Source organism: Bdellovibrio sp. SBM16, assembly GCF_056175625.1.
In genome coordinates, this window is sequence record NZ_JBJKJG010000012.1 from 57,672 (window position 1) to 171,193 (window position 113,522).

98 protein-coding genes (1 of these 98 only partly in view) are annotated in these 113,522 nt (G+C 43.2%); 42 read left to right on the forward strand and 56 right to left on the reverse strand.

The features are described from left to right. Nucleotides 1-312: the 3' portion of a non-hydrolyzing UDP-N-acetylglucosamine 2-epimerase gene (gene wecB / locus AC04MM_RS13260; protein WP_475380854.1), read on the forward strand. Its footprint begins 813 nt before the window's first position; only the last 312 of its 1,125 coding nucleotides appear in the window; its start codon lies beyond the left edge, outside the window; the stop codon is at nt 310-312. On the opposite strand, the gene pstB is transcribed toward wecB, so the two are convergent. From pstB to AC04MM_RS13280, 4 genes are read right to left on the reverse strand one after another with little or no spacing between them, the layout of a single operon-like run. Next, nucleotides 309-1,082 carry a phosphate ABC transporter ATP-binding protein PstB gene (pstB, locus tag AC04MM_RS13265; protein ID WP_475380855.1) on the reverse strand — a complete coding sequence of 258 codons (774 nt, stop codon included), beginning with the start codon at nt 1,080-1,082 and terminating at the stop codon, nt 309-311. The genes wecB and pstB overlap by 4 nt on opposite strands. A 31-nt stretch (nt 1,083-1,113) precedes the next feature. Further along, complete coding sequence (gene pstA / locus AC04MM_RS13270) at nt 1,114-2,037, reverse strand: phosphate ABC transporter permease PstA (RefSeq protein WP_475380856.1); 924 nt, start codon at nt 2,035-2,037, stop codon at nt 1,114-1,116. Then, nucleotides 2,038-2,931, reverse strand: a complete 894-nt coding sequence (gene pstC, locus AC04MM_RS13275) for a phosphate ABC transporter permease subunit PstC (protein ID WP_475380857.1) — start codon at nt 2,929-2,931, stop codon at nt 2,038-2,040. Between the two features lie 2 nt (nt 2,932-2,933). Next, entirely contained in the window at nt 2,934-4,325 is a 1,392-nt protein-coding gene (locus AC04MM_RS13280) for a mannose-1-phosphate guanylyltransferase/mannose-6-phosphate isomerase (RefSeq protein WP_475380858.1), read from the reverse strand. A gap of 151 nt (nt 4,326-4,476) precedes the next feature. Between AC04MM_RS13280 and AC04MM_RS13285 the strand changes: the two genes are divergently transcribed. Continuing rightward, nucleotides 4,477-5,094 (forward strand): DUF4360 domain-containing protein, encoded by a 618-nt coding sequence (locus AC04MM_RS13285; protein WP_475380859.1) that lies wholly within the window; start codon nt 4,477-4,479, stop codon nt 5,092-5,094. Here AC04MM_RS13285 and AC04MM_RS13290 read toward each other — a convergent pair. Then, nucleotides 5,074-6,186 carry a glycosyltransferase family 9 protein gene (locus AC04MM_RS13290; protein ID WP_475380860.1) on the reverse strand — a complete coding sequence of 371 codons (1,113 nt, stop codon included), beginning with the start codon at nt 6,184-6,186 and terminating at the stop codon, nt 5,074-5,076. The two genes, AC04MM_RS13285 and AC04MM_RS13290, sit on opposite strands and share 21 nt — an antisense overlap. 14 nt (nt 6,187-6,200) lie before the next feature. Here AC04MM_RS13290 and AC04MM_RS13295 point away from each other — a divergent pair, with 14 nt between their 5' ends. From AC04MM_RS13295 to AC04MM_RS13310, 4 genes are all read left to right on the forward strand, one after another. After that, a complete protein-coding gene (locus AC04MM_RS13295) occupies nt 6,201-6,521 on the forward strand; it encodes a hypothetical protein (protein WP_475380861.1) in 321 nt (106 codons plus the stop codon). Nucleotides 6,522-6,633: 112 nt separating this feature from the next. Beyond that, complete coding sequence (locus tag AC04MM_RS13300; protein ID WP_475380862.1) at nt 6,634-7,452, forward strand: hypothetical protein; 819 nt, start codon at nt 6,634-6,636, stop codon at nt 7,450-7,452. After that, nucleotides 7,442-8,734, forward strand: coding sequence for a hypothetical protein (locus AC04MM_RS13305; RefSeq protein WP_475380863.1), 1,293 nt, complete (start codon nt 7,442-7,444; stop codon nt 8,732-8,734). Before AC04MM_RS13300 ends, AC04MM_RS13305 begins: the two co-directional genes overlap by 11 nt. Further along, complete coding sequence (locus AC04MM_RS13310) at nt 8,731-9,747, forward strand: lipoate--protein ligase (protein ID WP_475380864.1); 1,017 nt, start codon at nt 8,731-8,733, stop codon at nt 9,745-9,747. Before AC04MM_RS13305 ends, AC04MM_RS13310 begins: the two co-directional genes overlap by 4 nt. Before the next feature lie 2 nt (nt 9,748-9,749). Here AC04MM_RS13310 and AC04MM_RS13315 read toward each other — a convergent pair whose 3' ends face one another. The 6 genes from AC04MM_RS13315 to pheS all read right to left on the reverse strand — a co-directional run bounded on the left by AC04MM_RS13315 (nt 9,750) and on the right by pheS (nt 16,931). After that, nucleotides 9,750-10,772, reverse strand: a complete 1,023-nt coding sequence (locus AC04MM_RS13315; protein ID WP_475380865.1) for a pectin acetylesterase-family hydrolase — start codon at nt 10,770-10,772, stop codon at nt 9,750-9,752. Nucleotides 10,773-10,859: 87 nt separating this feature from the next. Continuing rightward, nucleotides 10,860-12,275, reverse strand: coding sequence for a DEAD/DEAH box helicase (locus AC04MM_RS13320; RefSeq protein WP_475380866.1), 1,416 nt, complete (start codon nt 12,273-12,275; stop codon nt 10,860-10,862). A gap of 65 nt (nt 12,276-12,340) precedes the next feature. Next, nucleotides 12,341-12,952: a MerR family transcriptional regulator gene (locus tag AC04MM_RS13325; protein WP_475380867.1), complete on the reverse strand. Its 612-nt coding sequence runs from the start codon at nt 12,950-12,952 to the stop codon at nt 12,341-12,343. Further along, nucleotides 12,942-13,295, reverse strand: a complete 354-nt coding sequence (locus AC04MM_RS13330; protein WP_475380868.1) for an integration host factor subunit alpha — start codon at nt 13,293-13,295, stop codon at nt 12,942-12,944. Before AC04MM_RS13330 ends, AC04MM_RS13325 begins: the two co-directional genes overlap by 11 nt. A 122-nt stretch (nt 13,296-13,417) precedes the next feature. Then, on the reverse strand, nt 13,418-15,862 hold the full coding sequence (pheT, locus tag AC04MM_RS13335; protein WP_475380869.1) for a phenylalanine--tRNA ligase subunit beta: 2,445 nt from the start codon (nt 15,860-15,862) through the stop codon (nt 13,418-13,420). 40 nt (nt 15,863-15,902) lie between these two features. After that, a complete protein-coding gene (gene pheS, locus AC04MM_RS13340; protein WP_475380870.1) occupies nt 15,903-16,931 on the reverse strand; it encodes a phenylalanine--tRNA ligase subunit alpha in 1,029 nt (342 codons plus the stop codon). Nucleotides 16,932-17,009: 78 nt separating this feature from the next. On the opposite strand from pheS, the gene rsmG reads away from it, so the two are divergent. Together rsmG and AC04MM_RS13350 are read left to right on the forward strand one after the other, a co-directional pair. Continuing rightward, nucleotides 17,010-17,825 carry a 16S rRNA (guanine(527)-N(7))-methyltransferase RsmG gene (rsmG, locus tag AC04MM_RS13345; protein WP_475380871.1) on the forward strand — a complete coding sequence of 272 codons (816 nt, stop codon included), beginning with the start codon at nt 17,010-17,012 and terminating at the stop codon, nt 17,823-17,825. 8 nt (nt 17,826-17,833) lie between these two features. Beyond that, nucleotides 17,834-18,595: a TrmH family RNA methyltransferase gene (locus tag AC04MM_RS13350; RefSeq protein ID WP_475380872.1), complete on the forward strand. Its 762-nt coding sequence runs from the start codon at nt 17,834-17,836 to the stop codon at nt 18,593-18,595. A 20-nt stretch (nt 18,596-18,615) separates the two neighbouring features. On the opposite strand, the gene AC04MM_RS13355 is transcribed toward AC04MM_RS13350, so the two are convergent. The 8 genes from AC04MM_RS13355 to rpmI all read right to left on the reverse strand — a co-directional run bounded on the left by AC04MM_RS13355 (nt 18,616) and on the right by rpmI (nt 25,082). Continuing rightward, nucleotides 18,616-19,311: a polyprenol monophosphomannose synthase gene (locus AC04MM_RS13355; protein WP_475380873.1), complete on the reverse strand. Its 696-nt coding sequence runs from the start codon at nt 19,309-19,311 to the stop codon at nt 18,616-18,618. A 19-nt stretch (nt 19,312-19,330) separates the two neighbouring features. Next, complete coding sequence (locus AC04MM_RS13360; protein ID WP_475380874.1) at nt 19,331-20,233, reverse strand: mevalonate kinase family protein; 903 nt, start codon at nt 20,231-20,233, stop codon at nt 19,331-19,333. 2 nt (nt 20,234-20,235) lie between these two features. Then, the gene (locus AC04MM_RS13365) at nt 20,236-21,231 is read right to left on the reverse strand and encodes a diphosphomevalonate decarboxylase (RefSeq protein ID WP_475380875.1); all 996 of its coding nucleotides are present in this window, start codon (nt 21,229-21,231) and stop codon (nt 20,236-20,238) included. Nucleotides 21,232-21,255: 24 nt separating this feature from the next. Beyond that, entirely contained in the window at nt 21,256-22,143 is an 888-nt protein-coding gene (locus tag AC04MM_RS13370; protein WP_475380876.1) for a hypothetical protein, read from the reverse strand. Next, nucleotides 22,115-23,395 (reverse strand): hydroxymethylglutaryl-CoA reductase, degradative, encoded by a 1,281-nt coding sequence (locus AC04MM_RS13375; RefSeq protein ID WP_475380877.1) that lies wholly within the window; start codon nt 23,393-23,395, stop codon nt 22,115-22,117. The genes AC04MM_RS13370 and AC04MM_RS13375 overlap by 29 nt, the downstream gene beginning before the upstream one ends. Next, nucleotides 23,376-24,449 (reverse strand): type 2 isopentenyl-diphosphate Delta-isomerase, encoded by a 1,074-nt coding sequence (fni, locus tag AC04MM_RS13380; RefSeq protein ID WP_475380878.1) that lies wholly within the window; start codon nt 24,447-24,449, stop codon nt 23,376-23,378. Before fni ends, AC04MM_RS13375 begins: the two co-directional genes overlap by 20 nt. A gap of 78 nt (nt 24,450-24,527) precedes the next feature. Beyond that, entirely contained in the window at nt 24,528-24,875 is a 348-nt protein-coding gene (gene rplT / locus AC04MM_RS13385; protein WP_475380879.1) for a 50S ribosomal protein L20, read from the reverse strand. 12 nt (nt 24,876-24,887) lie between these two features. Next, the gene (gene rpmI / locus AC04MM_RS13390) at nt 24,888-25,082 is read right to left on the reverse strand and encodes a 50S ribosomal protein L35 (protein WP_475380880.1); all 195 of its coding nucleotides are present in this window, start codon (nt 25,080-25,082) and stop codon (nt 24,888-24,890) included. A 318-nt stretch (nt 25,083-25,400) separates the two neighbouring features. Between rpmI and AC04MM_RS13395 the strand changes: the two genes are divergently transcribed. The 7 genes from AC04MM_RS13395 (at nt 25,401) to AC04MM_RS13425 (ending at nt 32,266) form a co-directional block, all read left to right on the forward strand. Next, entirely contained in the window at nt 25,401-25,709 is a 309-nt protein-coding gene (locus AC04MM_RS13395; RefSeq protein ID WP_475380881.1) for a hypothetical protein, read from the forward strand. A gap of 194 nt (nt 25,710-25,903) precedes the next feature. Next, a complete protein-coding gene (locus tag AC04MM_RS13400; RefSeq protein WP_475380882.1) occupies nt 25,904-26,260 on the forward strand; it encodes a hypothetical protein in 357 nt (118 codons plus the stop codon). Nucleotides 26,261-26,403: 143 nt separating this feature from the next. Next, on the forward strand, nt 26,404-27,285 hold the full coding sequence (locus AC04MM_RS13405) for a hypothetical protein (protein WP_475380883.1): 882 nt from the start codon (nt 26,404-26,406) through the stop codon (nt 27,283-27,285). 110 nt (nt 27,286-27,395) lie between these two features. After that, nucleotides 27,396-28,694 carry a hypothetical protein gene (locus AC04MM_RS13410; protein WP_475380884.1) on the forward strand — a complete coding sequence of 433 codons (1,299 nt, stop codon included), beginning with the start codon at nt 27,396-27,398 and terminating at the stop codon, nt 28,692-28,694. 4 nt (nt 28,695-28,698) lie between these two features. Then, entirely contained in the window at nt 28,699-30,123 is a 1,425-nt protein-coding gene (locus tag AC04MM_RS13415; RefSeq protein ID WP_475380885.1) for a hypothetical protein, read from the forward strand. A 65-nt stretch (nt 30,124-30,188) separates the two neighbouring features. Then, complete coding sequence (locus AC04MM_RS13420) at nt 30,189-31,526, forward strand: hypothetical protein (protein WP_475380886.1); 1,338 nt, start codon at nt 30,189-30,191, stop codon at nt 31,524-31,526. 20 nt (nt 31,527-31,546) lie between these two features. Beyond that, nucleotides 31,547-32,266, forward strand: coding sequence for a hypothetical protein (locus AC04MM_RS13425; RefSeq protein ID WP_475380887.1), 720 nt, complete (start codon nt 31,547-31,549; stop codon nt 32,264-32,266). A 144-nt stretch (nt 32,267-32,410) separates the two neighbouring features. Here the strand turns inward: AC04MM_RS13425 and infC are convergent, their stop codons facing one another. The 11 genes from infC to AC04MM_RS13480 form a co-directional block, all read right to left on the reverse strand. Next, a complete protein-coding gene (infC, locus tag AC04MM_RS13430; RefSeq protein ID WP_475380888.1) occupies nt 32,411-32,986 on the reverse strand; it encodes a translation initiation factor IF-3 in 576 nt (191 codons plus the stop codon). A gap of 179 nt (nt 32,987-33,165) precedes the next feature. Next, nucleotides 33,166-35,112 carry a threonine--tRNA ligase gene (gene thrS / locus AC04MM_RS13435; protein ID WP_475380889.1) on the reverse strand — a complete coding sequence of 649 codons (1,947 nt, stop codon included), beginning with the start codon at nt 35,110-35,112 and terminating at the stop codon, nt 33,166-33,168. A 327-nt stretch (nt 35,113-35,439) separates the two neighbouring features. Then, nucleotides 35,440-36,636, reverse strand: a complete 1,197-nt coding sequence (locus AC04MM_RS13440) for a molybdopterin oxidoreductase (protein ID WP_475380890.1) — start codon at nt 36,634-36,636, stop codon at nt 35,440-35,442. Between the two features lie 2 nt (nt 36,637-36,638). Next, entirely contained in the window at nt 36,639-37,232 is a 594-nt protein-coding gene (locus AC04MM_RS13445; RefSeq protein ID WP_475380891.1) for a c-type cytochrome, read from the reverse strand. Between the two features lies 1 nt (nt 37,233). Continuing rightward, nucleotides 37,234-37,764 carry a DUF3341 domain-containing protein gene (locus tag AC04MM_RS13450; protein WP_475380892.1) on the reverse strand — a complete coding sequence of 177 codons (531 nt, stop codon included), beginning with the start codon at nt 37,762-37,764 and terminating at the stop codon, nt 37,234-37,236. A 2-nt stretch (nt 37,765-37,766) separates the two neighbouring features. Further along, on the reverse strand, nt 37,767-39,134 hold the full coding sequence (nrfD, locus tag AC04MM_RS13455) for an NrfD/PsrC family molybdoenzyme membrane anchor subunit (RefSeq protein ID WP_475380893.1): 1,368 nt from the start codon (nt 39,132-39,134) through the stop codon (nt 37,767-37,769). Continuing rightward, entirely contained in the window at nt 39,127-42,255 is a 3,129-nt protein-coding gene (locus tag AC04MM_RS13460) for a TAT-variant-translocated molybdopterin oxidoreductase (protein ID WP_475380894.1), read from the reverse strand. The genes nrfD and AC04MM_RS13460 overlap by 8 nt, the downstream gene beginning before the upstream one ends. A 14-nt stretch (nt 42,256-42,269) precedes the next feature. Further along, nucleotides 42,270-42,854: a cytochrome c3 family protein gene (locus AC04MM_RS13465; protein ID WP_475380895.1), complete on the reverse strand. Its 585-nt coding sequence runs from the start codon at nt 42,852-42,854 to the stop codon at nt 42,270-42,272. 259 nt (nt 42,855-43,113) lie between these two features. After that, complete coding sequence (locus AC04MM_RS13470) at nt 43,114-44,769, reverse strand: cytochrome c biogenesis protein (RefSeq protein WP_475380896.1); 1,656 nt, start codon at nt 44,767-44,769, stop codon at nt 43,114-43,116. Next, nucleotides 44,766-46,100, reverse strand: a complete 1,335-nt coding sequence (locus AC04MM_RS13475) for a cytochrome c biogenesis ResB family protein (RefSeq protein WP_475380897.1) — start codon at nt 46,098-46,100, stop codon at nt 44,766-44,768. The genes AC04MM_RS13470 and AC04MM_RS13475 overlap by 4 nt, the downstream gene beginning before the upstream one ends. 94 nt (nt 46,101-46,194) lie before the next feature. After that, nucleotides 46,195-47,007, reverse strand: coding sequence for an N-formylglutamate amidohydrolase (locus AC04MM_RS13480; protein ID WP_475380898.1), 813 nt, complete (start codon nt 47,005-47,007; stop codon nt 46,195-46,197). A 55-nt stretch (nt 47,008-47,062) separates the two neighbouring features. On the opposite strand from AC04MM_RS13480, the gene AC04MM_RS13485 reads away from it, so the two are divergent. Together AC04MM_RS13485 and AC04MM_RS13490 are read left to right on the forward strand one after the other, a co-directional pair. After that, nucleotides 47,063-47,632 (forward strand): cob(I)yrinic acid a,c-diamide adenosyltransferase, encoded by a 570-nt coding sequence (locus AC04MM_RS13485; RefSeq protein WP_475380899.1) that lies wholly within the window; start codon nt 47,063-47,065, stop codon nt 47,630-47,632. Continuing rightward, nucleotides 47,617-48,774 carry a hypothetical protein gene (locus AC04MM_RS13490; protein ID WP_475380900.1) on the forward strand — a complete coding sequence of 386 codons (1,158 nt, stop codon included), beginning with the start codon at nt 47,617-47,619 and terminating at the stop codon, nt 48,772-48,774. The genes AC04MM_RS13485 and AC04MM_RS13490 overlap by 16 nt, the downstream gene beginning before the upstream one ends. 66 nt (nt 48,775-48,840) lie before the next feature. On the opposite strand, the gene AC04MM_RS13495 is transcribed toward AC04MM_RS13490, so the two are convergent. The 7 genes from AC04MM_RS13495 to AC04MM_RS13525 form a co-directional block, all read right to left on the reverse strand. Continuing rightward, complete coding sequence (locus AC04MM_RS13495) at nt 48,841-49,734, reverse strand: hypothetical protein (RefSeq protein ID WP_475380901.1); 894 nt, start codon at nt 49,732-49,734, stop codon at nt 48,841-48,843. A gap of 27 nt (nt 49,735-49,761) precedes the next feature. After that, nucleotides 49,762-50,388 (reverse strand): chalcone isomerase family protein, encoded by a 627-nt coding sequence (locus AC04MM_RS13500; protein WP_475380902.1) that lies wholly within the window; start codon nt 50,386-50,388, stop codon nt 49,762-49,764. 175 nt (nt 50,389-50,563) lie between these two features. After that, complete coding sequence (locus AC04MM_RS13505; protein ID WP_475380903.1) at nt 50,564-51,730, reverse strand: N-6 DNA methylase; 1,167 nt, start codon at nt 51,728-51,730, stop codon at nt 50,564-50,566. Next, a complete protein-coding gene (locus tag AC04MM_RS13510; RefSeq protein ID WP_475380904.1) occupies nt 51,730-52,761 on the reverse strand; it encodes a hypothetical protein in 1,032 nt (343 codons plus the stop codon). The genes AC04MM_RS13505 and AC04MM_RS13510 overlap by 1 nt, the downstream gene beginning before the upstream one ends. Next, nucleotides 52,725-53,885, reverse strand: a complete 1,161-nt coding sequence (locus tag AC04MM_RS13515; protein ID WP_475380905.1) for an MFS transporter — start codon at nt 53,883-53,885, stop codon at nt 52,725-52,727. The genes AC04MM_RS13510 and AC04MM_RS13515 overlap by 37 nt, the downstream gene beginning before the upstream one ends. Then, complete coding sequence (locus AC04MM_RS13520; protein WP_475380906.1) at nt 53,869-56,241, reverse strand: hypothetical protein; 2,373 nt, start codon at nt 56,239-56,241, stop codon at nt 53,869-53,871. Before AC04MM_RS13520 ends, AC04MM_RS13515 begins: the two co-directional genes overlap by 17 nt. Then, nucleotides 56,231-57,541, reverse strand: a complete 1,311-nt coding sequence (locus tag AC04MM_RS13525; protein WP_475380907.1) for a hypothetical protein — start codon at nt 57,539-57,541, stop codon at nt 56,231-56,233. Before AC04MM_RS13525 ends, AC04MM_RS13520 begins: the two co-directional genes overlap by 11 nt. Before the next feature lie 82 nt (nt 57,542-57,623). Here AC04MM_RS13525 and AC04MM_RS13530 point away from each other — a divergent pair, with 82 nt between their 5' ends. Then, nucleotides 57,624-58,610, forward strand: coding sequence for a glycosyltransferase family 9 protein (locus tag AC04MM_RS13530; protein ID WP_475380908.1), 987 nt, complete (start codon nt 57,624-57,626; stop codon nt 58,608-58,610). Then, nucleotides 58,601-59,818: a 3-deoxy-D-manno-octulosonic acid transferase gene (locus AC04MM_RS13535; protein ID WP_475380909.1), complete on the forward strand. Its 1,218-nt coding sequence runs from the start codon at nt 58,601-58,603 to the stop codon at nt 59,816-59,818. The genes AC04MM_RS13530 and AC04MM_RS13535 overlap by 10 nt, the downstream gene beginning before the upstream one ends. On the opposite strand, the gene AC04MM_RS13540 is transcribed toward AC04MM_RS13535, so the two are convergent. Further along, nucleotides 59,784-60,509 (reverse strand): ABC transporter substrate-binding protein, encoded by a 726-nt coding sequence (locus AC04MM_RS13540; RefSeq protein WP_475380910.1) that lies wholly within the window; start codon nt 60,507-60,509, stop codon nt 59,784-59,786. The genes AC04MM_RS13535 and AC04MM_RS13540 overlap by 35 nt on opposite strands. An 88-nt stretch (nt 60,510-60,597) precedes the next feature. Here AC04MM_RS13540 and AC04MM_RS13545 point away from each other — a divergent pair, with 88 nt between their 5' ends. Beyond that, nucleotides 60,598-61,911 (forward strand): enoyl ACP reductase FabMG family protein, encoded by a 1,314-nt coding sequence (locus AC04MM_RS13545; protein ID WP_475380911.1) that lies wholly within the window; start codon nt 60,598-60,600, stop codon nt 61,909-61,911. Nucleotides 61,912-61,917: 6 nt separating this feature from the next. Further along, nucleotides 61,918-62,508: an ATP/GTP-binding protein gene (locus tag AC04MM_RS13550; RefSeq protein WP_475380912.1), complete on the forward strand. Its 591-nt coding sequence runs from the start codon at nt 61,918-61,920 to the stop codon at nt 62,506-62,508. Nucleotides 62,509-62,539: 31 nt separating this feature from the next. Here the strand turns inward: AC04MM_RS13550 and AC04MM_RS13555 are convergent, their stop codons facing one another. Then, nucleotides 62,540-63,400, reverse strand: a complete 861-nt coding sequence (locus tag AC04MM_RS13555; protein WP_475380913.1) for a ChaN family lipoprotein — start codon at nt 63,398-63,400, stop codon at nt 62,540-62,542. A 77-nt stretch (nt 63,401-63,477) separates the two neighbouring features. On the opposite strand from AC04MM_RS13555, the gene rpmG reads away from it, so the two are divergent. Continuing rightward, nucleotides 63,478-63,657 (forward strand): 50S ribosomal protein L33, encoded by a 180-nt coding sequence (rpmG, locus tag AC04MM_RS13560; RefSeq protein ID WP_409480253.1) that lies wholly within the window; start codon nt 63,478-63,480, stop codon nt 63,655-63,657. A gap of 208 nt (nt 63,658-63,865) precedes the next feature. Further along, nucleotides 63,866-64,669 (forward strand): 2-oxoadipate dioxygenase/decarboxylase family protein, encoded by an 804-nt coding sequence (locus AC04MM_RS13565; RefSeq protein ID WP_475380914.1) that lies wholly within the window; start codon nt 63,866-63,868, stop codon nt 64,667-64,669. Nucleotides 64,670-64,685: 16 nt separating this feature from the next. Here the strand turns inward: AC04MM_RS13565 and AC04MM_RS13570 are convergent, their stop codons facing one another. Further along, a complete protein-coding gene (locus AC04MM_RS13570; RefSeq protein WP_475380915.1) occupies nt 64,686-65,339 on the reverse strand; it encodes an HD-GYP domain-containing protein in 654 nt (217 codons plus the stop codon). 91 nt (nt 65,340-65,430) lie between these two features. Between AC04MM_RS13570 and AC04MM_RS13575 the strand changes: the two genes are divergently transcribed. Next, on the forward strand, nt 65,431-66,114 hold the full coding sequence (locus tag AC04MM_RS13575) for a hypothetical protein (RefSeq protein ID WP_475380916.1): 684 nt from the start codon (nt 65,431-65,433) through the stop codon (nt 66,112-66,114). An 87-nt stretch (nt 66,115-66,201) separates the two neighbouring features. On the opposite strand, the gene AC04MM_RS13580 is transcribed toward AC04MM_RS13575, so the two are convergent. The 4 genes from AC04MM_RS13580 to AC04MM_RS13595 form a co-directional block, all read right to left on the reverse strand. After that, entirely contained in the window at nt 66,202-67,149 is a 948-nt protein-coding gene (locus AC04MM_RS13580) for a hypothetical protein (RefSeq protein ID WP_475380917.1), read from the reverse strand. A gap of 201 nt (nt 67,150-67,350) precedes the next feature. Beyond that, nucleotides 67,351-70,443, reverse strand: coding sequence for a S8 family serine peptidase (locus tag AC04MM_RS13585; protein ID WP_475380918.1), 3,093 nt, complete (start codon nt 70,441-70,443; stop codon nt 67,351-67,353). After that, nucleotides 70,440-73,925, reverse strand: coding sequence for a hypothetical protein (locus AC04MM_RS13590; RefSeq protein ID WP_475380919.1), 3,486 nt, complete (start codon nt 73,923-73,925; stop codon nt 70,440-70,442). The genes AC04MM_RS13585 and AC04MM_RS13590 overlap by 4 nt, the downstream gene beginning before the upstream one ends. A 100-nt stretch (nt 73,926-74,025) precedes the next feature. After that, the gene (locus tag AC04MM_RS13595) at nt 74,026-75,360 is read right to left on the reverse strand and encodes a D-alanyl-D-alanine carboxypeptidase (RefSeq protein ID WP_475380920.1); all 1,335 of its coding nucleotides are present in this window, start codon (nt 75,358-75,360) and stop codon (nt 74,026-74,028) included. Between the two features lie 112 nt (nt 75,361-75,472). Here AC04MM_RS13595 and AC04MM_RS13600 point away from each other — a divergent pair, with 112 nt between their 5' ends. After that, nucleotides 75,473-76,204: an FAD-binding oxidoreductase gene (locus tag AC04MM_RS13600; protein WP_475380921.1), complete on the forward strand. Its 732-nt coding sequence runs from the start codon at nt 75,473-75,475 to the stop codon at nt 76,202-76,204. A 1-nt stretch (nt 76,205) separates the two neighbouring features. Further along, complete coding sequence (locus AC04MM_RS13605; RefSeq protein ID WP_475380922.1) at nt 76,206-77,132, forward strand: DMT family transporter; 927 nt, start codon at nt 76,206-76,208, stop codon at nt 77,130-77,132. On the opposite strand, the gene AC04MM_RS13610 is transcribed toward AC04MM_RS13605, so the two are convergent. From AC04MM_RS13610 to folE2, 4 genes are all read right to left on the reverse strand, one after another. Next, nucleotides 77,076-78,128, reverse strand: a complete 1,053-nt coding sequence (locus AC04MM_RS13610; RefSeq protein ID WP_475380923.1) for a DUF475 domain-containing protein — start codon at nt 78,126-78,128, stop codon at nt 77,076-77,078. The two genes, AC04MM_RS13605 and AC04MM_RS13610, sit on opposite strands and share 57 nt — an antisense overlap. Before the next feature lie 29 nt (nt 78,129-78,157). Then, complete coding sequence (uvrA, locus tag AC04MM_RS13615; protein WP_475380924.1) at nt 78,158-80,782, reverse strand: excinuclease ABC subunit UvrA; 2,625 nt, start codon at nt 80,780-80,782, stop codon at nt 78,158-78,160. Between the two features lie 15 nt (nt 80,783-80,797). Continuing rightward, nucleotides 80,798-81,304 carry a Fur family transcriptional regulator gene (locus tag AC04MM_RS13620; RefSeq protein WP_475380925.1) on the reverse strand — a complete coding sequence of 169 codons (507 nt, stop codon included), beginning with the start codon at nt 81,302-81,304 and terminating at the stop codon, nt 80,798-80,800. 78 nt (nt 81,305-81,382) lie between these two features. After that, a complete protein-coding gene (gene folE2, locus AC04MM_RS13625) occupies nt 81,383-82,273 on the reverse strand; it encodes a GTP cyclohydrolase FolE2 (RefSeq protein WP_475380926.1) in 891 nt (296 codons plus the stop codon). 133 nt (nt 82,274-82,406) lie between these two features. On the opposite strand from folE2, the gene AC04MM_RS13630 reads away from it, so the two are divergent. The 3 genes from AC04MM_RS13630 to cdd are packed head-to-tail and all read left to right on the forward strand — an operon-like array spanning nt 82,407 to nt 85,082. Next, nucleotides 82,407-84,095 (forward strand): hypothetical protein, encoded by a 1,689-nt coding sequence (locus AC04MM_RS13630; protein ID WP_475380927.1) that lies wholly within the window; start codon nt 82,407-82,409, stop codon nt 84,093-84,095. Further along, on the forward strand, nt 84,092-84,688 hold the full coding sequence (locus AC04MM_RS13635; RefSeq protein ID WP_475380928.1) for a Maf family protein: 597 nt from the start codon (nt 84,092-84,094) through the stop codon (nt 84,686-84,688). The genes AC04MM_RS13630 and AC04MM_RS13635 overlap by 4 nt, the downstream gene beginning before the upstream one ends. Next, nucleotides 84,669-85,082 (forward strand): cytidine deaminase, encoded by a 414-nt coding sequence (cdd, locus tag AC04MM_RS13640; protein WP_475380929.1) that lies wholly within the window; start codon nt 84,669-84,671, stop codon nt 85,080-85,082. The genes AC04MM_RS13635 and cdd overlap by 20 nt, the downstream gene beginning before the upstream one ends. A 69-nt stretch (nt 85,083-85,151) precedes the next feature. Here the strand turns inward: cdd and AC04MM_RS13645 are convergent, their stop codons facing one another. Then, nucleotides 85,152-86,666, reverse strand: coding sequence for a peptidylprolyl isomerase (locus tag AC04MM_RS13645; RefSeq protein ID WP_475380930.1), 1,515 nt, complete (start codon nt 86,664-86,666; stop codon nt 85,152-85,154). 102 nt (nt 86,667-86,768) lie between these two features. Here AC04MM_RS13645 and mreC point away from each other — a divergent pair, with 102 nt between their 5' ends. Genes mreC through AC04MM_RS13670 form a run of 5 tightly spaced genes read left to right on the forward strand, consistent with a single transcriptional unit; the run spans nt 86,769 to nt 91,732 of the window. Further along, nucleotides 86,769-87,647, forward strand: coding sequence for a rod shape-determining protein MreC (mreC, locus tag AC04MM_RS13650; RefSeq protein ID WP_475380931.1), 879 nt, complete (start codon nt 86,769-86,771; stop codon nt 87,645-87,647). A gap of 3 nt (nt 87,648-87,650) precedes the next feature. Beyond that, entirely contained in the window at nt 87,651-88,211 is a 561-nt protein-coding gene (locus AC04MM_RS13655; protein WP_475380932.1) for a hypothetical protein, read from the forward strand. Then, on the forward strand, nt 88,208-90,205 hold the full coding sequence (mrdA, locus tag AC04MM_RS13660) for a penicillin-binding protein 2 (RefSeq protein ID WP_475380933.1): 1,998 nt from the start codon (nt 88,208-88,210) through the stop codon (nt 90,203-90,205). The genes AC04MM_RS13655 and mrdA overlap by 4 nt, the downstream gene beginning before the upstream one ends. A gap of 15 nt (nt 90,206-90,220) precedes the next feature. Continuing rightward, entirely contained in the window at nt 90,221-91,348 is a 1,128-nt protein-coding gene (rodA, locus tag AC04MM_RS13665) for a rod shape-determining protein RodA (RefSeq protein ID WP_475380934.1), read from the forward strand. 3 nt (nt 91,349-91,351) lie between these two features. After that, entirely contained in the window at nt 91,352-91,732 is a 381-nt protein-coding gene (locus AC04MM_RS13670) for a hypothetical protein (RefSeq protein ID WP_475380935.1), read from the forward strand. 151 nt (nt 91,733-91,883) lie between these two features. On the opposite strand, the gene ettA is transcribed toward AC04MM_RS13670, so the two are convergent. Next, nucleotides 91,884-93,560: an energy-dependent translational throttle protein EttA gene (ettA, locus tag AC04MM_RS13675; protein WP_475380936.1), complete on the reverse strand. Its 1,677-nt coding sequence runs from the start codon at nt 93,558-93,560 to the stop codon at nt 91,884-91,886. Between the two features lie 67 nt (nt 93,561-93,627). Here ettA and AC04MM_RS13680 point away from each other — a divergent pair, with 67 nt between their 5' ends. After that, entirely contained in the window at nt 93,628-93,879 is a 252-nt protein-coding gene (locus tag AC04MM_RS13680; protein WP_475380937.1) for a hypothetical protein, read from the forward strand. 5 nt (nt 93,880-93,884) lie between these two features. Here the strand turns inward: AC04MM_RS13680 and AC04MM_RS13685 are convergent, their stop codons facing one another. From AC04MM_RS13685 to AC04MM_RS13695, 3 genes are read right to left on the reverse strand one after another with little or no spacing between them, the layout of a single operon-like run. Further along, complete coding sequence (locus tag AC04MM_RS13685) at nt 93,885-95,168, reverse strand: Hsp70 family protein (protein WP_475380938.1); 1,284 nt, start codon at nt 95,166-95,168, stop codon at nt 93,885-93,887. Continuing rightward, on the reverse strand, nt 95,165-95,443 hold the full coding sequence (locus tag AC04MM_RS13690; protein WP_475380939.1) for a BolA family protein: 279 nt from the start codon (nt 95,441-95,443) through the stop codon (nt 95,165-95,167). The genes AC04MM_RS13685 and AC04MM_RS13690 overlap by 4 nt, the downstream gene beginning before the upstream one ends. A gap of 1 nt (nt 95,444) precedes the next feature. Further along, nucleotides 95,445-95,810, reverse strand: a complete 366-nt coding sequence (locus tag AC04MM_RS13695; protein WP_475380940.1) for a hypothetical protein — start codon at nt 95,808-95,810, stop codon at nt 95,445-95,447. 41 nt (nt 95,811-95,851) lie between these two features. On the opposite strand from AC04MM_RS13695, the gene AC04MM_RS13700 reads away from it, so the two are divergent. Continuing rightward, the gene (locus AC04MM_RS13700; RefSeq protein WP_475380941.1) at nt 95,852-96,490 is read left to right on the forward strand and encodes an RluA family pseudouridine synthase; all 639 of its coding nucleotides are present in this window, start codon (nt 95,852-95,854) and stop codon (nt 96,488-96,490) included. On the opposite strand, the gene AC04MM_RS13705 is transcribed toward AC04MM_RS13700, so the two are convergent. Beyond that, nucleotides 96,487-97,341: a 2-oxo acid dehydrogenase subunit E2 gene (locus tag AC04MM_RS13705; protein ID WP_475380942.1), complete on the reverse strand. Its 855-nt coding sequence runs from the start codon at nt 97,339-97,341 to the stop codon at nt 96,487-96,489. The two genes, AC04MM_RS13700 and AC04MM_RS13705, sit on opposite strands and share 4 nt — an antisense overlap. 248 nt (nt 97,342-97,589) lie before the next feature. Here AC04MM_RS13705 and AC04MM_RS13710 point away from each other — a divergent pair, with 248 nt between their 5' ends. The 6 genes from AC04MM_RS13710 to AC04MM_RS13735 are packed head-to-tail and all read left to right on the forward strand — an operon-like array spanning nt 97,590 to nt 105,551. After that, nucleotides 97,590-99,527: a methyl-accepting chemotaxis protein gene (locus AC04MM_RS13710; protein WP_475380943.1), complete on the forward strand. Its 1,938-nt coding sequence runs from the start codon at nt 97,590-97,592 to the stop codon at nt 99,525-99,527. 2 nt (nt 99,528-99,529) lie between these two features. Continuing rightward, nucleotides 99,530-102,175: a hybrid sensor histidine kinase/response regulator gene (locus tag AC04MM_RS13715; protein WP_475380944.1), complete on the forward strand. Its 2,646-nt coding sequence runs from the start codon at nt 99,530-99,532 to the stop codon at nt 102,173-102,175. Next, a complete protein-coding gene (locus AC04MM_RS13720) occupies nt 102,172-102,633 on the forward strand; it encodes a chemotaxis protein CheW (RefSeq protein WP_475380945.1) in 462 nt (153 codons plus the stop codon). The genes AC04MM_RS13715 and AC04MM_RS13720 overlap by 4 nt, the downstream gene beginning before the upstream one ends. Before the next feature lie 5 nt (nt 102,634-102,638). Continuing rightward, nucleotides 102,639-103,760: a chemotaxis-specific protein-glutamate methyltransferase CheB gene (gene cheB / locus AC04MM_RS13725; RefSeq protein ID WP_475380946.1), complete on the forward strand. Its 1,122-nt coding sequence runs from the start codon at nt 102,639-102,641 to the stop codon at nt 103,758-103,760. 1 nt (nt 103,761) lies between these two features. Next, complete coding sequence (locus tag AC04MM_RS13730; protein ID WP_475380947.1) at nt 103,762-104,598, forward strand: CheR family methyltransferase; 837 nt, start codon at nt 103,762-103,764, stop codon at nt 104,596-104,598. Nucleotides 104,599-104,615: 17 nt separating this feature from the next. After that, nucleotides 104,616-105,551, forward strand: coding sequence for an Hpt domain-containing protein (locus AC04MM_RS13735; protein ID WP_475380948.1), 936 nt, complete (start codon nt 104,616-104,618; stop codon nt 105,549-105,551). A gap of 12 nt (nt 105,552-105,563) precedes the next feature. On the opposite strand, the gene AC04MM_RS13740 is transcribed toward AC04MM_RS13735, so the two are convergent. Then, nucleotides 105,564-110,630 carry a tail fiber domain-containing protein gene (locus tag AC04MM_RS13740; protein ID WP_475380949.1) on the reverse strand — a complete coding sequence of 1,689 codons (5,067 nt, stop codon included), beginning with the start codon at nt 110,628-110,630 and terminating at the stop codon, nt 105,564-105,566. A 134-nt stretch (nt 110,631-110,764) separates the two neighbouring features. Next, nucleotides 110,765-113,522, reverse strand: a 2,758-nt coding sequence (locus AC04MM_RS13745; RefSeq protein WP_475380950.1) for a tail fiber domain-containing protein, incomplete at its 5' end; no start/stop codon positions are given.

Below are 113,522 nucleotides of genomic sequence, written 5' to 3' on the forward strand. Positions count from 1 at the left end.
TTAACTGAGCCGATCGACTACATCCCGTTTGTGTATTTAATGAACCGTTCACATTTTATTATTACGGACTCCGGCGGAATTCAGGAAGAAGCTCCGTCTCTGGGAAAACCGGTGTTGATCGCCCGTGAAAACACTGAACGGCCGGAAGCTATTGCCGCCGGCACTTCAAAACTTGTTCCTCTTGAAAAAGACGCATTTATTGCGAGCGTCAATGAGCTAATGGATAACGAACAGGTTTATCAAACCATGGCCAAAGCCAAAAATCCATTTGGTGATGGCCGTGCCTGCGAACGAATTGTAGAACTCATCTAGCCAAAACGGCCGGTGATGTAATTCTCGGTCTTTTCTTCCTTCGGATTAGTGAACACCTGCGAACTTTCGCCGAATTCAATCAAATCACCCAAATACATAAATGCGGTGTAATCAGAGGCACGCCCGGCTTGGTGCAAGTTATGAGTCACCATTAAAATCGTAACTGATTTTTTTAGTTCTCCGACCAGCTCTTCGATATGTGCCGTTGAAATCGGATCTAGCGCCGAGGTCGGTTCATCCAGTAAAAGAAGTTCTGGCTCAGTCGCAAGTGCCCGTGCGATACAAAGACGTTGCTGCTGACCACCTGAAAGAGCTGAAGCCGAAGCTTTTAAACGATCATTCACTTCGCGCCAAAGGCCGGCTTTTTTTAGCGAATCCTCGACCTTATCGTCGATATAGGATTTCTTCTTAATGCCGCGGATTTTTAAACCGTAGGCCACATTTTCATAAATCGATTTCGGAAATGGGTTAGGTTTTTGAAAAACCATGCCGACTTTCATACGCACTTCTAACGGATCTACTTCATTCGACAAAATATCAAAGCCTGACGGCTGTAAAATAATTTTACCTTCGTACTTAACCGCGCCATAAAGATCATGCATACGGTTAAAACAGCGCAGTAATGTTGATTTACCACAGCCAGATGGTCCGATCAGTGCGGTAACACTGTTTTCAAAAACCGGAAGACTAACCGAATTTAAAACTGGCCTAGGCGCCGCTTTATCATAACTAAACGTAAGATTTTTAACTTCGGCTTTAATATTTTTCATAGTTCAACTACGTCTCCTCGGCGTTGGCCGGTTACCATTTGTATTTCTTCCTGAAACGATAACGGATAAGAATAGCAAGTGTATTTAAAACAAGAGTCATCGTGAGCAACACGATACCGGCAGCAGCAGCATTGACATGAAATTCTTCCTGCGGGCGCGACACCCAGTTAAACATCTGAATCGGAAGTACCGTGTATGAATCCATTAACCACTGCATACTCACATACGGAGCTTCAGCCATCACCGGCGGCGTCGGTAAAAAGGCAATAAATGCCACTGCACCTACGGCTAACAACGGCGCCGTTTCTCCGATCGCCCGCGATAGCGCGATCACCACACCGGTCATAATACCACCAAAACTGTAAGGAAGAATATGATTGCTCACCGTCTGCCATTTGGTCGCACCCAGGGCATAGCTCGCTTCACGGATGTGGTTCGGGATGGTTCTGATCGCTTCACGTGTGGTCACGATAATAATCGGCAGAATCAATAATCCCAAAGTCATACCCGCAGTTAAAATACTCTGTTTCAAACCGAACTCGTAAACAAAAAGCGATAACGCCATAATCCCGTAAATAATCGACGGAACCCCGGCCAGATTTAAGATATTTAGCTCGATCACCCGCGACATCCAGCCTTTTGAAGCATACTCTTCAAGATAAACTCCGGTGGCCACTCCTAACGGAATCGCCAAAAGCGCGGTCACAAGCACAACACATAAACTTCCTACCCAGGCCGCGTAAATCCCGGCACGGGCCGCAAAACGCGAAGGAAAACTAAAAAAGAAATCCTGATTTAAGCGCGGTACACCGGTCTGGGCCATATCTAAGATAAGCGTAATTAAAATTAAAAAAGCGCCGAGCAGCACAAATAAGCCGACAATGAAAAACACCACATCCTGGGCTTTTAAAAAGCGGATATGCTGCATTAATCTTGCATTGGTATTGGCAGACATCTATTTCACCTTTTTTTCCATGCGGTGACGGATCGTCTGACCGATAATATTAAATGTTAATGTAAAGAGTAATAAAACTAAACCGCAGACATAGATCGTTCGGTACCCGACACTGCCCTGCGGAAGATCGCCCTGACTAACCTGCACGATATAGGCTGTTAACGTCTCAGTCGGACCAAACGGGTTAAAACCAAATTTAGGTTCTAATCCGGCCGCGATGGCCACAACCATCGTCTCGCCCACGGCGCGCGAAATCGCCAACACAAACGCCGAAGCAATGCCAGAAAAAGCTGACGGGATAACCACACGAAACGATGTCTGAAATTTGGAGGCCCCTAAGGCGAGACTTCCTTCACGCAAGCTGAGCGGTACAGCCCGCATTGCATCTTCTGACAGGGAACTGACATAGGGAACAATCATGATTCCCATCACAAGGCCGGCACTCAACGCATTAAAGCCTGAAAGATCAGGAAAGATTTTTTGTAGAAACGGCGTTACCAAAAGCATGGCAAAATACCCGTAAACCACGGTAGGTACGGCAGCCAATAGTTCTAAGAGTGGTTTGGTAAACTCGCGCACACGGCTTGAAGCGTATTCACTTAAAAACACCGCCGTAATCACCCCAAAAGGCAGCGCCACAAAAAGCGCAATAGTCGTAGTCAGTAAGGTTCCAGAAACTAATGCCACAATACCGTACTTGGCATTTTCAAAAAGCGGCGTCCATTCGGTTTCAAATAAAAAATCCTTGAAGCCTACTTCTTTAAAAAACGGGAACGCTTCGGTCAAAAGCGTATAAACGATAAAAAACGTGATCAATACCGAACTTGCAGCTGCCAAAAACAGCAGAAGTTCAATAAATTTTTCAGTCAGCTGTCGTCTAAGTTTATACTTCATAATTAGTTACGACCGTAGTCATCCGAATATCTGACGATATCGTCTTCACCAAAGTACGAACCGACCTGCACTTCGATAAACTCGACGGCTGCGTTTGAATTATTGATAATCCGGTGTTTCGCTCCCTGAGGAATAAAAATATGTTCACCGGTTTTTAAAGGCACTTCTTTGTCATTTAATAAAACTACAGCCTCACCTTTAACGATGATCCAGTGTTCAGAACGCTTGGCGTGCGACTGGTAAGAAATCTTCTGACCGGCATCAACCCGGATAACCTTGGATTTGTAATAATCCTGATCCTTTAAAATTTCAAACTTACCCCATGGCCGGTTCTCAAACACATGCTCTTCGGTAATGTGCGGGTTAGTGACTTTTAAACGATCAACGACATCTTTTACTTTTTGTGATTCATTTTTCTTACAGACTAAAAGCGCATCGGCGGTATCAACCACCATCAGATCTTCAACTCCGACAAAACTGTAGGTTTTGTTATCCATGGCATAGACTGAATTGTTTTTGCTTGAAACCTGAATGTTATGCGCTTGCGGTTTGGTCTGTGTGTGCTCACGGATATCCATTAACGAATCCCACGAGCCTAAGTCAGACCAGCCGATATCGCAGGTTACGCACATGAGTTCCGGCGACGTTAACTTTTCTAAAATCGCATAATCAATCGAGATATTTTTAATATCTTTATAAACTTCATTTAAGTTTGATAAATCCGGCTTTAAGGCCTCTAGCTGATTCCAGAGTTCCGGCTCCAGCTTTTTAAAGTGCTGGATCATGTTTTCAACTTTAAAAATAAAAATTCCGGCATTCCAGAAATAGGTGCCGGCATTTAAAAACTCGTTTGCTTTTTGAACTGACGGCTTTTCATGAAACTTTAAAACTTCGGTGGTTTTTTGTGTACCGATGGCGCGATTTTGCACCTGAATATAACCAAAGCCTGTTTCGGGATGATCTGGTTTGATACCAAGAACCACGACCGCACCCTGGCTGGCCGTTTTGGCTGCTACACCCAAGGCATCGTGAAATGCTTTTTCGTCCAAGATTAAATTGTCTGACGAAAAAACTCCGACAACCTGATCAAGTTTATTTTGAAACTCTAAATATTTGCAGACTAAACCAATTGCGGCCGCCGTATTACGCGGTGTCGGCTCATAGAGTACTTTTTCGATATCAAAACCGTTTTTACGAATATCAGCTTCGGTTAAATCCTGAAACTTGATGTTTGTAACAATAAGATTTTTGCCATACCGTTTAAGGCGATTTAGCGTCAGTGTATGTAGTGGTTTATCTAAGAGTTCACAGAACTGTTTGGGAAATTTTGAACGCGAAACTGGCCAAAGACGAGTTCCCGATCCACCACTCATAATAACAGGAAGTAAATTCATGCCTTGTAATCTAAAAGGCCTAAGCCAATAGGGCAATAAACTTTTGGCTTTTTGATTGCTTAGCAAATCATAGGAACCTATTTTTGAGGCCATGGCGACACCAACGTTTGGCATGCAAAATAGACAAAACACTTACCCAGGGGGAATTTCAATGAAAATGATCATTCTATTAGCAGCTTTATTCGGTTTTACCGCTACGGCACTTGCCCAGAGCGTAACTATCCGTGGGGTCAGAGTGGCCGGAACCGGTTGTAATGAATCAACAGCATGGGCCACTACGACATCAGATGGTAAAACTCTTTCACTATTATTCGATAACTATAAGGTCGAAATCGGACAAGGTTCAGAAAATCCAGGGGCCACCAGCCTTAGAAAAAACTGCCGCGTTTTAATCGACGTCGATGTCCCACATGGTTACCAATACGGTTTAGAGCAAACTGACTACCGTGGATTTACCGCATTACCAGCCTCTGCTTATGGATTACATCGCTTTACACAAATCATCCCGGGTCAACCGATCGTGTCTGCCCGTGAAGCTCAGTTAAAAGGCCCTGTGGCTGATGACTACGCGGTTTCTGTTCGTCAAAAACCCGGTCGCGTGGTGTTCTCTCCATGCGGTCAACGTTTCCAGACGATCGAATTATTAACTGAATTACAAGTAGCTTACTTTCCAAATACTAAAGACCGTTCAATTGCCCAAATCAACTTAGACTCTGTTGATACCGGCGTGAACTCGACATTTGTTATGTCATGGAAGAAATGTAAGTAATTCTCTTAAAGATTTAACAATCTCACGGGTATCAACGTTGTTGATATCCGGTAACGGGGCATAAATGATTTTATGCCCCTTATTTTTTTCAAGCTTATTTTCTAAAGGTGCCCAGATCTTTGAGTTTTTTTCAATGCCATCATCTTCACGATATACCGCAACCAGTGGCGCTCCCAGCGCCGAAGCTAAATGCACAATCGATGTGTCCGGTGTAATGACTGCGTTTGCCAACGTCACTAACGCAGCATTAAAAGCAAAGTCTCCGCGATGTGGCACAATCCAGTTGGCGTTATGGTAGTGCTTCTTCCATTCACGCAAGATATGCAAATCCCCATCATTTCCGAAACTGATAACCAGAGAATCGAGACTTAGCTCTTCGATAATCGCCTTGGTCGTTGCAAAAGAAAAATTACGTAACCTTGCCCCGGCGAATGAATTTAAGATGATCACTTTTTTATGGCCGGCAACAAATTTTTTAGCCTCAGCGATGGCGGCTTCCGGAATATTCAGTTCGTACATATTAACTAACGGCGAAGTTGCACCGGTAATTGCGGTAAAACACTGCTGATAGCGTTCAGTCACATGTTTTTCAAAAAAACCATCCGTTATATGTTTATCGAAAAAAGCAATCTGTTCATTCTTAAAAACAATCTTGGTTTTGGCCGGCACAAAGCGCGAAAGCCACAGACTCGCCGGATCGGTAATATGGGTTGAACAGATCAACGCCTCGTACGAATGCGCACGCAATTTAAATAACAAAACAAACAAAGATATTAAGCCCTTTTTTAACGCGTACAAACGGTGCGGCGTTTTAATATAAGCGTAGACAAAAGTATTTGCCTTACGGGCTACGATATCAATTTTATAGCCGTTTTCATGGAGCGCTCTGAGAAATCCGGTGGTTGTGATGGTATCACCTAACTTACCGTCTAAACGTAACAGTAAAACCCTTTTTTCAGGCACAGCTTTAGGGCCCTCGTTTTTCTGGTTAAATAGCGCTAAAAAAAGATCTAAGCGCCACTGACGAAATAAATCGATACGGCGGTGATTAAGGCTTCTGAATTTCTGGTCTAGCTTTCGCAGAAAAGACATGACTAAATAATGACATGAAAAACTTCTTTGTTGAAATACTAAAAAAACTAATCACCACTATTTTATTCGCCGTGCTGATGTTTGTGGCCAGTTATTGTATCGTAACAGGAGAATTTCCCCCGAAAATAGCCAATTTAAAAAATGGGGTGGCCAATCTTCAGGCCCAGATAAAACAAATTAACAAAATCCGCGAGCACCAATTGGCAAAACTAGCCGCAACTACCGATCAATCCCTTGACGAATCACAAGCTGAGATCAAATACCAACAGGCTTTATTAGACAAAATCAAGGAGCTTGAAGCCCGTATAGCCCGTTTAGAGAACCAGAGCCGCTAACCCACTGTCTAGAGTTTTGACGATTTAGTAGTTTTCACACATGATCGGCAAAAATCAGCAATTCTTCTTATGACTTTGCTATAATCTGTGCAAAATGTAAGGAGTTTTATCTATGAAAAAATCAATTCTCTTATCATCGTTGTTAGCGACTATGTCACTTGCAGCCGGATGTACGAAATCACAAACTCCAGACTTCAAAAAAGATCTAGATAATAAACTTGCAGAAATAAACCGACAAAACGAGCAGCGTCTGGCTGATGTTAATGAGCTGATTAACGTTGCTACAAAATTGCAAACCGACGGCGGACAGCCTGGTAAAATCGATCTTAACGGAGTCATAGTTACTGATACCGATAAGCTGGATTCACGAATCGCTGTATCTCTGAAGGCGGGTTTAAACCGAGCAGGTGCTGCAACCGCCCTAAGTAAAGAAAGCTCTACCTCACAAACAGTTATAGCTGACGAACAAGCCGAAGATTTAAAAGCTGATTTTCAAAAGCTGCAAGAAATCAGAACTTACATCAACCTTGGCTGTGAGTTAGCTGAATCTGAAATCGCCGGCTTAAAAGATGATACGGCCAGTATCACTAAAACTGAAGCCTCTGATAGCCTGATGGCCTCACGCATTTTTATCTGCGGCGAGCATGCCTTTACTAAATTAATCACCAATATCAAAGCCAGCGAAATTATGCTAAAAGATGCAAGTGTCAACGTTAAAAAGAATATGGGTTCATTAACGTTAGAAGTTGGAACACTGGTACTAGTCGGTAAAAATAAAATCTCAAGTATCGGCACAGACGACTCAGGCTATATCTCCCGTGCCGCTGATTTATCAATATCGGTTGTAACTGAAATCTATGGCGATGGAGAATTAACTATCGCATCAAGCGGCGGTAACAACATCGCCTCACATGCAAAAAATGAAAAATAAGATGCAGCCGCTTTTTTTATTTTTTGCAATCTGGGCTTTTACCGCGCAGGTTTCAGCACAGATACTTTCGCCGAATGCGACCGAGATCGGCTTTACCTATGAAGCCACCGTTGAAGTGCCGCTCGACGAATCGTTCAGCGATTCTATTGCTGCGGCCCAGTTTCAGGCGCAGCATATGTTTGGCATCTTTGCCTCGCCGACTTTAATCGGCCGCATGGGTATTAATGCCAACTATATCCACGGCATCGGTGGACCAAAGAATCAATCAGAAATTTTAATTCTGTCTGAAGATGTTTTTGAAAAAAACCAGCAGTCCTATGTGCGCATTCGCTATAAAAACTCAGGCCAGATGATTCTACACAACAAAGCTGCCGATAAAGTGTTAAGCCGCGGCAGCTTTTCGTTACCGCTTCCGGTAAATCCATTTAAGATCTACCGCAAAAAATGCACCGATGCCCATTACGATACCTTCGGTGATTACTGGTATTTCTATGACCCATACCGTGAAGGCTGTGAGCGTTTATCTGAAGCTCCTTACGCCCAGGACGTTGAGATCACTGTTAAAAAATCAAAAACCCGTAACATCCAGCGTTCAGCAGAATTACCTCTCCTGCGCGGAAATAACGGCAATGGCGATTTATTCTCGATTTACCTGATTCACGGCTTTGCCGAAGACAAAAAAGACAAACAAGACGATGGCAGATTAAATTACCAGATGGCCCACGATTACCTGCTAGAAAAAGGTTTTAGTGTGGAGCGTTTAAAAAAGAACTCTCCTTACCCGCTTAATCTCTACAAAAAGTCAGTGAGGCTTTCAAGCGGCGAAACAATTAACATCGAAATTAAAAGTTTACTGGTTGACACCGAAATAGGCTCAACTTCAAAAGTTTTTGCCGATTTCTTTAAACAAGCCGTGGCAACGGCCGATGTGATTATTTATGAAGGCCACTCTGGTCTTGGCGGCAATTTAAATATCCCTGAACTTGAGCGCAAAGCCGGCAAATTCAAGTTTCCGAATAAAAAACAGATCTATTACTTTGATTCGTGTTCAAGCTATTCGTACTATCTGGATCATTTTAATGCTTATAAAACAAAAACCAATATTGATGTGGTGACGAACGGTTTATCATCGTACTTTCACACCTCACCGCTTGTGTTAAAAGAGTTTTTAAATTATATGATCGGTACGGATAATCGAAATTTCCAGTGGATGACAATCTTAAACAAAATGGAAAGTGTGTTAGGTAAAGAGACGTATCTAGTTAACGTCGGCGGATTATGAAATTAAAAGTTTTTCTTTCAGACAGTTTTAACCCACATTTAAACTTAGCGACAGAAGAGTGGATCTTTCACAACTTGGATCCTTCGCAGCAGGTTCTGTTTTTATGGCGCAATCACGACACCGTCGTGATCGGCAGAAACCAAAACCCGTGGTCTGAATGTAATCTCGCACAAATGAAAGCCGATAACGTGCACCTAGCCCGCAGGACAACCGGTGGCGGCGCCGTTTTTCATGACCTCGGTAATACCAACTTTACCTTTCTATCTCCCAAAGAAGCCTACAAGCGCGAAAACAATATTGCGGTCATTTTCAACGCTTTAAAGAATTTCGGCATCAGCGGCGAAGCCTCAGGACGCAATGATTTATTGATTCCGTTTCACGACGGCCCCCGTAAATTCAGCGGCAGTGCCTACCGCGAAAAACGCGATCGGGCTTTTCACCACGGAACTTTACTCTTGCACACTGATCTGACCCGGTTAGGCAATTACCTGACACCAAGCCCGAAAAAGCTTCAGGCCAAAGGTAAAGAATCGGTGCGCGCACGTGTGGCCAACCTCAATGAAGTTCACAAGGATATAAAACACGAATTCATCGTAGAGACGATGGTAAAAGCCTTTGAAGACTTCTACAATGCTAAGGCTGAAATCGTTTCACTCAATATGGAAAGCCTAAAGCAGATTCCTGAACTTAAAGAACAGTACGATAATTTAAGTGCGTGGGATTGGCTCTACGGCAATACTCTGGAATTCAGCCACAAAATGGATGAATATCTTTCCTTAGGTTTTTTTGATTTTCATTTTCAGGTGCGTGACGGCGTTATCAAAGATCTTAAGATCTTTACCGACTGTTTATACCCGCTACTCATCGAAGATCTCACCGAAAACTTACGCGGCCAGGCCTACCTTGGCGAATCGGTAAAAAAGGCCGTTGCCAAGGCCAAATTAAAATTTTCAGAGCTGGATCTAGCTTTGACAGAGCTTGAACAATGGCTCTGCCGCCACATCGAAGTCTAAGACTATTTTAAAACTGGAGCCTTTTCCACAATCCTGGTCACAAAGTTCATGGCCGATTGCTGGGCTTCATCTTCTTTCTTTGTCGTCGATTTTAATAGCATAAAGGTATGTAAATCCGAATCTGTTATCCAGACACTGGTGTTTGGAAACTGGCGGGCAACCGCCGCGATACCACGATCTGACAACACAAGACGTTTATGGTCATCAGGTGTGATTTCTCCAAACACTGTCGACATCACTTGGTCTCGGGTCGCCTGCAATAAACCAATGTTCCAATTTTTAAGGCTAGCGAAAACCGGCCCCATGTGCTGGGCCACAAAGCCATCGTTTGGATCTAAATAAAGACCCACCCGCGAAAACGCCTTTGTAAAATCATCCACTAACTGTGGAGTAAACTTTTTCCAGAATGTCGGGCCAAAATGTAAGCCCGGGCTATCGATAATCCCGACTTTTTTGGCGCGCGGAAAATATGGCTCAATGGTTTTTAAATGCACTAAGGCGCCGATGGCTCCGGCTGATGCGCCATAAACTGAAAGGCGCTCGACTTTGCCAAAATTCAGAATATTTTTTTTAGCTAAATGTTGAAATGTCAGGACAACATTGCGAAAGCCCTGATGATGAGTCGGAAACCCCTGATAATGAATCGTGTGATCTGCAGAAAACACATCACCGGTGCAATACGGCAGGTACAACGCAGAATCTTCACTGAATGGATGATCATTCCAAAAAAACATATCACTGGTCATGAAACTGTAAAACGGAACATTAGGTAGCGGGTGCATCCAGGTTCTAAATTTAATGCCGCCTAGGTCAACCCCAAAGCAGGTGCCAAAATCCCAGCAAGCACCACCACCCATAAATTCGATGAATAAATTTTTATTGCTGTTTTTTTTATCAACAAATACCGAGTAGGGTAAACCGTCTCCGCACACCGCCCCGGGGATTTCGATGCGATCCCAACTGCGTGCAAGAGTTGTTTGAGTAACTAAACTTACAAGAGCAAAAATGGCGATAAAAGATTTCATATACAAAAAGCCTAACCATAAAAAAACAATTAGACTAGTATTTTTGCTCTACTCGCAGCAAAAAATCTTAAATTTTCTGTCACGCCTCTATGAACGGCCTGCTTTTGAGGAAGGTTTACCCTGATGGCCACTGGATTTGTGGCGGGAACCGCCACTTTGGCCCCCGCTGCCACCGCCGCGACGCTGGTTACGACCACCGCCACCACCGCGACGATTGCGGTTACGGCCTGCGCCGCCGCGGCCGCCTCCGTTTTCTTGGGCCTCAAGCTTAGCTTTAGCTTTACCGACCGACATAAAAGCGGCCAGCTCAACTTCTTTAGAATGAAACGGCTGCTGCGTCACAACCGGAATAGTTTTACCAATGGACTTTTCAATATCACGGATAAATGACTTTTCTTCGATATCGACAAAAGAAATCGCAATCCCCGCACGGCCGGCACGAGCGGTACGGCCGATACGGTGAACATAGTTCTCTGGAATGTGTGGCACTTCAAAGTTAATCACATGGGTAATGTCATCAACGTCAATACCACGGGCAGCGATATCGGTCGCAATCAGAACACGGCAGTGGCCGGATCTGAATTCCTCTAAGGCACGCTGACGGGCCCCTTGTGATTTATCACCGTGAATTGCCGCAGAAGTGATCTTAATTTTTTGCAAGACCTCAGCCACGCGGTTGGCCCCGTGCTTGGTGCGGGTAAAAACAATCACCTTTTTAAACGCTTTATCCTGAAGGATATGTTTTAAAAGATCGCGCTTTTTAGGTTTATCGACGTACATCACCCACTGCTCTACTTTTTCTGCGGTACTTGATTCGGGAGTGATTTCTACTCTTGCCGGATTATTGAGGATCGATTCAGCAAGCTTTGCGATATCCTTTGGCATCGTCGCTGAGAAAAATAAATTATGACGCTGTTTCGGTAAGATTTTTAGAATTTTCTGAATATCAGCAATAAAGCCCATATCCATCATACGATCAGCCTCATCTAAGACAAAAGCCTGTACTTTATCCAAAAACACATGCTTTTGCTCTAACAGGTCAAATAGACGGCCCGGTGTCGCCACCAGCACATCAACGCCGTTTAAAAGCTCTTTGACCTGTGGCCCTTGGCCAACACCGCCGAAAATGACAGCTGTTTTAAGATCAAGGTAGCGGCCGTAGTCGACGAAGTTTTCATGAATTTGCAGAGCTAATTCACGCGTCGGCGCAAGCACCAGCACCAGCGCCTGGCGGTGGCGCGGGCGAATTTTGGATTGAGCTAAATTTTGCAATAATGGTAAGGCAAAAGCGGCGGTTTTACCGGTACCCGTCTGGGCACAGCCTAAAAGGTCACGCCCCTGTAAAAGAATAGGGATTGCTTGCTCCTGGATCGGAGTTGGTTTTTCGTAGCGGAGATCACGAAGCGCACGCTGAAGTGGCTCAATTAACTCTAAATCAGAAAACAGTTTAGTAGAAGCTGTCGTATCAGCCAAAGCCGAAGGCGAGGTATTTTCATTTTGCATAGAGGACTGTGATAAGCCCTCTACGGCAAAAGGACAAGTATTATCCCGAAAGGATATAAAAATAACTAGTTAAAGAAACTCTTGGTTTTTCTGATTTCAGAGACAAAATTCTTGATCTGATCCTGGACAAAATCCATCTTTTGGATCACCGAAGAAAAATCCTTTTCTTTGTCTTTTTCTTTCTTAACCACGAATTTTACGTCTTTTAAGGCCTGACGAGCGCCCTCAATCGAGAACTTGTCACGGTATAAAAGTTTACGGATCAAAAACGCATTTTCGACGTCTTTTTTAGTGTAAAAGCGTTGATTGTTAGACGCCTTTTTTGGTTTTAACAGTTCAAACTCCTGCTCCCAGTAACGAAGAACATATTGTTTGATTCCTAATAAATCAGCCACATCCCCGATCTTAAAACCAAAACGGTCCGGGATCGAAGCGATTTCCTGCATCAGCTGGTCATCAACTAAAACTGATGGAAACGCTTCAGCCTCTGCTTTTAGGTTTCTCTGTGTTTCAAGTGCTTCTTTTTCTTTAACTAAAGTAGAAGCTTCTTTTTCTAAAGCTTCCTCAGTTAAAAAATTATCTTCTAACTGCAGTTCAAACTCAGTCTGAAAAATTTCAAAATGAGCACCGTTTTTTGGGGTGTCAGGATTTCCCTGATTGTCGTTGCTATTCATCATCTTCCTCGTCTTCTTTGCCGATCAGATGTTCATACTCTTCACCATTCAACATGGCTTTAAGTACCTGACTGGGTCTGAAAGTTAAAACACGGCGGGCCGAGATTTTAATTTGCTCGCCGGTCTGCGGATTACGTCCGTTACGTTCGCTTTTGCCGCGCACGACGAAATTACCGAATCCAGAAATTTTAACTTTTTCGCCTTTGTGAAGAGTTTCTTTTAGCGAATTAAAAACAAGCTCTACAAGTTCACTGGCTTCTTTCTTAGAAAAGCCAATTTTCTCATAAACTTTTTCAACGATATCAGCTTTTGTGACCGTTGAATTTCCGATGTTTTGTCCTGCCATGGTAAACCATTCCTTTTGTCCATTTTTGATCTGCCTTCGGCAGACCCTATTTCTATTTGATCTGCTTCCAGCAGACCCTATACCAAAGGGTCACCCTCCCGGGTGTCCTATTTAGCCTATAGCTATCTTAAGTTAGCTCCAACAGATTTCTGCGCAGCTGTTACCACTTTTTGCGTAATTTCAGTGATTGCCGCCTCGGTTAAGGCCTGATCCTGACTGTGTAAACGCACACGTAACGCCACCGATTTCTGTCCCTGCGGAAGTTTATCGCCCTCGTAGACATCAAATACTGTCATAGATTGCAAGTTGGCCCCTACAGATTTTTTAACTTCTTTAGTTAAATCGCCCACCATCTTATCCGACGCCATTACAAATGCAAAATCGCGATCTACGGGTTGAAACGCAGAGACGGATTTGAATTTCGTCGGTCTTGGTTGGCCAGCTAACAATAAATCTAAATTAAGTTCAGCAATAGCAACCGGAACACGAATCTTTTCATCGGCTAAAATCACCGGATGTACTGTTCCGATATAACCAACAGCTTTACCCTCAACAACAATTGAAGCCCATTGGCCTTTGTGTAAATACGCCGGAGCCTCCCCGTTAGGGGCAACCGTGTAAGCTGAAATTTGTAAACTTTGAAATAAACTCTCAAGCGTTGATTTAATTTTATAAACCAAAGGATAGTTCTGTGAATACAAACCAAAGGCCTCTCCCCACACCGCCAACATCAATTTGCGTGTTTCTTTATAAGCTACTTCAGGACGAACCGAGTCGGTTACTTTAGAAAACGTAGAACCGATTTCAAATAACGAACCTGCATGATTACCGGCATGAAAATTTTCACGTACATTCTTCCAGACCGGATAGACCATTGAACGGCGCATGACATTTAGATCTTCGCTTAACGGATTACGCAGCTTAACCGCTTCTGCATCCATGGTAAGACCTAGTTTATTAAATAAATCCGCGCTGGTGATAAATTTGTTTTCTTCAGCTGCAGAAGTAAACGCATAGTTAAAGGCCTGATCATAACCTTCACCACGTAAAAATAAGGAAAGCTTTTGGGCACTTGTGTATTTTTCGTCGTGCTTTGCCGGTTCTGCCGCAAAAGCCGGAAGTGTCTCAGTGATATGCTCATACCCTTTAAGGCGGGCATACTCTTCGACTAAGTCCATATCGTGCTCTAAATCGAAACGGAATAACGGCGGTGTAATATGGTACTGCCCTTCGGCGATTTTTTCCACTTTGCAGTGAAGTCCGGTCATGTACTGTTCAAACAACTTGGCATCCGCCTGGTAACCTAAGCGATCTGTGATCGTTTGCACCGAAATCTTAATCTTCGACTTGGTCACTGGTTTTGGATAGATATCGTAATGATCACCCAACGCTTCACCACCGGCGACTTGTAAGATTAGATTTACCGCACGGTCCATAATTTCAAAAGTTTGACTCGGATCTACGCCGCGTGAAAAACGATACGCAGAATCAGTTTCAATACCATGCTGGCGCGATGACTTACGTACCGACATGGCTTTGAAATTTGCCGACTCTAAAAAGATATTCGTCGTGCTGTCATTGACACCCGAATGTAAGCCACCGATGACCCCGGCTAAAGCCACCGGGCCATTGCTGTCTGTAATTAATAATTCATCGCCTTTTAAAGTAACATCCTGCTCTTTTAAAGTTTTAAACTTTTCACCGACCTGGGCGTTACGGATCGTGATCGTTTGTTTGCCGATGAGGTTTGCATCAAATGCATGTAACGGTTGGCCCATCTCAAGCATCACGTAATTAGTCACATCAACCACGTTATTGATTGAGTTCATGCCAATTGATTCTAAGCGGCGCTTAAGCCATGCCGGTGATTCACCAATTTTTACACCAGTGATATAGCGGCCACAGTAACGCGGGCATAATTCAGAATTTTCTACAGAAAGTTTAATTTTTGTTTTGGTAGAATCCGTTGAAAACTTCTTTTGAACTTCAGGGTTTTTAACCGGTTTATTCAATAAACAGCCGATTTCACGCGCCAGACCGTAGTGCGATAAACAATCGGCTCTGTTCGGAGTCACTTTTAACTCAAAAATAATATCATCATGACCGCCGTATTTTGCAAACGATTCACCAACCGGCGCATCGGCAGGTAAAATCGCGATGCCGTCAGACTCAGTAGCAAGACCAAGTTCCTTGTAAGAACAAAGCATTCCGTTTGATTCCACATCACGCACTTTCGCTTTTTTAATGGCGAAGTTGCCAGGAAGTACTGCACCCGGAAGAGCCACAATCACTTTATCGCCCTGTTTGTGGTTTTGCGCACCACAAACGATTTGTTCAATTTTACCCGGAGCAATTTCAACCTGGCAAAGCGATAGCTTATCCGCGTTTGGATGTTTGTCCTTAACCTGGATATGACCAACAACAACGTTATTTAAGTCTTTGGCTTTATTCTGAATATCTTCAACCTCAAGACCAGCACGTGTTAACAAATCCGCAAGTGTTTGCGTATTGGTATAGAACTCAGTCACATCAACAAAATCATTTAACCACTGTAGAGAAATTTTCATAAATTTATTCCTGTCTAACTGCGCTTTTCCGCGTCGGCCCCTAGTTCTGAGAAAATTGTTTCAAAAAGCGCACATCGTTTTTGGGAAAATGACGGATGTCATCAACGCCATACTTGATTATGGCCATACGCTCAACACCGAAACCAAATGCAAAACCCTGCCACTCTGGATACGGCACTTTTGCACTTTCAAAAACTTTCGGGTTAATCAAACCACACCCGCCAATTTCGATCCAACCGGTCTGTTTACACAGCGAACAGCCTTTGCTTTTACAAATCGGGCACGAACAATCAACTTCTGCTGACGGCTCGGTAAAAGGGAAAAAGCTCGGGCGAAAGCGCGTTTTTAAACCCGGGCCGAAGAACTCACGCACAAAAAACGAGATCGTACCTTTAAGATCAGCCATCGAGATTTTTTTATCAACACACATACCTTCAATCTGGTGAAAGTTCGGAAGATGGGAAATATCGCTATCAACACGGAAAACCGGACCGGTACCGATCACGCGTAACGGTGGTTTTTCATTTTCAAGGGAATGAATCTGGATCGGAGATGTGTGCGTACGAAGTACATGCGTCTCATCAACAAAAAACGTATCCTGCATATCGCGCGCTGGATGATCCGGTGGGATATTTAACGCTTCAAAATTGTAATAATCTTTTTCAATTAATGGACCGGTACGTAATGAGTACCCGAGGCGGGCCATAATCGAGAAAATCTCGTTGGTAACTTTATAAATGGGATGTTCATGACCCATCTCATGCGCATTAACCGATAACGTTAAATCCAGTTTTTCATTTAACATTTTAGCATCGATTTCGGCTCTCTGCAGATTGGCCTCAATCCCTGAGTAAGCCGTTTCCAGTTCAGCCTTTACTTCATTAACCTGTTTTCCAAACAGTGGCTTTTCTTCTTTCGGAAGAGTGGCCATCATTTTCATGGCTTCAGTTAAAGCCCCGGTTTTACCCAAGTATTGAACTTTAAACTGATATAGCTCTTGTGAGTTTTTGCTCGAGTGAAAATCTTTTAGGGCTTTTTGCTTAATATCGATTAAATGCTGGTTTACCATCCGGTTATTATTCTAAATAATTTAAGTCTTTTCAAGCATTTAGCCCTGTGCTATGAATAGTTCCCTAAAGGATATATCGTGGCGCACAAAAATAAGGAAAACTACAGCCCGTACAAGGCTCGTAATGCATCAAAAATGGCCAAGACTTCACATGAAGATCTGAAAGGTAAGCATAAAAAGCCCGATCAGATCTTTACCGCCGCAGAAGCCAACGACCGCCTGCAAGACATCTTCCGCAACCACGACTTCAAATGCTCACATGACGAGCGCATGAAACTGGCCCGTTTTTACGAACTGCTGATGAAAAATCAGGAAAATCGCAATTTTACCCGCCTGCTCAAGCTCAGAGACGTGGCGATCAAACATTTTATCGATAGCCTGATTATCACCGAACTGGCCGAATTAAAGTTTCCCCTGATTGATGTCGGGACCGGTCCGGGCTTTCCCGGTATCCCACTTAAAATCAGATTCCCGAAAGAAAAGATCCTTCTGGGAGAAGGCGTGCAAAAGCGCGTCGAGTTTTTAAAAGAAGTGCGCGAAGATTTAAAATTGGAAAATTTAGACATCATCGGAAGAAACATCAACGAACACTTTGTCTACCCGGTTTATGGGGTTATCACACGCGCCGTTGAAGATATATCGAATACCTTACGCAACACCATGAGCTGTCTGCAGGAAGGTGGCGAAGTGTATTTTATGAAAGGGCCTGGCGTAGATCCTGAGATCAAAAAAGCTTTAGAAGAATTTTCAGAATACTTCGAACTTAAAGCCGATATCAGTTATGACTTACCCAAAACGGATAACCATAGACGCTTAGTGATTTTTAAAAAGATCAAAAATGCACCTTTACCGGAAGACGACGACAACGACATTCTCCTGAATGATTCGTTCTAGGAACAGCCATGAAAAAAGACGCGCAAACAATTACCTCTAAAGATAATCCGCTCTTTAAAAAATTGCGTTTATTGCTTTCTGCAAAAGGCATCAAAGAGCACAAATTATTTTTCTTGATGGGCGACAAACTCATCAAAGAATTTACCAAATCAAAAAACAAAGCATTTAAAGTCCATTTAGTGGTTTGCTCTGAAAAATATTCGGCGAAATTTCCGTTTAACACCATCACTCTTTCGCAGGACCTATTTAACGAATTAGACGTTCTGGGTACCCACTACCCGTTGTTCGTGCTTGAAGCCGATGATTTTCCAACCATCGATTTAAAACAAAAACCTGAAGGTATCGAAGTGGTGCTTCCGATAGGCGATCCGCGCAACTTAGGTGCTCTTGCACGATCGGCCGTGGGTTTTGGCATTAATAAAATCATTTTGACTCAGGAAGCCTGCCACCCGTTTCTTCCGCATTCGGTTAAAGCTTCTGCGGGCGCAGTTTTAAAAGCTGAGTTTTTCACTGCCGGACTAAAAACCAATGAACTGACCATCACTGGCGAAAACTTTGCTCTTGAACTTGAAGGAACTGACATTGCTACACAAAAATGGCCGAAAGACTTCAGACTGTGGCTAGGCGAAGAAGGCCCGGGACTTCGTCTCGAACCGGATCAGATAAAAAAAATGAAGTTTATTAATATCCCGACCCATAGCATTGAATCTCTTAACGCAAGCGTGTCGGCAGCCATCTCATTCTGGGAGATCAAAAAACATCGCCAATAATTCCCAGCGAAAGCTAAATCTTAATAACTTTTAATCATCCACACTTTGTAAAAAGCTTCTAAGACGATTTTTAATGACATTTTGCTCTGTCCGACACGGCGGTCTTCAAAAATAATCGGTGATTCATAAATCTTATAACCGTTCTTTAACGCCTTGTACTTAAGCTCGATCTGAAATGAATAGCCGTTAGACTGGATACTTGAAAGATTAATTTTTTCTAAAACTTCTTTTCTCCAGCAGTTAAACCCGCCGGTCCAGTCACGTAATGGATACCCCAGAATCAGACGCGAATATAAACTGCCGCCGCGAGAGATAATCTTACGGATCACGCCCCAGTTTACGGTTCCGCCGCCTTTTACATATCGTGAGCCGATCACCACGTCGTGCTGGTCAATTAGAGCCAGGATCTCGTCCAGGTGATGAGGCGCATGTGAAAAATCGGCGTCCATTTCAGTAAGAACGTCGTAATTGTTTTTTAAACCCCACGCAAAACCGGCTAAATAGGCTTTGCCTAATCCCTGCTTGGCCGCACGCACTAACACATGCACGCGTTTTTCAGTTTTAGAAAACTCTTCAACAAATTTAGCGGTTCCATCCGGCGAGCTATCATCAACGACCAGCACGTCGAAGTTTTGTTTTAACTGCATCAGCACCGGCAAAAGGGCTTTCATATTTTCAAGTTCGTTATAGGTCGGAATAATGACTAATTTTCTCATGTTGTAATATCCAATTATTTTAGTTTACAGGAATCAGTTCAGCAGCAAGTTCAGGCGATGTCGGCTTTTCATTCCATAGGCTTAAAACATAGCCGCCACTTCCTGAGCCGGTCAGTTTGCAGGCGAGTGCCCCGGCATTTTTAAGTTTTTGCATATGCTGTTCAACCGGCGCAGGCACCAGATCCCAGCTTTCAAAACAGCTCTGGGCTTTGTTTAAATGGCTAATCCATTGTTCCTGAGTCCACTCAAAGCGCGACTGGATAAAATCCTGCACCACTGATTTCATACGCTCATCGATGGCTTCGGCTTCAGACGGTTTTTCGCTGATCAGATTTTTAACCTTATTCACACAATCCTTGGTTACCCCGCGCTGGCCGGTATACGATAAATACAACAGCGGTAACTGTTTAAAATCGAAGTACACGATGTCTTTGTTTTTTTCGTAAATTAATGGCTTTTGGTGAAGTGCCACGGCCACATCTAGACCACTGCTTTCGCCATGAAACAGATCTTCTAATTTTTTGGCAAATAAAAACGGATCTGTTTTTAAAACACCCAGATGCTGAAAGAACAACGTTAATCCGACCGATAAAGTCGCCGATGCGCCCATACCGGCACCGAATTGAATATGCGAATAAATCTTCAATTCACCTTTAAGATCAGAACGTTTTATGCCCAGCTCTACCAGAGCTCGCTCCATAACTGACCAGATAAATAACTCAAGATCTGATGCACAAAGACCGGCAATCTGAATTTTAAATTCAGATGGATTATTGAAATAAGAAAAACTTAAAAAACGCGAGCGCAGCGGAAACACAATCGCCTTGCTCCCGCGAAGCACAGCGTGCTCACCGAATAAAATCCATTTACCCGGAACTTCAATCTGCCAATCTGATTTTACAGCCTCTGCATTTGCGCTCATAATTAGTCTTTACGGTTTTGATAACCGTCATCAGTCCACAGGTTGAATTGTTTGTTAAAGTAGGTGGCGTATTTTGTGTACGCATCGGCCTGATTAGCTCTGAACAGCAAATGAATGTTACTGCCGGCATCCATCGTTACAACCGGACCATCGCCGTCTTTATGCCACAGTGCTAATATCTGTGATAGCGCATCAAAGCCAGCGCCATTTAAGTACATAAAGGCCGGGCTCGAGGTATGAAACAGCATATGCATATCCCAGAACTCATTCCAGCAGATTTCAAAAATATTTTTCCATTGCTCTTCGGGTTTGCGTAAAGCGGTAATCAATTTCTGCAAACGGTCTGCTGCACGCTCTGGGCGGCCTTTAAATAAATCAGATGTTAACACCTGAACATGGGCCTGGCTTGAAGAAACGGTTTTCTTAGTCTCATCACAAAGAATCACCATATGCTTTAGTTCTTGCACCGGAAACTTAATTTCTTCAGCACCTGCCTCATGCCATAACGACCAAGGAGAAAAAAATGAACGGCAAGATGAGCCCGACCCTTTTTGCGAAAGCTTTGCTAACTCTTTCGGTAAATAACGAGCCCCCGCAGCTTTATGGGCCACCATTGTCAGCGCAGCAAAACTGCTGGCCGAGCTGGCCAAGCCGCAGTCTGACGGAAAATTATTGGCTGATTCAATTTCGAAGAACCCGTTGAGTTTAAATTCAGATTTAAGCCTGGCAAAAAAATCCAAAAACTTTTTCTGGCCTTTTTCAGATAGTTCGATCGGCAGCAAATCTTCACGCTTTAACGGTTGCCACTGATCAGCCTTAAGTTCGGGGTTTAGTTTTATACGGATAAACGTGCGCAGGTTATTCAGTGTCCAAGATAACGAAGAGTTCGTTGGGCGATTATTAACCGAATCGGTTTTACCCATATACTTAATCAGCGCGATATTAGAAGGCGCGCTGGCTTCAAACCAAATATTCGGCAAAATCTGCGTGTTAGACATCCGGCAAATCCTAACAAAAGCCGGCTAAATTGACAAAGGACCATTTACCAAATGTGAGGAATCCGCTTGAAACTTTAACCCAGGTATCTTCAGAGCAGAAATCTGGGCTAAAACGCTCTGTTTTTGCTCTTTTGCGACCAGAATAATGATCACGTCAGCTCCTAAAGCACCACAGGGCTTAACCTGTATCCCCGAAATTCGCTCTTCTAAATGAGATTTTAATTGTAGAACTTCGGGCGCAGTTAACCCTAATTGCTCAAGATTTTTGCTCCAGCCATAAAGGGCCGCTTTAAACTGCGAAGCCACACCGGACTTAAACGCCGTGATAACTTCGTTGCTGGGGGCCACCAAGCCCGCGCAGAGTTTACGATCCAGCGCCGCTAGATGCTCGTGAGTCTTAACTTTAAGTCCGGTAGAAAATATCAAAAAATCCAGGTCAGAAAAATGCCAACTTAAGCTTTCTACCTTTGGTGATGCTGCCGATAAATCGATATGACTAATGCCGCCCACAAGTTGGGTCACAAGATCTGCACCACTTGGTTTTTGTTCTTGGCGTTCGCGGTAAAGTTCCAGATAAGTCGAAAAAATATCAGCCAAAGTCCGCGAAGCCTGCGGGTTTGAGAAATAACTGAAGATAAACTCGGCGGTGCTGGCGCCAAACCCACCCACCCCATAGGGATTGGTTAACTCATGTGCAAAATTAAATAACTGATTCTTACGTAGGTATAAACCGGCCGGACTGTCCGGATGGAAGGTGTGTTTTGCAAAATTTAACGATATTGAAAAAACGGGACTTGTCGCAAGTCCCAGGCAAGAACCTCCTGATAAAACAGCGTACTCGCCGACCAGAAAGGTTTTACCCGGAACCGTAAATTTATCCGGATTAAATTTCAGATTTTTTTCTAAGCTCATTCAAGACTTCGACGGCATTAGCCAAAGAAATTCTTTTTCTTAAAGCTAAAATTTCCTCTAACTTTTTAACAACAAAAGGCATTTCTTTCTCGGTCGCACCTGCACCCAGCGATAAATTCTTGATATGCAGTTTCATATGGCCTTCAATAATACCGACAGTCGTTAGGGCACGCAAGGCCCCTAAGTTTTGCACCAGACCGACAGCGGCTATAATGCGTGATAATTCAGAAGCCGAATTCACACCTAAAATTTTAAGACCAAGTTTTGCTGTTGGGTGAAGCGCAGTGACCCCGCCAACGGTACCGACTACCAACGGTGCAACAAATTCACCGGTTAGTTCAGTACCGGCTGCACGCCATTTAGTAATTGATTTATAACGGCCGTCACGGGCCGCAAACGCATGAATACCAGCCTCAACGGCACGCCAGTCATTACCGGTGGCGATTAAAATTGGATCGATTCCGTTTAGCACACCTTTGTTATTGGTCGCTGCACGGTACGGGTCAAGCTCAGCAAAACGTGAAGCCTCTTCGATTTTAAGTGCTAATTCCGGATCTACGTTTTTCATGCGTACAACGGCTTTAGTCAGTTTGGTATCAACTAAGTTTGAAAGGATACACATCGTAACCTTTTCAGAGGTAAACTGCTCTAATGGCTGTTTTAAAAACTCACAGACCTGATTAATGATATTTGCACCCATCGCATCACAAGGATCCATCATGATGTGCACAACACCCATAAAATGACCATCTTCTCGGTCGATGATTCGTACAGTTAAATCTTTAACACCGCCGCCGCGGTTAACTAAACCGAAAGCCACCTCTCGGTTGGCCAAATCAATAAGATAGTTTTTTTGCTGGAAAATTTGTTTCTTAAAATCTTCGGGAGATTTAACTTTGGCAAACTGGATCTGACCGATGATGTCGTGGCCGACTACTTCGGTGGTAATCGTTCCGTGTTCACGGATCCATTTTGCGGTCTTACTGGCCGCTGCGACAATTGAGGTTTCTTCAACGGCCATCGGAATGACATAGTCTTTACCATCAACATTAAAGTTAGTGGCCACCCCCATCGGGATCTGAAAATATCCTAAGACATTTTCGATAAACTTTTCACCAAGATCGATTGTTTGCAGGCCGCCGTTAGCTAAATACGATATCTCATCCGCGTTTAATACGCCGGCTTTTTTAAGTGCCTGCAAACGTTCGTTATAGTTCAGCTTAGAGAAGCCTTTAAATAGTTCCGTTAACATACCAAACCTTTTTTTTAGATAATTCTTTTATAGATGCGACACCGACGCCGAATAAAGCTACTTTTAATTCGTAGTCAAAGCGGTTCATCACATCTTTTACATGCTGATCAGACTCGATCGCCGCTTTCATCAACGGCTGGGCAATACCTACGGCACGCGCCCCTAAGGCTAAACATTTTAATGAATCTACGCCCGTGCGGATTCCGCCCGAGGCCCAGAACTGATATCTTTTGGTTAAAGTTTTACACTGCATCAAGCTTTCAACTGCGCTAAAGCCCCAGTCTTTAAATGCAGTACTTGCATCCGCAAGAAGTCCAGCATCAGTTTGATCGCGCAAGCCTTCAAGCAGGCCCCAGTGAGTTCCACCTTTACCGGCCACATCGATCACATCAACACCGGCAAACAATAATTTTTGCGCCGTTGTTTTAGAAATACCGTAACCGACTTCCTTGATCAAAACCGGAACCGGCGACGCTTTACAAAGTTTTTTGATCGCATTTAATCCGTTTTTAAAATTGGCCTGATCTTTATTCTGAAAAGCTTCTTGCAGCGGATTTAAATGAACATAGATACCCAGCGCTTCAACTGAATCAGTCAGCTTTACGATCTCAGCTGTCGGTTGCTGGATTAATTCTTCTAATCCGATATTAGAAACAAACTGCGTTTTTGGAGACTGCGATTTGATCGTCTTCCACTCGAATGCAGCCTGGGCATCCGTTAGTTCGCGGCGCTGCGAACCAACGGCCATCAGCCAGTTGTTCTCTGCAGCAGCTTTTGCCAGACGAAGGTTGATCACTTTGCTGTTCTGATGTCCTGCCGTCATCGAACTGACAAAATGTGGAGATGCAAACTGGTAACCTAGTAGTTTTGTTTCTAGCGATACATCCGATAAGTTAATTTCAGGCAAAGCCTCGTGAACAAGTTTTATAGTTTCAAAATGCGAAGCCGTCTGCGCCTGAGTTCTTGGATCAAGAGCCAGATTGATATGAGCTTTTTTTCTTTGCTCGAAATCCGTGTATTTATCGGAGTGTTTATCCGTATAGTTTGCAGACATGGTGAGAGAGTAGCCCTAAGTAAAAAAAAAGGCGAGATCTCTCTCGCCTTTTGCAATTTATTTAATCAATAAATCAGCTTATTTGATCGCGTGCTGGCACAGAGCAGTAAATGCTGTAGCGTCAGTGATCGCGATATCAGATAGAACTTTACGGTCTAAAGTGATACCCGCTTTGATTAATCCACCGATTAAGCGAGAGTACGTTGTACCGTTGATACGAGCTGCCGCATTGATTCTTTGAGTCCAAAGCATACGGAAGTTACGTTTCTTCATTTTTCTGTGTTTGTAAGCGAACGCCATACCACGGTCATTTTTTTCAACCGCGTGAGTGTATGAGCGCGAACCTGCTGAGTAGTAACCTTTTGTTCTTTTTAAAACTTTTTTGTGACGACGACGATTTGTCATCCCCGATTTTACACGTGCCATGAGCTACTCCTCTTAGAAACCAAATTGGCGCTTAACTTGAAGCATGTTTGAATCATTAACCAATACCGTTTGGCCTAAATGACGTTTAGTTTTTGAACTCATGTGTGAGTTCAAGTGGCGCATTTTTGTTTGTTTGCGTTTTACTTTTCCAGAGGCAAGAACGCGCATGCGCTTCTTTGCACCAGAGTGCGTTTTCATTTTAGACATAGTCTAACCTTCCTCCAACAGGGCGGATATTCAAAATGAACATCTCTTGTTTGCTCAGCTGTTAGCCTTAATTTGAAGCGATAAATTAAGCCAACTCCCGCTCTCTGGCAAGCTTATTGTGATCAGCCTCCGGCTGACCTTACCCTAAAGAGCCGCCCATCGCCTCCTTATTAGGCAGCCCCCTGGGCCTTAAGCTGGATTAAAAAGTTTTAACCCCCCTTTAATTTCGATTTAAAGCCAAGCCCCTACACTTAAAGCTGCGGGAATTATCCCGGCTAAACAAGAATCTTGTGCCAAGAGGCACTGAAAAGGAACCCTATGAAAATCGCTTCATCAATCATCGTGGCATTATTCGCAGTTTCTGCGTTGGCTAACCCTACAGCTCCTGCAGCTGCTGCTAAAGCTCAAGAGCACGCTAAAGCTGCAACTACACACGCTGCTGCTACTACTAAAGAAGTAAAAGCTGCTGCTACAACGGCTGCTACTTCAGCTACAACTGAAGTTAAAGAAGCTGCAAAAACAGCTGAAACCGCAGTAACTACGCCAGTAAAAAAAGCTAAGAAAAAAGCTGCCGCTGCCGCCGAAGCCGTAAAAGCTGAAGAGAAAAAAGAAGAAACTAAGCACTAGTTTTAAGCTTTAACCCAAAAAGGTTAATTCTTAAAAAACCCTCTGGTTATGCCAGGGGGTTTTTCGTTTTTAATTGGTTGTGGCTTCCCCGCCACATGCAAATTGTTCACAACTATAATCTCCCCTCAACAATTACCGGTTCTTAAGTTATCACCACAGCCGTTAAAAAAACGTCCAATTTTTTAGGGGATACCATGTTTAAAGCCGGCGTCATCGCATTTATCATTATTTTCTTACAGGTCACGACTTTTGCCTGCGACTGGAAAGCCATCAGCCCTAGTTTTTTTAAAGCGTTAAATGCGCAGTCGAATGTTTTTCAGCTTTGCCAGACTCTTCAGGATAATGCCGCTGAAAAAATCGCAACAATCGGCTGTATCAATGACAAAACCTATATGGTCTTTTATTCGAAAAATTCGGTGTATATGCAAACTTCGACCAATACTCGCAATCACATCTTAACCCGCTGCTGGAGAGAGGGCACCGTGAACGCATCCTGTGAAGCCACTGTGGATCCGATCAAGTGCCAGTCTTGGGATTTAGACACTTATTGATTTTTTAAAAAAGCGACAAAAATAGTTACTAAGCCACTCCACGAGTGGCTTATTTTTTTTAAAGCCATCAAAAGTTAGACAGCTCACTGTCAGAATCATTACAGTTGAAAATGAAAGTTCAAAAACGCTATATTCTAGCGCGTATGAACGTTTCACGAATGATTTTTTTACTAACCCTTTCTCTAATATCAATCCGGGCGCAGGCTGAGGGCCTGGCGTGTAAAAATTTATTCGAAGCCAAAGAATACAAGGTTCAGGAATTTGTAATCCAGATCCAAAGTAAAAAAGAGTCAGCGCGCTACTTAGAAACAGCCCACAGAAATTTAGTCTTAAATGCTGATCTAGCCGAATTAAAAACCGTTCTTATGACCATCCGCGAATCAGGTCTGGCTGATATTACCCCAGAGCAAAAAGTTTTAATTAACCGCTTTCGCCAGGACACCTCTTTTTTACGCTCGGTTTTTCAGACGTCGAGCAAAAGCCATATCAGTCCTGAGAAGTTTGCTAAATTCGTGCGGGATTTCGGCCACCTCAAAGACATGGTTAATATCGGCGAAGGTATCCAGGCGCAGAAAGCCGCAAAAAAACTACTTAAAAAATTTATCGACGTCGATTTTGCAAGCCTGCTTAAAGACGTAAAACCAGCTTCTCGTAAGTCAGTAAAAAAGTACTTTACCGCCATTATTGAAAACACCCGTGAAATCATGGAAAAACGTGTGATGGAAGTCGATGAACTTCACGACGTGCGTAAAAATATGCGCGATATCTTACGCTTTATGCAGATCCAGAGCGAACTCAAAATCAGTTCTGATGTACGCCTTAATGCCGACAAAAACCAGGGTGATAGCGAGCAGATAGACTTCTTAAAAAAGCTTAACAAAAAACTGGGTGAAGTCTGTGACGACTACGCCGCCCAGATCATCAGAGGTCAAATTACCGAGACTACCCTGGTTGAATTTCCGGATAAACTGCGCAGCCGCGTTGAGTGGTTCTTAGAACGCCACCGTTTTGAAAATGGCAAATAATTAGACAGCGGCAAAGCAATCTATGCCTTTTCCCGTCGCCGGATCAAATTGAGACAGTTTAAAGCAATATAAAAAAGGCCAAGGGTACACTTCTTGTAATACCTCTGGTTATGAGAACTTTAGCATCGATCGTATTTACAGTCGTATACACCCTAACCTCATTATCTTATGCAGGCCCTAGCTGTGCTTTGATCTTCGGTGGCGCCCAGGAAAAACCGGTGATCGCAGGATTATTACCGGCACCCAAGCCAGAACCACGTAAAGCTCCGGTTATTATCGAACCCGTTAAATCAAGCTCTAACCGTGTAGACCTTAAAAGACATACCAACACTGAAGCCGTTGAAAAACTGATCATCGAAAAAATGAACTTTTCAGAAAAACCTGAAGAAGCTTCGATTGAGTTAATGCGTCTTTTACTGCAAAACTCTTCATATGTATTAGAAGAGAAAAACGTACTTACCAAAGGTGAATTATCAATTGGTATCCCAATCAAAGATGGCTACTACTTTGAAGTGACATACAAAACTATGTCGAGCGAGCGCAGCCAATTTTTAGTTGATAAAATTACGTTACGCACGCCAACAGGTACCGGTTCTAAAAAAATTGCAGAAGGTTTCTTAAGCTCAGGCGAAGTAAAAATTAAAAAAGCCGAGCATGAATTAGGTGATGTTTTAGGTCAAGGCATCAACGCTAAGATCAAAATCCCGCTGATTATCGATGGCCCACTCTTAGATAAAATCGATCACCTCTCTAAGTTTTTTGAATACTTCAGAAAAGATGAACTACGCAAGCTTCTACAAACAAACTCTATGTTAAAAATCCGTACGGTTTTTGAATACCGCAGAGCCCGCGATGTCTTTTTTAAAGTGTTATTTAAAGAACCGATGAAAGCTGCGATCGGAATGGGCTTTATTGTTCTCGCAACCGGTATTGCGACTAATCAGGTAAATCTGGTAGGCCGCCCAGCCAGCGATCCTGTCGGCACCTATGTCGAGGCATCGATTCCTCGTGAAACCGGAGCTTTTCTTTCTCAACGTATCAACCAATACGATATTCCGAAACAAGCCAGTATGTTAAGAGCCGAAGTAGCTGAATTAAATAAACAGGTGCAAATCCACTTTAATAGTAAAGAGCCATACCACGGCCCTAACTTAAGCGAAATTCGCTTAGACCATAGCAGTGCATTTTCACAAAAACACCAAACATGGATTTTTGAAAAGCAAGACGCCTATAATGGTTCCACCCACACTTATATCGTCTTCGCAGAAGCCAAAGCTTCGACCGCTGGTCCTGGTATCCAGTACATGGTTATGGAAATCAATGCCGCGAAATACCCAAATTTAATTAATTTTATTAAAAGCCAAGGTCAGATTCCACAAGCCGCAGATCCGGCACAACAGGTGAGATAAACAGATGAAACAGTTATTCGGTTTAATCTTAGCAGTTCAATTATATGCTAACCACTCAGTGGCCGCGAATGCCTGCGTGGATTTATTCTCGGGCCGCCAAGCACCGCAAACAAGAGCTGTAGATAAAGTACAGGTAAAAGACCGCTATGTGGTACTGCTTAATAATTTACGTGCTACCCTATCAGGAAAACTTGCAACCGTATGGCGCTCTGAATGGAAAACAAAATTATCTGTTAACCGCTCGAATGACTATGTTTACAAATTGGTTAAACAGAGTTTGTCTCCTGAAACTTTAGATAAAGTTTTAAATGGTTTAGATCCTAAAGCCGAAGGCTTCGTACGCAATGTTCATCAACGCATGTATGAACTGCAAATTAAAGGCGAAACCAATAGTACTGATAAATTAACCGTGCGTGATGCACCACCACCAGAGGGTGCAACTGATTCAACCTTTACTTATTACACTAAACCCTTAATCGATGCCACCGGCCAGGCCAAACACCAACCGCGTATCAGAACATACTTACGTGAAGTAAATTTCGAAAAGATGGCTGTTGATGTAGCGGTAACCGGTTCACTGGTTGATAAATCTCAGGTAAGTATTACCAAGAAACATGACGGTAACTTTGAGTTAACCATCAACGGTGAAAGCAAAGTTTTAACCCCGGCACAGATGCAGGAGCGCTTCGGCTCTAGTTTTAAGATGTTTGCACCGCACGGAAAGTCATACAAGTTAGAAATCAAATCAGCTTTAGATGATATGATTCAAAGTCCTAAATATAAAAACTTAAACGGTAATCATAACGTGCAAAAATTAGATGTAAGTCTATCGCAGGCGCAGGTTGATATGCTTTTTGCACCGCTAAAGGCAAAAAATGAAGCCGGCCGCAAAGCAGAATCAAACGCCCGCTTAGAAAAACTGACTCAGGAAATTATCGGTAAAGACCCGTCATTAGAAGCGCGTGCAAAGGCGATCTTTGCCGTGTTAGCTGAAGGTGTTGCGGGTAACCCAAACTTTTTACAAATCGAAGGTGCAACCGCATACCACCGCAGTGCTTTTGAATCGACTTCCGGTTTTCAGACCACCGTTGACCGCCAGCAAGGTGTTTACTTCGGCAATATGTACTCTGCAAAGGGCTTAAAAGATCCAACAAATGTACTTAAGCACAACGAGCGTCTTGTGACCGGTAAAGATGATGCCCGTCACGTGGAATTAAAATTACCGATTAACTTAGTTGTTGATGTGATGGGTGTTAAATTCTCTGACCCGGCATCAGCAAAACTGGTTCAGCACCAGCCGTTTGATCAACGCGCCTTACATGGAGTAGTTGGATTATATAACGGCTTTGTAACTAATGTGAATCACCCAGGAAAGTTTAACTACTTAAAGGCATCGGCGTCTGAACTGATCGCAAACGATGCCCCGTAAAAAATTAATTTAAGAACAGTGAATTTTAAAAATTTAAAAAACTTTAAAACAAGAAAGAGGATTTTATGAAAAAGACAGTAGTAGCGATGTTATTAGCTCCGATGTTGGCGCAGGCGACCTTAACACCGAATCTGCCGGGTCGTGGTGCAGAACTTATCAGATTAGACCGCGGTGAGCTTTGTTACATCCCTAACCGTCTTGAAGGCTCTGATTATTCAAAAAAAGACTTAGAACGCGAGCGCGATCTTTGTAATCTAAATATCGGCACAACCGCTGCTGTTTGCGGCAAAACTGCAAGTACAAATCCAGCTTTAGAGTTCTTTCAGGTACCAGCAGGTATGACTGCCAAACAAGTCGAGGCAATGAACTGTGAACGTGCTGAAACCGCGACACAAAAAGATTTTAAAAAATTAGCTAAATACAAATTATCAACAAGCTGCTCTTATACTCCATCATTATTGGCGTACTACCATGTTTCTCGCTTTTTAGGTAATATCAATCAAGTTCCACCAGTTGTTATGAGAACAGTTGATGCAGGTTTACATAAGTCCATCGGCGATAAAACCTACGCAGGTTTTAATAACAAGCAAGAGCTAATCGCTCAAACCTGGGCCGGTCTTTTATCAATGTTAACAAAAAAACAGGCGCATGCAAAAGCCACTAACATCCATACCGATGACTACAACTACAGCTTTGGCGCATTACAAATGAACCCGTCAAAAGAAGAAAAATATTCAGAAATGTTTAACGGCGGCTCTGACCAACCGACTCGTACGGCTAACTTCAAGGCTAAAAACGTTACTTACCAACGTTTAATCAGCGAACAAAAATTAGCTAGCTTAGGTCTTAAATGGTCTCAAGCACAGGCTCAGGAAGTTTTAAAAATGCAAAACGTTGCTGACATGATCTTATTAGATACCATGTTAAGCCAACAAGACCGCTTCGGTAACTTACACTACACGATCGAAAGGTACGGTAAAGTCGTCGGCAAATCAGGTAAAACTGAAATCAAAAAATTAGACAAAGATGATACGACAGCTACCGAGGTTGTAGAACTTAAACGTATGATGATGAAAGATAACGACTGTGGTGTTACTAAAGAAAACCACCTTAAAAACGCAAAGTTGATCGAAGGTTTAAAACACTTTAACCCAGAGACTTTTGCCAAACTTTTAAAGTTAAATAAAATCATCAACACAACTGCCGGTCAGAACTACTTCAAGCTTGAAACTGCAATGACAGCGGCAGACATCGCAACTTTCAAAGCTAACGTAGCTTATGCAACAAATGCACTAGTTAAAAACTGCCAAGATGGCAAATTAACTCTAGACCTTGATCTTGACAGCGCTTTTGCCGGTCATGCAGTACCAGATTGCCGTGTGGTTATTCAACAAAACCAATAATTGTGATACAGTCATAGGACATGACTAAATATCTACTTCTCTTTTTAATCTCTTGGCCGGCTTTGGCGAACAACACAAAGCCGGCTTTTTCTTTAAAGTCGCAGGTTGAAAAATACCGAAAGCTTTTCCCCCTGGACGACGTCTATAAAAAACAAACCGACAATAAAGGCAATGGCCAAGACGAGCTGTACGGGACGCGCAATTTCCGCGTGGTGCTTCACGGGGTTTATTACCGCGGCGGCGCCAACAACAAATTTAATAAAAATAAAAAACGCGATAATCAGAATCCCTTACCGCCTGAGGGTTTGGAAAATCTGTGTAAACAGGGGTTTTCAGAGGCGATGTACTTTTATAAAGATCACTACGATGACTCTGAAAAGATCATTTCATGCGGTAAAGAGCAAAAATTAGAATACTTACATTTACCCTCACTTAAAAGTGGGAACGAAAAAGCCCTGCTCTTACAAGTGCATAAACACATCAAAGGCGAAATCCCGGGCCCAATGTACGGCCACTGTTGGAACGGCTGGCATGCCTCAGGCTACGCAGCAGTCATTAATCTGATTCAATACTGTGGCTGGGATAACGATAAGGCGCTGGCTTACTGGCGCAAAAATACCGATGGCAACGACACTAAAGAGTATCAAAGCGTAATGGATAAAGTGAAAAAGTTTAAACGCTTTGAGGATAAAGACTTACAAATCACCGACGAAGAACAAAAGCTAATCTGCCCTAAATAAACTATCCTACAAAACTAAAAAGCCGCCCCTGTTACAGAAGCGGCTTTATAAACAGGACAGCCGCTAGGCTGGCCCTTTAGAAAAAAGGTCTGCCGGAAGGCAGATCAAAACCAGAGATGAAGATTAAATCTGCCATAGGCAGAATTAATCTTCATCGTGCTCTTCAGTGTGTGAAGAAGACGATAGATCTTCCTTCGATAATTCAGGAAGAACTTCTTTCTGACCTTTCGGAGGATTCGCTTTTAAGTATTCTTTGATCTTTGCCGGATCCGGGGCAAGCATGGTGAACATGTTCTTACCTTCGGTTTTAGGCGCCGCTTCAACAACCGCTAAATCTTTTACGAAATCAATCGCGCGGTTGATCACTTCTAAGCCCATTTCTTGGTGAGACATCTCGCGGCCCATGAAACGTAAGTTAACTTTAACTTTATCGCCTTCAAGCAAGAAACGACGAGCGTGCTTCATCTTTGTTTCGAAATCGTGAACGTCGGTTCTTGGGCGAACCTGGATCTCTTTGATCACTACAATCACTTGTTTCTTACGCGAAGCCGCAGCTTTCTTCTTGTTTTCATACTTGTACTTACCGTAATCCATGATTTTACAGGTAGGTGGCTGTGCTGTAGGCCCAATCTCGATAAGATCCAAACCACGGTCTTCAGCAATACGCAGACCTTCAGGCACAGTCATAACTCCGAGCATTTCACCGTTTTCATCAATCACACGAATCTGTGGCGCACGAATGTCGCGATTTACACGCAGACCATCTTTATCTCCACGCTTTTTATCTCTGTCAAAACGATTAAATCCACCTGGTTTTGCACCTGGGGGTTTTCCTGCTCCACCGGGACGGTTATTATTAAACTGATTAATGGGATGCCTCCTAAAGTTACGCCTGAGCTTTAAGCTTCTATCGAAGCTTTTAGCTCTCTATTGTTTCTATTTGTAATTATCATCTCGCAGGCTTTTTCCCACGAAATGTTGTTATGTAAAGTACCATCGCTTAAACGGATCGACACTGTGCCCGCCTCAGCTTCTTTGTCACCGACGATAATCATGTATGGAACCTTCATCAACTGCGCTTCACGGATCTTGAAGTTCAGCTTTTCGTTTCTACGGTCAAATTCCACACGGATTTGGTTGTCACGTAAATGCTTTTCTACTTTTTCGCAGAATTCATTAACACGATCAGTAACATTTAAAATCGTCACTTGAGTCGGCGCCATCCACATTGGTAAGTGGCCCGCTGTATGCTCAAGATAAACCCCGATAAACCGCTCTAACGAGCCCAATACCGCTCGGTGAAGCATGACTGGATGATGTTCAGCATTGTCTTCGCCTGTGTATTTAAGATCAAAGCTCATCGGTAAGTTAAAATCACACTGGATTGTGCCTAATTGCCAAGGACGCTTCAGGGCATCAACGAACATGATATCTAGTTTTGGCCCGTAGAAGGCGCCATCGCCCGGATTGATCGTAAACGGAATCCCTAAAATCTCTAACGCCTTTTGAAGAGCGCCTTCAGCCTTATCCCAGACATCATCTGAACCCATACGTTTTTCAGGACGAGTTGAAAGATACACGTGGTATTCACTCATTCCTAATTTTTGATAAACTTCGTTTAATAATTCAACAAAGCCTTTGATCTCTTGCTGTAACTGATCAACTGTACAAAAGATATGAGCATCATCCTGACAGAACGTACGAACGCGAGTTAAGCCTGATAAGGCACCCGACACTTCATATCTATGCAGGCGGCCGAAATCAGCCATTCTATACGGAAGATCACGGTAAGAATGTTTTGTTGAGCCAAAAAGTAAACAGTGTGATGGACAGTTCATTGGCTTAGAACTGAAATCACGCTCATCGACTTTTGTGAAATACATGTTTTCTTTGTAGTTCGCGTAGTGACCAGACGTTTTGAATAACTCAACGTCAAAAATCTGCGGCGTGATCACTTCATTGTACCCGTATTTAAAATACATATCGCGCATGTATTTTAATAATTCGTTGTAAACCACAGTACCACGGCCAGTGAAAAACGGAGAGCCTGGCGCCCATGGATGAAACATGAACATACCAAGTTCTTTACCCAGCTTTCTGTGGTCGCGCTTTTTCGCCTCTTCAATATTTTTTAAATACTCATCTAATTCTTTTTTATCCTGAAAAGCCGTCGCGTACACGCGCTGAAGCATCTGGTTGGCTTGATCACCCTTCCAGTACGCTCCGGCAACCGACATCAATTTAAAAGCTTTAATCTGACCGGTCGATTGCACGTGAGGACCACGGCATAAATCAAACCAAGAACCTTGGTGGTAAATACCTACAGTTGTTTCACCTTTTGCAGCTAAGTCTTGAATTAATTCAACTTTAAAACGTTCACCCATTGATTGAAAAGTCTCAATTGCACGGTTGATCGGCCATTGCTCGCGCACCAGTGGCATATCTTTCTTTTGCAGCTCTTCCATTTTCTTTTCGATTTTTTCGAAGTGCTCTTCAGTAAAGTTAAATGGAGAATCAAAATCGTAATAAAAACCGTTTTCAACAACCGGACCGATCGTCACTTTTACTTCTGGCCAGATTTCCTGAACAGCCTGCGCCATTAAGTGAGCCGCCGAGTGACGGATAACTTCAACTGCCTCAGGTGATTTCGTCGTAACGATAGAAAGTTTGGTGCCATCTTTTAACGGTAAACGGTAATCGATCACTTCTGATGATCCATTAATTTTGGCACCCAGAGTATCTTTTGCTAAACGCGCACCAATTGAGTTTGCAACTTCTAAAGTCGTTGGTTCGTGATCAAAAGATTTAACTGAGTTATCTGGTAGAATAATATTAACGTTCGACATTTTAGCTGCACCCGTTTTTTGGCGTTTGTTTTTTAAAAAATTGTAGAGAAATAGACTCGAAAGACATTTAGGTAAAAGAACTAAAATGTGGTGGTCGTGATATTAAATAGCATGAAATAAGTATGCCGTTATTTAAGGCCATTTACAAGGGAACTTTAAAAAAGCTTTTGTTATGCGGCCCATAACCGGATCTAGGGGCGATTCTCCCCAGTTATCAATTTAAAGATACTTAAACGAAAAAAGCCGACCCGTATGGTCGGCTTTTCAGGATTTAAAAAGGACAGAGTCCTTTTTCAGACAGGATGTCTCCTACGAGACTCCCTGAGATTAATACGTAACGTGGTGGTTTAAAGCCTCATGCATACGAGGGTCTTTTACCGCAACCAGGTTATTTTTTGTCATAAAACCAGTTAATAGTTTTAAGAAAATACCGGCAAAACCAACGAAAATACTGATTTCCAAAAAGCCGAACTGAGGTACACCATCAAAGAAGTTCGGGTAAACTAACCAGTAGATATCTACGTATTGCATAATCAGAACCAACACAGACACAGCTGCTAAGTTCATGTCGTTACGTTTAGCATCACGCGGAAGTAACGCTAAAAACGGCACCGCAAAACGGAAAACTAATAACGCCACAGAAATAGCTAACCAGCCACTGTGTGAACGCATTAGGTAGTACTCGGTCTCTTCCGGAATGTTTGCGTACCAAATCAACATAAACTGAGAAAACGCGATGTAGGCCCAAAAGATCGTAAAACCTTTCATAAATTTACCTACGTCATGCTGATGTTCTACTGTGATATAACCAGATACCCACTTAGAGTTTTTTAACCAGATAATCATTAACGCCAAAACCGCCATTGTCGACTGGATCATACCCGCAAAAGTGTAGATCCCGAAGATTGTCGAGTACCAGCTAGGTAATAGCGACATCAATAAATCAATCGAAAACAAGCTAAAGAAGATAGCGAAGAAAGCGATGAAACCAATTGAATATCCTACGTTTTTATGAGTAAGAGCATGATCGCCGTTTTGATCTTGTTTGATTGAATTTCCAACTAAGATCTTTTTGAAAATCAAACAACCGATACCAAAAATCACTAAACGCAAGATCACAAACCAAGGGGCTAAATATAACGCTTTACCACCAGTCATACGGTAGCCTTGTGATGGATCTGCCCAGGCGTAAAGGTATTTAAAGCCAAGGATTAAAATTAAGCTTCCGATAAACATTGCCGGTAAAAAGCTTGTGAAACTTTCAGCAATACGACGGATTGAAGCACTCCATCCAGCTTTTGCTGCATGGTTAAAAGAGATGAAAAATAATCCACCTAAACCCAAGCACGAAAAGTAAAAGAACGCCACTAAGTAAGACGTCCAAAGACGATCCGGAGCTTTAAATAAGCCGTAAGCTAAACCTAAAAATCCGATAAACATCGCCGCGAAAATCGCCGTTTTTAGCTGCTGTGGCGCTTCGAATTTATTTAATTTTAATTCATGTGAATGATTCGATGAACCCATGATTAGTTCCCTTTACCCTGTAAGCTGGTTGATTGATCTGCCTTCTGCAGATGACGGATATAGTTAACAACTTGCCATCTGTATTTTTGCGGAATGTGCGCCGCGTATGGACCCATCACACCCTGACCAGCTGTGATCACGTGGTAGATTTGACCATCAGTCCAACCTTTAACTTTATCAGAAGTTAAAGCCGGTGGTTTTAATGCCATCGTCTCAGCTACTGATAATTTATCACCACCTTCGCCGTTAGCGCCGTGGCAGATTGCACAGTGAATTGTGTAGTATTTTGTACCTGTTTTTAAAACTTCTTCCGAGTACTGGCCAGCTAACGGATTTTGGTTAGCATTGGCTGCAACTGCATCGGCGTATTTATAAGGAACAAAACCCTGCGGCTGAGTGCCTTCTGGCGGAACACGCATACCGGCTTTATTCGGAGATTCTTCATCATACTCCTGCGATTTGATCGCCGGAGATTCCATCATATCCTGGATTAACTCGATATTGGTTTGATTGTTACCACCGCGGCAGCCCGAAAAAAACATCGCTGCAATCGAAGCCGCAATCAAAGTCATTGAAAGATTAGTTAAACTTTTCATCTTAGTACTCCGCCATTTTCTTGATTTCAACAGCGCCTAATTCTTTTAACAATTTTTCTGCGCGGTCAGCACTGTAGCCGACATCATTTTCAGGGATGAAAATTGCAAATTTATGGCAAGTGATATCTTTATCGATGATCGGAGGATCAACTCTAGGAATTCCAGAAAGATAAAAGAAAGCACCTACTGAGCTTAAAGCTGCAAATAATACCGTTAATTCGAACATGATAGGTACGAACGCCGGTAACGAAAACATTGGTTTACCACCGATGTTGATCGCCCAGTCGACTGCAGACGTGTAATAAGTTAAAGAAAGACCCGCTAATAAACCCACACAACCTGCACCGAAAGTAACGTACGGGATTGGTGAACGTTTAATACCGCAAGCTTCTTCCATACCGTGAACCGGGTAAGGAGTTAAAGCATCGAATTTAGTAAAACCAGCTTCTCTTACACGAGTTGCTGCCTTGATAGTTGTAGCTTCATCAAGAAAAATTCCGGCGATGCCGCCGATAGCTCTTTTCTTAGCCATAATTAGTGTCCTTTCCCGTGGTGCTCATCTTCTTTACCTACATTCATTACCGGTTTTACCTCGGCAATCGAGATCGCAGGAAGAACGCGTAAGTATAATAAGAAAATCGTGAAGAACATACCGAACGATCCCACTAAGATCGCTGTATCGTACATCGACCAAGCGTATTGGCCCCAGTTCGACGGTAAGAAATCACGGTGTAACGAAGTCACCGTAATCACGAAACGCTCAAACCACATACCGATGTTTACGAAGATCGAAACTACAAACATCACCGGGATCGAACGGCGGAATTTCTTAAACCAGAAAAGCTGAGGGATAACAGTATTACACACAACCATGATCCAGTAAGACCAAGCGTATGGACCCATTGCACGGTTCATGAAAACGTAACGTTCGTAATCATTTCCAGAGTACCAGGCAATTAAAAACTCAGAACCGTAGGCATAACCAACCATTAAACCTGTCATCATGATGATCTTATTCATAACTTCCATATGATCGATCGTGATGTAGTTTTTAAATTGCGGGAAACCGATACGAACTAACGTCATTAACGTAATTACCATCGCAAAACCCGAAAAGATCGCGCCGGCTACGAAGTACGGAGGAAAGATCGTTGTATGCCAACCCGGAAGGCCAGAAACCGCGAAGTCAAACGATACGATAGTATGTACCGATAAAACCAGCGGCGTAGAAAGACCGGCTAACACTAAGTAAATCATTTCAAAGTGTGACCATTGTTTAGCTGTGCCTCTCCAGCCCATTGATAATACGCCGTAGATTTTTTTACGGATCGCATTTTTCGCACGGTCACGAACAGTTGCTAAATCCGGAATCATACCTACGATCCAGAATACTGATGAAACCGTTGCATAAGTAGAAACCGCAAAAACGTCCCATAATAACGGAGAACGGAAATTCACCCATAACGGACCACGCTGATTCGGGTACGGAAATAACCAGAAGTCTAACCAAGGACGACCGGTATGGATTAACGGGAAAATACCTGCAGTCGCAACCGCAAATACCGTCATCGCCTCAGCTGTACGGGCAACTGAAGTTCTCCATTTTTGACGGAAAAGAAAAAGGATTGCCGAAATAAGTGTTCCGGCGTGACCGATACCTACCCAGAATACGAAAGTGATAATCATCGTACCCCAGGCTACCGGGTGATTTACCCCTAATAAACCGATACCGGTCGAGATGACCATAGCGATTGTTAGGATGTAAAAAATAAATAAGGCTTTTGCACTTAAAAATAAACCCATCCATTCTTTAGATGGAACGCGCTCAATCGGAGCACAGATATCATCTGTGATATCTTTTAAAGATTTATCGCCTAAAACAAGCTGATTACGCTTAAGCATGGTCAGCTCCTTTCTCTTCTTGGCCACCGTGGGCAGGAGCAGCTCCGTGATGTTTCGGCGGAGTTACCTGGTCATTATTTTTAATTTTTGTCTGATAACGTACCGAAGGTTTCGCGTACCATTCTTCTAATAAAGCATAAGCGCGCGGCTCAGATTTAAAAGTTTTGGCTACTCGAGAGTTTTCGTCGTTTAAGTCACCAAAAACGATTGCTGATGTCGGACAAGCTGCTTCACAGGCTGTCTTGATATCGCCGTCTTTTAGCGGACGTTCTTCAGTTTTAGCTTTATTTTTACCTTCTTTGATACGTTGAACGCAGAAAGTACATTTCTCCATAACACCGCGGGTACGAACCAGTACTTCAGGGTTAAGAGCCATGTGCATAGGTTTTTCGATTAACTTTGCGTAATTGAACCAGTTAAAACGACGTACTTTATAAGGACAGTTGTTTGAACAATAACGAGTACCGACGCAACGGTTGTAAATTTGTTCATTTAAACCTTCAGAACTGTGAGCAACCGCAACGACCGGACATACCGTTTCGCACGGAGCATTGTCACAGTGTTGGCACATAACCGGCTGGAATACGGTTTCCGGATTCTCTGGAGTACCTGTATAGTATCTGTCGATACGAATCCAGTGCATCTCACGGCCTTGCATCACATACTTCTTACCAACCACATGGATATTGTTTTCAGATTGGCAGGCTGTCATACATGCCGAACAACCGGTACATACGTTAAGATCGACTGCCATACCCCACTTGTGTCCGTTGTATTGATGACCAGACCAGATATTCCATGTGTGGTGTCTGTGGATATTTGCTTCTTTATTCTTTTCGATATCTTTATTTGTCGCTGTTACTACGATTTGACGGCCTTCCATTGAATCGTGACCTTGAGTCGTCACTAATTCGATTTTCTTACCTGTCTTTTTAAATTCAACAGCGGCACCAGCAAAAACACCGGCTGTTGCCAATGTAAATGCATTTTGACCGATCCCTTTAGCCACATCGCCGGCATGCGTGCGCCCGTAACCTACCGCTACGGCAACAACTTGATCATGTAACCCCGGCTGGATGTGCGTTGGTAAAGATAATTTTTTATCACCAACTGTTAACTCAATGACATCGCCCTCGCGAAGTTTGTGTTCAGCGGCTGTTTTAACAGATACGCATGCGTAGTTATCCCAAACAATTTTAGTTACTGGGTCTGGTAATTCCTGCAACCAAGCTAAGTTGGCTAAGGTGCCATCACCGATATTTACTGTTGGGTATAACGCTAATTCAAATTTAGCATCGCCGTTAGCAGATTTTTTAAGAGATGAAACATCACCCTTAAACGTACGTGCAGAACCTGCAGCGACATCACCAACGAAACCGTCTTGCAAGAACTGATTCCAGAAAGTTTCGAAATCTTTGCTCTGACCGACTTTAGACATCATTTCTGTTTTCCAGAAATTACGTAAGTAGTCGTAGAAGGTTTCAAATTCTTGGATACGTTTTGGACCAACTTTAGCCATGTACGCCCAAGTCATTAACGACAATTGGAACGAACGTGTATCATACATAGTTCTGATCAATGGCTGATGAATACCATACAATCCCGTAGCAAACTCAGAATCACCCCATGTTTCTAATGCGTGATTGTCAGTTGCAACAAAGTGAGCGTTAACAGCGGTTTCATCCATTTTATCGCCAGAATACACAACTGTTTCAACTTTTTTAAGAGCATCAGCAAAACCAAGATCAGCACTTAAAGCATAGAAAGGATTAGATCTGTAGATGATCAGCGTTTTAACCGCGCCATCATTCATTTTTTTGATTAAGTTTTTAATCTGCTCTGTAGATGCTGTGATGTTTTTATTACCGCTTTGAGCAACAACCGTCTTACCTTCATTGCCTAAGATCGAGTTTAAGTAGTTCACAGCTACCTGTAAGGCCAAGCCATCTTGCGTATTCGTCTGAATACCACCGGCAACCACTAAAGATTCACCTTGGTTTTTTACTAAATCAGCGGCTACTTTTTTGAAAGCTTCTGCTGAGATTCCAAGTTTTTCAGCTACACCGTTATATGGAGCAACTGCAGTTTTTACAGATTCAGAAACAGAAACTTTACCAACAATCTCAGCGATTAAACCCATAACAACATCAAACTGTTGTGACGGTTTAATTTTAAAACGAACATCAGAGTTGGCAGCTGTTAATGAGTACGTTGAATCAAAAGAGTATAAACGTGACATTTTTTCGATGTTTCGGCGTCCATCGGCAAAACGTTTGTTGTTTGTCATTGTCGGACCCCAGGTACCCAGGAAATCACCGTCAATTGAAACAATCACTTGTGCTTTATCAAATCTGTAGCCCGGAACTAAAGCTTCACCGAAAGATACCGCCTGACCGTTAGCCACATTATCAGCTAAAGGTTCCCAGACGTAGTGATCAGCATTAAAACCCGATTTAAAATCAGAGATAACTGCTTTTGTAGCCGGAGATGAAATGTTACCAGAAAGAATAGCAACACTTCCCTTTTGCAGAGCTGCGACAACTTTCGTGTCCAGATCTTCCCAAGATACAGCTACCGTTTCTTTATTCGTACGTTTTTCGTTGAATAAATTTCTGTAAGGCTTTTGTAAACGGTTTGGCTCGTAAAGACCAAGTAAAGAGGCTTGCGCTTTAACCGAAGCACCCGTGCCGTTTAATGGAAATTTTGGATTACCCTGAATATGAATCGGACGACCTTCGCGGGATTTAACTAATAAACCTAAACCCTCTTGGCCATCAAAGTATGAACTGGTGTACCAGTTAGACACACCCACAGTGACTTCTTCAGGTTGTTTATTGTAAGGAACAATTTTTTGCACCGGACGACGGATACAACCAGCGGCAGAAGTTAAAGCAATTGAAGCACCCATCAACTTTAAGAAATCACGACGTGCAACGCCGTCTTTTTCCGTGCCTTCGTTTTCAGAACCTTCACGTAAAGGTGAAGACATGAACTCTGTCTGCAACGTCGCCTGGAATTCCGGAGTGTTGTTTAACTCTTCGAAAGATCTCCAGTAAGTAGTGTCTCTTTCGATTTTTCTGTTTTGATTATCGTTTGTAATTTTGTTTTCTGTATTAGACATCGTGAGCTCGTTTCCTAGTGATGGCACGTTGTACAGTTAAGAGAAGCTTTGTTTTCCGGTTGACGGTGACAGTTCACACACCAGCCCATTGACAAATCTGAATGCTGAATTACCTTAGCCATTTTTTCAATTTCACCGTGGCAAGTTTGGCAACTTACACCTTTAGCAACGTGCGCTTGGTGATTGAACTGAACGTGATCTGGCAACATGTGAACACGAACCCATTCAATTGACTTACCGTCATTGAAAGCATCACGAAGTTTTTTAATCTCATCAGAATCTTTGTAACCCGGAACAGTTTCTTTGTTCGGAGTTCCCGCAACCTGTTGGTGGCAATTCATACATGTTGCAAGCGAAGGAATGTTCGATGATTTTGAACGCTCTACTTGATTGTGGCAGTACTGACACTGAATCTTGTGAGTACCAACGTGAAGTTCGTGGCTGAATGCGATTGGTTGATCAGGCGCATAGCCTTTGTTGTAACCAATACCGACGCGGGCTCCGCCATCTGGATTTTGGAACAAACAACTTGAAAGAAAAAATACCGTAAGCACAAGAGTAACCATGGCACTTACAGAGGTGCGGTTTTTACTAAGCATAAACAATTGCCTTTCTTTGAAGTTAATTAAAATGCAATGCGAAGTAAAAGTCACGGAGGAATTTGAATAGCAATTGAAAATCCCTGAGGGAAATCAAGACCTTGCATGCTTAAGAGTAGAGCAAAAAAACTGTGACCAAAAGACATCGTTTTTTTTGGAAGAAACGATCTTCTGCAGCTAACGAAGTTACTCGGGCCAAAAAACAAAAAAGGCGATGCTTCAAACATCGCCTTTTTTACTTCATCGTTGGTAAATAATTTTAAACTTTACTCAGTTTTTTAACGCTGAAAACATAACCAACAAATATGCAGTGAAGAAGCACAAAAATCGAAACGTACTCGACACCGCCAGCACCGAATCCATATGAATGAAGCCCCGCCCCAAGAATGAAGTTCACTCCATACCACGCCATAATCACTAGATTAAACGTCAGCACACCAGAAACTAACATACCGAAATTTTCAATCCAGTTCACTAAACGGGCATGTAGAATTATTATGTAACCCAAAAGTGCAATCAAAGCCCAGGTTTCCTTCGGATCCCAGCCCCAAAAGCGCCCCCACGAAGCATCAGCCCAGATTCCGCCTAAAATAATACCCGGAGCCAAAAATGCCACTCCAATTTGCATCGAACGATACACACCGGTTGTGATATGTTTGATTTTTTCAGCGTGCTTTTCTTTATCAATTGCATAATAAATAAGCCCAATATCACCTAAAGCAAAGGCTAAGGCAAAGGCTGCATACGAAATCGTGATCGTCATCACATGCACGATTAGCCAATAACTGCTGCGCAGAACCGCCTCTAACGGCTGGATACTCGGATCCAGCACGGCCGGAGCCGTGTCAGCGATTACCATACACACAAAGCCCATCAGTAAGCCAGCCAGTAAGAAAATTTTGTACTTGTAAATCTTCTCTAAGATCATCGCAAAAAGCAGCGTTCCCCACGAAACCCAAACCACGGTTTCATACATATTGGTCACCGGCGGACGCTCTGCCAGATAAATTCTAAACGCAAAACCTAAGATATGAACAAAAAAACCTAACAGGGTAATCGCCCACACCAGAGCCATCCCACTCTGTAAATTTCTGACCCAGATAAAAAGTAATATTATCGCTGCTAAAATATAGAGAACATAAGTCCAGCGGAACAAATGCGTATCATTATATAAGACTTCAGTATCTACTTTGTGCGCCTGTGCGTATTTTTCCGGGGCAAGCTTGGCCACGCTGTCTTGAAAAGCAATTACCGCCTGATCCAGAGTTGTCTTAGCCGAGTCGATATCTTTTTTTTCGGCCAAGGCGCCAAGATACGCCGCTACACTTTGGCTAATGCCGATAAACAACTGCTGCTGGGCTTCTGGAATTTCAGCAACCGATAACCAGGTGTCTGAATCTTGGCTTGGCATAATACGCAGAAGTCTTCCGCCGGCAAGTTCTCTAAAATAGATCATCTGATTCTGCAGACGTTGCAGCGCCTGAAAGTAAGGCGTAAGTTTTTCCTGGCTTTGGCGTTTATCCGCCAGTTCCTGCATTAAATTCTGGAATTTATCCGTCGTAAAAAGCTCGGTGCTTGAAAAGTATTTTCTATCATGCGCCAAGCCCAGTTTGTTTTTCACATCCAAGTGATTCACTTCAAATAACGGACGATTCGTCCAGCTATCCGGTGAAAGCATCCACGTTAAAACAATCAAATACGCCGGCGCCGACTCACCAGATTCAGTTTTATATGTTTTTTTACCATAGACGACCTCAAGAACTTCTTTGGCAAAAGTATCGTAAGGCTTAATGCGGCCGCCGTCCTGGACCGGCAGGTATCTGATGGCTTCACCAAGCTTCGGGGCAGCTTGTGCAAAGCTTGAAACCAGCGAAAGTTGAAAAAATATGGCTAGTGTTAATATTAAGCGAATCATTGTGCTGTCTTTCTCCGGCGGGTCTGGATAAATAACCAAACCATACCCAGTGATAGAATTAACGAACCTAAATATTTAATCCAGCGGCCCGGATCAAGATTAACCGACAAAACCGAAGCCGTCGGCTCACCGGTTTTTTCATCCTCATTAAAACTGGCCTGATAAAATGTGTAACCCGCATATTTGAGTGGCTCATTCATCTCGATGTAACCAGAAATCGGCGTAGTTCCCGAAGGTGGCACGATTTCAACTGTGCTCGCGTAGGTTTTAGCTTTCTGCGTGCCTTCGTAATGAGTAATTTCAAACTTTTTCAGATGCACCGGAAAACCAAGGTCGATACGGCGGTTTTGGTAACTTACGATAAAAGCCTCGTTTTCGCCGAAAAGCTTAACGATGTCATTTAACAAAGACCACTGTGTTTTTTCACCAAACTGGATCAAAATTGCAGGGCTGGTTAACGGCGTCGGACGATCGACCTGGACCGCATCCCATTCTTCCGTAGCCTGCGGTAAATAATCCAGCAGGCGAAGTTCTAACTCACCCATCCAGCCGGTGGCGATTTTATCGCCGATTTTAATCGTACCGGATTTAAACGACTTCATTTCTTCTTTGCGGAAAAGTTCGTAATAAACTTCGGTCTCATTTTTTGCATTTAGATAAATTTCATTGGTAGAACGGTCTTTACGGCCTTCTTCTTTTACATTGTGCCCGAGGATCACTTTCAGCGGTCCGAAATTCACATCCGCCGTTTTGGTTTTTGCCGGCTGGGTCAGCGTCTCAACCTGGGTTACATTTACGTTTTGCAACTGAAACTTCACCGATGCACCGACATTCACATCATCAGACTTTTTTAACTTTTTACTGACGCGCGCATATTTAAGATATTTTAAAATTTTAATCTGGTTATCACCCAGATTGACAATAAACGGCTTCTGCTCAGTCGGCGGATTCATGAAAAAATCCACCTCGCGCTCATACACTTTCGTGTACCGGTCACCGTCAAAAGTGGCGTACACCACCAAATCCGTCTGCGCCACCGAGACGTAGTTGTTTTTACCGTTAATCGGAAGCATCAATGAGCCATCGATACCGTATTTTTGTGTTACCCAGCCGCCGAAGACAAGCAAGATAATTCCGGTATGAACCAGGAGAAACGGCACATGGCGCTTTTTCCACGGCATGCGGTCAACCATCACAATTGTAAGATTATAAACCAGTAACCCCATGGTCACATACATCATCCAGCTGTGATACACTAACTTCTGTGCCGCAAAGGCATCATACTGGGATTCAACGATGGTTCCCCAGGTAATTAAACAGGTAATGGCCACGAGAATTGGAATGCCTAATTGAAATGACGTAGAAAATCGCCAAAATTTTTGCAACAGAGGATTTTTAAATCGCATACGACCTTGAACCGTACTCTTAGATTTTCAAATTGGGTAGTTCTCTTTTGATGTGTTCAAGTGCCTTGAATATTTGCTCTTGCACAACAACATAATCTGGTTTTATCTTTTTGGTCACTTCGTCCATATATAAAGCACGATTAAGCTCTACTTGCAGAGCCTGCTGACCGACTTCAGGCTTACCGTACTGCTGGGTCACGCGCCCACCCATGTACGGCCAGTTGTAACTGATCGAAAAACCGACTTCTTTGTAGGCAGCAATCACAATATCTTTGTAGCGACTGTCGCAACTGACACCTAAATTATCACTGATTACAATATCAGCACGATATTGCCCCGGATCTTTGTGTTGGTTTGTTCCAAGTGAAGGCATCGAGTGCGCATCTAAATGAAAAACGTGCTCAAAACCCTTTTTCTTAAAATCAGCGTAAAGCTTTTTTACACCGTCATGAAAAGGGGTATAAATCAGATCAGTCAGTTTATTGTGCAGCTCTTTTGAAATGGGGCTTTGCATTAAAGGATAGTTCAAAGTGGTCACAACCCAATGATATCCTCGGCTATTAGAACCGGATATATTTTCACTGCCCATAACCGAATCACAATCAATATCTTGCGGGATACGGTTTAAGTCCACGGCGTACCTATGCCATTCGGTCTTGTGGTACGGCACTTTCAGTTTCTGCAAAGAAGGCTCGTAGATCACGTCAATGTAGCGATCTACATCGCACATTAAAATTTTTTCCTCAAGATTATGTAACCAGGTGCACTCATCAGGAACTTTTTCACCAGAATGTGGCATCGTTACAAAAAATGGAATAATCGGCTCTGACATGATTTCAAACACCCCTAAACTTGACTAACAGTAAAAGACATTAGCTAATAAATATATGAAAATATATACGAAAACCGGAGATAAAGGAACAACCAGGCTGGTTGATGGCAGTTGCGTCGAGAAATTCAATCCGCGCGTTGAGGCCTACGGCACTGCTGATGAACTAAACTCTTATCTTGGTTTGATTTTCAGTCTTTTAGAAAACAACGAACAGTTGAATATCAGCAACACTTCACTTCGCCGCATCCTGTTTGATATTCAAAACAACATGTTCGTGATCGGCAGCCTGCTGGCAACGGTCGACGAAGCGGTTTTAAAAAAATTGCCGCAACTCGATCCCGAGGCCACGACTCAGCTTGAATCAATGATCGATGCCATGACCGCTGAACTTGAACCGCTGAAAAACTTTATCTTACCGACCGGCCATATTTTAAGCTCTCATTTACACGTAGCGCGCACCTTGTGCCGCCGTTGCGAACGCCGATCGAGCGAAATAGCTCAGCAAGAGCCGCATTATGAGCAGGTCTTGATCTATTTAAACCGCTTAAGTGATTTTCTTTTCACCGCGGCCCGTTTCGTCAATCACCGCACTGACACACAGGACATCTTGTGGAAGAAAAAATAGTCTTGCGCGAGTCAACTCCTGCCGACTCAGAAAAACTAGGGCAGTTTTTTTATGAAATCCCGACGCAGGGACTTTTAGATGTAAAAATCAAACGTCAGGTCGACTTTTTCTCGCTGTACCGAAGACTGCAGCAGAAATTCCATAACTACATCCTGGAAGAAACCAACGTATTTAACAATAACGAGTTATTAGGCACAGCCAGCTTTCTCTTACAGGATACCAAAATTGGCAAACAGGTTTTAAAAACAGCCTACGCCTGCGATTTACGAATCTCGCATCAGCGTAAGGCCGTACTTAACTGGTCACGGTACTTTTTACCGCAATTACAAAAGCTGATCGCAACCGAAAAAATCGATCATTTTATCACTTCAATCAGCATGGACAGCTCTCAGGCCATCAATGCTTTTATCCGCACTAAACAAAAAAGAGCAAACAAACCATTCTACGAACTGATCCGTAAATTTAATTTAGTCTCAATTCACGGTTTTTATCCGTTTCTTTTTAAAATAAATCCATTTATCAAAGTCGGATTTTTAGAAAAACAGGATCAGGCAAAGTTTATAAAATATCTGGCTGACAAATTACAGACTCTGGAATTAGTTCCGAGTGCTATGACCGAGAATGTCGAATCCTATATTCACGAATCATTGATCTATTCTTTTAGAAACTTTGTTGTGGCCCGCGATGCGAAAGATAATATTGTCGGCGTTTGTTATCCCCTTAGTTCTTCGTTATTGCAGGATTATTTTCCGCAAACTTATAACCAGCAGTCAGACAACTTCCGCCAGTTCTTAAAATTTGCTTCGTTTTTCAGGGTTGGCCGTAAACTGACCCGTCCGTTCTCCCGCACCCATAAAGAGCAGACTCTGAACTTTCAGCTGTTGCATTTCTTGTTCTTTGAACATCCCGACGTGTTTCAGACCATGGTAAAGTTTGCCTTTGATCAGTCTAAGCAGAACGAGTTTCTAATCTACACTTACGAACAGTCGATGTACACCCACCGCCCGCCGATCGGTACGATTCACAGCGAGTCGCCTTACGCTCTTTACGAAATCAGAACTCCTGAGGCTATCGACGCCGGCGAAACCCCGCTAAAAGCCAAAATCGCAAAGAACATCTGGCTTGATGGCTTTCTGTTTTAAAACCCATAAAAAAAGCCATCGTCTGTGCAACGATGGCTTTATAATTCTAATCTCTATTTTGAAAGATTACTGAAGTTTTTGCTGAATTTTACCGTCTAAGAAAGACATCAATTTTGCAAAAGTAGCTTTTTGTGCAGCAATCTGAGATGGATCTTCTTTTACATCAGTCGTTAGGGTGTGAGTTTGGAAACCAGCTTCAGCACGTTTTTTGATCTCAACCCAGTTAGTATGCACAACTGCCGGATCAAAAGTGATTTCTGTGTTTAAGTCTTGGTTAGCCATACCAGTCAAGCTAACTTTGATTAACTGAGGTTGCGATAATCTCGCAATGCGCTCAATCTTAGAGTTAAACTCAATCGCTTTTTCGATATGACCAAGTTTTTCTAGTTTATCCGGAGATTCAGAGAAAACACTTGCCTGGATCATTAACTGATCAAAGAAAAATTGGCGCAAAGCCAAGATCTCATAACCGGTTTTAGAATAACGGCCTGATTTATGGATATGAAGGATAATTTCATCAACTACGCTGTCTTTTAAGTTACCGCTCACAACCATTAAAGCTGAGAAAACGCCCATTTTTTTCTTGTCAAATTTTGCAACGTGCTCTGGGTTTTGAGAGTCAAAAGATGGGTTATCTACGATAAAATGCTTATTCAAATAAACCATGTTTTTGTAGACCCACAATAAAGCTTCTTCAGAAGTTAATTCTTCTCCGAAGATTTTGCCGGCAGATAATAAGAAAACCGGAACCGGAGCCAATACATCGTAATTAGCTTCATCCATTAATTTATGATCAGCTTCGCTAAGTTTTTGCAAACGAACTGATTCATTGGTTTTCGTCATACCTTGGTTTAACGAATCCATTTTACCTGGAATAGACTCAGCTTTTTCTAAAACACTGTGTAATTTGCCGCAACCTACTGCAGTGATAATTGTTAATACTAATAAAAGATTTTTCATTTTAATCACACCCTATATATCAACGAATTAGTAAACTGGTTTTAATAATGATTTTTTTAATGTTTCTAAACCAGCATCAGCAGAGTTGCCTAACCAGATAGAAAGAACTTGCTGTTGTAAAGCGCGAGGACCTTCAACAACTGACATTTGCCCTTTAGTATCTTCGTAATGTAATTTAGTACCACCGTTAGATTGCACTAATAGAATCACAAACGATTTGCCTTCAGCAGCATCGCCACCTTTAGCTACAACATTTAAGAACTGAGAGATCGCCGGATCATTTAAGTTTACAGAATTAGCGGCCAAAGCTTCGCGGTAAGATTTAGCAACATCTTCGGCAGGTACACTGCGTAAGAAAGTTAAACGGATCGCTGTTGCTGTCGCACCTTCTAAAGAACGTAAAGCATTGTTGTCACGAGAGTACTTAGAAGCATCAGTTGTAAATAACTCAGCTACATAAACTTTTACGTTAACAAGAACTACTTTTTTAGTACGTACGCCAGCACCGACTAAAGACATTGCTGAATCAGCTGCCTTAGCCGTTTGATTTAATGTAACACCTTCTAATTTTTGGCTGCCACCAGATAAAGTTAATAAACCTGCGTTAGCAGTAAGACCGATCAATAATACTAATGATCCTAAAATAGCTTTCATTTTAATTCTCCCTATAAGAATACGAGATGCACGTGAGCAATTACCCAGTTCGCATCGATTGTTTTGGTTTTTATTGCGTGCGCTAGAAAACACAAAAATCAGTATAAAGTCTAGAGCTTTTACTACTAGTGGCAGGAGTTACATTTTCGGTATGTAAAATAGGGGCAAATTTGGATTATAATGCAAATAAAGTGAGTTTTAAGTCTAAACCTTGATTGTTAAAAGCTTCGCTTTGTTTAATTTTTAACTGTGAAAACGGCAGTTTCCACTGTGGCGGATGCACCACAACAACCGCTGTTAACCCCGGAATACGCTCTAGCGCCAGCAGCACGTCCTCGGCATCAGTATTTTTCAATCGCTCCCCGTACGGAGGGTTGGCCATCACTACAACAGAGCGGCCATTTAGCGCAGATAAATCGGCTGTCTTTGAATTAGCATTGATAAAAGTAAACGCATTATCAACCCCTGGAAAATGCATTTTAAAAGCTTCGTAATTTTGCTTGGCTTTTTCTGCGGTTTTCGCTTCTAGCTCTATCCCCATAAACTGCGTCTTAAGTGGATTGGCGATTTTAAAATTCTTCTTCCAGGTTTCAGATTTAAGTAAACCCGGAAGGTTGTTAAAGCGTTCAAAATCAAATTTCGAAACCAGGTTAGGCTGAAAGAAACTGGCCGCTTCAAACAACAAAGTGCCCGAGCCGCAGAACGGATCCAAGATCGTTGCATTTGCATCCTGCGGCGAATATTTCACTTCACCTTCAAGAGCATTTTTTAAAAGAAAGTTATACATCTTGGCCGCAAGGGTTTCACGCATCGGCGCCTCACCCTGCACGACACGGTAGCCGCGTTTATGCAGGTGCTTACCTGAAGTATCCAGACTTAGCGTAACATGGTCTTTAAAAATACGGATATACAGCGAACATAAAGCATCATCTTGCTTTTTAACGGCATTTTTCAGGATTTTATGAGCCAATTCCTCAAGATTACTTTCGTGAAATAACCGCGATTTACCGGATTCGATATTTAAATTGAATTTCAGTTCACCGAGGTACTTTTTTAGATCGATTTTTTTGAGCTCTTTTTCGAACTGGTCAAAATACCGGGCTTCAAAGTGATGCACGCGCCACAGGACACGAATTGCAAGTTTTGAAAATAAATTAATCTGAAATCCAAGATGATTTTCGCACTCGATTTCGATACCGCCTAAGTCTTCATAGACAACTTCCGGGCGCGAACGTGTCGGTAATCCGTCAAGGTCAATTAACTGGTGCCAGAAACTTTCAAGCTCGTTTAACAGGTCTTTTTCTAATTGTGGCTGGCAGGAGATGAAAAATCGAGACCTCATTAAAATCTCCAGTAAAAATCAAAAAAGCCGTAGTAACCATCTCGCGGATCTAAGCGAAAATGTGTAATGTCGGTGGCATTGACTGAAACCTGCGCATGAAAACGATCATAAATCCAGACGTAAGATAAATAGCCACCCAGCGCTTTTTTCTCGAAGTTGTAGTTCGGGCCGATCAGCACTCTATCCCAATCTGAACGGATCAGTTCGTAACCGGTCTGAAATGAGCTAGAACCTAAGGCCTTGATCGCGGCTGCGTCTTTGGCGCCTTCCCATTTGACTAAACCAAGGCTTAAGAAGGTGTGCGAAATCAATGCGTCGGATGAGGTCGAATCCCACCACATATTTAAATTCAGGGTCGCCTCTTCTTCTTTTTTTAAATCGACATAACTTAAACCTGCTGCCAAGGTGGTTGCATCAGAATTCCAGAAGCGCGCTTTAAAGTTGGCATTCGGGCGGTCGATCAAATTACCCGGGGCAAACGTTCCCACGGTAAGCCACTCTTTAACACCGTAGAACATATTACCGATATAGTTCACCAAAAACTCGTGTTTATACAGTGTCTGCGCTGTTTCACCGATTGAAATACCTTGGTAAAACAGAGGCCGGTACTTCGATGAGATATTCAGTTCACTTTTTTTGACGATCAGATCCGTTGTGCCGATAAACTCTTCATTGTAAGTCGACATATCCAGTTTTTTAATGATATCGCCTTTTTGAATCAGATACTTTCTCGATTGGCGTAAAAGCTTTAATTTTAGCTCGTAGTGGCCGTATTTGATCGTTTTAACGTTTTGTAATTCAACAAAAGCAAAAACCCCGATTTTAGAGTTTTGCGAGATGATCGGTAAAATCTCTCCGACTTCCCACATATTGGTTTCGCTGCTCGCTAAGAGATACTGTTCGTCAATAAAACCGCTAATCACTGCTCCACGCGAATACAAAAACTGAGCCTGCACAGTGGGTACAAACAAGAAGAAAAATAAAAATGCTGAAATTAAACTGTTAATTTTTGAGGATGCAAACTTAAACATATAATTGAAATTATCAGGGCTAAAATTCCCACTCCAAAAGCAAAGGCCAATCCGAACGTGTCTGTCATATAACCTACACCTAAATGCATGGCCACTACAGAGAAACTTTGAAAACTCATCGCGTAAGACACCACCGTACGGCTTAAATCTTTAGAAATTTCTGAAATATACGATACACACAGCGGGTAATATGGCGCCATGGTAAGCCCGCTTAATGCCAGAAAAAACGGATGCCATTTAAGCCCAATAGATAGACAAATCAATGAGCCGACCAGACAACCATACAGCTGTGCTTTTAACGAAAACGGCAAATGAATAAATGCAAATGATACCCGCCCGATCAGCAAGAAAAGAAAGAACAAAGTCACGTATCCAGCTGACTGAGTCAGATCCATCGCAAAGTAGGTGCGCATATACAGTGCTAATCGGGTTGAAATCAAAATTTCAGCAACCACATAAAAAGCAAAAAAAACACACACAAAAGCCAGTGCGCGCTTTGACAGTCGCTCTTTTGCAGCCGTGTCGTCGGTGACAACCGGCGCATGCACTATGAATTCGGGATTTGGCCTGATAAAGATCTGAACCGCCAGAGTAATAAGACTTACTACCGCCACAACATAAAAAGCCGCACTCCAGTGACCGAAAGCTTTAGTCGTTGAAGCCGCCAGCATCGGGGCAAAAAAACTTGATAAGCCGTAAAAGCCATGTAGACCGGAAAGAGCGCGTGAGCGCAATCTCGTTTCGACTCCTTCTGACACGAGCAAATTCTGGGCTACCGCCATAAAACCGATGGCTAAGCCTAAGAGCAGGCTTCCTGCGATCATCCAGCTAAAGTTTACGGAAAAGCCGGTGACCGCTAATCCCACGGCCATTAACAACACCCCAGCTGATAATAACGACGAGATGGTATGGCGGCGCAAGAAAGCCGGCGACACCACCCCAGCGATAAACGCACCGGTTGACGAGATCGCGAATAACCACGACCCCAAGGTATTAGACAACTGAAACTGATTCAAAATTTCGGGGAAGAGAGTTCCCCGGATATTATCGGCTAGGCCCAGCGTAAATAAACTCGCAAATGCGAAGATCAGGGCCCATTGAGACTGTTTAATTTTTGCCGCCATTGCTTAAGGCTATCTCCTCTTTGAGGATTTGAAAAGTACTAAGAATAGATCGGCGGTTAACGGTTCCTTCAAACTTGAACAGTTCACCAAAGTTGCACAACAGGTTGATATCTGATTTTTCAGGAATACGGCCGTTGTATACTAAGAAAATAAAAGCCTCTTGCAAAAAGTCGTCTTTGCTGTGGGAAAGTTTGCACACATTATACCATTTATCCCAGTCTTTTAATTTTACCGCTACATCCGGCTTTTTTACATAATCTGCAACGAAGTTTTTAAAGCGCGGGTAAGCGGCGCGAATTTCTTCAGGACCGACCTCACCATAACTTCCTTTATTATCGTAAATTGTCAGCAACGAATCAATAAACATAGCTAACAGCGAAAACTGACGGATATCTGCAGTTTCAACACGGCCGACGGTATCAGCTTTTAAGCGGGCTACACTCATTAGCTCTGTGTAAAAGCCTAAGTACTCTTGTTCGTTTAACGAGGTAACGTAGTTACCGAAAAGATAGATGTGCGAGAAAAAACGCTTAGCATGAATGCGGACATTTTTTAAAAAACACTTTTCCTCAAACCAAGGGTTACCGAACACATCAATTTGGCCCGGGATCGAACAGCCGGATGCGATCATTACTTTATTCACATCATCTGAAAGCTCAGCCCCACCGCCTAACAGCATGTTTACAAACTGCTGTAATTCCAGGTAGTGCAGTTGATTATCGCCATTACCTGCATAAGTGAATAAATCTGCCTGAGTAAAGTTGTCAGCGCCATTATCCGTCGCACGCGGATCAAAAAGTTTAAGTTCGATCGCAAATTCTTTAAAATCGTTGTACCACTTAACGAAATCTGCCTTAAGCATGCGGCTGTTCGGGCTATAAAGGTTTAAGCTCGGATCGACTTGCCCCCAGCCAAGCAACAACTCGCGCGCCAGCATTTTTACATAATGCGAACGACTGACGTCACTCCAGCTGACTTCAGCGGTACTCTGCGACGCTGCCACGACGTATTTTTTATGACGGTATAATATTGGAAGCTTTGCCAAAGCTTCCTGGCGCAGTTCTTCAACACCAAGAGCAATTTCTTTTGTTAAAGCCTGATCCAGTTTATTCACCTGAATTAACTTACTTATCGCCGGCGTAAAATTATATGCTTTGATCTGAGCCTGAAGAGCATTCGGCATCAGAAAAGTTTTTGCACCGAAATTCAGGCTGTTGATCATGTCCTGATAGGCTTTATAGATATGATATTCGCGCTTGATTTTTCTGAAGTTGACCGGGCGTAATGATTCAAGGCTTACCGGATCGATATTTTTTTGATCATTAAAAATACGGATAATAGCCGTTTTATAAAAACGCTGAAACGTCTCTTCTTTAATTTCTACCGGGATAATCTGTGCCTTTAAAACTTCGTTGATGATTGGATCCAGGTATTTAACCGGTAACTGATGTGTCTTTTTGTACTGCAGCGAATTTTCAAACGCGGTGATGATTCGTCCGGTAAAATCCAGTACACGGTTTAACTGGTTTTTGTCGCCGATTTCAAATTTCATCCCGGTATAAAGGGCCTCGGCGTAAAGTGCCGATACATCGACGAAATTATCAATCGATAGAATATACTCAGCTTCAGTCTTTAACGGTTCTTTTCCGGCAAGCAGGTTAACCACGTTCTCAACCAGGTTCAAAAGCTGCTGATCTTCTTGTTTTTCAACGATATTAAGACTGATCGTAAGTTGCTTTACATCTTCGAAGTTATATTCCGCACGCGGGATTTTAGAAGCCGTTAACAAAGTTTTAAGCGAGCTGCGTAACTGAGAAAAAGCCAAGTTAAGCGTTTTTTGATCAAACGGTCCATTTTCTTTTTTAAACGAAAAAACTTTAATGTACGGTGAAAGCTTTTTGATTTCGACCTGCAGAATTTTCAGATAATCTTTAAGCAACTCTAATTCGGGCTTAGTGATTTCGTTTTCTACCCCACCCAACAACGCTTTTTTAAGAACTAACAGGTTATCAGTTGCCTGTTGCGAAATCTCGGCGTCTTTAAAGAAGGTATCAAAAATAATAAATAATTCGCCGCTGGTAAAAGCATTGGGATTAGCCCGGCCTTCAGCGCGGTTTTTAAATTGATCGAGGGTACTGTACAGACAGGCAAACGATTCGTCGATATCCTGTTCGCTAGCCTGTGACTCGATTAGTTTTTTGAAATCAGCCTGAACATTTTTAACACACTCTAGATCTGAAGTTTTAATCTCAACAATTTTTGGCGGCTGTGGTTTGCCTTTTAAAAACTGATCACAGCCTGTCAGACATAACAACAAGCCGATCAGAACAGAAATTTTACTACTTTTAGAAATCATAAGACGCCCCCACCCAGACCTGATCCAGATTACGGTAATTTGATACCGTAGTTGCTTCGTCACTGGTTTCAACCAGGAACAGATCAAGTGTTATTTTCCAGGGCCCTTTTATATCAAAAATGTTCTGCCATTTTAAGGTTTTGAGTAAATTTTTCTCAGCCTCGCGCCACTGTAAGCTCGATATGAGTTTTAACCATCCGTTGACCTCTGAATCGTAGGCTAGCGAAACCTGATAAGCGCTCTGATAAAGGTATTTCTGGGTCAGCGGCTGCCGATCAGGGTTTGCATCCGGTCCGATTTCAGTGACCTCACCGCCCTCGATAAACAGCCCGGCCAATTCAAATGCAATAGGCTCTGTCTTATAACCGATATAAGGCATTACCGTAGTATTGGCTTTGATCACCGGCGAATTGTAATTGGTGGAAAAATCCGGCGTCTCCGGGTCATTATAAAGGGCCGAAGCACCTACGTACAGTTTTTGCCAGTGCTTGGCTAAGTCAAAACTGGTGAGTTTTTCATAGTATGTTTTCGGTTCAACATCGACGCGCACCCGGTTAGTAACCAAAATCCCCTTATAACCTAAGGCAAACTGATTCGAAGGCTTATAAGTTCCGGCCAAAGTTGCCTTTAAGCCGTCAAATTCGTAACCAAACATTAAACCAAAGCCAGCTTGTTCAACAACCTCAGCAATCTCTGGCTCCATTAAGTTGTAATCAATCGGCAGCACTACGTTTTGAAAAATAATATTCTGTGGTGGAGGGGTAAAGTACGGGTTACTCGAGACAAACTGACCGTCTTTTACTTCGTAGGCCGGGCCCTGGTCAGGAATAAAAAATGGTGTCCCGAATAAACCTAAATTCCAGTGGCCAAATGTTTTTTCATAAAACACACCGACTAATCCCTGACTTTCAACATCTAGTGGATTCCAGCGAAACTGTGGCTGATAAGATCCCAGATTCCACTTTTCATCACCCGCCGACCAGGTTTTAAGTCGGCGGCCGATATGCAAAGCGGCCGTAGTATCGATCTGGTTGGTGAAATAAATTTCTTTAAGATTGAAGTAACTCAAAACTGAATTTGTCGGAGTGTATTTTCCGACCAAATTAATTTTAAAAAGATCATTATCTGCATTTTCAGATTTAATTTCAGCACCGATAAAAGTAAAACTATTATCCTGGTAACTGGCGTAATCTTCACTGATAAAGTGTAAACCTGAAATACCTAATTCGCTGGTAATTTCAGCGCGCCCTTGACCGGCCAAACACACCCCTAATACAAGTAAAAACAATTTGTTCATCATCTAAACAGTCATGCCTTAAAACTCAGAGCATTTCAAAGCTAAAATCATAGACAGAAGGCCGTTTTTGTAATTACATGATGATATGAAGATTTTGGTGATTCGCTTTTCGAGCATTGGAGACTTAACTCAAAGTTTAAGCATACCTGCGCTTTTAAAAGAAGAATACCCACAGGCCGAGGTGCATTTTTTGACCCGCTCAGATTTTACGCTACTCCTGAACAATAATCCGCAGATCAAAAAGGTTTGGGCTATTGACCGCAAAAAGGGCTTTGCTGAAATCTTTCGCCTAAGCCAAGAGCTGCGCAAAGAAAACTTCGACCTCATTTACGATGCCCACAACAATTTACGTTCGTTCTTTATCCGCCATTTAGTTTCGGCTAAAACCAAAGTAGTAAAACCGATGTCACGGTTCAAACGCTTTTTACTGATTAAGTTTAAAATAAATCTTTTTGAAAAGCCGTTTTCAGGCCAGCGTGATCTTTTAAAACCACTGGAAAAAATAGGCATTAAGTTTCGCCTGCCAAAGCCACCGCTGATTTTTTTTGATACCGCAACCGAAGATAAAATTACGCAATTACTGAGCAGGCATGAACTATCGCGATATATCGTCATCGTACCTTCCGCAGCCTACGCACTAAAGCGTTGGCCCATGACCCACTGGAAAAAATTAGTCGAAGCAAACAGTGATAAAAAAATTGTCGTACTTGCGGGGCCTGGCGATACCTTCACGGCTGAATTAGAACAGTACCCGAATATCATTAATCTTACCGGTAAAACCAGTTTGCTTGAATCGGCTGCAGTGATTAATCGCGCCCAGGCGATCGTAACTAACGACACCGGTATGCTGCACTTTTCTGAACAGCTTGGCAAAAAAACCATTGCGCTAATGGGGCCGGCACCGTTTGGTTTTCCCTCGCGTCCGAGCACAGTGATCATGGAGAAAAACCTGTACTGCCGCCCGTGTAGTAAACATGGCCAGGGGCCTTGCGTAAATCCGAACTTTCAACAGTGCATGGTAGATTTAACGCCTACTATGGTCCAAGAGCATTTAGAAAGATTATGGCTATGATTATTTATAATCTGCTGTATCGCCTTTTACGTTTTGTGCTTTTTTTAAGTTCGCCTTTTTTGGGTAAAAAAACCAAAGCCTGGATCGCTTTGCGCCGCAATCAGGAAATCTTTAAAACAAAAATCGATACAGACGCAGTTAGAATCTGGATTCATGCATCGAGCGGCGAAATTGAATATGCCAAAAGCCTAATCCGTGATTTTAAAAAAGTTTACCCGCAAAGCCAGATCTTTGTTTCGTACTCGTCACTTTCGGCCACTTCGTTATTTAGAAACATCACTGAAGAAGTCACAGCGTTTTTTCCGCTTAACTGGGATACGACAGCTGATAACGCGAAATTATTAGACTTTATCAAACCTCGGATTTTGATCTTTGCCCGTACCGATTTCTGGCCAAACCTGATTGCGCAGGCAAAAAAAAGAAAAATAAAGCTGGCGGCCATTGCAACTAACCCGAAAAAAACGGCGGTTAATGCTACTTTACTAAAATTTACCTGCGAGGGTTTTGATTTTATCAGCTGTGTTGAAGAACATCAGGTCAGTTTTATTCAGGCTGCATTACCAAAGACCGAAGTTCGTTATATTCCTGATACCCGCTTTGACCAGGTGTTTTTCCGTCTGGGGCAGAATTCATTAATACAGCTTGATACTGATAAAAAAATTATAACCTTCGGTTCGACCTGGCCCAAGGATGACGAGGTTCTAAAACAAGTCGGCGATAAACTTATAGCCAAAGGCTATGCCATCATCTGGGCCCCACACGAAGTAAAGCATGCTGAAAGCCTCGCTGCAGAGCTAAAAAAACTTTTACCGGCCCGAAAAATCGTAAAGCTTGCAGATTACTGTCCCCCAATGGAATTTGATATTTTAATCGTAGACCGAATCGGTGTACTGGCTGATTTTTACCGCTATTCTAAATTAAGTTTTGTCGGCGGCTCATTTGTTGCGCGCGTACACTCCGTAATGGAACCTTTGTGTGCCGGCAATTTTGTGATTGTCGGCCCCCACTATCTGAATAATCCGGAAGCCATTGCCTTTAAAAAAATGAAATTGGTTCAAACCGTGACCAATAGCCATGAATTTTTATCCGCTGTACAGTACTTTGAAGACAACAAAGATCAGCTCAAAGAATTAAAAATTCGCACGGAAAGCAAGCAAGGCGGAAGTCACAAAACTATGCAAGCGATTGCAGAAATCTTAAAGTCCTGATCCCGTACCAACTGATCTTTTCACCATCAATCAGCACGCCGTTAAACCCCAAAGCCTGCAATTCAGAAAAATATTTGGCAAACGGAAACGGCTCCGAAGAAAAAATACAAAATGTTTTTTTTAATTCTTCATCAGAAATCTGCGGATATTTTGTTTCGGCTGGCACTAACCTGATACCGAATAATTGTAAAACATCACCGATAAAAGTATCTGGCGATACACGCATAAAAGGCTTTTTCCAGATCACATAGCTAAAAGCAGATGAAACATTATCCACAGGAAGGGTGCCTGCAAGAACACACTGGCCAAACTGCGAAAGTGAAAAAACAGGTAAATTCAAATACGCATCCCCCCAGGCTTTAAGATTGGCGTTTTGTAAAAGCTCAGATAATTTAATTAGCTCGTCGGCGCAGCTTTTCAGATTCACGACATGCGTCGCATAACAAGATAGCCCACGTTCAAGGCACATTTGATACATCTCTTGATTGTTTTCTTCTCGATCAAACAGAACAAGATCAGGTTTTAACTTAACGATGTCATCGATAGAGTTAATGTGCTTGGTACCTCCGACTTCGGGAAGCCCTTTAACTGCGTTTTCAGGGTGAATACAAAAGCGCGTACGTGCCACCACTTCCACTCCGGCAGTGATTAAGGTTTCAGTCCATGAGGGTACAAAACTTACGACGCGCATCGTAGGAAGGATAACATATCCACCATTGGCGGAATAGCTCAAAAAACAGCATTGTGTCACGAGCTGTATTGTGTAGAATGAGCTCCTTATGAAAGATTTTACAGCAATTCGTACTCGCCCCCAAGAAGCGCCTTTAAAAAAAGGTGATGTTTTAGTTTTATTCGGTGAACTATTCAACCGTGGTTATGCCAATGGTTTAGTAGAAGAAGCTGAAGCGCATGGTTTAACCGTTGTTCGCGCAACCGTAGGCCGCCGTGATGAAAATAACAACCTACGAGCTTTAACCGAAGAAGAATCTAAAAATATTCCTCAGCCGTTCATCAACGTGCCGTTAGAAGCGGGCTTTGATATGGAACCGGATAACAAAGGTGTATCACCAAACGATTACCTTAAAGGCTTAAAATTAAGCGACTGGCAAAACACCCCGTTAACTGAAACGTCGTTACAAGAATCGCTGGCTAAAGGCCGCGAACGTTTTAAAAAACAAACGGCGACTTTTATCTCTGAATTAGAAAATATTATTCTACCGAAACTGCAGGCCGGAAACCATGTGCACTTTGCACACTTAATGGCTGGCGGCGTTCCGCGTACGAAAATTGTTTTACCGTTAATGAATCGTGTCTTTAAAGGTACCGGCGATCGTTATTTAGCTTCTAAAGACTTCTGGGAAAGCCAGATCGGCCGTTTTTTACAGCTAAACTTTCATGTTGTAACTGCTGAAACTTTTGATGTGTTAGTTGAGCAATCAACAGCATTACGTGACAAGCTTAAAAGCAAAGGTGTTTCAACATCGTATGTGGCCTATGGCTATCATGGTACTGAAGTCATCATTAACAACGAATACCGCTGGCAATCTTATGCTCCGTACATCCAGGGCTGGGCAAAATGCGATTTAGAAAACTACTCGAAAAAATGGTTTTCTAAAGAAGTACAAACCTGCGTTTACAACTGTCCGGAGATTTTAACTAACTCAAGTTCAATCTTCCAAGGTGTGGAAATTGCGTTATACAATCTGGTGCGTTCATTAAAGCGTGAACAACCAAACCACCCGATCACAAAAAAGATGGAAGCCGACTGTGCCCAAGTCCTAAAAGAACCACAAATGCTGCAACAAATTTTTGCTAAAGTCGATGAGTTCATGACCTGGTCTGAAAACCACGGCACTAGCCACTTTCCAACCTGGCCTCAGCATTCAACCAAAGAACAGTTAGAAAAGATGTTAAATCTTTCGGACGAAATCTTAGGTATGCACAAAGATGAAAAACAGCTGATGAGTGCGGTTTTAAGCGAAATTATTTTTAAATCGTGCGGCTACATCATGCTACACGATGCCTATAAACCAAAAAATCCGGTAGCGTGGATCGGCCACGATGCCGTGAGCTTTTGTTTACCTAACGCGTAATTTTTTATGGCAAAGAAGTTAGCTGTCACAGGCGGGCCTTCCGGCGGTAAAACAACGCTGATTGAAGTGTTAAAAAAAGAGTTTGGTGCAAAAATCAAAGTGGCTCCCGAGGCCGCTTCGATTTTATATAAGGGCGGCTTTCCGCGTATTAAAAACTATGCGGGTTACTTTCATGCCCAGCTTGCGATTATCTCTACTCTTCGCCACATTGAAGAACTGATGATTGAAAGCCACCCGGACTGCCTGATTGTCTGCGACCGCGGATCGCTAGATTCACTCGCCTACTGGCCGGATAGCGAAGAACATTTTTTTAAAAACATTAATTCTACCCGTCAGGCCGAACTTGCCAGATATGACTGGGTCCTGCATTTGGACACAGCTACTGAAAGCGATTACGACACCTCTAACCCGATTCGCACCGAATCCTTTCATGAGGCCTTGCTGCTAAATGAAAAAGTGCGTTCAAGCTGGGATGGACATCCACACCGCCAGGTTATTACGGCAGAGAATGATTTTTTCGGTAAAATGAAAAAGGCGACTGATATCGTAGCCGATATATTGGCGCAGATGGAATTATCCAAAAAATCTAATCGTTAATACGCACGCGCAATTTACCATCGCGCTTCTTTTATTTGCTGAGAATAATCCAGTCAGCGCGTTTACCGTATAGATCTGACGGCGCAATCTGAGCTTGAATTTCTTCCTCAGTCAGACCTTCAGTGTAGACCTGTGAAATAGTTTTAATATCGACCGTCAGACGGCAGCTCAGGCCTTCCAAACGTGCACGTAAACGGTCAGGCAATCCTCCGCCGTAAGCCACATGAAATTCACCGACCACGATCACATAGACATAATCAGGATTTTTTTCGACGAAATTGAGCGCTTGCCACGCCATCGTATCATCCCAGACTGACTGGGCGGCAAAGTAGTTAGCAAATTTTTCCGGTGGCATATGCCCACCCATAGCGTCGTTAAAACGGCGCTTATAATTTTCATTACCTAATTCAAAATTTGGCGGCATCAGCAACTGTTGCTCTGGCGTAAGCGAGCTTAAGCCACTTTTAGAAATCTGGCTGGTCACTGCACGCGGCATATTGATGCCAAAGCCCTCATCCCCGAATAACAGCTGCGGCCCGTACAGGTTAAAGTCGTTTGAGCCCCATTTGATGGCGGTCTTAAACTCCTCTTCACTGAGTTCCCCTTTACGAAAGCTCGAAATTAAAGCGGCATCTGTATAACTGAAGAACTCCATACCTACAGCGACTTTAAAGCCACGGGCCCGTAAAGCCTGTAAAATGCTCATTTGCTGGTCATGTACTGGCTTAAGCCCATGCATTTCACCAATCACCAGGATATTGCCCGGTTGAATTTGCTCTATAACCTTATTTAATTCGATTTGAGAGCCAGATTCGCCTTCGAAAACTTGGGCAGAAATGCTTAAAGGAAGAACCAGCGAAATAATGACCACAAAGAGTGTATTTAATGACATATTGGATTTATATTCCATTGACTCCTAGGGGTAAATCTTTTTATATAGACCTTCGTTATTTTTAATTGGAGCACAACATGGCAAAAAAATCTGGTCGCATTATCGTTACTTTAGAGTGTACTGAAGCAAAAGCTGCAGGCAAACCAGTATCTCGTTATACAACGACTAAAAACAAAACTAAGACACCTGGTCGTTTAGAAAAGAAAAAATACAATCCAAACATGCAAAAACACACTGTTCACAGAGAAACTAAGTAATTAACTACGGTTATTACTTGCGGTCTTTCGAACAGACAAAAAATTTTAGCATCTCTGGAAAAAGGGCTCATCAAACTGAGCCCTTTTCATATTTATGCGCTATCGAATGCATAAACTTTAAATGCATAAACTCAAATTGCATAATTGAAGCGAAGTGTTGCCCAGACTTACCATAGACTCACCGTCACCTTAGGTATAGTTTTATACCATGAGCAATTTAAATCAATTTTTAGAAACTATGTGGGTCGATTACTGCAAGATGAACCCGCAGGCCGCCCTGATCTACCAAGCATTTACCAAACAGAACAAACATGTCTTAAACGATCACATCGCTTTACGAACTTTCAACCACCCGAAACTTGGTATCAAGTCTTTAGCTAAACACTTTGAAAAATACGGCTACAAAGACTGCGGCGAATACTTCTTTAAAGAAAAAAAATTATACGCTAAACACTACGAACACCAGACAAATCCTGATATGCCAAAAATCTTTATCTCTGAACTTGAGTTAGAGAAAATGCCAGAGTTCGTACAAAAAACAATCAACCAGATCGTTGAGCTTATTCCGCAGAATAAAATTGATTCAGAAGATTTCATTTACAGCGGTACACACTGGCCAATCGAGCATTCTGTTTACCAAAAGCTAGCGGAAGTGAGCGAATATGCCTCTTGGGTTTACGCTTGGGGTTTCAGACCTAACCACTTCACGGTAAGCATTAACCATCTAGACCAGTTCAACAACATCCAAGACTTGAATGTTTTCGTTAAAGGCTTAGGTGTTAAATTAAATGCATCCGGTGGTGAGATTAAAGGTACTCCGGAAGAACTTCTAGAGCAAAGCTCTACGATGGCCAACGAAGAACCGGTTCAGTTTAAAGAAGGCTCTTTTAAAATCCCTGCTTGTTATTATGAATTTGCCAAACGTTACCCGCTAGCAAACGGCAAGCTGTATCAGGGGTTTATCGCCAAATCGGCGGATAAAATTTTTGAAAGTACAAATAAGCAGTCATAATACGACGTTTGCATCACTAGGCGATCTTTTTAATGATCTCGTGCAGGGTTTCCTGATCGTTGTCTTTACTTGTCCAGTAAGGCTGCGCCTGTAAAAATATTTTTACCAGCTGAGCATCAAACTGCGAACCGCCGCAGCGTTTTAGCTCGGCAAAAGCAATTTCCGGCGGAAGCCCTTTACGGTAGACGCGGTTTTCAGTCATTGCATCGAAGGTATCAACGACTAAAATAATTCTGGCAAATAACGAAATCTCATCACCGACTTTTTTATCAGGATAACCTTCACCATCAATGCGTTCATGGTGACCACGAATTCCAGGCAATAGTTGCGAGAAAAACGGATTCGTCGCCAATGGCTTTACGATAGCTTCTGAAAGCGTAGAGTGGTTGCGCATAATATCTAGTTCTTTAGGATCAAGACGACCAGGCTTTAGCAGAATTTCTTTCTCAACGCCGATTTTGCCGATGTCATGCAAAAGCCCTGAGAATTCGGCAACCTTTTGCTCGTATTCATTTAGCCCCATATCGCGCGCTAGTTTTCTGGAATATTCTCCGACCCGGAGGCAATGCTCATAAGTCGACGGCTCAACGGCTTTTAGACATTCAAGAAGACCTCTGACAGAATCATAGGCCCAAACAGGTATATTACCCCATATGAGTTTAACCGACATTCATTCCCCCGTAGAAATATGTCTCCAGTTAAGTTTCGGTAAATATCGAACTGGACTTGAGTCGGTCTTAAATCAATCTCATACTGAAACAATGAAAACTATGGGTTTAAATTTATCACTTTTGACAGTGTTCACAATTTTTTCACTTTCTGCGCAGGCCGCTGAAACCTTCACGGTAAAAAAAACCAAGGGCCGCCAAGCTGTCATTGAAAGTTCAACGCCGTTAATCGAAGGCGAAACTTATATTATCCAAACCAGCAAACAATCAGGCTTAATCAGTGAAGATGTCACTTACCCCCGATCAAACCGCTCCCGCGAAAATTCGTTCTCAGCTGCGATTAACTCTTCGTTTTTTAAAGCGGATAATCTGCAAGAGCACCAGATCGAAGTTGAAGGCCGTTACGGCTGGAACTTTGGTGATTACGAGTTAGGTCCGTTACTACATATCGGGCTTTTAGATGAAGGTGCTGGCTTTAATACCGATTTGTTTGTCGGCGGTTATTTTGATTACAACCTCGTACCTAACGTAAACCGTGAAGATATGGTCTATGGCTTAACCGCCCAGGGCTACGGAGGTAACCGAGAATTCACCAATGGTGCAAGCTCGCAGGTCTTTGCCATGGGCGCCGGTGGATTTCTATCTTGGTATCTGATGGGATCGACAACAGCGTTAAGATTCGAAGGCTTGGTGCAATCAAAAAAGATCGCCACCAGCACAACCTCAGCCAGCGCCATCGGCTTTGTCGGCAACATGATCTTTGCCTTTTATTACTAACGCGGTGGATTTCAAAAAGTAACGGCCTACCCCAAAAAAAAAGCCAGGTCGTTGACCTGGCTTTTCATTCTAGCATTTAGCTAACGATTACCATTGGATATCGTCAGTTGTCATACCAGCTTCTTCAATAGCACCTTTGTACATACCTTTGATGAATTCTTTAGCTTGGTCAGGCTTTAAACCTAAAGTCGCAGCAGAACGGTTTGTTAGATCACGAGCTTTTTCTTCAGCATCAGCACCACCGTTACGGAAAGCATTTACAGCTGATAAGGCTTCAGAGAATTTAACACCGAAAACTGTTTTAAAAGTTTTATCCATATCACCAGTCGTTACTTTACCACGCTCAGCACCCATTACAGCCCAAGAGTTTAATGCAGAAGCAACCGCGATCGCTTTAGAGTTAGAAAGTTTGTATTCTTTCTTAAGTTTTTCAGCACCGGCTTTGATTAACTTTTGGTTAGCTTCAGAAGAGATAGCTTTAGAGTTAGTGTCAGTCGCTTTTTTAGCGCCTTTATTGTTGATTGCTTGACCGTAGTTAGAATTACTAGTGTTAGCTGAGTACAATACACCGTTGTCACCGAACCAGTAAGTTCCACCAGAAACGTTCTCCCAGAAAGCACCAGTAGTTCCTACACCGATAGTCGTTCCACCGATATAACCAGCAAAGCTAGAGATATGTGCAGAGTATTGGAAAACACCTAAATCGTTATACACGTTAGCGTTACCAGCTGAATCGAAGGTAACATACCATAAGTCATCCGAACCATAACCGTATTGATCGTAATCAGGGTCAGATGAAACTGTGATACGCTGGCCAGTAGCACGTGAGAACGTACAACCTGGAGTCGGCTCAGACGATGAACGGCAAGCATCACCGTATACTGTTTCATATGGATATTTTAAGATATCACCAGAATCATCTGGATTAGGATTGTATGTGCCTGGAGAGCTACCGCCACCACCGCCACCGCATGACGATAATAACGCAACACCTGCTACTAGAATTAAAGCACTAAGCTTTGAAGATAATTTCATTGTTTTCCCCCGTATGGTTTTTTTGGTTTTTGAGTACGGGAGATTACTTTACAAATACGATACCAACTTTTTTGACACCAGTTTTCTAATAGGTAAGACTTCATCAGGGTTTACGAACTGACACAGCTAACACGCGATGAAAAAATTGCATGACTGATTGAAAGTCATGCAATTTTCGCCTCAGGCCTAATTTAATTAGTATTAGTACGTTAACTGAACTCGTAAAAATTTATCACCGCAGTAGAAATCTAAGGCATAACCACCGGCTCCTAAGTAAAGCGGTGCATCCTGAGCACGACACCCCTGTGGCGTTTGTAAGTGTAATCTTGCCGGAGCCAAGATCTGCTCAACTTTACCGTTTTTATCAAAAACCGGGGTAATCATTTTGACACCAGCGCTGATCGCCGTTCCTTCAACGTTAAATAGCGCTGGAAACTTGTCGCCCGATTTACGATTGGTGATAGTTACCGGGAACTGTAAATTTACCGTTAAATCATCACCCATAAAAGTGTATTTATTTAACGATGTTTGTGCCACTGATCCGCCTTTAAAATCGTGGTACTCAATATCGCTGTTCGTGATTAAGAACACACCTTGGGACTTTTTGCCCATGTACGCCGAACGCACCAATAATGGCGCATCGTAGATTGTCGTCACGGATTCAAGTAACCGGTCGTACATTTTATTGTTCGTAAAATCGATTGCCGTTACACGTTGTTTTTTATGTGCATCTAAACCGAACCAGAAAGTTCCGCGAAACTCATCACTTGATTGGCTTAAATTTAAGACCTTATCAACTTTTGTATCCAATAAGTTACGGTAATTTTTTGCCGCACTTAAGTTTTCTAAAACTTTCTCAGAAGTTACTTTTAAGTTCTGGATATAGGCTAAAGAAAACTGGTACAGGTACGAAGGTTTAATTTCAGTACCTAAGTTTTTAGCGATCAACACCGGCAATACTCCCGTCTGAACCTGTTTTAATGACGGTTGGATGATGTCGACAATGCGCGAATCTTTCGGCGGCTGGATTTCATCAAGCTTATAGTCTTTATCTAAATAATAAAGACGAATGTCGGTCTGACCCATATTAGGCTTTGCATCTTCATCTGTTTGCCATAAATCAGTGACATCCCACTTTTTCACAACCGGTTTACCCGTGATAACCCACGCCGGACGAAGTTCATTTCCCACTTTTAACCAGTTATAAGAAACCGGCATCACGGCACGCTCATCATAGAACGACACTTGCTTTTTAAGATTTAAATTTGCATCTAGAATATAAAAGTGAAGCGTGTAATCACCGTTATTGTAACGGCCGCCGCGCTCTTTATACTCCTGGATCACCACCACATACTCAGACTTACCGTCACCGTCGATATCCATTCGGATACGCTGGGCCGGAATGGTGTTTTTAATATCGCCGGAAAAGTCTAGAGTTTTAACCGCTTCAAAGGTGTAGCCGTTAGCCGCGTGTCTGACCAGTTGCACATCGAAATTCTTTTCACCTTGCTTTAAGGCGATATAATCCCGCGCTTCTAATTTGCCGTCGTAAACTTCATCAACTAAAAACAGCTTCATACCGCGACCCATTTGGCCGGTGATCGGAATAGCGGTCAAATCAGCACCGACCGCATCTTTAGTTAATTTAGTCTGGATAACAGCGCGGGTTTCAAAAGCTAAACCTTTTTCGCCAGCAATCGTTGGACTGACCAGAAACGCCAAATCACTGGCTACCTGTGAAAGCGCCGTATCATCACTGTCGGTGATTTCAAGCTTTACCGCCACCAGACGCTCTTCGCCCATTTCCCACGTGGCATCGCCCTCATGTAATAATTCAGAAGATACCACCGTTGGGTAATAACGTGATTTATTTTTAGATACTATATCTAACTGCACGTCATTAGCGTTAACATCGGCCCAGAAATTTTTAACCGCGAACTCAAAAGACAGCTCACGCGTTTTTCTATCCCAGGCAATCACTTGCACGTCTTTATTAGCCGATAAGATTAACGGCTTAGCCTTAACATTCATCGAAGCTCGGGCATCAACCAGACCCGCTAACGTAAAACGCTCGTATGATTTACCAGGTAAAACCGGGGTTCCTTTGGTTTGCACCGGTCCGACCAGCACCGGCAGTTCCGGGCTAGTTTTGCGCGCGCCTAAAATTAAACGCGGGTAGATTTCTTGCGAAGGAACACCTCGCGATAACATATCAGCAACAATACCGGCAACAAGTGGTGTTGCCTGTGAAGTGCCGTTTAAGATATCGACACCGATAAATCCCGGCAAACGGATCGATCTGTGGGACATCGGAATCGTAGAAACTAAACCGGTGCCCGGAGCGGCGATATCAACACCATAACCGTAGTTCGAAAAATGCGCCATGGCACCGTCTGGACGTGAAGCGCCCACACAGATAACACCGGCGTATTGGCACGGACGAAGTAAACTTGTTGTCGAATCATTACCCGCAGCAGCCAACACGATAATTCCACGCGCCTGAGCTTCAGCGACTGCTTCTTTTAAGATCTGTGCATCATTTTGTTCAGGCCAGCCGATCGACATAGTAATGATATCGGCCCCGGCATTCATCGCATAGATAATTCCCCGCGCTGTGCGTTCTGCATTTTCAACTAAACCAAGCTTCATGCCGTTACGCCCGTCTTCGCTCGGTGATAAATCAATGCTAAACGGCTTTACCGGCTCATTCGGCGCTTCGGCAATAACCTGTACCGGTATGATTTCTACCTGATCAGTGACCGAGGCCACCAGGCCTGCCACGTGTGTACCGTGACCCATGGTATCGACCACATCCGGTGTACCGATCACGTTTTGCACCGGCGTTGGTTCACCGAAGATCGACCAGCCATTACAATCAGCCGGATAGCCGTTACCGTCTTCATCTGTCGCCAGATATTTTTCGGTACATGAATTTACGGTTTCGTTTTCATCCTTTAAACAGGATTCAAACTTTTTATAATTAACACATTCTTTCTCATTTCGGGCGATCCGGTTTTTTAAATACGGGTGTTCGACATCTACCCCGGTATCAAGCACAGCTACCTTGATCTTTTTTAACTTAAGCGGTGAAGCCACCGGCGGAAGTAAGCGTAAATCCTCACCGGCCCGCGCCTGTAAACGGTAAGTCTGCAGCGGATCCAAATCGAAAAGCTGGGCCACACCCGTGTTTTTTATAGCCCACGATTTTGAAATAATATTCTTATACTCAGTCTGTGCGGCCGCTAAATAAGGGATTAAAAGCGCCGCTAAAGTAATTTGTTTTAAGTTAATCATTGGAAACTCCCTTGCGTACGGTCTAATTCAATAGGAATGATTTTGGTTTTCTCTGCAAATACGCTGATTAAACCGTTTGAATACGGATGTTTTTTCGCAGGCTCACCTAAAATATTAGATACCGAGAATGCCTCATCTGCGTTCTCATCACCTTTTCTAAAACCAGTGATCTCAATAAAGTATAAGTAGTTCTCTTTGCCTAAGGCTTTTAATAACATCGGCAGTGGAACGTTTTCTTCCAGTAAGTAAATTAACTCAGTTAAAATACGGTTTCTTTCACGTAGATCACTGCGCGCATACTCACGTGATAATTTAATTAAATCATCAACCCAGCTTTCTAAACACTCGTATTTAGTGCCTTTGTACCACGTGGTCGTGCTTTGCTGAGCATTGTGACGATCGTTATTGTTATTGCGACGTTCGGCATTTTCTTTACACTGCTCCATGTAGTTAGCTCGGCCTTTAGCCTCGTCACCACCACCAATGATCGTCATTAGATTATTAAACACCGCTTTATCCTCTGGGCGTGCCTTGCGGTCTTTGCCTTCAAAAACTTTCGAAAAGAAGCGATCCAGAAAGTTTTGTTTATCGATTTGAATACCCGTCGTCTCCGGGTTTAATAGCCAGGCCTTGATCTTATCCATACCACTTGGAAGTAATGATAAATTCTCGGTAATACGGAAAAAGTCGATCTTTTTTACCTGGGCAAAGCGTACATCCGGAACTAACTCTTTCGTCTGAAAGTCTGTGCCGGCAAATTCAGGAGTATCAAGTTTTGCCCGTAGTGCACCTAAGATTTTATCTAAGTCTTTTTTCTTTAATGACCAGCCCCCCCACACGTTTTGTAATACGGCAACGGTAGGCAGTGCTCCCTGACGGTCTTGCGTAAGTTCAGTATCGGTGCGCACGATATGCCATTGCGCTTTTCCAAACGGCATTTGCGACGGGTTCTGTGACTCCTGGGCTAAAATCAACGACCAATCACCGGCAATTTTTTCCAGTCCGTAGTCAACCACGCTTAAACCAAAACCTAAGACGTCTTTACCGGTAAGTTTACCTTTACGGTAGGTTACAACTTCGATCGGTTTATTATCCACCTGACCAGAACCCGGGTTTGTCACCTCGGGCTTATAGATTTTAAGTAAATGCTCTTCGGTCAGTTTGGTTTTTCGCCACCATAAGAATTTGGTTTTAACCTCTTTGGTTTTTAGATCATGGTCGATTTCAAAAACCTGTTTTCTGAAGTTTTTCTCTAATTGATCTTTGCTGGACTGAAAAATCAGGGCACGTAAGGCACCGGTCATTTTATCAGAGAACCCTTTTTGCGATTTGTATCGTTTGGCAAGTTCCGGGTTTTCATTGAAATAAGTATCAATCGCGACTGCTGGATCTTCTTCTTTAGCGATCGCTTCTTTTTTGACCTCTTCTAAAGCCGCATCAACCTGCGTGATAAAATCAGTGTTTGAATTGAGGATATAAGCATCCGTCTTTAAATCAGTAATTGTTGTATCGTGCTTTACTTTAAGTAAGTTTATAAAGTAATTAACATCTAACGTGATGTTAAAGGCCTTAGAGTTCTGTTTGCGGATAAAAATCTGAAAACCACCTTCAGTTTTGGTGATCTGAGTCTGGCGTAAGATCACAGAGTTCGCGCCGGCTGATAATCCAAGTGACGGCACCGTCTGGGCGGTAAAACCGATTAACGCATCTAAGGCATACTGATAGCCAACCTGGCCGCCGCCACCGAATGATTCAGTGATGGTAAAGACTTCGCCGTTTTTAAAATTAGCAAAAAAGTCTGCAAGCTTACCATCTTTTAACGGTGAAGCGATTTTATGTAAACGTGAGGGAACGTAAAGATCAAGCGGGTTAATCACTTTTCCCGCATCCTTCATTGATTGCAGTGGAACCACATGTGTGAAATCACGCATGTAATTTATGCTTCCGCCCAATAATGTATTAATACCGCTGAAATCTTCAATCGCACGGAAAATTCCGGCACTTGCGCGGATATTCACGTTATCAACCATTTGAACCGCGGCTTGTGAACCATAGAAAGTTCCGGTGGTCACAATTCGAGAAGCTCCGAAGTTAACACCATACATTTGACCATCGGCATAACCGACCGGCGAAAATTTACCGTCCGGGCGCATTCTCCAGCCCGTCAATTTTGAATTGGTGATCTCGGTTCTTTGTAATTTAAGTTTTTCATGCAGTTTAGTGATGGCCGCAGTGATCGCCGACGCCTGTGCTTTTACATTCATGTACCTTAAGAAATCACCTCTTTCAAAAGGCGACTGACGTTCACCGTGGGTGAATCGCTGCGGGTATCCGGGGATATATTCGGTCGTGATACGGCCATCGACAACCAAACCATCGTTTGAAGTGTATTTTGCACTTGGGATCGTTGCCTGCATCATGTTTTTGGCTTCTTTATCAAAAAACCAGTTCATCATGTTTTGCGCGCGGTACATGATTGCGGCTTTGGCTAATTGATTTAAGCTTGGCGGAAACTGCGCGGCCTGAACAATTTCTTCCCAGTCCTGATCAGTTAATTGAGCTACACGGCGTAACATCCACTTAACGTCGGATTCGCCGGTTTGCGTGAAATAATCACTAAACGCGTAATTAATAAAAGCCCAGCCATCACGGATTAATACTGACTCAGGAGCTACACGCCCTAAACTCTCCTGCACATCACCGATCACAAATGGCACTAACAAGGCACGAAACTGACGGTTTGAAGCAAAGTACGGGATCGAGTCAACCGATGCCGGAGTTAAACCATCAAATAATGACGGGATTTCGTTATCCATTTTTTCTAAGTAAGCACCATGCACATATAAAGAATTGCCGCCGGCGTCTGATAAAAATTCACGTTTATCGGTTTCTGATTTAAACGGAGCAATAGATAAACAGTCGATTGAAACTGCGTCCGGACCTTCTTCACAAAACGCCCGTTTAACGAATAAGTCTTTTTCTTCTTTATTAGCGAAGTTTACTTTGATTTTTTTGTAGTGCTTTGGCGATTGCTGGAAATAGCCTAGTTTACGTAGTAATGCCGACTTTAATAATGAGGCATGAACCTGTAGGCCTAAAGTTAAACCAAAACGCTCAGACTTACCGTTAGAGGGTTTAACGATAATAGTGTAAAACCCAAGCTCGCGGTTTGCCCCTAAATAAGAATCAATAGTCACACCCGTCTCGGCGTCGGGCATTTCAGCGTGTACCTGGAGATCAACGGCCGGGTATTTTCTGTTCTGCCAGTATTTGTCTTCAACTGGCTGAAGTCTAGACAAGTCGGCACCTGTGTCATTCATTCGGGCCAAATCCGCAATACTTAATTGTTTACCTGTAGGTGAAACCAAGTTCATGGCCGGTTTAGTGAATGTTTTTAAGGGGATACGAACGATACCTTCATGAGCAAACGCTGCTGATGAAACCAAGAAGGCCGCTAACACAGTCTGAATTTTGAAATTCATAGATCACCTCGATAGAACTAGATAGAGCTAACGAGGGGCCAAGATTGTGTCTCAGATTGAGAATCGGTAAACGCCGAGGAAGCTAAGCTGGTCTACTCAACTACAGAAAGAAAATCTCATTCTGATTTAAAGTTTTGAACAGCGGTTTTTCTTTGTAATGAATTAATAAATCCTTAAGTAAATTATCGCGCTTATTGATCATCAGCTGCTGGTCTTCATTATCAAAATCATGACCTAAAAAGCTAAACACCATAAGACCGTTTTGGGTTGAAACCACGCCGGCTAAATTTAAAGTCGGCACATCGTAAAGACGACCGGTTTTAAGAACAACAGATTTGTTGATGACTAAATCAGTTTCGTAAGTACCGCGGTCTAATCCTGCGGTTAATAAAATATAGCCCAAATCAAGCGAAGCTTGATCAGCGACAAGCTTGATAAAATGCATAACTTTTAAAATCGCAAAACAGGTGGCCTTGTTATCCACGCGCTCACCGTTGATGGTGACCGGAAGGCCTGAGCCGGTTTTCATAATGAGTGAATCTAAGCCTAACCCAAGTTTTTCATTCTGAAACTTGCGAAAGCCCGCTTCACCGCCCAACAGGGCAAACAATGCATCTGACATGTAGTTATTTGAATTTAGGTTAATTTCTTTTAGGTAGCGAAATAACGATGTTGACTGAATTTTTAATTGCGTAGCACTGGCAAAGGCGGCCTGCGCCTGGCCGCTATTGTCGATAATCACATTTTGTACCGAGAATGAGTTCGGGATGTCGATCGTCTTACCCTGCAAAGCGAAGTACTCGGTGACGTTTGCGCGCGCTGTTTGCGTCTGCCCGCCCCAGTTTGCCGAATTAAAAATTAATTTTAAGTTATCAACCGACTGGTTAAGACTGACCGGAATCTGGTCCATTTCGATATGCGGGTTGTTTAGCACTGACAGATAAACACGAGTGCTTTTTGCGATATACAAGTTTCTGATCCGAGCAACGCCGTGGCGCTTTAGCTGCGAAAGTGTGTATAGCACTTTTTCAATATTAAAAACCGGATCGTAATTAGAATTTAAAAAAGCGTCGATCGTGCCATCGGCGTTTTTGCGTAAACGCCAGTCATGGGTAAATTTGTAATCCGTGCCCAAGCGGCTAAGCGCAAATGCAGATAAAAAAACTTTAGAAACCGAAGCCGACGGATAAAGTCTATGATCACGGTAACCTGAATAATTATGCTTGCCATCCAGGGAAGATTCACAGTAACTGACCGTTGGGTCATTGCTATACAGTAGCTTACGGGCCGGCTTGGCCGTATCTGGCTTGATCTGAATAAGTTCTTCTTTTTTAGGTGTATAAACTGCAGTTGGTTCGCTGGCAGAATGAGAAGACGGCGAACAAGCTGAAAGAACGGCCAAAATAAGACTTAAAAGCAATGATTTTTTAAACATCGCTATGAGTTTTACCGCCTGGCGAAACCTCCTTTCAAGGGCTAAGCCGCCACTTGAAAATTATTTAGGTTTGCTTTGACAATTTACGTCCTAATAACCAATATACGGGCTTATGAGCCGTATTATTTACAACTACAAAATCAATAAAATTACTGACCACACCAAACAGATCCGCGAACTCGAACTGCAGCTTATCAGCCACCCTGAATTTAAGTTCCGTGCCGGCCAATTTGTGATGTTACATGTGCCCCAAACCGACGAGGCCGGAAACCCGGGCAAAGCTGCACTTCGCGCCTACTCGATTGCTACAACTGAACATGATTTACAAAAATTTCGTTTAATTTTCAAATTTGTCGATAACGGCGTTGCTTCAAAATATGTTTGGGGCCTTAAAGGTGACGAAATTTTAAATTTTACCGGTCCATTCGGTAAAGTTTTCTTTCAGGAACCGCCGACCGAACAGATCGTGTTTTTTAATACCGGCAGCGGTATTTCACAACACTTCTGCTACCTGGAATCTAAAATGAAGCAATACCCTGAGTTAAAATACAAAATGTATTTTGGTCTTCGTTTTGAGGAAGATGTGTACTATCGCAAAGAATTAGATGAATTAAAAAAACACTTACCTAATTTTGAATATCATTTCGTATTAAGCCGCCCGACTGAAAACTGGACCGGCAAAAAGGGTTATGTGCAAAACTACTTATCCGAAATTGATTACAAAAATATCCCGACCACATTCTACCTTTGCGGTAACGGCGCGATGATCAAAGATGTAAAGCACCAAGTTTTAGAAGTTGATGGTTTTGACAAAACCCGTTTCTGGGCCGAGGCCTTTGACTAATATGCGAAAAGCGCTCTCTAGCATCCCGACCTATCATCGGGCGGTTTTAGAACTGTTCATTGCCGGGATGTTATGGGGTATTTCGTTTACTTTTGTTAAGTGGGCGCTGGTTGATTTTAGCCCGACAACTTTAGTGTTCTGGCGTTTTATCTTTGCTGTGGTCCTGGCAGAAGTCATGTTTTTTATCTTTGACCGCGAAGGCTTTAAAAAATCGCACAGCGATTATAAAATCGGCCTGCTTGCCGGTATCGGCTTAGGCAGCTCACTGATTTTTCAGACCATCGGGCTGCAAACGACCACTGCGACCAACTCTAGTTTTATTACATCGCTGTATGTGGTGTTGATCCCGTTTGCGAATTACTTTTTTTTAAAATCAAAAGTTCACTGGTACCACTTTACTTTAAGTTTTATCGCTTTTTTAGGAATGGGATTACTTTTGGATTTACCGAAGAACGGCTTAAAACTAAACCCCGGCGATTTGTTCACCATCATGGTGGCCGTAACATCGACGATTCATATTATTGCCGTTGGTCTTGGCTCGAAAAAAATGCAAAGCGGGTTTCGCTTTAACACCTCGCAGACCTTCTGGGCATTGCTGTTTGTGATTCCGTTTTTAGGTTATGATATGACCGCTAAAAATATTCCGCTTATACCGACTATTACTACATGGACTTCGGTGTTATCGGTCATCGGACTTGCGATTTTAGTAACCCTTGGTGCTTTTTACTTACAGGTGAGAGCGCAAAAAGTTTTATCCACGACCACGGCCAGTATGCTGTGTTTATTAGAAGCGCCGTACTCATTTTTGTTCGCATCGGCGCTGCTAAATGAAAAACTGACCCCGATTCAGTTGGCCGGGGCCATTTTAATCTTAGGCATTTCGGCGCTTACGATCTACGTAGAACGACCAAAGAACGCTGAGAGCTAGGATTGCGGCTCCCGCAAGACCGGTAAACCATTCTGGAATATGAAAGAAATAACCCAGCAACATGAACATAGAGAGTGCACCTAAGGCATAAAATGCTCCGTGCTCTAAGAAGCGAATCTGACCCAGAGTATCTTTTTCTACCAAATAAAGAGTTAAACTACGCACGAAGAAAGCCCCGATACTAAGACCGATCATGATCTGAATTAAACTCTGCGTGATCGCAAACGCTCCGATAACACCGTCAAAAGAAAACGATGCATCTAAGATTTCAAGATACATAAACATACCAAAACCTGCTGACATAAAGGTTTTCTTAGCCATTAAGTTGGCATCACGGGTAAGCTCCATGCTCTCTAAGAAATCAGAGAAACTGTGCACGATCATGTATGTGATCATGCCCCAAAGACCTGGCACCAAGAAACGGATCTGGTCTTCGGCTTGCATAAGACTGGTGATCGCAAGTAACGTTACCAGGGCCACGATAATCTCAACACCTTTATACTGAGAAACCATCACTAACGGCTTTTCGATAACATGGATCCAGTGATCGTCTTTATCTTCATTCATAAAGAAATGTAAGAACACCATGTATAAAAACATACCGCCAAAGGCCGCTACCGTTAAATGCACTGACTGCATGATCTGGGCGTACTTAGCCGGCTCGTTTAACGACATCATCAACGCATCATACGGGTTGATTTTGGCGATAATACCGACAATGGCCAACGGGAATATTAAACGCATACCGAATACGGCAATTAAAATACCCCAGGTTAAGAACCGGCGTTTCCACACTTCGTCCATTTTTTTAATCACCGTGGCATTAACCACCGCATTATCAAACGACAATGAAATTTCTAACACGGCTAATATCAGAGCCGTAAATCCTGCCTGCATCATCACAGAGACCGAACCGGTCTGATAGTATTCAAACCCCATGGCTAAACCTAAGCCGATGATCGTAATAAAAATTGAACCCTTAAGATACTTCCACATGCTGCGTTTTTTCCTTTTCTTTTTTTAACTTATCTTTTTTCTAATAATGGTTTTAAAAATTTAGCCGTTTCACTACGGGTGTTTTTTGCAACCGCCTCCGGAGTTCCACGCACGACAATTTCGCCGCCGTAGATACCACCGTCGGGGCCAAGATCGATAATATGATCGGCACACTTCATGACTTCTAGATTATGTTCGATCACCAGCACCGTATTGCCCTGATCAGTCAGCTCCTGCATCAGCTCAACTAACTTTCTTACATCGTCAAAATGTAAACCCGTAGTTGGTTCATCCAGGATGTAGAGGGTTTTACCGGTTCCGCGGCGGGAAAGTTCTTTGGATAGTTTTACCCGCTGCGCTTCACCGCCAGAAAGTGTGGTCGACGACTGTCCCAGGGTCATATAATCAAGGCCTACTTTGTGTAAGGTCTCAAGTTTACGGTAAATCTGTGAGTGGTTTTTAAAAAATTCCAACGCCTCTTCAACATTCATACTTAAGACATCGGCGATGTTTTTTTCTTTGTACTTAATCTGTAAAGTTTCACGGTTATAGCGCTTACCCTGGCAGGTATCACACTGGACAAACACATCTGATAAAAAGTGCATCTCCATGCGGATCTGGCCGTGGCCCATGCAGGTTTCGCATCTGCCGCCTTTAACGTTAAAGCTGAAACGGCCCGGTTCAAATCCGCGCAGTTTACTATCTGGAAGTGAAGCATACAGATCACGGATCATCGGCAAAAGTCCCACATAAGTGGCTGGCGTTGAGCGCGGCGTGCGCCCGATCGGACGCTGATTGATATCAATAACCTTATCGATGTTTTCTAAGCCCGAGATTGACTTATACGGCGCTGGCGCCGCATTGGCCTTATAAAACTCGCGAGCTAAAATTTTATATAACGTATCAATAATTAACGTGGATTTTCCGCTTCCCGATACCCCGGTGACACAGGTGTAAGTTCCTAACGGAATCTCTAAATCTACATTCTGCAGATTGTTGCCGGTGGCACCGGTCAGTTTTACAAATAACCCATTACCCTTGCGGCGGGTTTTCGGCACCGGAATTTTTCTGGCTCCCGATAAATACTGGCCGGTCACTGAGTTCGGGTTTTTCATCAATTCTTGCGGCGTACCTTCGGCGATCAGGGCGCCACCGAGTTTTCCGGCGCGCGGGCCAAGATCGACCACGTAGTCGGCAAATAAAATCGTATCTTCATCATGCTCCACCAGCACGATGGTATTACCGCGGTCTTTTAGTTCGCCGATAATTTCCAACAGCCTGTGATGATCGCGTGGGTGAAGACCGATACTTGGCTCATCCATCACGTACATACAGCCGATTAAGGCCGACCCGACTTGGGTGGCCAGACGGATACGCTGGGCTTCGCCGCCCGATAACGTTCTGGCCGGACGAGAAAGCGATAAATACGAAGTACCGACCCGCTCCAAATAAGTCAGGCGGTCAGAGATTTGTTTTACAATTTTTTCGGCGATAAATTGCTGTTTAGCTGTCCATTTGGCTTTTTTAAAAAATGCACTCAGCTCAGTTACCGAATAATCTGAAAGTTCGGCAATATTTTTTTTATCGATCAGAACATTTAAACTTTCAGCCTTTAAACGAGTGCCTTTGCATGATGGGCACGAAGTTAAGATCATCTCTTCTTCTTCGTCATCTTCATCGCCGGTGGCTTTTTTACCTTTGTAAGTATACTTAACGGCATCAAGTTTTTTACCGCCGACTTCAGAATCAGAAATCTGTTCTTCTTCGATTAAATCCAGTGTTCCTAACCCGTTACAGGCTTCGCAGGCACCTCTAGGATTATTAAAACTGAATAATCTCGGTTCTAACTCAGGAAAACTAAAACCGCACTGAGGGCAGGCGGAGTGAATTGAATAATTTTGTCTCTCAAAGTCGCCGTTTGCTTTTACAACTTCAATCACTAAACGGCCGGCGGCCAGCGACAGGGCCGTGTTCACACTCTCGGCTAAACGGTTTTTGATCGCATCTTTTAAAATCAGTTGATCAACCACCAGATCGATATCGTGGGTTTTGGTTTTTGCTAGCTTGGTGGCTTTTTCAAGGTCGATGAACTTACCGTCGACCTTGGCCTTAACAAAGCCTTTTTTAAGCCATTTGGTAAATTCGGCCATGAATTCACCCTTTTTACCCTGTGCCATCGGTGCTAACACGTAAAACTTAGTTCCTTGTGCTTTTTTTAAAATCTCATCGACAATGGCCTGTGGGGTTTGGCTACTTACCGGCACGTGATGAATCGGACAACAAGGAGTTCCCACTTTGGCGTAGAGCAAACGCATGTAATCGTAAATCTCAGTGATTGTGCCAACGGTAGAACGCGGATTGAGGCCCACTGATTTTTGATCAATGGCAATTGCCGGTGATAACCCCGTCACTGAATCAACATCCGGTTTTTTTAATTGTTCTAAGAAATTACGTGCATAGGCCGACAAACTTTCAACGTATCTACGTTGGCCTTCGGCATAAACAGTATCAAATGCGAGAGAAGATTTACCTGAACCGGACAGGCCGGTGAAGACGGTAATTTTATTGCGTGGGATCGACAGAGAGACGTTCTTAAGATTGTGCTCTCTGGCGCCTTTAACCACTATGTCAGTACTTTCGGTATGTTTAGCCATTACCGAACAATCATATTACTTTTGACAGTCTGAACATACTCCAAAAAGTTCTAGAACGTGCCCCGTCAAACGAAAGCCAAAGTGTTTAGCAACTTGAGATTGCAGTTCTTCGATTTTTTCGTTTTCGAATTCGCAGATTTTGCCACATTTAGTGCAAGTTAAGTGATCGTGATGCTCTTTAGGAGTCAATTCGTAACGTGAAGCGTGTCCGCCCATGCGAACTTCAGTTACTAATTCGTTGGCCGCTAGGTCGCGTAAAAAACGATAAACAGTTGCAAAGCCCACAGACGAATCGCGCGCTGATACTTTTTCGAATAATTCTTGCGCGGTCACGTGACGTTCGCCTGATTTTTTATCACCGTCGTGTAATGACTGAAGAATCAATAAGCGCTGATCAGTGATTTTTAGGTTCATCGAGCGGATCATTTTTTTAAAGTCGTCGATTTGGTAGCGTTCTGCCTTACGAACAGTTTCAGAGGATTGGTGCACAGGAAGAACGATTGAGCTATCAGTGGTTTTCATAGCACGTAATGATACTGATAATGATTTTCATTTGCAAGCTTTATTTTGATAATGCTTTTCAATACGCCAGTTTTCTCCTTAGTGAGGAAAAAACGAGAAGTTAAAGCTCTTTAAACTAACAGCATCATGCGGGTGCAGGCTTTCTTCATGACGGGTCTTAATTCGGTAGCCCACTAACTCAACAGGTTGGTGCTGGATGCGGACCTTTAAATCAGCATCGACCTTGCGGACAGCATCCTCGCAGAACATCAGATTTTCTGAATTTAAAATCGCAAATGCCATTTCGTCAGCTTTTTTAACTGCGGTTTGCACCGGCGTTTTCAGAGTGTTTTCAATAATTTGAATAAAAGACTTAAGCAAATCGTTAACATCAAAATGATCTTTACCCTGAAGAATTAATTCACATTCCATCACGCTTCTTTGGGCGTGTGGCGTGGCCGGCAGGCGATCGATTTTTTTAGTCGCACCGTCAGGCTGGGCATTAAAAGTTTCAACCGATAACGCCGCTGATTGCGGACAAGTGCTTGAGTATAGAACCGCAAACTTAAGCCAGACTTTTAACGATTCGCCGGTCGCTTTTAGAGCCGCAACAGAGACATCGTAATTACGAAAGCCTTGTTTACCGCTTTTAAGAGCCTGGGTTTTTACCGGCAATTTATAGCTCAATGATAGGCTTGCATGCGTTGAGATGCCTTCTTGCGAAGTGATCGCCTGGGTTAAAATCTGATCTAAACTCTGCGTTGTTAATTCCTGGCTTAAAAAGTACTCCATCATCAACGAGTACAAACGTGACATGTGAATTCCGCGGTGGCCTTCGCTCAGATTTACCCCGAGGGCTAAATCACACGGAATCAGGTTTTCATGGTGACGAAGTGATGACTGGATACGCTGCATCCCGACCCAGTCAAGCGACTGGTAATCCTGCAGTTTTTGAATTTGGACATCAGACTTAATATCAGTGATCATCATGGGGGAATCTAGTCGAACTGCAGGCTGTTTTCAAGATAAGTTATGCCTATTTTAACGACCTTTGTCCGGACCGTTACTAAACAAGAGCTAAACCTGGTGAATCACCCTCCTAAAATGCTTATAATTTACAGTGATGGCCGACAGTGATACTGACAAGAAAATAACTCTGTATTTTGTTAAAAATGCCAACCACCAGTTTGGGCCGGTTGAAAAATTTTTAGCAAAACGTGGTTATAGCGTCAGGGTTCAAAGCAATATCACCGGCGCGATAGAAGAAATCAAAGAGCTCAATCCCGATTATATCTTCTTAGCATGGGATCATAAAAGCGAAACCATCCGGCAAATGCCAAAAACACTGTATGCTTCATGCACCGGACAAATCGTTCCTTTTATCATGTCAACCCAGCGTGACCAGATTATCCAGCTCGAGTCGAGCGGCTTTGAAAACAAACTTTACCCGCCTCTTTCTGGCCCGGCAATTGTCCGCGTGATCTCAAAGTACGAAAAGAAAAATCAGGCATTTGAGCAGATCAACACCAAAAAAACGGTGGCAAAAAAAGAATCCGATATGATCCAGGTTAAATCGTTTTTTAACGATGAAGCCGAGCAAAAAGAAATCAACATGCGCAGATCCGCTTCGCTCACGATGGCTGACGAAGATAAAAAGATGGTGGCTTCCCGCAGCCGTGGCCAGGCGCAGATGTTTGCCAGAAATAATGCGCGCAAAAACCGCCCGCTAAACTCGATCAAACAAGACGGGACTCAGGCAAAGCTGATGACGGCGATGGCCAGCGAAATTGACAACAGTCCGCTGTTATCGGCGACGCAAAAACAAAACACCAAAAACAATCTGATGGCAGCGATTGAACGCGAATTTGCAAAAAGCGGCACCCAAAAAAGTCTGATGCTGGCCATTGAAGATGAGGTCGATCGCATCGCCGAACTAAACCCCGATGAGCAGATCGAAACAAAAGCCAAACTTATCGCTTTACTAGACGGTGAATTAAAAGAGGCTTTTCCCGAAATCGAAGACGAAGAGCCTTTAAAAGAACTGATGTCAGAACTTCTTCCCAAAGAAGCCAAAAAATTATCTAAAGGCCAACAGGTCTTCTTAGAAGAATCGTTTAAAGACACGATCAAGCCGGAAATGTTTGATCTGATAGAAACGTATTCGGATCTAACCGATAATCAAACGACTCTCACCGAGATATCGCAGATTTTCGTTCTGGCCATTCAGGAAATGGAATGGACCGGCTACCTGACCGTTGCCTCAGAAAACTATCTTGATGCCGCTTCGGCACAGGTGATTTTAAATAACTGGATCAAGCAAATGATTAAAATCGAGCGCATCGATCAAAAAGCAGATACCGAGGCTGAACTTCCGGATTCGGTGCTGTTTGAGATGCGCATCCCAAAAATCAATTTTGCTGATTTTTGCAGTTACAAAGCTGAGTTTTTCAGAGAGGTTGAATACGAAGGCAAAAAGACGATGTTAGGCTTTTTCCCATTCAGCCCGTTTCAGGTGATCAACTCGGTTCACGAAGCCCATGATATGCTGGAACTATCGACCGGTTTTTTACAGCCAAACAAAAATCTTCCGTTTGATGTTAATCTGTATTTACCAGAAAATAAAAGATTTCTATTGTACTTAAAGCCCGGATCTTTTTTAGATGACGCACAGGTTTCACGTCTACAAACGCGTAAAGTTGAGTATATTTATTCAAACGTTGAATATGAATTATCCCTGTTAAAATACAAAGCAGAATTTAACCTGCAGGGCTTAATTGAATCCTATAACCGAATTAAAGGTTCGAAAGAATGAAAAAACTGATCCTGGGAAGCACCTCGATTTACCGCAAAGAACTTATGCTGAAACTAGGCATTCCGTTTGAGGCAGTTAAACCAAGTTGCGATGAAGATACGTTAAAAAAAGAACTACTCGCACAGAACAAATCCCCGCTTCAGGTCGCCGAAAGCTTGGCTTATGCCAAAGCGGCGTCATTAAACAAAGAATTTAAAGACGCCGTTATTATCGGCGGCGACCAGCTGGTTGATTTTGACGGTCATATCATCGGCAAAAGCAAAACCAAAGACAAAGCCAAAGAACAATTGACGGCAATGTCCGGGCGCACGCACCAGCTGATCACTGCGATTGCGATCTTACATGGCGAGCAAAAATGGACGTTAAATCATATTTCTAAAATGAAAATGAAAAAACTTTCAAGCCAAGAGATAGAAAATTATATCCATAAAGATCTACCGCTTGATTGTGCCGGCAGTTATAAAATCGAACAAAGCGGAATTTGTCTTTTTGAAAAAATTGAAACCGACGACTTTTCAGCTATCCAGGGGTTACCGATGATGTGGATCAGTCAAAAACTTAAGGAGATTGGCTATGAGCTCTTCACCAACTAATGATTTAAAACAACTCGCCATTAAAGCGATGGAGTTTTCACACTCCCCGTATTCGACAAAACGCATTGGTGCTGCCATCCGTTTAAGTAACGGCCAGGTTTACTCTGGCTGCAATATCGAAAACGCCAGCTATGGCGGAACTGTGTGCGCTGAACGAGTAGCGATCTGGAAGGCCTTTAGTGAAAACAAAAAACCCGTGCATATAACCCACGTTGCCGTTGCCAGTGCCGAAGAAAGCCCATGGCCACCATGCGGTTTCTGCCGCCAGGTATTAGCAGAATTTGCCAAGCCCGAAACCGAAGTTGTTTTAACCAACACCACCGGCAAGGAAAAAACCATAAGTTTTAAAGACTTGTTTCCGTTTGCTTTTGAACCCGAGCATTTAACGAAGTAAACTGGCCAAATAAAAAAAGACCGGCTTTAAACCGGTCTTTTTTTAGAATAACTAAACTGTAAAATTCACTTACTGATTAATAACAGCATCGTTGGTTGAAACATTTGCTGACTTACGTAACTCAGTGATCCACTTAGAGTAGCCACTCATAGATTTTTGCGTATCAGCTAACTCTCGGGACTCAGGCGGCGCTGTGACGGTTTCGCTTTTGACATCAACTAATTTTAGCACGTACTGGGCATCCCCCTCACGCACGAGCGCTTTGGCCACTGGCGAAGCTTTGCTAAGCTCTAACGCCGCTTTAAATAAAGCTTCAGAGTTAACCCCCGGAAGCGCATCCTGGGTTAAGTCAAAATAGCCTGATTCAGTCCATTTAAGGCCGGTTTTAGCCATAAAGTCATTAACGGCTTGCACATCACCCTTGGCTGCCATCTCCTCAAGTTGTTTAGCTACTTCTGTGTTTTTCTCTTCAGCCAATAACTTAGCGGCGATACCGTTTTTAGCAGCGTCAAATGAAGTCGTTTGTGCGGCTTTTTTATCGGTAACCTTAATAACGTGAAAACCAAATGGCGATTTAACAACTTCAGAGACTTTTCCGACCGGCGTAGCAAAGGCCACATCTTCAAATTCTTTAACCATGCGGCCTTTCGAGAAATAGCCTAAATCGCCTTTTTTCTCTTTTGAACCCGGATCTTCACTCACTTCAGCGGCAACTTTCGCAAAGTCCTCTTTGCTCAAACGTTTTACGATGTTTTCCATCTTAGCTTTGGCAAGTGCTTCATCCGTACCTTCGGTGCGGATTAAGATATGTGACGCTTTAACCTGTTCGGGAGTTTCAAATTCGCCTTTTTGGTTGTTGTAATAATCCTGAACACGTTGAGCAAACGCCGTATCAGCCATTTTTTTACTGATTTCTAATGCTGAAACCAGGCTGGTTTTTTTCAGTTCGTCAGCATTTAATTTAACAAACGCCACGTTGATTTTTTTAGATTTAAGCTCGTTTTCTAAATCTTTTTCAATTCGGCTTGAAGATAAGCCCAACTCAAACAACTGACGGATGCGCTGGGTTTTAGCCTGCGCGCGTAGACTGTTTTCAAACTCACCTGGGGTTAAGCGGTTAGCCATCAAAAGGTTTTTATAAAGATCTGACTGAAAGACCCCGTCTTTTTTAAAGTTCGGGATATCTTCCATAATGATTTTTTTAAGCTCTGCATCAGTGGCAAAGATCTTCTCACGCTCAGCTGCCTGTGCCGCTAAAGAATTGTTTACTAATTCATTAATGGCCTGGTAGCGGATTTGTTTTCTCTGAAATTCGTTATTGATCATACCCGGGCCAAACTGCGAGTAGTAGTTAACGATTCTGTTTTCCTGATCCTGAAACTCTTTAAGAGTGATAATTTCACCATTGACCTCAGCGGCAGCACCGATACCTAAAGTGCCGTTACCTCTGCTTGAAAAATCAGAAAGTATGAAGGTTAAGATAATCATACCAAAAATGATCATAGCTAAAATAGCTTTACCATTGATAGCACGGTTACCAGAGATCGCTGCTTTAACTTGCTTAATAAACGATTGTTGAGACATGATGTTTTTCGCTCCTTAAAAAATCGGGAATAATTATCTTTAAACTTAGTGTTGAAATCTGCAAGTAATTTGTTACCGTGATAACAGGAGAACTTTTCGACTGTGAATTTTCTAAATATTAATTTCAAAAAAGCGATTCTCATTCTACTCATGGCTCTACTGCCGCTGATCTCAATTAACATGGAGCAGAAAAAATCTCAGGAAAGTTGGTTTGCTCAGCCCTTAAGCTTTTTGGCAGATGGCTTTCAGTCCTTGTTCTCAGGTCTAAGCTTAGGCGTACGCAGCACGACTGCCGAGTACTTAAATCTGATCAATATCAAAAAAGACAATGCCCGTTTACAGAGCGAATTAGCCGAGATTAAGACGCGCCTAAAGCTATTTGATGAAAGCCAAATCGAAATTGCCCGCTTAAAAAACATTTTGGACTTCCAGAGAAACACCAAAATGGAATTGATGCCAGCGCAGGTGATCGGCCGCGATCTCTTGCCGGATCACAAAACCATCACTATCAATAAAGGCAAAAAGCACGGCCTTAAACACCAGCAGGCGGTCATCACGGTATCTGGCGCTGTGGGTTATATCTTTCGCCCGTCAGAGCACACCTCACATGTGATGTTGATCACCGACCGCTATTCGGTTTTTGATGCTATGATTCAAAAAACCCGTGCCCGCGGCATCATCGAAGGCACTTCTAAAGACGGCGGTATTTTGCAGTATATCGACCGCACCGAAGACGTTAAAGCCGGCGATGTTATTGTGACCGGCGGTTTAGACAATATCTTCCCGAAAGGCTTTCCGTTAGCGGTCGTCACCGAGGTCGAACGCAAAACCAAAAGCGCCACCCTTATCGTAAATGTTAAACCGATCGTCGAAGCTAATAAAATCGAAGAAGTGTTTGTGGTTTTAGATGCTGCCCAGGAAGACTTCTTCCCGGAAACAACCACAGCGGCGGCTACCCCAGAAACTAAAGGCACGAACTAAACAATGTCTAGAAGCACCCTTCTCTTAATTTTAAAAATCGCTGTTTTTACGCTGTTATTCTATGCGTTTTGCGCGTTTCAGACCAGCTTTTGGCCATTTGTTTTAGGATCTTTTCCGGCGCCGCAACTATGGCTTCTCATGGTGGTGTTTATTGCCCTTAAATGGCCAAACGTGCGTGCGGTGTTTTTTATTTATTTTCTCGGGCTGATCATGACCCGCTATTCGTATATCCCGCTTAAAATGGCATGGACCAGCCTAGTGGCCCTGATGTTATTTGTCTGGATCTTTAAAAACCGTATTCACTCGACGTCACTGTTTTACTTTTCAATTTTAGCAACCAGCGGATCTTTATTTTATGCTATTGCTTACATCCTGATTTCGCGCTGGTTAGAGCCAAATCCGACGCCGGTATTTTTCTTACACCGTTTACTGGAGATGGGCTGCAACTTTTTATTCAGTATTCCGGTTTACAAAGTTTTAGAGTTTGTGGACCAGCGATTTGAATCCAATCCTTCTTGGGGACCGACCAGCACCGATCATACGACAACTGAGGTAGAATCATGAGAACCCAGTATATCAGTAACCCCGAAGAAGCCAGAGACTTTCACAACCGCTATCGCCCGTTTTATATCTTCGTGGCGATCACGGCGATTGTTTTTACTACCCGCTTGATGTGGCTACAGATCATCAATGGCCGTGAATTACGCCAGTATTCAGAGAAAAACCGCGTTAAACAGACAAAAATCATGGCCCCACGGGGTTTAATCATGGACCGCGATGGCCGCGCTTTGGTTGAAAACCTGCCCGGCTTCGAAGCCGTGATCTCGCCCCAGTATATCGAAGATTTAAAATCCCTTTCTGAAAACGTGGCGCCGATCATCGGCATGGAGCCGGCAAAACTGACCGAAAAGATCACGCGGTCTAAAAAAGTAAACGGCCCTTTTTCATTGATACGTCTAAAAGACAACCTATCCCGCGAAGAAGTATTCCGGTTAAAGCGTATCCGCCTGGATTTTCCGGGTCTTGAGATCCGTGAATCAATCATCCGCTATTACCCGTTTCGCGAAAACGGTGCACAGCTATTTGGTTACGTGGGTGAAATCTCTAAAAAAGAAATCGAAAAATTAAATAAGAAAAATGCACCAGATTTATTCTTTGAACAGGGCGATATTATCGGCAAATCCGGTCTTGAAGAGCATTTAGAGAAAAAAATCCGCGGAATCGACGGTGTGAGCTTTGTTCAGGTCGATGCCCATGGCCGTGAAACAATCACCGAGATTCCAAATATTTACGGCGAACAGATCCGCGATATCGAACCCGTGCATGGCCATGGCGCTACTCTGACCATTGACCGTGATATTCAAATAGCTGCCTACGAATCCATGACTAAGTTAAACCGTATCGGTTCACTGGTGGCGATGAAATCAAATGGTGAAATTTTAGCATGGTTAAACTCGCCAAGTTTTGACCCGAATATCTTCACCAGTGATGTGCCGACAAAAATCATGAGTAAGCTAAGTACCGACCCGTTTAAACCGTTTCGTAACAAAGTTATTCAGGATCACTTCTGGCCGGGGTCAACCTTTAAACCACTAGTGGCCTTAGCGGCCCTACAAGAAAAAGTGATCACAGATAAAACGATCGTAGCCACACCATCACGTTTATGGTTTGGAAATCGTTATTTCCATGATCACAATAAAAACGGTTTCGGAAGTGTAGACGTTTATCAGGCAATCGAAAAATCTTCGAACGTGTTTTTCTATAAAATGGGTATCTCCTTAGGCGTAGATAAAATGTACAACTACATTTCTCTTCTAGGCCTGGGACAAAAAACCGGTATTGAAATGGATCGTGAAGCGCCTGGGCGTTTACCAAGTTCTGAATGGAAAAAAGCCCGTTTAGGCGAAGAGTGGCAACCGGGTGAAAACCTAACGATGGCGATCGGTCAAGGTTACGTGACGACGACCCCACTTCAGATGGCCGTCGCCTACAACACCATCGCGACCGAGGGTAAAGTTGTAAAACCGTTTATCGTTAAAAAAGTAACCGATCATGAAGGTAAAATCTTATTTGAAAGATTTCCAGCAGAGCTACGTGATGTAACTTTACCGCAGCCAAACGGTTATAAAATTGACCGCAGCTCGTTTAAAATCGTGAAAGAGGCTATGCGCCGCGTGGCCAATGGTGCCGGCGGTACCGCAAGACACTGGAAGGTTCCGGGCGTTGAGATGGCCGGCAAAACCGGTACGGCACAGGTTATGAGTTTTTCGGCAGACCAAATCTATAAATCCTGTGAAGCCCGACCGATCCAGATGCGTCACCATGGCTGGTATGTAGCCTGGGCTCCGGCAGATAAACCGGAAATCACAGTGGCGGTATTGGCGCAACATAGTTGTCACGGTAATACCGGTGCAGCTCCGATCGTGCGTGATACGATTGAAGCTTATTTTAAAAAGTATCACCCAGAAATTATTAAAGAAGCGTTAAAGAAAAACCCGAATGCCCGCGGAATCGAAACTCGCGCAGCCGCACCTGCTGGTGCGGCCGGTGGCGACTAGTTAGGTAATAAAAAAATGTCTATTGGTGGATTAAACGTATCAGAAAGAAATTTTTTAAGTCGCCTTGATCTGCGTCTTATCGTATTGATCTTTGCTTTAAATGTCATTGGCTTGATTAACCTGTTCAGCGCCACACACGGCCCGCACTCAACAAATGTTGAAACTTTATTTATCCAGCAGATCGTATGGCTTACAGCAGGCTGGACAATTTTCTTTGTCATGACCTTTGTTGATTATCTCTGGATCAACCGCCTGATCTGGCTGATGTACTTCGTAAACGTCGGCGCTTTAGTGTACGTGGATTTTTTCGGTAAAGCCGTCCTGGGTGGCCAGCGCTGGATTGATTTAAAATTTTTCAGATACCAGCCGTCTGAAACCATGAAAATGTGCTTAATCTTAGTGTTAGCAAAAATCTTAATTACCCGTAATCCTCAGGGGCCGGGCATGGGCTTAAGAGAGCTGTTGTTTCCGTTTATGTTATTATTTGTTCCCTTCGCACTGACCGTGAAACAGCCCGATCTAGGAACCGCGATGACTTTGATGCTTATCGGCGGCACGATGTTGTTTTTTGTAAAAATCAGAAAAGGTATTTTACTGGCGATTATCGCCTTAGGGTTAGTGGCTTTGCCAGTCGTGTGGAAATACGGTCTTCGTGATTACCAACGTCACCGCGTTTACACGTTTATTTCTCCCGACTCGGATCCTCAGGGTAAAGGTTATAACTCGATCCAATCACGTATCGCCGTGGGTTCGGGCCAGTTTTTCGGTAAAGGCTTTCGCCAAGGCACTCAATCACAGTTAGAATTTTTACCAGAGCGCCACACCGATTTTATTTATTCGGTACTGTCTGAAGAATGGGGCTTTGTCGGAAGCATCACAGTACTTGGTACTTTTATTTTGTTATTCTTAGTTTGTTTTGAAATTGCGATGCGGGCTCGGGATAAATTCGGGGCCCTGATCGTGGTCGGCGTATCAGCTTATTTATTCTGGCATATGTTTATCAATATCGGCATGGTGATGGGATTACTGCCGATCGTGGGGGTTCCGCTTCCGCTACTTAGTTACGGCGGTTCAGGAATGCTAACCACAATGTTAGGTATGGGTTTAATTAGCTCGGTCGCTTACCGTAGGTATTTATTCTAGATCATGAGATTTATTATCGCTTTTATAATCTTAGCAGCCAGTGTCGGCTACTTCTCGCAAGAAGTGTGGGAAATGTTTTCCTCGAAAAAAGCCGATGCCGTGCAATCAAAAATGGTGCAGGAGCTATTTCCGGCAATTTTAAAGGCGCAACCGCAGGATATGATCGCCGCCCGCCCAATGCGGGTTGAAGAAACCAGCAACACGCTGACAGTGTACTGTGAATACTTAGGTGATAAAGATCTCGAAGCGCGTGAAAACTTACGCAAACACTTAACCGATGAAGTGTACAAATGGGCCAAAGCCACCCAAGAAAAAAAATATAATTACGTCTTTATTAAATTCACGGATGAAGTGATCAGCCCGATCCCTGAACCAAATAATTAATTTTTCTGGCTCAGAAAATAAGTTCGCACGAATTTAAAAAGACAGCTTTAGAACTTCCTTAACAAGTGTAAACCGAAAACAAGAGAATAAAAAAGAGCAGTTAGTCACCCAACTGCCCTCAATAAATTTTATGTTTCGCTGTGCACGTCGACTATTGGTCGATCATGCGGTAGCGGATACGTTTAGGGGTGGCATCTTCGCCCATGCGTTTTTTACGGTCTTCTTCATATTCTGAGAAAGAACCTGGGTAGAAGTAAACTTTTGAATCCCCTTCAAACGCCATGGTGTGCGTACAAACGCGGTCTAAGAACCAACGGTCATGGGAAATCACGATCGCCGATCCACCGAATTCATTGAGCGCTTCTTCCAGTGCACGCATAGTATTAACGTCTAAGTCATTCGTTGGCTCATCTAGAAGCAGTAAATTCGCACCTTCTTTTAAGATTTTTGCCATATTCACGCGGTTTCGTTCACCACCTGATAATGTGCCCACTTTTTTCTGTTGGTCTGTGCCCGAGAAATTAAACCAGCTCACATACTGGCGGGCCGGAACTTCACGGTTACCTAGTTTAATTAAGTCTGCGCCACCCGATAATTCGTCAAAGATTGTTTTATTCGGATCAAGAGTTTCACGTGTTTGATCCACATAGGCGATCTTAACTGTTTCACCGACTTTAAAAGTTCCACCGTCTGGTTTTTCTTTGCCAGTGATCATTTTAAATAAGGTCGATTTACCGGCACCGTTTGGACCGATAACGCCCACGATCGCGCCTTTAGGAATCGAGAAGTCTACATTATCCAGTAATAATTTTTTGCCGTAACCTTTAGTCACACCTTTAGCTTCGACCACGATGTTACCTAAACGAGGTCCAGGTGGGATATAGATCGACATCTCTTGTAGTTTTTCTGCAGATGGCTCTTTTAATAAATCTTCGTAAGCATGGATACGGGCCTTTGATTTACTTTGTCTGGCTTTAGCCCCCTGACGGATCCACTCCAACTCGCGCTCTAGTGTTTTAGCTTTTTTGCTTTGCGACTGTTGCTCTTGCGCTAGACGTTTATCTTTTTGCTCTAACCAAGAAGAATAGTTTCCTTTCCAAGGGATACCTTCACCACGGTCTAACTCTAAAATCCATCCGGCAACATTGTCTAAGAAGTAACGGTCATGGGTAACAGCGATAACTGTGCCCGGAAATTTATGTAAGTACTGTTCTAGCCAAGCAACTGATTCAGCATCCAAGTGATTCGTTGGCTCATCCAGCAATAAAATATCCGGGTTAGACATAATTAAACGCGCTAAAGCTACACGGCGTTTTTCACCACCCGATAAATGCGCAACCGGGCTATCCGGTTCAGGGCAACGTAGAGCATCGATAACTAATTCGATTTTTTGGTCGACTTCCCAGCCGCCTAAAGCTTCGATCTTTTCCTGAAGCTCACCTTGTTTTTCGATCAGCTTGTTCATTTCATCCGGATCTAAATCAGGATCAGCAAACTTATCGTTGATCGCATTGTAATCTTTCATCAGCTTTGGCAGATCACCCATTTGCGAGAAAATATTATCACGCACATTTAATGATTCATCTAATTGAGGTTCTTGCTCTAAGTAGCCGACTTTCATCTTCTTTGCCGGAAATGCTTCACCTAAAAATTCAGTGTCAACACCAGCCATAATTCTTAGCAATGATGATTTACCTGAACCGTTCAGACCGAGAACGCCAATTTTTGCGCCATAAAAATATGACAAATAAATATCTTTTAATACAAATCGGTTTGGAGGGTAAACTTTAGAGACACCCTTCATTGTGTAGATAATATCTTGAGACATGCACTTCTCCCTTGATTTTCAAAGTGATATTAGTACCATAGAAGACAAAGGCAACACAACTAAAGTAATGAGCAACAAGAAGCCAACAAAGAACAGTACTAAAAAAAGCGCTGCATTAAACCCGAGCGCGCTAAACCCGGCGGAACTACATGGTTTGGCTAAGGTTAAGTGGTCTTCTCTGTCTAGCGAGCTAAAATTTGCTATGGGATCGTGGTCAGATCTTGATCAAAAACCTGCTGCCAAATCACCTGAAGAAGAGCAATTAGACAAAGTTAAGTCCTTGATCGAAGACCTCAAGTTAAAATTAAACGATTTCTAATAAGGTTAGCGAACTTTTTCGCCTTTTTCCCATAACGCTGCCACTTCGACTAAGCCGGCAGTAACGCTATGAAATTCTGTTTGTGTTTGCAGCTTTTCGAAGCCAAAACGGGCTTCAAATTCTTTTCTGATCAGAGGCACTTTCGAGGTCCCCCCTGTTAAACAAACTAAATCAATGTCATTTTCGGTTAGACCTGATTGTTGCAGAGCCCGATCCAAGGCATTGATAATATTATTTTTTACCTCGCTCGCCCAGGTATTAAACTGCTCAGCCGAGAAGGTTTCATAGACTTCGATATCCGGGTAATCAAATTTAAAGTTAGATCTATCTTTGATTGATAATTCTTTCTTGCAGGCCTCGATGCTTTCAAAAAACGGAAATATCTGATTGTCTTCAATCATCGCAAACAGGCGATCGACACCGGCGACATCTTTTGGGGTTAGCGCGCACTTTCTGACTTCTTTAACAAATTCGTAGGTTTCTTTTTCTTTTAAATGCACGATATGGGCCGGATGATTTAAACGCATCGTCACCGCCGGCGGCATGGTCATCACATTGCGGGCCAACGGCAGCATATATCTGGTCTTTGCCCCGAAGTACTCATTGAGTCTGTTGGCCATAAATACGCTATCCAGCGCATCGCCGGCCAGTGGACAGCCTTCAATAGCAAGCACATCTTTTTTGCTGAACTCTTTGGGATTAATGCGCATCACGGTAAAATCAGAAGTACCGCCGCCAAAATCGCCGATCAAAATCGTTTTTTCATCAGTGGCTTGCCTGCGGTAATCAAAAGCCGCCGCTAAGGGTTCTGGCACAAACTGCACTTGATCAAAGCCGGCAAACTTACAGGCCTTCTCCATCCGGTGCAGCGCAAACCCGTCGGCCACTTCATCCATCGAATAACGGGCCGGACGGCCCATCACCACATGCGTGACCGTTTTACCGATGGCTTTTTCTGCACGTTTTTTTAATTCTAATAAAAATAATCCGATGATATTTTCAAGCGATAAAATGCGGTTATTAAATACCGTCCCTAAATAACCCTGGTTCGGCAAGTGGGTTTTAAATGAACGGAACAGGCGCCCGTCCATATCGTTTTCTAAAAACTCGTCAATCGCCCGCTGGCCGTAGAAACACACATCCGGATCAGGAAAATACAGCAGTGTGCGCATCATGGTCGGATCAGAATTTAAATCATCAATCGGCAGTGCCAACGTTTTTTCACCGTTAAATACACAGCCGACAAGCGAATTACTGGTTCCGAAATCGATGGCTAAAATCGGCTTCATTGAGCTTCTTCTGGCGTTAATGTTTTTAATTCTAAAGCATGCAAGCCAGAATTAAACTCTGCACGCAGCAGATCATACACTTTGCGTTGACGATCTACGCGGCTTAAATTTTTAAACACCTCAGAGACAATTTTTAATTTATAATGAGTCTCGCCGGTCGGCTCAACACCCATATGCCCGGCGTGACCAGCATGTTTATCACTGTCGTTTTTAAGCTCTAAAACGACAGGATTTAATTGCTGCAGAATGTTTTTAATACGCTCTTCGCGGCTCATATTACGACTTTTTTATCTTAGAAAGTAAGGATTGCGCCTGTAATTTCGCGATCTCGACACCCATTTTTGCAGCAGTGATCACGCCTTTTTCTTCTAATTTTTTCTCGACTTCTTTAGCTTTTTCTAATGCTTTAACCGCAGCCACTTCAGCCAACGGGTGCGAAAGACCGACTTCGAATTTTTCGTCGTTTTTCCACTGCGTCGCCACATTTTCAGCCACCTCAAAAGCTTTCGGCGTGATTGAACGGACTTTTTCACTGAATGGAAACTCGATTTTTACTTTTTCTTTCGGCGCTTCAGTCTCTGCTGCGGCCTCGGCTTCCTCAATTTTAACTTCTTCGTCATTTTCATGAATTGTATTCATCATAAAACCTTGCCTTTTTAAGTGCTTAACTCGTAAATAATAGCATGATTTCACTGCTAGAAGATAATGCTTTTTTTATCGTACTCAACAAACCCGAAGGTGTTTCTGTACACAATGAAAAGCCTAGTCTTTTAGATTGGCTTGAAGCGAACAAACTACCGGTCAATTTTGTAAACCGCTTAGACCAGCAGACCAGCGGCCTTGTGGTTGTAGCACGCGACCCAAAGCTTCATGCAGCCCTCAGCAAAACTTTGCAGGACGGAACCAAAACGTACCGCGCACTTTTACGCGGAGGCTGGAAAGATAAAGCATTAACTCTAACCTGGGACTTACCGCTTTCAGATAAAGCCGAAGGGCGTAAAAACCCGCAGGGTAAAACCGCTGAGCGCAAAAACTGCATCACCCATGTCCAGGTGGTGCGCAGTAACCAGTACTTCACCGAAGTGCAGTGTGTGATTAAAACCGGACGCCAGCACCAGATCAGAAAACACGCCGCCTTAGCCAAACACCCGATTATGGGGGATAGCCGCTACAACGACGAAAGTTACAACGAAAAAATGGGCAAGATGTACAAAACATCCCGCATGTTTTTGCACGCAGAAGAGTTACAGTTTTCTTTGCAGGGAAAAGACTATCACTTCAAATGCGAAAAAATGAATTGTGACGTATTCTTTCCGTCTTAAGTTTTATTAAAGTATTTTTCTGGATTGTTAAAAACATCTTTGAAAGTTTTTAACATTTCAGCGGCATGAGCACCGTCGATAAAACGGTGATCAAACGTTACACCGATTTTCATCATTGGACGGATTTCGACACGATCTGGCTGACCTTCGGCTTCAACGACCACTGCCTGTTTTTGTATAGCCCCCACAGCCAGTAACATCGGTGAGCGTGAATACGGAACCAGCGGCGCTAAGGCCCAGTCAATGCCAAGTGAACCAACACTGGTAATCATAATGGCTCCGAACGGATCTTTCGGAACACCAAACCAGTGCAGCGGAAGCCCCAGATCAAAATTTAAAAACGAAGTGCCCAGTAACACGTACTTCATAATGAAGTTAGGGATCAGCTCCATGGTTGAGCGAACCTGCATCAGCTCGCCCTCTTTGTGTTTTTTTAATTTTGACGATTTGCTTTTTAGCTCTTCGGCCAGCTGAAAAATTGTTTTCGTCTGCAAATTTCTTAAGGTCACTCCTGAAAGTTCGGCTTTTTGGGTTTTATCGCCATCATCACCTTCGATGTTCACCTGAAAAAAAATATCAATATTTTTACGGTAATAAATCTGGTGCCGGATCATGATGGAATTAACTTCCGGACGAACTTTTATACACTCAACCATACCCTGCCCAACTAAGTGAGTTGGCGTAAGCGAAATATTTTTTTCTTTTTTGACTTTGTCGATAAATTTTAATGCTTCCGTCATGTCTACTTCGGCCATGCCGTACACTGAGGGATCACCGGAAGTCCACCATGAACCGATGGCAATTTTACGAAATAGAGACTTATACGTTGGCTTGTGAACTTCGAATTTCATAACAACAAACATATCGCTGTTTCAGGCAGTTCTCAATTTTAAACGGGATTGTTAAGTTCGCTGGACCATGGTCGCAAGACCTCGGTCCTAGTGCTCCAGATCATTGGTTAAGAACCTGTCAAATTGCAAACTGGCCCTCGCTGGCACTGCAGCTTTTGGCAAAACCTGCCGAATAGATGACGTTCATAATTGATTGATATTATTAGACTAAAATTATTTTTATTTACCAAAAAAAAGGGGCATAAAAAATGACAACAAAAGCAAAAAAACCAGCGGTCGCAAAATCAAATCCAAACTCTCATCTTCAAGGATTCATCGACGCTATCAACAGATCTCAAGCAGTAATCGAGTTTAACTTAGATGGCACGATCATTACCGCTAACCAAAATTTCTTAAACTGCACTGGCTACTCACTACCAGAAATTCAGGGCCAACACCACAGAATGTTCTGTGATCCTACGTATGCAGCTACACCAGCGTACACTGAATTCTGGGCTAAATTAAACCGCGGCGAATATTTATCTGACGAATACAAACGTTTCGGTAAAAACGGCAAAGAAATCTGGATCTTGGCTTCATACAATCCGATTTTTGACAAAAACGGTAAGCCGGTAAAATTTGTCAAATTTGCGACTGACATCACAAATGCAAAAAAAGAATTACAAGTGCGTACTGAAATCATGAACATGACAAGTATCGTGTCTGAAGCAGATTTACGCGGCGATATCTTAAACGTGAATGAAAAATTCTTAGAAGTTTCTAAATACTCTCGCGAAGAATTAATCGGTAAAGGTCACAATACAACCCGCCATCCTGATATGCCGAAAGAAGTCTTCAAAGAAATGTGGGCAACTATCGGTCGCGGTAAAGTGTTCCGTGGCATGGTTAAAAATAGAGCTAAAGACGGTACTCCTTATTACGTTGACGCAGTAATCGCTCCGATCATGGGCGATAACGGTAAACCAAAAAAATATTTGGGAGTTCGTTATGATATCACAGAAGCTGAAATCGAACGCCAAAACATGAAAGGCGTGATCAACGCCATCGACGCGTCGTATGCTTACATTGAATTTGATACTGAAGGTAACATCTTAAAAGCTAATAAAAACTTTTTAGCTGCTACCGGCTACTCGTCTGCGGATGAGTTTAAAGGTAAACACCACAGAATGTTCTGTGATCCTCAGTATGCGATGTCTGCAGAATACACTAACTTTTGGCCTGACCTTAAAGCTGGTCGTGCAAAATCTGGTATTTTCAGACGTATTACTAAAGGTGGCCAAGATCTTTGGATTCAAGCTGTATACTCACCTGTATCAGATGAAACCGGGCGCGTAGTCAAAATTGTTAAAATCGCAACGGATGTAACTGAGTTACAAAAAACAATTATCGCACTGGAATCTATGGCCGGTGGTCTTGCAGCTTCTGCGACTCAGTTAACGGCAGTAGCTACACAAATGGCTGACAACGCTAAGAAAACGTCTACGGATTCTGAATACGCAACCGGCATTTCTTCAGAAGTAGCTTCTGGTGTTCAGATTGTTGCGACCAACACTGAAGAGATGGTGGCTTCAATCAAAGAAATCTCTCGTTCAGCAAATGAATCAGCACAAATGTCACGTGAAACTTTAACCAATGCTTTAGAGACAAATAAAACAATCACTAAACTTGGCACAAGCTCGCAAGAAATCGGTAACGTTATTAAAGTTATCTCTTCTATTGCACAACAGACTAACTTGTTAGCCTTAAATGCGACGATCGAAGCTGCCCGTGCCGGTGATGCCGGTAAAGGATTTGCGGTTGTTGCCAACGAAGTAAAAGAATTAGCTAAGCAAACAGCTAAAGCGACTGAAGAAATCACGCAAAAAATCGGCGCGATCCAAAAAGATTCAACAGCTGCAGTTGACGCAATTTCAAGCATTTCTCAGTCAATCGAAAAGCTCAACAGTTTATCTGGTGCGATTGCCGCTTCAGTTGAAGAACAAACAGCGACGACAAATGAAGTTTCTCGCGTAGTTGTTCAGTCTTCTAAAGGTGTTGAAAATATCGCATCTTCAGTAAAAGCGGTTTCATCTGCGGCTGAACAAAATATGTCAGCTTCAAGCGAGACATTAAATTCGGCTAAAGGTTTAACTCAATCAGCTGAAGAATTACGTACATTAATCAGAAAAATCCAAAAGGCTGCTTAATAATGGCTAATAATCAACTGGATCCCGCATTACAGGAACTTGTCGCAGAGATTGAAGAAATCTCTGCGCGTGTGACTGGTTTAATTCAGCTTAGCGAAACATCCGAGCTGAATGCCACACAGATCGATGCTTTGTATCGTGATGTGCACACATTAAAAGGTTCATGTTTACTGTTCGGCTTTCATGAAATGGGAGCTTTGGCTCACGAACTTGAAACTCGTATGGAACCCGTGCGCAAAGGCTATGTGCAATTAAAAGCTGTCGGCGTTGACCGCCTGCTTAAAGCCTTTGACCTGTTCGGCGAATTCAGTCGTGCGCATATCGTAAAAATGACGCCCGATTTTAAAGAAAAGGTTCAACAGATGACATCAAGTTTTAAATCAGGAACACAGCAAGCTGCTCCTGCACAGACTTCGTCGCCTGCTCCAGCACCTGCTGCACCTCCCGTAGCACAGACTTCACCAGCCGCTTCTTCGACTCCTTCCCAACCGGCGGGCGCAGATGAAGCCAATACTACGGTTCGTGTACCAGTAGCTTTGTTAGATAATTTGATGACCATGATGAGCGAAATGGTTTTAGTTCGTAATCAGGTTTTACAAATTTCTAACCGCAGCGATGATCTTGAATTTTTAAATCTAAGCCAGCGCCTCGACGTGGTTACTTCAGAATTACAATCTGAAGTCATGAAAACACGTATGCAGCCGATTGGTAACGTTTTAAGTAAATTTCAACGTGTAGTTCGCGATCTTGCTAAAGAATTAAACAAAAAAATCGATCTGACTTTAGAAGGTACTGAAACTGAGTTAGATAAATCGTTAATCGAAGCGATCAAAGATCCATTAACTCATATTATCAGAAATGCGTGCGATCACGGGTTAGAAACTCCGGAAGAGCGCCGTCAATCTGGCAAATCTGAGCATGGCCAGATTTTAGTTCGCTCATTCCACGAAGGTGGCCAAGTGATCATCCAGGTCACTGATAACGGTCGTGGTTTAAACCGCGATAAATTAATCAAAAAAGCCCTTGAAAAAGGGATTATCACGCAGGAAAAAGCCGCAAAAATGACTGATCGTGAAGCCCACGAGCTGATCTTTGCCGCAGGCTTTTCGACAGCGGCCAATGTAACAAATATTTCTGGCCGTGGCGTGGGCATGGATGTTGTTAAAAACAATATCGAAAAAATTGGTGGCCGCGTTGAGCTAAAGAGCGAATTAGGTAAAGGCATGACTTTATCGTTAAAAATTCCTCTGACATTAGCGATCGTGCCGGCAATGATTATCAAATCAGGTGAAGAGAAATACGCCATCCCACAAGTAAAACTTGTTGAATTAGTGCGCGTAGAAAATAACCCCGATTCTGATGCCGAAAAAATTGAATATATCCAGGGAAAACCGGTCTTTCGTTTACGCGGTAAATTATTGCCACTGGTGATCTTGGGTGAAGTTTTAAAACCAGACAGCAAAAAAGAACATTCAAGCTACAATATCGTGGTTTTAAATGCTGATAACAGATACTTTGGCTTGGTGGTGGATGAAATCCACGATACAGCCGACATCGTTGTAAAACCTTTAAGCCGCTTTCTGAAAAACCTTTCGGTTTACTCAGGCGCAACAGTTTTAGGCGATGGTTCAGTGTCGTTGATCTTGGATGTTATCGGTCTTGCGAAGTACGCACAGCTTACCGCTGCCCGCCCGCAGGATGAAGATGCTGCATTACAGGCTCGCGATTTAGTTTCAGACCAACAAGAATTCTTATTCTGTAAAGTCGGCGCGCCGACAGTACATGGATTACCATTAGCGGTGGTACACCGTCTTGAAGAATTTCAGTGGGCTGATATCCAAATGGCCGGCGAAATTCCGGTGGTTCAATACCGTGAGCAGCTACTTCCGATTATGTCGATCCATGAGTACTTAGGTTATGGAAAATTCGACATCGTAAGTCTTTCGCAGAACTACCCGACCTGTAAGGCCGTTGTGATCAAGAAAAACACTAAACTTTATGCACTACAAGTGCATGAAATTTTAGACGTGATCTCGACATCAACTAATATTGACGATGCTTTCTCTGACCGTAAAGGCGTTTTAGGAAGCTTGCTGGTCAATGGCGAAGTGTCTGTGATTATCGATGCTTACCAATGCGTAGAACATCTTATGAATAAGATGGCTCCTGCGCAGGCGTCTGAGCGCGTGCCAGATTTAGTTTCTTATGTTGAAGAACAAAAGAAATTTACATCTAAGCCGTTAAACGTTAAATCGTGCAAAATTCTATTGGTTGAAGATTCTAACTTCTTTAAACGTCACTTAACAGCGATCTTAAAGAAAAACCAATTGCATGTTGTTGTCGCAAATCACGGCCAGGAAGCTTTAGAACTATTGGCACAGGATAACTATGACTTAGTTTTAAGTGACATCGAAATGCCGGTAATGAATGGTCTCGAGTTCGCAAAAGCTGTACGTATGCAAGAGATGTACAAAGATCTTCCGATGATCGCGATCACGACAAAGTTTTCTGAAGCTTACGCTGAAGAAGGTTTTCAGGCCGGATTTAACGAATATTTAGAAAAAATCAAAGAAACAGAGCTTGTAGAGACGTTATTTAAATACTTAACGTCTGTAAAAGCGAAAAAACAAGGAAACGTGGCTGTATGAGTTTACAAGAACAAGCCTGCACATTCTATCTTGAAGACCGCATGTACGCGCTAGATGTGCAACAAGTGCAAGAGGTTACCAAAAGTTTACCGATCACACCAATCCCTTTAGCACCATCATACGTTAAAGGATTAATCAATCTGCGCGGCCAGATTGCGGTGTCGATTGATTTACGCGAATTATTCGGCTTACCGAAACACGAAAATACCGAACTGACTAACACGATCGTTTGTCGCACAGACGGTATTTTGATGGCTTTTCCGGTCGACCGTGTCGGTGACGTCGTTGAGAATGATTACAACAATTTCGAAAATACCCCAGAAACTGTAGAGCCAAAAATTGCCCAGTTTATGAAAGGCGTTTTCAAATCACAACATGACATTTTAAGTATGCTTGATATCGAGTCGATCTTGAAGTGCCTAGACCTTAACGGGAAAGCGTTGGCAAACGAAGCCTAAGATATATGAGCAAGAAACTAAATGTTCTCATTGTAGATGATTCTTTAGCGGTGCGAGCCCTGCTGCGCAAAACACTTGAGAACGAACCTCAAATCGAAAGCCTGCTGACCGCTTCAAACGGTCGCACGGCTATGGATTATTTTAATGAAAAAAAACCAGACCTGCTGGTTTTAGACATGAACATGCCGGAAAAAAATGGCTTGCAGGTTATTGAAGACATCAGAGCAAAAAACTTTCAGACGCCAGTGATTCTATTTTCAACCGCTGGCCAGGCTCCTGAAACCTTAAAGGCACTGCAATTTCCACAAGTAGATTTTTTAGCTAAAGATGAGCAAACAGATACAGCACTTACCGGATCGTTAGAAGATAATGTCAATCGCTTAAAAGCCCGTCTTTTGCCAAAAATTTTTCAGTTCTTTCAATTTATTAAAGATACTGATGCAGCAGCAGCTGCGAAAGCTGCTCTTGTGCAGGCAAAACCGGCCAAGCTTCAGAAAAAAGCTTTTTCTGCTTTAGCGACTTTTAAGCCCGATGCGGTAACAATTGCCAGCTCTACCGGTGGGCCACGCGCTTTAGAAGCGCTCTTTGATGGCTTAGGCCGCTTTGTCGACAAACAATTTGGTCCGATGTTTATCGTGCAGCACATGCCGGCTGGATTTACATTACAGTTAGCCGAACGTTTATCAAAGATTTCAGGTTTACAGTTCAAAGAAGCTATTCACGAAGAAACTGTACGACCAAGCACGATTTACATTGCGCCGGGCAATTACCACATGGAGCTGCGTGCAGATCCGGATAAAACTGTTAAAATTATTCTTCATCAGAAAGAGCAACGTCACAGCGTTCGCCCGTCTGCTGATTTTATGTTTGAAACAGCCGCACCGATCTACCGTTCAAAAATGCTGAGTATAGTCTTAACCGGAATGGGCGAAGACGGCATTGAAGGTATTCCTCATATTAAAAAATATATGGGCCGTGTTGTTACCCAGACAGAAGCTACTTGCGCAGTGTATGGCATGCCGAAGGCAGTTGACGATGCCGGGCTTTCTGATGGTTCAGAAGACCTTCAAGGTATTCGTCAGATTCTGATGAACCACTTTTTCTTCAAAGTAAAGGATGTTGCTTAGAATGAATCCGATGGTAATTGATTTTTTTGCAAACTATATCAAAGAGCAGCTCGGTATTGTCTACGAACGTAGTAACTATTACCAATTAGAAAAGCGCCTTGAAGAGCTGGCAAAAAGTGAGAACTGTGCCACTATTGAAGAACTAGCAAATAAGGCCCTCAATGGCATCAGTGGAACATTTAAAACCAAATTGTTAGACTTAGCCACAAACAACGAAACTTCATTTTTTCGTGATCCAAAAATTTTTGAGATGTTAGAAAAAGAAGTATTCCCGCACTTTATCCGCCATAAAGTTCATGAAATCCGTGTTTGGTCAGCGGCCTGCTCTTTTGGTCAAGAAATTTATTCTGTGCTGATGTTAAATCAGGAAATGGCTTTGGGCGCCCGTCCCGAAATCCGAGAATTTCTTGCAACAGATATCTCCGAGAAGGCTTTAAAAAAAGCGACCGAAGGAATCTATAACCATATTGAAATGGGCCGCGGCTTAAATCCGCACCTGCAAAACAAATATTTTATTCCCGCCAAAGAGGCCAATCACTGGCAGGTTAAAGTTGACCTGCGCAGAAAGGTTCAATTTAGAAGCCAAAATCTTTTAGACCCATTTAACCATCTGGGAAAATTTGATTTGATTTTATGCCGCAATGTTCTGATCTATCAAACCGTCGATAAAAAAACCAATATTATCGACCGCCTGTATGATCAGTTAACCGACAACGGCATTCTGGTGATGGGGGTTGGCGAATCGATGATAGGTTTATCAAACAAGTTTGAACAACTGACTAAGGGGTCGGTATCTATCTATCGTAAAAAACAAAATGCAGCCAGTAAAGCTGCATAACATAAGGAACTTTGATAATGAACGCGATGATCAACGAAGAAGATTTAAAGGAATTCAGACAAGAAGGCAGCGAATTGCTCGAGGCTGCCGAAAAAGCTTTATTATCTTTAGAAGATGGTGCCAACTACCAGACGCAGTACAATGCGATCTTTCGGGCCTTTCACAATCTTAAGGGCGCTGCCGGCATGATGGAGATGTTAGATCTTCAGGCGCATACCCACGTTTTAGAAACAGAGCTGGTTTCGTTAAAAGATAGCTCTAGTCTTTCTTCAGACCAAATTGATTACTTTTTAAAAGGTGTAGACAAGGCTAAAAAAATGCTTTGGGGCGAAAGCTTCGATCCAGGTGCAAGCGAAACAGCTGTGGCACCGGATAATGTCGTAACTATGCCTGCGGCGACCGCGCCAGTTACTTCACAGCCTGCGCCTTCCGCATCGCCGGCTCCGGTGATTCAATTTGAAGCTAAGCCAAAAAAATCTGTGCTTGAGCCTACCCGGTTTTTACTTTTCAGTGACGGCGCCGAATTAACACAATTAGAAGCTGATCTTAAAAGTTTTAATTTTGAGGTTCATAATCACAGTGACTATATCGACGGTATTACTAAATATGACACCTTAAAACCGCATGTGATCTTTATTTCTCCGAAATTTTGCCAGACCACGCCTGAAGAATTAAAATCAATTCTTAAAAAAGATGGCCATGTTCAGTTATTTGTTGATTTTGACTTTTCAAATATTCCGGTAGATTTTTTAGTGAGATATATCCGGACTCATTTCGAAAATGCGAATTTAAAAGACTTAGCTAGCGAAGCATCACAATTGTTAAAGTACCAGTTTGCCGACCTTCTTGACTACTTACGTTCGCAGGACAAAGAGCACGTCGAAAAGACTTTAACTGAAGAAATGCGCGATTTTTTAAATTACAAATCGATGATTAACCAAAAATATAAATAACGCTGATTAAGCTTACTTCTTATCGTTGATAGCTTTTTCCAGACGATCTAAGCGCTCTTTTAACAGTTGGTTTTCAGCTTTGATTTCGGCGTTTTCAGCCTTAACCGATGCTAATTCGCGGGCCTGTTGTTTCATTTGCAACTCTACCCCGGTGACTCTTAAATATACCGATTTAATAGCTTCAGTGATAAATGGGATTAAACCATCGTAATAAACCTGCAACAGACCACGGTCGTCTTCGCGCACAAGTTCCGGTAAGACTTTTTGCAGTTCTTGCGCTTTATAGCCCGTATGACGGCTATCTGAAGGTGAGGTTTTAAAGTTATAGCTCACCGCCTGTAGTTTTAAGATTTTGTCTAAGGCATTGATTCCGCCGATATCGACGAAATTTTCTTTTAACCGCTCATCTGACGAGCAAGCAATACCAGATCCTGCAGCTGCCGGAGTGATCGTACAAACCCCGTCGACGTTCTGAAAATTGGCCACCGGGGTACCGGTTCCAACGGTTGCATCTCCGACATGTAAAAGTCGTGAAGGGTTGTTATTGTTAATTCCTACATAACCTGCACCCGTAGTTCTTAAATGAATATGGCCACCAGGAATTTCGTTGGTAAAAGCAAAATCATTGGAAACATTGTTTGCAAAACCAATCCACGATTTTCGGCCTGCGGCAAAGCCGTCTGGAAAATACTGAATATAAGTATGATCATTACCTTCTAAATTTAAAGAGCCACCGTTACCCACAACATGTAATGCAGATTGTGGGTTCGTCGTGCGCACACCGACATTACCAATGGCCTTTACAGTCAGTACGTCATAACTGTTGGCGGTAGAACTCGTTCCCACCCCGGCCGTGAAAATCGTTTGATTTGTCGTAGTTCCTGCGGTGCGCACCTGTAAACCGTTAGCACCTGCAGAAGTTGAAATATTTGATATCGCCGCCGCATAACCGGCCGCATTAGTATGCCATGAAAATGAATTCGAGCTTTGTCCGGTACCACCGGCATCACCGACATTGGTATTATTCGCCGTCATTGGGATATTGGATAATAAATTTGATGGCGTGTTCGCACCAATTCCGATACCAACAGCTCCAAGTGCCGAAACATGCATACGTGTTGTCGATGAGGTGCCGATATATATTGGACCGTTCTGATAGTTCATTACGGCCAACGTCGCATTACCAGTTGAACCGAAGCCGACATAACCGTAATCACTATTTTCTGCACGCATTAATAAATACGGACGCCCGTTTGTGCCTGAAGCTTCGATCGTCATCGCCGGCATGGTGACTGTGGTATTGCGGACCACATGCAATGGCGCATCTGGGTTCGTGATATTGATACCGACGTTGTTATTGTACTGGGTTAAGACCCCACTATAAATAAAATTACCAGCGTGCGCTGCCACTGCATCAGTTTCGGTGCTTGATTCGGTAAAAGTGCCATCGTCTATCGGCATTTCAATGTAGGCGGTAATGGTTTTGTCATCCCCTGGGGCAGCCCCCAGATTGATTCGGCGTAAGCGGAAGTTGGCCGTCTGCGAACCTGAGCGGTTAATCTCCAGGTCAAACTCAGTATATGACAGAGTATTATTTGCAACTTTGTCCGGAACCACTCTAAACCAATTTGCACTTCCAACATCCCAGGTCAACGGGATAGAATAAGCTTTTGTGATCGATGAATTGTTACCGGCAATTTTAATCACCATACGTAGGTAACCTGCCCCGTGGGCAAAGCCAGAATAAGTACCAAGATTTACCGTATCATCAACTAAGGTCGTGGGCGTAAAAGTACGTACAGTTGTTAATGCGTTTAAATTGCTTGCGCTGATACGGCCATTAACGTCCAACGTCGTAGTCGGTGCACTTGTGCCGATACCAATGTTGCCTGATGAATCAATGCGCATGCGTTCAGCATGATTGGACCCCAAAATTAACGGCGCCGATACAGTCGTACCGATAAGCATTGCTGTTGTGCCAGTCTGTCCCCATAGCCAAACCGCGCCGGCATTTGCAACGCCCCAGTTAGTGCCAGTTGCCGCACTTCCCAACACTCTGTATACACTTGTTACTGAATCGCTTCCAGCCCAGAACCCGGCCTGGCTAGTTGCAGAAGTTGTCTGACTTCTAATGAAGCCAGCACCTGTAGACTGAACATCCAGAAGATGACCAGGATTTGTCGTTCCAATACCAACTCTGCCTCCTGCTGGAGCCAACAAAACATTTCCTTTATTTAAATCCGTTGTCGAATCAAGCGTTAATGAACCACCGCTCACAGTTGAGCCATAAACAAATGGCGAAATCATTCCACTAGTTGCTGTGATACTAGACCCTTGAAGATTTGCAGACGTGGTGATTGATCCTGACGCGTTGATGTTACCAGCGACTCCCAAACCACCCTGCAAGATGAGCGCACCGGTTTGGGCGTTGGTTGAAGCGGCGGTGCTTGAAACAATCACCGAACCCGTCGGCGCAAGTGTTATGTTACCTAAATTTGAAATGGTCGAAACATTATCAAAACTGCCAGGATTGGCAACGGTTGCAATCGCACGACGTGTATTCGAAGAGTTCGTGATATAGTAATAGTTGCCATCGTATTCAACCGTCCCTGATTGCGGTGAAGCTAGTAATGTTCCTTGCGAAAATTTTAACGGCGCAGTATCTGCAGTACCGGCTGACAATTGTAATTTTGCGGTAGGCGAAGTTATACCGATACCTACGTTACCAACCATATCTGCATGTAAAACGGTTTGTGTCCCAGAAGAATTTCTTCTAAAAATTTGAAAGTAACCATTTGTCTGAGCTAGAGATCCAGCAGTTGCACCGCCATAAGAAATCACCGCTCGCCCCGGATTGGTTGATTCATTTTCCCCGTAAAGACTAAGTTTAGATCCCTGCGAGAAACTTGGACCACCATAAATATCTAACGCAGAAAAATCATTATCGCGTTGAACTACTCTTGTTCCCGAACCAGTGATCATCATATCACCGTTAAGATCAAGTTTTGCTGCAGGAGTTGTTGTGCCTATACCAATGCTTCCGGAAGCAACAATAGTCATTGCCGTAGTGTCTAAAGTAGAAGATTTACTGGTTCTAAAATTAATTGAACCACTTACAACCCTTTGTTCGATATAGCTTGGCCCCGCACGGAAAAACCCGACAGAGTTACCTGTATAGCGGGCATAGTACGCATCAGCCATCATACCCACTTGCAATGAATTGCCACTCAAATTCAGTAGTTGTTCTGGCGCACTCGTACCTATACCGACGTTCAATCCTGAATAATAAATGCCGGAACTTACCGATGTCCATTGTGAGCTTGTGATCGCGCTCACTGTTGATGTTAGCGCAGTAAAGCTGGTTGCAACCTGCGCTGATAAACTTGATACCGTCGATGACAGCGTTGTCACACTGACGCTGTTTGCCGGCGTGTAAGTTAACGCCGAAACAATCGCGGCACTTGTGGCCGGTAACTTATTGGTAAATGTTAAGTAATCATTATAAGAAATTAAACCCGCCGTCGTGGTCGCGGCAGATGCAAACGGGATATTTAAGGTGTGGACACCGTTAGCCGTTGCGAAGTTCGGGTTATTTCCGACTGTACCGATTGCAAAGTTTTGTGTGCCTGACGTTGAACCATTTAGTGATTGTAGACCTGCGCCACTTACACCGAATGCTGACCAGCTTGTGCCGTTACAGTACTCGACTGCACCGGCGTTGTAACGAATCGTACCCGCGTGGCTTACCGTACAATCAGCCGCAAAGCTAATACGAATAGCTCCAGAGACATCCAGTTTTGCCATCGGCGTTGTGGTACCGATACCAACATCACCTGGGCCGGTAATTCGCATGCGCTCGAGTGATGGCGCGGTAGTACTTGCTGCGCGCGTGTGAAAACGCATGGAAGTCATTGCACTCGTTGCTGTCCAGTCCTCATCGGCAGACATTAAAATCTTTGCCGCCGATGTGTTAATGTATCCTGATGGCCCTCGCCCGACGGCTGCGATTTCCAGGAGCGCTTGCGAGCTTGATACGGCCTGGGGCGAAGATTCTGTCCCGTTAGAGCGTACGAAATACAAACCCGGAGTACCAAAAGATTCAATACCTACCGCCGTAGCTCCTGAATTAGAGCGCCGTAGGTGTAATAAATAGTTTTGTGCTGAATTTGAAACACCGATACCGACATTACCTGCAGTGTAACTGATACCTGATGCTTCCGATGTCCACTGCGAACTGATGAGCGCAGCAAAACTTGCAGCAACAGTTGATTGAAAACTGGAAACATTTCCTGCCAGAGAGGCTACTGTCGATGACACCGAAAATGCTGTGGCCGAAACAGAAGCTATGGCCGCATCTGTAGTACCTAACGCTGAAGTCAGCGCCGTAACACTCACCCCGTCTGCCGGTGTGTAGCCTAGAGCTGTTATGACTGAACCCGAAGTTACAGTGCCCGATCCACCAACGGCCACACAAGAAAAGCTTGCACCGTTATAACGGATGGCCTCGCTCGCCCCGCACGATGGGATCAGCGACAGCTGCGCAAAACCGGATGCATCGATGCCATTTAATTTTTGTGAATCATTGGCGTACATCGCATACGGAACCGCATTGATTGTCATTGCCGGCAGGGTTTGCCAGCCGCTTGCATCCTGAAACTGCATGACGATTCGGCGCGTGTCATTTGCCAACGGTGTGTAAAGCGCAGGTGCCCCACCACCGGTATCACAGGCCATATTAGGCGTCGCATTACTGAAAATCTGTTCGAACGTGGTGCTACTTGCAGGATAAGTTTTTAAACCGCTACCCAGCGAAAAAGAAATTAACCCACCCGAGTTAAACATGCTTACACCCGAATAAGATTCAGTGTAGAGAATGCAAGTCGCCGACGGATCTAAAATGGTAAAACGAAAATTTACACTTGGGGCTTCGAGCGGATAGCCATCGGGTTTAACGATCTTGGCCTGATAGGTAGTGCGCGACGGACCGGCAAAGACATTAGCCGCAAACAGCAAAAATGCTGTCAGAAAAATATAGATCAAAAATGATGGCTGCAAGGCCTGCCGACGTACCAACTTCACTGGTAACTTGTCGGCATTTTTGACAGTTTTATTGAGTTTTCAACTTTAGAATTCGTTCTGTTTTAAGACAAAATCTGTCTCAAACTTCGACTTTCGTCGGGATATTTTTACTTTTTTTTAAAACATTAAACCGTTTACTTACAGATAGGCGCCGCAGGATCCTTGGCACACAAGTAAGCGCGAATCTCGTTAAGCTGTTTGTCTTTGTCGGCGTTTTGTTGTTTGAGAAGTTCATTTTCTTCTTTAATCGAAGCAATTTGTCTTTCTTGCAGCTCTAACTTAACATCGTGCCCGACGACTTTATGATAAAGTTGTTTGATCGCATTCACCGCTGTCCAGAAAACCGCATCACTGGTAAAATGTAGAAAACCTTTTTCATCTGTACGCACAGATTCAGGAATAACTTTTTGCACGTCCTGGGCGCGGATACCGACATATTCTTTATCCGATGGTAAACCTAACGGATTATTCTTTTTATAACTAAAATAAATGGTTTCTAACCCTAACAGTTCATCTAAGCCACGGGTAAACGGCGCACGCGAATCTTTAAGACGCATATCGGAAGCAATCGTCCAGGTGTTAGTGCCAGGTTTTGCTGCCGAATCTGTTCCTAACTGTAAAAGATAGGTCGGTGATCCGTGATTAATACCGACATTACCTGTTGAAGTCACAACGACCCGTTGGGTATTTGAAACACTATCAAAAATATAAAAATCGCGGCCGCCGCTGACATTGGCATCTACACCGATTTCCATTTGTGTCGTACCATTTGATTTAAAATAAATACCGGATCTTTTGTGCGATCCATTGGTCGTATTTAAAGTAAAATAAGTTGCCCCGCTTGATGCTACGGTTAAACGGTCATTCGACAAACTTGTTCCGATCATAAAATTACCGTTGGCATCAAAGCGCGCCCGTTCTGAGTAAGCATGCGTGGATCCAGAAGTTAATCCTGTATTGGTAAAAAACTGAATAGAGCCGTTATTCACAGTAATTGCCCCGGCCCCCGAAGAATCAGTCACCCAGTTGGCTCCATCGTAACGTGAAGAACTTAAAATAAGACCTTCACCGCTTGTTGGCACGGTAATATAACCCTCTGATGTATTATTCACTACCGCAATTTGTGAACCGGACACCGTTGGCCGAGAAACATCTAAACGCGCTGATGGCAATGCCGTACCGACACCGACATTTCCTAAAGTGTCGATAACCATACGCATAGTATTAGCTGCGCCATCATAAATATAAAATTTGTTCGCAACACCATGTGCATTTTCTGCGGATCCGCCTACACCCAGGCGAAATTCTCGTCCATCAGCTGCAAACTGCGCTTCAGAATAAGCGCCTGGGCCACTGGCTGTTGCGGTAATACGTAATCCGCGCGTTGTTCCCGTGCCCGAACCAGAAATATGCAACAGTGTTGACGGAGCGCTTGTACCAATGCCGACATTACCGTTTGAAGTGTTAATCGTAAAATTAGAGTAATCTTCAACCGAACCGAATCGGCGCGCGATCGAAAACGTATTACCTGAGTTACCGGTATTTTCGTTAGAAAAACCTAAGATCATTCCTACCGAACCGCCGTCTTGTGAAAAAATCAGGCGCGGATTATCACCTTCATTATTGTCATCAGTGTCGGACTCAAGCGTGAGAACGGCATCACCGCTGCTGCCTGATGAAACTTCTAATAGCGAGGTCGGAGCCGAAGTGCCGACACCTACATAACCATTACCCATCACTGTAAAACGCGCTTGTTTACTATCATAATCGCCAATATGAAATTTATCTTGCGCAGAACCAGCACCATCAAAGTCATCAGTTGGCTGAATCCAAAATTGGCCAGCGTTATCTGTTGTCTCATCGATCACTATTTTACTCGGATCATTTTTACCCGCAGCCATTTGACGCATATAAATCGTTGCCGGAGTTCCACTTGCGATAATACTTAAGTTATAGCCTGGATTGGTATCTCCTAAACCTAGATTACCGTTTGGTCGTAACGTCATTAATGAGGTTGTCACCGGCGAGCTGACAAAAAAATCAGGACTGCTTTCAAAGTGAAAATAACTACTTTCAGCACGGATACGGATATCATCAGGATCGCTGACTGAGGCATCTTTAAACGTTAATGTCGGTTGAAAGTTATGCACGACAATACCGTCATCGTCATCTTCTAAGGCCAGCGCAGGATTATTACCAGCATACACATGTAACGGGCCAAGCGGAGTCGACGATGTACCAATTGTTACACCCCAGCTACGAATCCCCAGACTTGGATTGCGCGTATTGTTATTACCACGGGACGCAAATAAAAAACCGCCATCAGGGCTAGAGCCATTAACGTCGGTTTTCTCAAAAACCATACCGTCGTAGTTCGTACCAAAAACATCTTCTTCGTACGACCAGCGCATCCCATCGTAGGTCGGCGTTCCGCTGGAAGCTGATTCGCGCATATAAAAGAAAGTTCCGGCGTTCTGCGAAACCTTGATTGCACCGTTAACTTCTAGTTTAGCGGTTGGGTTGGTCGTGCCTAGTCCTAAATTACCTTCATCATCTAAACGCATGCGTTCGGCTTGCGTTGTCGTGCCGGATGCGGTAGTGGCAAAAGTCATGTAAGTACCATGATTACCCGAGGAAAAATTCTGATCTGCACGAATTAAAATTGCACCAGTCGAACCCGAACCAAATGAAGATCCATCATAGCCCAGTGCAGAGAATGAACCTAAAACGTCATTCGCTAGTACCGCAGTCGGTGCCTCGATCGTACCACGTGAGCGGTGTAATTCTAAATTTGGCTGCGTGCTAAAACCTGTGCCGCTGTACTGCAAGCGAAAACCTTTAAGACCAGCTTCAGATCTTATATCGACCTTAGTTATCGGAACCGAAACACCG

Excerpts from the sequence above, each read along its gene's own strand:
- pstB (WP_475380855.1), bottom strand. The coding sequence starts at position 1,082 with ATGAAAAATATTAAAGCCGAAGTTAAAAATCTTACGTTTAGTTATGAT.
- pstA (WP_475380856.1), bottom strand. The coding sequence starts at position 2,037 with ATGTCTGCCAATACCAATGCAAGATTAATGCAGCATATCCGCTTTTTA.
- pstC (WP_475380857.1), bottom strand. The coding sequence starts at position 2,931 with ATGAAGTATAAACTTAGACGACAGCTGACTGAAAAATTTATTGAACTT.
- AC04MM_RS13280 (WP_475380858.1), bottom strand. The coding sequence starts at position 4,325 with ATGAATTTACTTCCTGTTATTATGAGTGGTGGATCGGGAACTCGTCTT.
- AC04MM_RS13285 (WP_475380859.1), top strand. The coding sequence starts at position 4,477 with ATGAAAATGATCATTCTATTAGCAGCTTTATTCGGTTTTACCGCTACG.
- AC04MM_RS13290 (WP_475380860.1), bottom strand. The coding sequence starts at position 6,186 with ATGTCTTTTCTGCGAAAGCTAGACCAGAAATTCAGAAGCCTTAATCAC.
- AC04MM_RS13295 (WP_475380861.1), top strand. The coding sequence starts at position 6,201 with ATGAAAAACTTCTTTGTTGAAATACTAAAAAAACTAATCACCACTATT.
- AC04MM_RS13300 (WP_475380862.1), top strand. The coding sequence starts at position 6,634 with ATGAAAAAATCAATTCTCTTATCATCGTTGTTAGCGACTATGTCACTT.
- AC04MM_RS13305 (WP_475380863.1), top strand. The coding sequence starts at position 7,442 with ATGAAAAATAAGATGCAGCCGCTTTTTTTATTTTTTGCAATCTGGGCT.
- AC04MM_RS13310 (WP_475380864.1), top strand. The coding sequence starts at position 8,731 with ATGAAATTAAAAGTTTTTCTTTCAGACAGTTTTAACCCACATTTAAAC.
- AC04MM_RS13315 (WP_475380865.1), bottom strand. The coding sequence starts at position 10,772 with ATGAAATCTTTTATCGCCATTTTTGCTCTTGTAAGTTTAGTTACTCAA.
- AC04MM_RS13320 (WP_475380866.1), bottom strand. The coding sequence starts at position 12,275 with ATGCAAAATGAAAATACCTCGCCTTCGGCTTTGGCTGATACGACAGCT.
- AC04MM_RS13325 (WP_475380867.1), bottom strand. The coding sequence starts at position 12,952 with ATGATGAATAGCAACGACAATCAGGGAAATCCTGACACCCCAAAAAAC.
- AC04MM_RS13330 (WP_475380868.1), bottom strand. The coding sequence starts at position 13,295 with ATGGCAGGACAAAACATCGGAAATTCAACGGTCACAAAAGCTGATATC.
- pheT (WP_475380869.1), bottom strand. The coding sequence starts at position 15,862 with ATGAAAATTTCTCTACAGTGGTTAAATGATTTTGTTGATGTGACTGAG.
- pheS (WP_475380870.1), bottom strand. The coding sequence starts at position 16,931 with ATGGTAAACCAGCATTTAATCGATATTAAGCAAAAAGCCCTAAAAGAT.
- AC04MM_RS13350 (WP_475380872.1), top strand. The coding sequence starts at position 17,834 with ATGAAAAAAGACGCGCAAACAATTACCTCTAAAGATAATCCGCTCTTT.
- AC04MM_RS13355 (WP_475380873.1), bottom strand. The coding sequence starts at position 19,311 with ATGAGAAAATTAGTCATTATTCCGACCTATAACGAACTTGAAAATATG.
- AC04MM_RS13360 (WP_475380874.1), bottom strand. The coding sequence starts at position 20,233 with ATGAGCGCAAATGCAGAGGCTGTAAAATCAGATTGGCAGATTGAAGTT.
- AC04MM_RS13365 (WP_475380875.1), bottom strand. The coding sequence starts at position 21,231 with ATGTCTAACACGCAGATTTTGCCGAATATTTGGTTTGAAGCCAGCGCG.
- AC04MM_RS13370 (WP_475380876.1), bottom strand. The coding sequence starts at position 22,143 with ATGAGCTTAGAAAAAAATCTGAAATTTAATCCGGATAAATTTACGGTT.
- AC04MM_RS13375 (WP_475380877.1), bottom strand. The coding sequence starts at position 23,395 with ATGTTAACGGAACTATTTAAAGGCTTCTCTAAGCTGAACTATAACGAA.
- fni (WP_475380878.1), bottom strand. The coding sequence starts at position 24,449 with ATGTCTGCAAACTATACGGATAAACACTCCGATAAATACACGGATTTC.
- rplT (WP_475380879.1), bottom strand. The coding sequence starts at position 24,875 with ATGGCACGTGTAAAATCGGGGATGACAAATCGTCGTCGTCACAAAAAA.
- rpmI (WP_475380880.1), bottom strand. The coding sequence starts at position 25,082 with ATGTCTAAAATGAAAACGCACTCTGGTGCAAAGAAGCGCATGCGCGTT.
- AC04MM_RS13395 (WP_475380881.1), top strand. The coding sequence starts at position 25,401 with ATGAAAATCGCTTCATCAATCATCGTGGCATTATTCGCAGTTTCTGCG.
- AC04MM_RS13400 (WP_475380882.1), top strand. The coding sequence starts at position 25,904 with ATGTTTAAAGCCGGCGTCATCGCATTTATCATTATTTTCTTACAGGTC.
- AC04MM_RS13405 (WP_475380883.1), top strand. The coding sequence starts at position 26,404 with ATGAACGTTTCACGAATGATTTTTTTACTAACCCTTTCTCTAATATCA.
- AC04MM_RS13410 (WP_475380884.1), top strand. The coding sequence starts at position 27,396 with ATGAGAACTTTAGCATCGATCGTATTTACAGTCGTATACACCCTAACC.
- AC04MM_RS13415 (WP_475380885.1), top strand. The coding sequence starts at position 28,699 with ATGAAACAGTTATTCGGTTTAATCTTAGCAGTTCAATTATATGCTAAC.
- AC04MM_RS13420 (WP_475380886.1), top strand. The coding sequence starts at position 30,189 with ATGAAAAAGACAGTAGTAGCGATGTTATTAGCTCCGATGTTGGCGCAG.
- AC04MM_RS13425 (WP_475380887.1), top strand. The coding sequence starts at position 31,547 with ATGACTAAATATCTACTTCTCTTTTTAATCTCTTGGCCGGCTTTGGCG.
- thrS (WP_475380889.1), bottom strand. The coding sequence starts at position 35,112 with ATGTCGAACGTTAATATTATTCTACCAGATAACTCAGTTAAATCTTTT.
- AC04MM_RS13440 (WP_475380890.1), bottom strand. The coding sequence starts at position 36,636 with ATGGGTTCATCGAATCATTCACATGAATTAAAATTAAATAAATTCGAA.
- AC04MM_RS13445 (WP_475380891.1), bottom strand. The coding sequence starts at position 37,232 with ATGAAAAGTTTAACTAATCTTTCAATGACTTTGATTGCGGCTTCGATT.
- AC04MM_RS13450 (WP_475380892.1), bottom strand. The coding sequence starts at position 37,764 with ATGGCTAAGAAAAGAGCTATCGGCGGCATCGCCGGAATTTTTCTTGAT.
- nrfD (WP_475380893.1), bottom strand. The coding sequence starts at position 39,134 with ATGCTTAAGCGTAATCAGCTTGTTTTAGGCGATAAATCTTTAAAAGAT.
- AC04MM_RS13460 (WP_475380894.1), bottom strand. The coding sequence starts at position 42,255 with ATGTCTAATACAGAAAACAAAATTACAAACGATAATCAAAACAGAAAA.
- AC04MM_RS13465 (WP_475380895.1), bottom strand. The coding sequence starts at position 42,854 with ATGCTTAGTAAAAACCGCACCTCTGTAAGTGCCATGGTTACTCTTGTG.
- AC04MM_RS13470 (WP_475380896.1), bottom strand. The coding sequence starts at position 44,769 with ATGATTCGCTTAATATTAACACTAGCCATATTTTTTCAACTTTCGCTG.
- AC04MM_RS13480 (WP_475380898.1), bottom strand. The coding sequence starts at position 47,007 with ATGTCAGAGCCGATTATTCCATTTTTTGTAACGATGCCACATTCTGGT.
- AC04MM_RS13485 (WP_475380899.1), top strand. The coding sequence starts at position 47,063 with ATGAAAATATATACGAAAACCGGAGATAAAGGAACAACCAGGCTGGTT.
- AC04MM_RS13495 (WP_475380901.1), bottom strand. The coding sequence starts at position 49,734 with ATGAAAAATCTTTTATTAGTATTAACAATTATCACTGCAGTAGGTTGC.
- AC04MM_RS13500 (WP_475380902.1), bottom strand. The coding sequence starts at position 50,388 with ATGAAAGCTATTTTAGGATCATTAGTATTATTGATCGGTCTTACTGCT.
- AC04MM_RS13505 (WP_475380903.1), bottom strand. The coding sequence starts at position 51,730 with ATGAGGTCTCGATTTTTCATCTCCTGCCAGCCACAATTAGAAAAAGAC.
- AC04MM_RS13510 (WP_475380904.1), bottom strand. The coding sequence starts at position 52,761 with ATGTTTAAGTTTGCATCCTCAAAAATTAACAGTTTAATTTCAGCATTT.
- AC04MM_RS13515 (WP_475380905.1), bottom strand. The coding sequence starts at position 53,885 with ATGGCGGCAAAAATTAAACAGTCTCAATGGGCCCTGATCTTCGCATTT.
- AC04MM_RS13520 (WP_475380906.1), bottom strand. The coding sequence starts at position 56,241 with ATGATTTCTAAAAGTAGTAAAATTTCTGTTCTGATCGGCTTGTTGTTA.
- AC04MM_RS13525 (WP_475380907.1), bottom strand. The coding sequence starts at position 57,541 with ATGATGAACAAATTGTTTTTACTTGTATTAGGGGTGTGTTTGGCCGGT.
- AC04MM_RS13530 (WP_475380908.1), top strand. The coding sequence starts at position 57,624 with ATGAAGATTTTGGTGATTCGCTTTTCGAGCATTGGAGACTTAACTCAA.
- AC04MM_RS13535 (WP_475380909.1), top strand. The coding sequence starts at position 58,601 with ATGGCTATGATTATTTATAATCTGCTGTATCGCCTTTTACGTTTTGTG.
- AC04MM_RS13540 (WP_475380910.1), bottom strand. The coding sequence starts at position 60,509 with ATGCGCGTCGTAAGTTTTGTACCCTCATGGACTGAAACCTTAATCACT.
- AC04MM_RS13545 (WP_475380911.1), top strand. The coding sequence starts at position 60,598 with ATGAAAGATTTTACAGCAATTCGTACTCGCCCCCAAGAAGCGCCTTTA.
- AC04MM_RS13550 (WP_475380912.1), top strand. The coding sequence starts at position 61,918 with ATGGCAAAGAAGTTAGCTGTCACAGGCGGGCCTTCCGGCGGTAAAACA.
- AC04MM_RS13555 (WP_475380913.1), bottom strand. The coding sequence starts at position 63,400 with ATGTCATTAAATACACTCTTTGTGGTCATTATTTCGCTGGTTCTTCCT.
- rpmG (WP_409480253.1), top strand. The coding sequence starts at position 63,478 with ATGGCAAAAAAATCTGGTCGCATTATCGTTACTTTAGAGTGTACTGAA.
- AC04MM_RS13565 (WP_475380914.1), top strand. The coding sequence starts at position 63,866 with ATGAGCAATTTAAATCAATTTTTAGAAACTATGTGGGTCGATTACTGC.
- AC04MM_RS13570 (WP_475380915.1), bottom strand. The coding sequence starts at position 65,339 with ATGTCGGTTAAACTCATATGGGGTAATATACCTGTTTGGGCCTATGAT.
- AC04MM_RS13575 (WP_475380916.1), top strand. The coding sequence starts at position 65,431 with ATGAAAACTATGGGTTTAAATTTATCACTTTTGACAGTGTTCACAATT.
- AC04MM_RS13580 (WP_475380917.1), bottom strand. The coding sequence starts at position 67,149 with ATGAAATTATCTTCAAAGCTTAGTGCTTTAATTCTAGTAGCAGGTGTT.
- AC04MM_RS13585 (WP_475380918.1), bottom strand. The coding sequence starts at position 70,443 with ATGATTAACTTAAAACAAATTACTTTAGCGGCGCTTTTAATCCCTTAT.
- AC04MM_RS13590 (WP_475380919.1), bottom strand. The coding sequence starts at position 73,925 with ATGAATTTCAAAATTCAGACTGTGTTAGCGGCCTTCTTGGTTTCATCA.
- AC04MM_RS13595 (WP_475380920.1), bottom strand. The coding sequence starts at position 75,360 with ATGTTTAAAAAATCATTGCTTTTAAGTCTTATTTTGGCCGTTCTTTCA.
- AC04MM_RS13600 (WP_475380921.1), top strand. The coding sequence starts at position 75,473 with ATGAGCCGTATTATTTACAACTACAAAATCAATAAAATTACTGACCAC.
- AC04MM_RS13605 (WP_475380922.1), top strand. The coding sequence starts at position 76,206 with ATGCGAAAAGCGCTCTCTAGCATCCCGACCTATCATCGGGCGGTTTTA.
- AC04MM_RS13610 (WP_475380923.1), bottom strand. The coding sequence starts at position 78,128 with ATGTGGAAGTATCTTAAGGGTTCAATTTTTATTACGATCATCGGCTTA.
- uvrA (WP_475380924.1), bottom strand. The coding sequence starts at position 80,782 with ATGGCTAAACATACCGAAAGTACTGACATAGTGGTTAAAGGCGCCAGA.
- AC04MM_RS13620 (WP_475380925.1), bottom strand. The coding sequence starts at position 81,304 with ATGAAAACCACTGATAGCTCAATCGTTCTTCCTGTGCACCAATCCTCT.
- folE2 (WP_475380926.1), bottom strand. The coding sequence starts at position 82,273 with ATGATGATCACTGATATTAAGTCTGATGTCCAAATTCAAAAACTGCAG.
- AC04MM_RS13630 (WP_475380927.1), top strand. The coding sequence starts at position 82,407 with ATGGCCGACAGTGATACTGACAAGAAAATAACTCTGTATTTTGTTAAA.
- AC04MM_RS13635 (WP_475380928.1), top strand. The coding sequence starts at position 84,092 with ATGAAAAAACTGATCCTGGGAAGCACCTCGATTTACCGCAAAGAACTT.
- cdd (WP_475380929.1), top strand. The coding sequence starts at position 84,669 with ATGAGCTCTTCACCAACTAATGATTTAAAACAACTCGCCATTAAAGCG.
- AC04MM_RS13645 (WP_475380930.1), bottom strand. The coding sequence starts at position 86,666 with ATGTCTCAACAATCGTTTATTAAGCAAGTTAAAGCAGCGATCTCTGGT.
- AC04MM_RS13655 (WP_475380932.1), top strand. The coding sequence starts at position 87,651 with ATGTCTAGAAGCACCCTTCTCTTAATTTTAAAAATCGCTGTTTTTACG.
- mrdA (WP_475380933.1), top strand. The coding sequence starts at position 88,208 with ATGAGAACCCAGTATATCAGTAACCCCGAAGAAGCCAGAGACTTTCAC.
- rodA (WP_475380934.1), top strand. The coding sequence starts at position 90,221 with ATGTCTATTGGTGGATTAAACGTATCAGAAAGAAATTTTTTAAGTCGC.
- AC04MM_RS13670 (WP_475380935.1), top strand. The coding sequence starts at position 91,352 with ATGAGATTTATTATCGCTTTTATAATCTTAGCAGCCAGTGTCGGCTAC.
- ettA (WP_475380936.1), bottom strand. The coding sequence starts at position 93,560 with ATGTCTCAAGATATTATCTACACAATGAAGGGTGTCTCTAAAGTTTAC.
- AC04MM_RS13680 (WP_475380937.1), top strand. The coding sequence starts at position 93,628 with ATGAGCAACAAGAAGCCAACAAAGAACAGTACTAAAAAAAGCGCTGCA.
- AC04MM_RS13685 (WP_475380938.1), bottom strand. The coding sequence starts at position 95,168 with ATGAAGCCGATTTTAGCCATCGATTTCGGAACCAGTAATTCGCTTGTC.
- AC04MM_RS13690 (WP_475380939.1), bottom strand. The coding sequence starts at position 95,443 with ATGAGCCGCGAAGAGCGTATTAAAAACATTCTGCAGCAATTAAATCCT.
- AC04MM_RS13695 (WP_475380940.1), bottom strand. The coding sequence starts at position 95,810 with ATGATGAATACAATTCATGAAAATGACGAAGAAGTTAAAATTGAGGAA.
- AC04MM_RS13700 (WP_475380941.1), top strand. The coding sequence starts at position 95,852 with ATGATTTCACTGCTAGAAGATAATGCTTTTTTTATCGTACTCAACAAA.
- AC04MM_RS13705 (WP_475380942.1), bottom strand. The coding sequence starts at position 97,341 with ATGAAATTCGAAGTTCACAAGCCAACGTATAAGTCTCTATTTCGTAAA.
- AC04MM_RS13710 (WP_475380943.1), top strand. The coding sequence starts at position 97,590 with ATGACAACAAAAGCAAAAAAACCAGCGGTCGCAAAATCAAATCCAAAC.
- AC04MM_RS13715 (WP_475380944.1), top strand. The coding sequence starts at position 99,530 with ATGGCTAATAATCAACTGGATCCCGCATTACAGGAACTTGTCGCAGAG.
- AC04MM_RS13720 (WP_475380945.1), top strand. The coding sequence starts at position 102,172 with ATGAGTTTACAAGAACAAGCCTGCACATTCTATCTTGAAGACCGCATG.
- cheB (WP_475380946.1), top strand. The coding sequence starts at position 102,639 with ATGAGCAAGAAACTAAATGTTCTCATTGTAGATGATTCTTTAGCGGTG.
- AC04MM_RS13730 (WP_475380947.1), top strand. The coding sequence starts at position 103,762 with ATGAATCCGATGGTAATTGATTTTTTTGCAAACTATATCAAAGAGCAG.
- AC04MM_RS13735 (WP_475380948.1), top strand. The coding sequence starts at position 104,616 with ATGAACGCGATGATCAACGAAGAAGATTTAAAGGAATTCAGACAAGAA.